At 64.0% G+C, this 109,622-nt stretch carries 120 protein-coding genes and 1 tRNA gene (1 of these 121 running past the window's edge); 62 read left to right on the top strand and 59 right to left on the bottom strand.

The genetic code is table 11. The annotated features are described in order from the left end of the window. A protein-coding gene (locus tag GGQ90_RS18160) for an AsmA family protein (RefSeq protein WP_188083383.1) crosses the window boundary here: on the top strand, positions 1 to 1,283 show its 3' portion. The gene continues 571 nt to the left of window position 1, outside the view; the window shows 1,283 of its 1,854 coding nt (coding positions 572-1,854); its start codon lies beyond the left edge, outside the window; its stop codon occupies positions 1,281 to 1,283. A 4-nt stretch (positions 1,284 to 1,287) separates the two neighbouring features. Here GGQ90_RS18160 and GGQ90_RS18155 read toward each other — a convergent pair whose 3' ends face one another. Next, a complete protein-coding gene (locus tag GGQ90_RS18155; protein WP_188083382.1) occupies positions 1,288 to 1,962 on the bottom strand; it encodes an HAD family hydrolase in 675 nt (224 codons plus the stop codon). Positions 1,963 to 2,060: 98 nt separating this feature from the next. On the opposite strand from GGQ90_RS18155, the gene GGQ90_RS18150 reads away from it, so the two are divergent. The 4 genes from GGQ90_RS18150 to GGQ90_RS18135 are packed head-to-tail and all read left to right on the top strand — an operon-like array spanning position 2,061 to position 5,640. Next, positions 2,061 to 3,173 carry an MlaE family ABC transporter permease gene (locus tag GGQ90_RS18150; RefSeq protein WP_188083381.1) on the top strand — a complete coding sequence of 371 codons (1,113 nt, stop codon included), beginning with the start codon at positions 2,061 to 2,063 and terminating at the stop codon, positions 3,171 to 3,173. After that, entirely contained in the window at positions 3,173 to 4,048 is an 876-nt protein-coding gene (locus tag GGQ90_RS18145; RefSeq protein ID WP_188083380.1) for an ABC transporter ATP-binding protein, read from the top strand. The genes GGQ90_RS18150 and GGQ90_RS18145 overlap by 1 nt, the downstream gene beginning before the upstream one ends. Before the next feature lie 3 nt (positions 4,049 to 4,051). Beyond that, positions 4,052 to 5,014 (top strand): MlaD family protein, encoded by a 963-nt coding sequence (locus GGQ90_RS18140; protein WP_188083379.1) that lies wholly within the window; start codon positions 4,052 to 4,054, stop codon positions 5,012 to 5,014. A gap of 11 nt (positions 5,015 to 5,025) precedes the next feature. Further along, positions 5,026 to 5,640 carry an ABC-type transport auxiliary lipoprotein family protein gene (locus tag GGQ90_RS18135; protein ID WP_188083378.1) on the top strand — a complete coding sequence of 205 codons (615 nt, stop codon included), beginning with the start codon at positions 5,026 to 5,028 and terminating at the stop codon, positions 5,638 to 5,640. Positions 5,641 to 5,682: 42 nt separating this feature from the next. On the opposite strand, the gene pepN is transcribed toward GGQ90_RS18135, so the two are convergent. The 7 genes from pepN to GGQ90_RS18100 all read right to left on the bottom strand — a co-directional run bounded on the left by pepN (position 5,683) and on the right by GGQ90_RS18100 (position 14,166). Further along, on the bottom strand, positions 5,683 to 8,286 hold the full coding sequence (gene pepN, locus GGQ90_RS18130) for an aminopeptidase N (protein WP_188083377.1): 2,604 nt from the start codon (positions 8,284 to 8,286) through the stop codon (positions 5,683 to 5,685). A gap of 82 nt (positions 8,287 to 8,368) precedes the next feature. Beyond that, positions 8,369 to 9,298 carry a ParB/RepB/Spo0J family partition protein gene (locus tag GGQ90_RS18125; RefSeq protein ID WP_188083376.1) on the bottom strand — a complete coding sequence of 310 codons (930 nt, stop codon included), beginning with the start codon at positions 9,296 to 9,298 and terminating at the stop codon, positions 8,369 to 8,371. After that, on the bottom strand, positions 9,295 to 10,077 hold the full coding sequence (locus tag GGQ90_RS18120) for a ParA family protein (RefSeq protein WP_188083375.1): 783 nt from the start codon (positions 10,075 to 10,077) through the stop codon (positions 9,295 to 9,297). The genes GGQ90_RS18125 and GGQ90_RS18120 overlap by 4 nt, the downstream gene beginning before the upstream one ends. Beyond that, complete coding sequence (gene rsmG / locus GGQ90_RS18115) at positions 10,074 to 10,715, bottom strand: 16S rRNA (guanine(527)-N(7))-methyltransferase RsmG (protein WP_188083374.1); 642 nt, start codon at positions 10,713 to 10,715, stop codon at positions 10,074 to 10,076. The genes GGQ90_RS18120 and rsmG overlap by 4 nt, the downstream gene beginning before the upstream one ends. Next, positions 10,712 to 12,562: a tRNA uridine-5-carboxymethylaminomethyl(34) synthesis enzyme MnmG gene (mnmG, locus tag GGQ90_RS18110; RefSeq protein WP_188083373.1), complete on the bottom strand. Its 1,851-nt coding sequence runs from the start codon at positions 12,560 to 12,562 to the stop codon at positions 10,712 to 10,714. The genes rsmG and mnmG overlap by 4 nt, the downstream gene beginning before the upstream one ends. Positions 12,563 to 12,621: 59 nt before the next feature. Then, positions 12,622 to 13,908, bottom strand: coding sequence for a tRNA uridine-5-carboxymethylaminomethyl(34) synthesis GTPase MnmE (mnmE, locus tag GGQ90_RS18105; RefSeq protein ID WP_188083372.1), 1,287 nt, complete (start codon positions 13,906 to 13,908; stop codon positions 12,622 to 12,624). Then, the gene (locus GGQ90_RS18100; protein ID WP_007703998.1) at positions 13,909 to 14,166 is read right to left on the bottom strand and encodes a DUF6489 family protein; all 258 of its coding nucleotides are present in this window, start codon (positions 14,164 to 14,166) and stop codon (positions 13,909 to 13,911) included. A 177-nt stretch (positions 14,167 to 14,343) separates the two neighbouring features. Here GGQ90_RS18100 and GGQ90_RS18095 point away from each other — a divergent pair, with 177 nt between their 5' ends. From GGQ90_RS18095 to GGQ90_RS18085, 3 genes are all read left to right on the top strand, one after another. Further along, positions 14,344 to 15,045 carry a dienelactone hydrolase family protein gene (locus tag GGQ90_RS18095; RefSeq protein ID WP_188083371.1) on the top strand — a complete coding sequence of 234 codons (702 nt, stop codon included), beginning with the start codon at positions 14,344 to 14,346 and terminating at the stop codon, positions 15,043 to 15,045. Then, on the top strand, positions 15,045 to 16,016 hold the full coding sequence (locus tag GGQ90_RS18090; RefSeq protein WP_246428305.1) for a quinone oxidoreductase family protein: 972 nt from the start codon (positions 15,045 to 15,047) through the stop codon (positions 16,014 to 16,016). Before GGQ90_RS18095 ends, GGQ90_RS18090 begins: the two co-directional genes overlap by 1 nt. A gap of 151 nt (positions 16,017 to 16,167) precedes the next feature. Next, positions 16,168 to 17,190 carry a phytanoyl-CoA dioxygenase family protein gene (locus tag GGQ90_RS18085; protein ID WP_188083370.1) on the top strand — a complete coding sequence of 341 codons (1,023 nt, stop codon included), beginning with the start codon at positions 16,168 to 16,170 and terminating at the stop codon, positions 17,188 to 17,190. 38 nt (positions 17,191 to 17,228) lie between these two features. On the opposite strand, the gene GGQ90_RS18080 is transcribed toward GGQ90_RS18085, so the two are convergent. Continuing rightward, entirely contained in the window at positions 17,229 to 17,948 is a 720-nt protein-coding gene (locus GGQ90_RS18080; RefSeq protein ID WP_188083369.1) for a YjbE family putative metal transport protein, read from the bottom strand. Between the two features lie 116 nt (positions 17,949 to 18,064). After that, entirely contained in the window at positions 18,065 to 19,321 is a 1,257-nt protein-coding gene (gene rho, locus GGQ90_RS18075; protein ID WP_188083368.1) for a transcription termination factor Rho, read from the bottom strand. Between the two features lie 279 nt (positions 19,322 to 19,600). Between rho and GGQ90_RS18070 the strand changes: the two genes are divergently transcribed. Continuing rightward, positions 19,601 to 20,566, top strand: a complete 966-nt coding sequence (locus GGQ90_RS18070) for a retroviral-like aspartic protease family protein (RefSeq protein ID WP_188083367.1) — start codon at positions 19,601 to 19,603, stop codon at positions 20,564 to 20,566. A 9-nt stretch (positions 20,567 to 20,575) separates the two neighbouring features. On the opposite strand, the gene GGQ90_RS18065 is transcribed toward GGQ90_RS18070, so the two are convergent. The 6 genes from GGQ90_RS18065 to GGQ90_RS18040 all read right to left on the bottom strand — a co-directional run bounded on the left by GGQ90_RS18065 (position 20,576) and on the right by GGQ90_RS18040 (position 28,003). After that, entirely contained in the window at positions 20,576 to 22,666 is a 2,091-nt protein-coding gene (locus tag GGQ90_RS18065) for a transglycosylase domain-containing protein (protein ID WP_188083366.1), read from the bottom strand. 179 nt (positions 22,667 to 22,845) lie between these two features. After that, a complete protein-coding gene (msrB, locus tag GGQ90_RS18060; RefSeq protein WP_188083365.1) occupies positions 22,846 to 23,250 on the bottom strand; it encodes a peptide-methionine (R)-S-oxide reductase MsrB in 405 nt (134 codons plus the stop codon). A gap of 43 nt (positions 23,251 to 23,293) precedes the next feature. Then, the gene (gene holA / locus GGQ90_RS18055; RefSeq protein WP_188083364.1) at positions 23,294 to 24,322 is read right to left on the bottom strand and encodes a DNA polymerase III subunit delta; all 1,029 of its coding nucleotides are present in this window, start codon (positions 24,320 to 24,322) and stop codon (positions 23,294 to 23,296) included. A gap of 10 nt (positions 24,323 to 24,332) precedes the next feature. After that, positions 24,333 to 24,875: an LPS assembly lipoprotein LptE gene (gene lptE, locus GGQ90_RS18050; RefSeq protein WP_188083363.1), complete on the bottom strand. Its 543-nt coding sequence runs from the start codon at positions 24,873 to 24,875 to the stop codon at positions 24,333 to 24,335. A 64-nt stretch (positions 24,876 to 24,939) separates the two neighbouring features. Next, the gene (gene leuS / locus GGQ90_RS18045; protein WP_188083362.1) at positions 24,940 to 27,453 is read right to left on the bottom strand and encodes a leucine--tRNA ligase; all 2,514 of its coding nucleotides are present in this window, start codon (positions 27,451 to 27,453) and stop codon (positions 24,940 to 24,942) included. A gap of 103 nt (positions 27,454 to 27,556) precedes the next feature. Then, on the bottom strand, positions 27,557 to 28,003 hold the full coding sequence (locus tag GGQ90_RS18040) for a DUF3576 domain-containing protein (RefSeq protein ID WP_004209178.1): 447 nt from the start codon (positions 28,001 to 28,003) through the stop codon (positions 27,557 to 27,559). Between the two features lie 234 nt (positions 28,004 to 28,237). On the opposite strand from GGQ90_RS18040, the gene GGQ90_RS18035 reads away from it, so the two are divergent. After that, entirely contained in the window at positions 28,238 to 28,966 is a 729-nt protein-coding gene (locus tag GGQ90_RS18035) for a hypothetical protein (RefSeq protein ID WP_188083361.1), read from the top strand. 61 nt (positions 28,967 to 29,027) lie between these two features. On the opposite strand, the gene GGQ90_RS18030 is transcribed toward GGQ90_RS18035, so the two are convergent. The 3 genes from GGQ90_RS18030 to GGQ90_RS18020 form a co-directional block, all read right to left on the bottom strand. Further along, positions 29,028 to 29,447, bottom strand: a complete 420-nt coding sequence (locus tag GGQ90_RS18030; protein ID WP_246428304.1) for a putative quinol monooxygenase — start codon at positions 29,445 to 29,447, stop codon at positions 29,028 to 29,030. After that, positions 29,434 to 29,757, bottom strand: coding sequence for a carboxymuconolactone decarboxylase family protein (locus GGQ90_RS18025; protein ID WP_188083360.1), 324 nt, complete (start codon positions 29,755 to 29,757; stop codon positions 29,434 to 29,436). The genes GGQ90_RS18030 and GGQ90_RS18025 overlap by 14 nt, the downstream gene beginning before the upstream one ends. 96 nt (positions 29,758 to 29,853) lie before the next feature. After that, positions 29,854 to 30,408 (bottom strand): thiamine phosphate synthase, encoded by a 555-nt coding sequence (locus tag GGQ90_RS18020; RefSeq protein WP_188083359.1) that lies wholly within the window; start codon positions 30,406 to 30,408, stop codon positions 29,854 to 29,856. 23 nt (positions 30,409 to 30,431) lie between these two features. Between GGQ90_RS18020 and GGQ90_RS18015 the strand changes: the two genes are divergently transcribed. Beyond that, positions 30,432 to 31,166: a YggS family pyridoxal phosphate-dependent enzyme gene (locus GGQ90_RS18015; RefSeq protein WP_188083358.1), complete on the top strand. Its 735-nt coding sequence runs from the start codon at positions 30,432 to 30,434 to the stop codon at positions 31,164 to 31,166. On the opposite strand, the gene GGQ90_RS18010 is transcribed toward GGQ90_RS18015, so the two are convergent. Both GGQ90_RS18010 and pdeM read right to left on the bottom strand, forming a co-directional pair. After that, positions 31,144 to 33,939 carry a TonB-dependent receptor gene (locus GGQ90_RS18010; protein ID WP_188083412.1) on the bottom strand — a complete coding sequence of 932 codons (2,796 nt, stop codon included), beginning with the start codon at positions 33,937 to 33,939 and terminating at the stop codon, positions 31,144 to 31,146. The genes GGQ90_RS18015 and GGQ90_RS18010 overlap by 23 nt on opposite strands. Before the next feature lie 190 nt (positions 33,940 to 34,129). Continuing rightward, positions 34,130 to 34,789, bottom strand: a complete 660-nt coding sequence (gene pdeM / locus GGQ90_RS18005) for a ligase-associated DNA damage response endonuclease PdeM (RefSeq protein WP_188083411.1) — start codon at positions 34,787 to 34,789, stop codon at positions 34,130 to 34,132. A 65-nt stretch (positions 34,790 to 34,854) separates the two neighbouring features. On the opposite strand from pdeM, the gene trhO reads away from it, so the two are divergent. Further along, positions 34,855 to 35,679: an oxygen-dependent tRNA uridine(34) hydroxylase TrhO gene (trhO, locus tag GGQ90_RS18000; RefSeq protein WP_188083357.1), complete on the top strand. Its 825-nt coding sequence runs from the start codon at positions 34,855 to 34,857 to the stop codon at positions 35,677 to 35,679. Here trhO and GGQ90_RS17995 read toward each other — a convergent pair. The 4 genes from GGQ90_RS17995 to GGQ90_RS17980 are packed head-to-tail and all read right to left on the bottom strand — an operon-like array spanning position 35,676 to position 37,714. Beyond that, positions 35,676 to 35,936 carry a hypothetical protein gene (locus tag GGQ90_RS17995; RefSeq protein WP_188083356.1) on the bottom strand — a complete coding sequence of 87 codons (261 nt, stop codon included), beginning with the start codon at positions 35,934 to 35,936 and terminating at the stop codon, positions 35,676 to 35,678. The two genes, trhO and GGQ90_RS17995, sit on opposite strands and share 4 nt — an antisense overlap. A 4-nt stretch (positions 35,937 to 35,940) precedes the next feature. Further along, on the bottom strand, positions 35,941 to 36,675 hold the full coding sequence (locus tag GGQ90_RS17990; RefSeq protein ID WP_188083355.1) for a M48 family metallopeptidase: 735 nt from the start codon (positions 36,673 to 36,675) through the stop codon (positions 35,941 to 35,943). Further along, positions 36,632 to 37,057, bottom strand: a complete 426-nt coding sequence (locus tag GGQ90_RS17985; RefSeq protein ID WP_188083354.1) for a YcgN family cysteine cluster protein — start codon at positions 37,055 to 37,057, stop codon at positions 36,632 to 36,634. The genes GGQ90_RS17990 and GGQ90_RS17985 overlap by 44 nt, the downstream gene beginning before the upstream one ends. A 3-nt stretch (positions 37,058 to 37,060) precedes the next feature. Next, a complete protein-coding gene (locus tag GGQ90_RS17980) occupies positions 37,061 to 37,714 on the bottom strand; it encodes an SCO family protein (protein WP_188083353.1) in 654 nt (217 codons plus the stop codon). A 56-nt stretch (positions 37,715 to 37,770) separates the two neighbouring features. On the opposite strand from GGQ90_RS17980, the gene GGQ90_RS17975 reads away from it, so the two are divergent. Then, the gene (locus GGQ90_RS17975) at positions 37,771 to 38,397 is read left to right on the top strand and encodes an ankyrin repeat domain-containing protein (RefSeq protein ID WP_246428303.1); all 627 of its coding nucleotides are present in this window, start codon (positions 37,771 to 37,773) and stop codon (positions 38,395 to 38,397) included. Between the two features lie 18 nt (positions 38,398 to 38,415). On the opposite strand, the gene GGQ90_RS17970 is transcribed toward GGQ90_RS17975, so the two are convergent. The 12 genes from GGQ90_RS17970 to GGQ90_RS17915 all read right to left on the bottom strand — a co-directional run bounded on the left by GGQ90_RS17970 (position 38,416) and on the right by GGQ90_RS17915 (position 45,907). Continuing rightward, positions 38,416 to 38,790, bottom strand: coding sequence for a hypothetical protein (locus tag GGQ90_RS17970; RefSeq protein ID WP_188083351.1), 375 nt, complete (start codon positions 38,788 to 38,790; stop codon positions 38,416 to 38,418). A gap of 20 nt (positions 38,791 to 38,810) precedes the next feature. Next, complete coding sequence (locus tag GGQ90_RS17965) at positions 38,811 to 39,317, bottom strand: MmcB family DNA repair protein (protein ID WP_188083350.1); 507 nt, start codon at positions 39,315 to 39,317, stop codon at positions 38,811 to 38,813. Positions 39,318 to 39,419: 102 nt separating this feature from the next. Then, positions 39,420 to 40,091: a cell wall hydrolase gene (locus tag GGQ90_RS17960; RefSeq protein WP_188083349.1), complete on the bottom strand. Its 672-nt coding sequence runs from the start codon at positions 40,089 to 40,091 to the stop codon at positions 39,420 to 39,422. A gap of 175 nt (positions 40,092 to 40,266) precedes the next feature. Further along, complete coding sequence (locus GGQ90_RS17955) at positions 40,267 to 40,617, bottom strand: DUF1491 family protein (RefSeq protein WP_188083348.1); 351 nt, start codon at positions 40,615 to 40,617, stop codon at positions 40,267 to 40,269. Next, positions 40,610 to 41,107, bottom strand: coding sequence for a PaaI family thioesterase (locus tag GGQ90_RS17950; RefSeq protein ID WP_188083347.1), 498 nt, complete (start codon positions 41,105 to 41,107; stop codon positions 40,610 to 40,612). The genes GGQ90_RS17955 and GGQ90_RS17950 overlap by 8 nt, the downstream gene beginning before the upstream one ends. After that, complete coding sequence (locus GGQ90_RS17945) at positions 41,067 to 41,534, bottom strand: PTS sugar transporter subunit IIA (RefSeq protein ID WP_188083346.1); 468 nt, start codon at positions 41,532 to 41,534, stop codon at positions 41,067 to 41,069. Before GGQ90_RS17945 ends, GGQ90_RS17950 begins: the two co-directional genes overlap by 41 nt. A gap of 130 nt (positions 41,535 to 41,664) precedes the next feature. Further along, on the bottom strand, positions 41,665 to 42,258 hold the full coding sequence (gene hpf, locus GGQ90_RS17940) for a ribosome hibernation-promoting factor, HPF/YfiA family (protein WP_188083345.1): 594 nt from the start codon (positions 42,256 to 42,258) through the stop codon (positions 41,665 to 41,667). 71 nt (positions 42,259 to 42,329) lie between these two features. Further along, positions 42,330 to 43,031 (bottom strand): DNA polymerase III subunit epsilon, encoded by a 702-nt coding sequence (gene dnaQ, locus GGQ90_RS17935; RefSeq protein ID WP_188083344.1) that lies wholly within the window; start codon positions 43,029 to 43,031, stop codon positions 42,330 to 42,332. Positions 43,032 to 43,063: 32 nt separating this feature from the next. Next, a complete protein-coding gene (gene coaE / locus GGQ90_RS17930) occupies positions 43,064 to 43,657 on the bottom strand; it encodes a dephospho-CoA kinase (protein WP_188083343.1) in 594 nt (197 codons plus the stop codon). An 11-nt stretch (positions 43,658 to 43,668) separates the two neighbouring features. After that, entirely contained in the window at positions 43,669 to 44,493 is an 825-nt protein-coding gene (gene aroE / locus GGQ90_RS17925) for a shikimate dehydrogenase (RefSeq protein ID WP_188083342.1), read from the bottom strand. Next, positions 44,490 to 45,083 carry a Maf family protein gene (locus tag GGQ90_RS17920; RefSeq protein ID WP_188083341.1) on the bottom strand — a complete coding sequence of 198 codons (594 nt, stop codon included), beginning with the start codon at positions 45,081 to 45,083 and terminating at the stop codon, positions 44,490 to 44,492. Before GGQ90_RS17920 ends, aroE begins: the two co-directional genes overlap by 4 nt. After that, positions 45,080 to 45,907, bottom strand: coding sequence for a pyruvate, phosphate dikinase/phosphoenolpyruvate synthase regulator (locus GGQ90_RS17915; protein ID WP_188083410.1), 828 nt, complete (start codon positions 45,905 to 45,907; stop codon positions 45,080 to 45,082). The genes GGQ90_RS17920 and GGQ90_RS17915 overlap by 4 nt, the downstream gene beginning before the upstream one ends. Before the next feature lie 291 nt (positions 45,908 to 46,198). On the opposite strand from GGQ90_RS17915, the gene hemE reads away from it, so the two are divergent. The 4 genes from hemE to GGQ90_RS29715 all read left to right on the top strand — a co-directional run bounded on the left by hemE (position 46,199) and on the right by GGQ90_RS29715 (position 48,734). Next, positions 46,199 to 47,260, top strand: coding sequence for a uroporphyrinogen decarboxylase (hemE, locus tag GGQ90_RS17910; protein ID WP_188083340.1), 1,062 nt, complete (start codon positions 46,199 to 46,201; stop codon positions 47,258 to 47,260). Next, complete coding sequence (locus GGQ90_RS17905; RefSeq protein ID WP_188083339.1) at positions 47,260 to 47,700, top strand: CopD family protein; 441 nt, start codon at positions 47,260 to 47,262, stop codon at positions 47,698 to 47,700. Before hemE ends, GGQ90_RS17905 begins: the two co-directional genes overlap by 1 nt. 118 nt (positions 47,701 to 47,818) lie before the next feature. Beyond that, positions 47,819 to 48,427, top strand: a complete 609-nt coding sequence (locus GGQ90_RS17900; RefSeq protein ID WP_188083338.1) for a hypothetical protein — start codon at positions 47,819 to 47,821, stop codon at positions 48,425 to 48,427. A gap of 172 nt (positions 48,428 to 48,599) precedes the next feature. Next, positions 48,600 to 48,734 (top strand): hypothetical protein, encoded by a 135-nt coding sequence (locus GGQ90_RS29715; RefSeq protein ID WP_281391445.1) that lies wholly within the window; start codon positions 48,600 to 48,602, stop codon positions 48,732 to 48,734. Here GGQ90_RS29715 and panC read toward each other — a convergent pair. After that, complete coding sequence (gene panC, locus GGQ90_RS17895; RefSeq protein ID WP_188083337.1) at positions 48,731 to 49,576, bottom strand: pantoate--beta-alanine ligase; 846 nt, start codon at positions 49,574 to 49,576, stop codon at positions 48,731 to 48,733. The genes GGQ90_RS29715 and panC overlap by 4 nt on opposite strands. A 108-nt stretch (positions 49,577 to 49,684) precedes the next feature. Here panC and GGQ90_RS17890 point away from each other — a divergent pair, with 108 nt between their 5' ends. From GGQ90_RS17890 to GGQ90_RS17830, 13 genes are all read left to right on the top strand, one after another. Further along, on the top strand, positions 49,685 to 50,491 hold the full coding sequence (locus GGQ90_RS17890) for a division plane positioning ATPase MipZ (RefSeq protein WP_188083336.1): 807 nt from the start codon (positions 49,685 to 49,687) through the stop codon (positions 50,489 to 50,491). After that, positions 50,491 to 50,949, top strand: a complete 459-nt coding sequence (locus tag GGQ90_RS17885) for a J domain-containing protein (protein ID WP_188083335.1) — start codon at positions 50,491 to 50,493, stop codon at positions 50,947 to 50,949. The genes GGQ90_RS17890 and GGQ90_RS17885 overlap by 1 nt, the downstream gene beginning before the upstream one ends. 19 nt (positions 50,950 to 50,968) lie before the next feature. Further along, complete coding sequence (gene pgmG / locus GGQ90_RS17880) at positions 50,969 to 52,351, top strand: phosphoglucomutase/phosphomannomutase PgmG (protein ID WP_188083334.1); 1,383 nt, start codon at positions 50,969 to 50,971, stop codon at positions 52,349 to 52,351. A 422-nt stretch (positions 52,352 to 52,773) separates the two neighbouring features. Continuing rightward, complete coding sequence (locus tag GGQ90_RS17875; protein WP_188083333.1) at positions 52,774 to 54,075, top strand: OmpP1/FadL family transporter; 1,302 nt, start codon at positions 52,774 to 52,776, stop codon at positions 54,073 to 54,075. Positions 54,076 to 54,126: 51 nt separating this feature from the next. Beyond that, complete coding sequence (gene ispG / locus GGQ90_RS17870) at positions 54,127 to 55,272, top strand: flavodoxin-dependent (E)-4-hydroxy-3-methylbut-2-enyl-diphosphate synthase (protein WP_188083332.1); 1,146 nt, start codon at positions 54,127 to 54,129, stop codon at positions 55,270 to 55,272. Next, the gene (locus GGQ90_RS17865; RefSeq protein ID WP_188083331.1) at positions 55,269 to 55,499 is read left to right on the top strand and encodes a hypothetical protein; all 231 of its coding nucleotides are present in this window, start codon (positions 55,269 to 55,271) and stop codon (positions 55,497 to 55,499) included. Before ispG ends, GGQ90_RS17865 begins: the two co-directional genes overlap by 4 nt. 15 nt (positions 55,500 to 55,514) lie before the next feature. Further along, a complete protein-coding gene (locus tag GGQ90_RS17860) occupies positions 55,515 to 56,432 on the top strand; it encodes a DMT family transporter (RefSeq protein ID WP_188083330.1) in 918 nt (305 codons plus the stop codon). Next, on the top strand, positions 56,429 to 56,920 hold the full coding sequence (locus GGQ90_RS17855) for a GNAT family N-acetyltransferase (protein ID WP_188083329.1): 492 nt from the start codon (positions 56,429 to 56,431) through the stop codon (positions 56,918 to 56,920). Before GGQ90_RS17860 ends, GGQ90_RS17855 begins: the two co-directional genes overlap by 4 nt. Before the next feature lie 233 nt (positions 56,921 to 57,153). Then, positions 57,154 to 59,478 (top strand): FtsK/SpoIIIE family DNA translocase, encoded by a 2,325-nt coding sequence (locus GGQ90_RS17850; RefSeq protein WP_188083328.1) that lies wholly within the window; start codon positions 57,154 to 57,156, stop codon positions 59,476 to 59,478. A gap of 407 nt (positions 59,479 to 59,885) precedes the next feature. After that, the gene (locus GGQ90_RS17845; protein ID WP_188083327.1) at positions 59,886 to 60,524 is read left to right on the top strand and encodes a LolA family protein; all 639 of its coding nucleotides are present in this window, start codon (positions 59,886 to 59,888) and stop codon (positions 60,522 to 60,524) included. Between the two features lie 247 nt (positions 60,525 to 60,771). Beyond that, positions 60,772 to 61,569, top strand: a complete 798-nt coding sequence (gene xth, locus GGQ90_RS17840; RefSeq protein WP_188083326.1) for an exodeoxyribonuclease III — start codon at positions 60,772 to 60,774, stop codon at positions 61,567 to 61,569. Next, positions 61,569 to 62,630 (top strand): GTP cyclohydrolase II, encoded by a 1,062-nt coding sequence (gene ribA, locus GGQ90_RS17835; protein WP_188083325.1) that lies wholly within the window; start codon positions 61,569 to 61,571, stop codon positions 62,628 to 62,630. Before xth ends, ribA begins: the two co-directional genes overlap by 1 nt. Continuing rightward, positions 62,627 to 63,127: a L,D-transpeptidase family protein gene (locus tag GGQ90_RS17830; RefSeq protein ID WP_188083324.1), complete on the top strand. Its 501-nt coding sequence runs from the start codon at positions 62,627 to 62,629 to the stop codon at positions 63,125 to 63,127. Before ribA ends, GGQ90_RS17830 begins: the two co-directional genes overlap by 4 nt. Positions 63,128 to 63,134: 7 nt before the next feature. On the opposite strand, the gene GGQ90_RS17825 is transcribed toward GGQ90_RS17830, so the two are convergent. Both GGQ90_RS17825 and mutS read right to left on the bottom strand, forming a co-directional pair. Continuing rightward, complete coding sequence (locus GGQ90_RS17825; protein WP_188083323.1) at positions 63,135 to 65,897, bottom strand: [protein-PII] uridylyltransferase; 2,763 nt, start codon at positions 65,895 to 65,897, stop codon at positions 63,135 to 63,137. 9 nt (positions 65,898 to 65,906) lie between these two features. Continuing rightward, positions 65,907 to 68,549 carry a DNA mismatch repair protein MutS gene (gene mutS / locus GGQ90_RS17820; RefSeq protein ID WP_188083322.1) on the bottom strand — a complete coding sequence of 881 codons (2,643 nt, stop codon included), beginning with the start codon at positions 68,547 to 68,549 and terminating at the stop codon, positions 65,907 to 65,909. 137 nt (positions 68,550 to 68,686) lie between these two features. On the opposite strand from mutS, the gene GGQ90_RS17815 reads away from it, so the two are divergent. The 4 genes from GGQ90_RS17815 to GGQ90_RS17800 all read left to right on the top strand — a co-directional run bounded on the left by GGQ90_RS17815 (position 68,687) and on the right by GGQ90_RS17800 (position 73,887). Continuing rightward, entirely contained in the window at positions 68,687 to 70,948 is a 2,262-nt protein-coding gene (locus GGQ90_RS17815; protein ID WP_188083321.1) for an NADP-dependent malic enzyme, read from the top strand. A gap of 98 nt (positions 70,949 to 71,046) precedes the next feature. Continuing rightward, a complete protein-coding gene (locus GGQ90_RS17810; protein ID WP_188083320.1) occupies positions 71,047 to 71,544 on the top strand; it encodes a flavin reductase family protein in 498 nt (165 codons plus the stop codon). A gap of 157 nt (positions 71,545 to 71,701) precedes the next feature. Continuing rightward, entirely contained in the window at positions 71,702 to 72,682 is a 981-nt protein-coding gene (locus tag GGQ90_RS17805) for a polysaccharide deacetylase family protein (RefSeq protein WP_188083319.1), read from the top strand. Then, on the top strand, positions 72,679 to 73,887 hold the full coding sequence (locus GGQ90_RS17800) for a carboxylate--amine ligase (protein ID WP_188083318.1): 1,209 nt from the start codon (positions 72,679 to 72,681) through the stop codon (positions 73,885 to 73,887). The genes GGQ90_RS17805 and GGQ90_RS17800 overlap by 4 nt, the downstream gene beginning before the upstream one ends. Here GGQ90_RS17800 and GGQ90_RS17795 read toward each other — a convergent pair. Beyond that, positions 73,856 to 74,407 carry an arsenate reductase/protein-tyrosine-phosphatase family protein gene (locus GGQ90_RS17795; RefSeq protein WP_188083317.1) on the bottom strand — a complete coding sequence of 184 codons (552 nt, stop codon included), beginning with the start codon at positions 74,405 to 74,407 and terminating at the stop codon, positions 73,856 to 73,858. The genes GGQ90_RS17800 and GGQ90_RS17795 overlap by 32 nt on opposite strands. 91 nt (positions 74,408 to 74,498) lie before the next feature. Here GGQ90_RS17795 and GGQ90_RS17790 point away from each other — a divergent pair, with 91 nt between their 5' ends. Next, positions 74,499 to 75,533 carry a LacI family DNA-binding transcriptional regulator gene (locus tag GGQ90_RS17790; RefSeq protein WP_188083316.1) on the top strand — a complete coding sequence of 345 codons (1,035 nt, stop codon included), beginning with the start codon at positions 74,499 to 74,501 and terminating at the stop codon, positions 75,531 to 75,533. A 4-nt stretch (positions 75,534 to 75,537) separates the two neighbouring features. Here the strand turns inward: GGQ90_RS17790 and uxaC are convergent, their stop codons facing one another. Continuing rightward, on the bottom strand, positions 75,538 to 76,947 hold the full coding sequence (uxaC, locus tag GGQ90_RS17785) for a glucuronate isomerase (protein WP_188083315.1): 1,410 nt from the start codon (positions 76,945 to 76,947) through the stop codon (positions 75,538 to 75,540). A gap of 46 nt (positions 76,948 to 76,993) precedes the next feature. Here uxaC and GGQ90_RS17780 point away from each other — a divergent pair, with 46 nt between their 5' ends. Next, positions 76,994 to 78,523 carry a UxaA family hydrolase gene (locus tag GGQ90_RS17780; protein ID WP_188083409.1) on the top strand — a complete coding sequence of 510 codons (1,530 nt, stop codon included), beginning with the start codon at positions 76,994 to 76,996 and terminating at the stop codon, positions 78,521 to 78,523. 120 nt (positions 78,524 to 78,643) lie between these two features. On the opposite strand, the gene GGQ90_RS17775 is transcribed toward GGQ90_RS17780, so the two are convergent. Next, positions 78,644 to 78,919, bottom strand: a complete 276-nt coding sequence (locus tag GGQ90_RS17775; RefSeq protein ID WP_017499409.1) for an HU family DNA-binding protein — start codon at positions 78,917 to 78,919, stop codon at positions 78,644 to 78,646. A gap of 325 nt (positions 78,920 to 79,244) precedes the next feature. Between GGQ90_RS17775 and GGQ90_RS17770 the strand changes: the two genes are divergently transcribed. From GGQ90_RS17770 to GGQ90_RS17735, 9 genes are all read left to right on the top strand, one after another. After that, on the top strand, positions 79,245 to 80,543 hold the full coding sequence (locus tag GGQ90_RS17770; protein WP_246428302.1) for a tyrosine-type recombinase/integrase: 1,299 nt from the start codon (positions 79,245 to 79,247) through the stop codon (positions 80,541 to 80,543). Positions 80,544 to 80,601: 58 nt separating this feature from the next. Beyond that, positions 80,602 to 81,225 carry a hypothetical protein gene (locus tag GGQ90_RS17765; RefSeq protein WP_188083314.1) on the top strand — a complete coding sequence of 208 codons (624 nt, stop codon included), beginning with the start codon at positions 80,602 to 80,604 and terminating at the stop codon, positions 81,223 to 81,225. 184 nt (positions 81,226 to 81,409) lie between these two features. Continuing rightward, positions 81,410 to 81,610 carry a helix-turn-helix domain-containing protein gene (locus tag GGQ90_RS17760; protein WP_246428301.1) on the top strand — a complete coding sequence of 67 codons (201 nt, stop codon included), beginning with the start codon at positions 81,410 to 81,412 and terminating at the stop codon, positions 81,608 to 81,610. A gap of 6 nt (positions 81,611 to 81,616) precedes the next feature. Continuing rightward, positions 81,617 to 81,898 carry a hypothetical protein gene (locus tag GGQ90_RS29060; RefSeq protein WP_223178318.1) on the top strand — a complete coding sequence of 94 codons (282 nt, stop codon included), beginning with the start codon at positions 81,617 to 81,619 and terminating at the stop codon, positions 81,896 to 81,898. After that, positions 81,891 to 82,052, top strand: a complete 162-nt coding sequence (locus GGQ90_RS17755) for a hypothetical protein (protein ID WP_223178328.1) — start codon at positions 81,891 to 81,893, stop codon at positions 82,050 to 82,052. The genes GGQ90_RS29060 and GGQ90_RS17755 overlap by 8 nt, the downstream gene beginning before the upstream one ends. Positions 82,053 to 82,137: 85 nt before the next feature. Beyond that, a complete protein-coding gene (locus GGQ90_RS17750; RefSeq protein ID WP_188083313.1) occupies positions 82,138 to 84,303 on the top strand; it encodes an AAA family ATPase in 2,166 nt (721 codons plus the stop codon). Positions 84,304 to 84,317: 14 nt separating this feature from the next. Then, positions 84,318 to 84,536 (top strand): hypothetical protein, encoded by a 219-nt coding sequence (locus tag GGQ90_RS17745; RefSeq protein WP_188083312.1) that lies wholly within the window; start codon positions 84,318 to 84,320, stop codon positions 84,534 to 84,536. 332 nt (positions 84,537 to 84,868) lie between these two features. Beyond that, positions 84,869 to 85,189 carry a hypothetical protein gene (locus tag GGQ90_RS17740; protein ID WP_188083311.1) on the top strand — a complete coding sequence of 107 codons (321 nt, stop codon included), beginning with the start codon at positions 84,869 to 84,871 and terminating at the stop codon, positions 85,187 to 85,189. Further along, positions 85,180 to 85,437 carry a DUF2442 domain-containing protein gene (locus GGQ90_RS17735; RefSeq protein WP_188083310.1) on the top strand — a complete coding sequence of 86 codons (258 nt, stop codon included), beginning with the start codon at positions 85,180 to 85,182 and terminating at the stop codon, positions 85,435 to 85,437. The genes GGQ90_RS17740 and GGQ90_RS17735 overlap by 10 nt, the downstream gene beginning before the upstream one ends. 90 nt (positions 85,438 to 85,527) lie before the next feature. On the opposite strand, the gene GGQ90_RS17730 is transcribed toward GGQ90_RS17735, so the two are convergent. Next, positions 85,528 to 85,833 carry a hypothetical protein gene (locus tag GGQ90_RS17730; protein WP_188083309.1) on the bottom strand — a complete coding sequence of 102 codons (306 nt, stop codon included), beginning with the start codon at positions 85,831 to 85,833 and terminating at the stop codon, positions 85,528 to 85,530. A 173-nt stretch (positions 85,834 to 86,006) separates the two neighbouring features. Here GGQ90_RS17730 and GGQ90_RS17725 point away from each other — a divergent pair, with 173 nt between their 5' ends. From GGQ90_RS17725 to GGQ90_RS17705, 5 genes are read left to right on the top strand one after another with little or no spacing between them, the layout of a single operon-like run. After that, the gene (locus GGQ90_RS17725) at positions 86,007 to 86,777 is read left to right on the top strand and encodes a DUF2213 domain-containing protein (RefSeq protein WP_246428300.1); all 771 of its coding nucleotides are present in this window, start codon (positions 86,007 to 86,009) and stop codon (positions 86,775 to 86,777) included. A 39-nt stretch (positions 86,778 to 86,816) separates the two neighbouring features. Beyond that, positions 86,817 to 87,659, top strand: a complete 843-nt coding sequence (locus GGQ90_RS17720) for a hypothetical protein (protein ID WP_188083307.1) — start codon at positions 86,817 to 86,819, stop codon at positions 87,657 to 87,659. Then, complete coding sequence (locus tag GGQ90_RS17715; RefSeq protein WP_188083306.1) at positions 87,652 to 88,083, top strand: hypothetical protein; 432 nt, start codon at positions 87,652 to 87,654, stop codon at positions 88,081 to 88,083. Before GGQ90_RS17720 ends, GGQ90_RS17715 begins: the two co-directional genes overlap by 8 nt. Next, entirely contained in the window at positions 88,076 to 88,495 is a 420-nt protein-coding gene (locus GGQ90_RS17710) for a hypothetical protein (protein WP_188083305.1), read from the top strand. The genes GGQ90_RS17715 and GGQ90_RS17710 overlap by 8 nt, the downstream gene beginning before the upstream one ends. Before the next feature lie 55 nt (positions 88,496 to 88,550). Beyond that, positions 88,551 to 88,727 (top strand): hypothetical protein, encoded by a 177-nt coding sequence (locus GGQ90_RS17705; RefSeq protein WP_188083304.1) that lies wholly within the window; start codon positions 88,551 to 88,553, stop codon positions 88,725 to 88,727. Between the two features lie 548 nt (positions 88,728 to 89,275). Here the strand turns inward: GGQ90_RS17705 and GGQ90_RS17700 are convergent. Continuing rightward, complete coding sequence (locus GGQ90_RS17700; RefSeq protein WP_188083303.1) at positions 89,276 to 89,491, bottom strand: hypothetical protein; 216 nt, start codon at positions 89,489 to 89,491, stop codon at positions 89,276 to 89,278. On the opposite strand from GGQ90_RS17700, the gene GGQ90_RS17695 reads away from it, so the two are divergent. From GGQ90_RS17695 to GGQ90_RS17680, 4 genes are read left to right on the top strand one after another with little or no spacing between them, the layout of a single operon-like run. After that, positions 89,490 to 89,750 carry a hypothetical protein gene (locus tag GGQ90_RS17695; protein WP_188083302.1) on the top strand — a complete coding sequence of 87 codons (261 nt, stop codon included), beginning with the start codon at positions 89,490 to 89,492 and terminating at the stop codon, positions 89,748 to 89,750. The genes GGQ90_RS17700 and GGQ90_RS17695 overlap by 2 nt on opposite strands. Further along, positions 89,734 to 89,976, top strand: coding sequence for a hypothetical protein (locus GGQ90_RS17690; RefSeq protein WP_188083301.1), 243 nt, complete (start codon positions 89,734 to 89,736; stop codon positions 89,974 to 89,976). Before GGQ90_RS17695 ends, GGQ90_RS17690 begins: the two co-directional genes overlap by 17 nt. Continuing rightward, positions 89,969 to 90,382: an HK97-gp10 family putative phage morphogenesis protein gene (locus GGQ90_RS17685; protein WP_188083300.1), complete on the top strand. Its 414-nt coding sequence runs from the start codon at positions 89,969 to 89,971 to the stop codon at positions 90,380 to 90,382. The genes GGQ90_RS17690 and GGQ90_RS17685 overlap by 8 nt, the downstream gene beginning before the upstream one ends. A 1-nt stretch (position 90,383) precedes the next feature. Then, on the top strand, positions 90,384 to 92,303 hold the full coding sequence (locus tag GGQ90_RS17680) for a phage tail length tape measure family protein (RefSeq protein ID WP_188083299.1): 1,920 nt from the start codon (positions 90,384 to 90,386) through the stop codon (positions 92,301 to 92,303). A 39-nt stretch (positions 92,304 to 92,342) separates the two neighbouring features. Here the strand turns inward: GGQ90_RS17680 and GGQ90_RS17675 are convergent, their stop codons facing one another. The 3 genes from GGQ90_RS17675 to GGQ90_RS17665 all read right to left on the bottom strand — a co-directional run bounded on the left by GGQ90_RS17675 (position 92,343) and on the right by GGQ90_RS17665 (position 95,227). Next, complete coding sequence (locus tag GGQ90_RS17675; RefSeq protein WP_188083298.1) at positions 92,343 to 92,948, bottom strand: hypothetical protein; 606 nt, start codon at positions 92,946 to 92,948, stop codon at positions 92,343 to 92,345. A 104-nt stretch (positions 92,949 to 93,052) separates the two neighbouring features. Continuing rightward, entirely contained in the window at positions 93,053 to 93,925 is an 873-nt protein-coding gene (locus GGQ90_RS17670) for a helix-turn-helix domain-containing protein (protein WP_188083297.1), read from the bottom strand. A 330-nt stretch (positions 93,926 to 94,255) separates the two neighbouring features. Further along, positions 94,256 to 95,227, bottom strand: coding sequence for a DUF3800 domain-containing protein (locus GGQ90_RS17665; RefSeq protein ID WP_223178317.1), 972 nt, complete (start codon positions 95,225 to 95,227; stop codon positions 94,256 to 94,258). Between the two features lie 329 nt (positions 95,228 to 95,556). Here GGQ90_RS17665 and GGQ90_RS17660 point away from each other — a divergent pair, with 329 nt between their 5' ends. Genes GGQ90_RS17660 through GGQ90_RS17640 form a run of 5 tightly spaced genes read left to right on the top strand, consistent with a single transcriptional unit; the run spans position 95,557 to position 97,720 of the window. After that, positions 95,557 to 96,078 carry a hypothetical protein gene (locus tag GGQ90_RS17660; RefSeq protein ID WP_246428299.1) on the top strand — a complete coding sequence of 174 codons (522 nt, stop codon included), beginning with the start codon at positions 95,557 to 95,559 and terminating at the stop codon, positions 96,076 to 96,078. Then, positions 96,075 to 96,662, top strand: a complete 588-nt coding sequence (locus GGQ90_RS17655) for a hypothetical protein (RefSeq protein ID WP_188083295.1) — start codon at positions 96,075 to 96,077, stop codon at positions 96,660 to 96,662. Before GGQ90_RS17660 ends, GGQ90_RS17655 begins: the two co-directional genes overlap by 4 nt. After that, entirely contained in the window at positions 96,659 to 96,982 is a 324-nt protein-coding gene (locus GGQ90_RS17650) for a hypothetical protein (protein WP_188083294.1), read from the top strand. Before GGQ90_RS17655 ends, GGQ90_RS17650 begins: the two co-directional genes overlap by 4 nt. A 1-nt stretch (position 96,983) precedes the next feature. After that, the gene (locus GGQ90_RS17645; RefSeq protein ID WP_188083293.1) at positions 96,984 to 97,421 is read left to right on the top strand and encodes a hypothetical protein; all 438 of its coding nucleotides are present in this window, start codon (positions 96,984 to 96,986) and stop codon (positions 97,419 to 97,421) included. Then, a complete protein-coding gene (locus GGQ90_RS17640; protein WP_188083420.1) occupies positions 97,415 to 97,720 on the top strand; it encodes a hypothetical protein in 306 nt (101 codons plus the stop codon). The genes GGQ90_RS17645 and GGQ90_RS17640 overlap by 7 nt, the downstream gene beginning before the upstream one ends. 72 nt (positions 97,721 to 97,792) lie before the next feature. Here GGQ90_RS17640 and GGQ90_RS17635 read toward each other — a convergent pair. After that, positions 97,793 to 97,884, bottom strand: a tRNA-Ser gene (locus tag GGQ90_RS17635). 231 nt (positions 97,885 to 98,115) lie between these two features. Between GGQ90_RS17635 and GGQ90_RS17630 the strand changes: the two genes are divergently transcribed. Further along, positions 98,116 to 98,919, top strand: coding sequence for a DUF1134 domain-containing protein (locus GGQ90_RS17630; RefSeq protein WP_188083292.1), 804 nt, complete (start codon positions 98,116 to 98,118; stop codon positions 98,917 to 98,919). Between the two features lie 4 nt (positions 98,920 to 98,923). On the opposite strand, the gene dinB is transcribed toward GGQ90_RS17630, so the two are convergent. The 3 genes from dinB to GGQ90_RS17615 are packed head-to-tail and all read right to left on the bottom strand — an operon-like array spanning position 98,924 to position 101,127. Beyond that, on the bottom strand, positions 98,924 to 100,009 hold the full coding sequence (gene dinB, locus GGQ90_RS17625) for a DNA polymerase IV (protein WP_188083291.1): 1,086 nt from the start codon (positions 100,007 to 100,009) through the stop codon (positions 98,924 to 98,926). 48 nt (positions 100,010 to 100,057) lie between these two features. Next, a complete protein-coding gene (locus GGQ90_RS17620) occupies positions 100,058 to 100,603 on the bottom strand; it encodes a YceD family protein (protein WP_188083290.1) in 546 nt (181 codons plus the stop codon). Then, positions 100,600 to 101,127 carry a ubiquinol-cytochrome C chaperone family protein gene (locus GGQ90_RS17615; RefSeq protein WP_188083289.1) on the bottom strand — a complete coding sequence of 176 codons (528 nt, stop codon included), beginning with the start codon at positions 101,125 to 101,127 and terminating at the stop codon, positions 100,600 to 100,602. Before GGQ90_RS17615 ends, GGQ90_RS17620 begins: the two co-directional genes overlap by 4 nt. 162 nt (positions 101,128 to 101,289) lie before the next feature. On the opposite strand from GGQ90_RS17615, the gene GGQ90_RS17610 reads away from it, so the two are divergent. Both GGQ90_RS17610 and GGQ90_RS17605 read left to right on the top strand, forming a co-directional pair. Further along, entirely contained in the window at positions 101,290 to 101,802 is a 513-nt protein-coding gene (locus tag GGQ90_RS17610) for an outer membrane protein assembly factor BamE (protein ID WP_004209273.1), read from the top strand. 491 nt (positions 101,803 to 102,293) lie between these two features. Further along, on the top strand, positions 102,294 to 102,899 hold the full coding sequence (locus GGQ90_RS17605; RefSeq protein ID WP_188083405.1) for a TonB-dependent receptor domain-containing protein: 606 nt from the start codon (positions 102,294 to 102,296) through the stop codon (positions 102,897 to 102,899). A gap of 34 nt (positions 102,900 to 102,933) precedes the next feature. Here GGQ90_RS17605 and GGQ90_RS17600 read toward each other — a convergent pair whose 3' ends face one another. The 7 genes from GGQ90_RS17600 to istB all read right to left on the bottom strand — a co-directional run. Beyond that, on the bottom strand, positions 102,934 to 103,236 hold the full coding sequence (locus GGQ90_RS17600; RefSeq protein WP_188083288.1) for a hypothetical protein: 303 nt from the start codon (positions 103,234 to 103,236) through the stop codon (positions 102,934 to 102,936). Between the two features lie 56 nt (positions 103,237 to 103,292). Continuing rightward, positions 103,293 to 105,326: a TonB-dependent receptor plug domain-containing protein gene (locus GGQ90_RS17595; protein ID WP_246428298.1), complete on the bottom strand. Its 2,034-nt coding sequence runs from the start codon at positions 105,324 to 105,326 to the stop codon at positions 103,293 to 103,295. A 17-nt stretch (positions 105,327 to 105,343) separates the two neighbouring features. After that, positions 105,344 to 106,960: a group II intron reverse transcriptase/maturase gene (gene ltrA, locus GGQ90_RS17590; RefSeq protein WP_188083287.1), complete on the bottom strand. Its 1,617-nt coding sequence runs from the start codon at positions 106,958 to 106,960 to the stop codon at positions 105,344 to 105,346. 608 nt (positions 106,961 to 107,568) lie between these two features. Then, positions 107,569 to 108,339, bottom strand: a complete 771-nt coding sequence (locus tag GGQ90_RS17585) for a TonB family protein (protein ID WP_188083286.1) — start codon at positions 108,337 to 108,339, stop codon at positions 107,569 to 107,571. Between the two features lie 2 nt (positions 108,340 to 108,341). After that, on the bottom strand, positions 108,342 to 108,635 hold the full coding sequence (locus GGQ90_RS17580) for a hypothetical protein (protein WP_188083285.1): 294 nt from the start codon (positions 108,633 to 108,635) through the stop codon (positions 108,342 to 108,344). Beyond that, a complete protein-coding gene (locus GGQ90_RS17575) occupies positions 108,632 to 108,865 on the bottom strand; it encodes a DUF3325 domain-containing protein (protein WP_246428297.1) in 234 nt (77 codons plus the stop codon). The genes GGQ90_RS17580 and GGQ90_RS17575 overlap by 4 nt, the downstream gene beginning before the upstream one ends. A 171-nt stretch (positions 108,866 to 109,036) precedes the next feature. Continuing rightward, positions 109,037 to 109,622, bottom strand: a 586-nt coding sequence (gene istB, locus GGQ90_RS17570; protein ID WP_188083284.1) for an IS21-like element helper ATPase IstB, incomplete at its 5' end; no start/stop codon positions are given.

The raw sequence follows: 109,622 nt of genomic DNA, 5'->3' as shown, positions 1-109,622 counted from the left end.
GCCACCCTGTCACCGTCACTGCGACCGGCGGCCCGATCCTCGACAGCCGGCCGGGCCAGCGCTGGCCGTTCGACGCCGCGATCACCGGCGATGCCGTCGGCTTCACCCTCAAGGGCACGATGGATGGCCCGCTCGACATCGGTCATCTGCGCGGCGAGGCGACCGCCCATGGCACCGACCTCGCCCTGCTCGACGCCATCATCGAGGCGGGCCTGCCCGGTACCCAGCCGGTCCGCCTGACCGCGCGGGTGACACGCGACCGGCCGGACTGGATCGTCGAGGGACTGAAAGGCACCATCGGCCGGTCCGACATTGCCGGTCACGCGACCATCCGCAAGCGTGACGGCCGCACCAGGATCGACGGTGCGCTCAGCGCCGACCGCTTCGATTTCGACGATCTGGCGAGCAATGCCGGCAAGGCGAAGGCGGCGGCCAAGCGCGCAAGGCTCGGACCGCGCCTGATCCCCGATACGGCGATCGACCTCGCCACCGTCGATCACACGGACGGCAAACTGGACCTCCAGGTCCGGCAATTGCTGTGGCCCGGCCCCAGCCCGTTCCGCTCGCTCACTGGCACGATCAGCCTGGAACACAGCCGGCTGTCGGTCGAACCACTGACGCTGGGCCTCACACGCGGCACGCTGTCCGGCCGGATCGGCGTCGACCAGCGCGACGGCGGCCCCCTGCTCGATATCGCCATGACGATGCGCGGCGCACGGCTGCTCGATTTCTTCCCCGATGCCCGGATCGACGGCGCCCTGGTCGGCCGGGTCGCGATCAAGGGACGAGGCAAAACCATCCGTCAGGCGCTGGGTACATCCACCGGCACGATCGCCCTCGTCGCCCGCGATGGCCGCATCCCGGACCGCACCGCCGCCCTGATGGGACAGGATGTCGGCCGTGGTCTGACCCTGTCGAAGCGGAAGGAGGCCGTCCTGCGCTGCATCATCACCCGGCTCGACGTGCGTGACGGTATCGCCCGGCCGGGTCCGGTGCTGATCGACACCTCCCGCGCCCAGACCCAGGCCAGCGGCACGATCCGCCTGTCGGACGAGCGCCTGGCGCTGGCGCTGAGCGGCGTGCCCAAGCAGGACAGCCTGTTGCGGCTGAAGGGCAGCGTGCCGGTCGGCGGCACGATCAAGACGCCCGATATTCAGCTGCCCAGGGACGCCCGATCGGCCAAGGGCATAATCAGGATGATCGGCGATGCGATCGGTGGCCAGAAGCAGCCGACCGTGGGCGACGCCGATTGCGATGCGCTTGCCCGCACCGCGATGCGCTGATCCCTTAGCTCCAGTCCACCCGCGTCCAGCCGCGCTCGGCCGCCAGCTTGGCGAGCGGCGGGTGCGGGTTGGAGGCGAAGGCCTCGTCGGCAAATTCCAGCATCGGCGCGTCCGACACATGGTCGGAATAGGCGCGGATATGCGCCTGGCTGCGGTCGATCGCCTCGGCCGCCATCCACGCCTTGATCATCCGCAACTTGCCGGTGTCGTAGCAATTCTCGCCCGCGATCTTGGCGCGGACATAGGGCAGATCCTGCCCGACATGGTCGGTCGCGATCACCGTGTCGAAGCCCAGCCGCCGCGCGATCGCCTCGACATAGAGGCGATAGGAGGCGGTGGCGAGCACCAGCCGATAGCCCGCCGCGCGGTCCTTGGCGATCTGCTCCAGCGCGCCGGCGCGGACATTCTTCGCCATCACCTTGTCGGCATAGCTTTCGATATGCGACTGCAGCTTCGCCCGGTCCACCCGGCCGCCGATCATCAGCCACTGGTTGGTTTCCTTGAGCGTCTGGCGGCTGATCAGCTTCACCACATAGGCCAGCATGACGAACGGAATGAGCGGCAGGAAGATCAATCGCCAGGGCGCCATATGGGCGGCCACATGGATGAGAAAGCCGGTATAGGTGCCCGAAAAGGTCACCGTGCGGTCCATGTCGTAAATCGCCAACCTGTATGTCATGCCGTGTCCGAAACTTTTATCCCTGCCCGTCGTTCTGTCTGGCGGATGGGCCGTTTCGGCTTGCCGCGCAACCGATAATGGACCACTAATCCCTCCACATGAACAAAGCCGCTGATCTCGTTGAGGAAAGCCGCGACGACGGCGGCAAGGTCATACGCCTGTCCGGCACCTGGTCGATCGCCTGTCTGAACGACATGCCGAACCGGCTGGATGCCATTTCCGGTCCGGTCGCCTGCATCGACGTCGCCGATATCGACCATATGGACACGATCGGCGCCTGGACGATCCACCGCACCGTCAAGCGGCTGGAAACGGAAGTGTCCGGTGGCAGCACGGACTGCAAGCGGCTGATCGGCGCGGTCGGCAAGATCGACGAACCGGTCGATATCCGCCCGACCTATGTCTCTCCCTTCAACCGGGTATTGGGCCAGATCGGCGAGGCGGTGATCAACTCCGTCAACACGCTGGTCGGCCTGCTCGGCTTCTTCGGCGGCGTGCTGGTCACGGTCTGGGGGCTGATCCGCCATCCCAGCCGCTTCCGCATCAATGCCGTGGTCCAGCGGTTCGAAGTCGTCGGCGTATCCGCGCTGGGCATCATCGGCCTGATGAGCTTCCTGATCGGCATCGTCATCGCCCAGCAGGGCGCGGTCCAGCTGCGCCAGTTCGGCATGGAGATGCTGACCATCAACCTGGTCGGCCGCCTTACCTTCCGCGAACTGGGCGTGCTGATGACCGCGATCATGGTCGCCGGCCGCTCCGGCTCCGCCTTCGCCGCCCAGCTCGGCACGATGAAGCTGACCGAGGAGGTCGACGCGATGCGCACCATCGGCGTGTCGCCGATGGAGGCGCTGGTGCTGCCGCGCACCCTGGCGGTCGTCGTGATGATGCCGCTGCTCGGCTTCTATTCCTCGATCATCGCGATCATCGGCGGCGGCTTCCTGTGCGCCGTGTCGCTCGATATTCCGCCGATCACCTTCGTCCAGCGCTTGCGCGAGGTCGTGCCGATCCACGATCTGTGGGTGGGCCTGATCAAGGCACCGGTGTTCGGCCTGATCATCGGCATCAGCGGCTGTTTCCAGGGCATGCAGGTCAAGGCCAATGCCGAGGAAGTCGGCCTGCGCACCACCGCAGCGGTGGTCCAGGCGATCTTCCTGGTGATCGTGCTCGACGCCTTCTTCGCCGTCTTCTTCACCTGGGTGGGCTGGAACTGATGACCGCCAATGAACGCCAGGCCAAGGAAGAACGGATCGAACGGGCGGTCGCATCCGACGACATCGCCATTTCGGTGCGCGGCCTGAAAAACAGCTTCGGCGACCAGACGGTGCACGAAAATCTCGACCTCGACGTGCGCAAGGGCGAGATATTGGGCGTGGTCGGCGGATCGGGCACCGGCAAATCGGTGCTGATGCGATCGATCATCGGCCTGCAGGTGCCCGACGAGGGTGAGGTCCATGTCTTTGGCGAGGACATGGTCGGTCGCCTCGACGATGATGAGGCGCTGGCGATCCGCAAGCGCTGGGGTGTGCTGTTTCAGGGCGGCGCCCTCTTTTCGACCCTGACCGTGGCCGAAAATGTCGAAGTGCCGATCCGCGAATATTATCCCAATATCGGCCCGGTGCTGCGCGACGAGATCGCCGCCTACAAGATCCGCATGACCGGCCTGCCGCCCGAGGCCGGCCCCAAATATCCGGCGGAACTGTCGGGCGGCATGAAGAAGCGCGCCGGCCTGGCCCGCGCTCTGGCGCTCGACCCGGACCTGCTGTTCCTCGACGAGCCGACTGCCGGCCTCGACCCGATCGGCGCTGCCGCGTTCGACGACCAGACCCGCAAGCTGCAGGAAACGCTGGGCCTCACCGTATTCCTCATCACCCATGATCTCGACACGCTTTATTCGATCTGCGACCGTGTCGCGGTGCTGGCAGACAAGAAGGTGATCGCGGTGGGGACGATCGACGAATTGCTGGCGCTCGATCACCCCTGGATTCAGGAATATTTCAACGGTCCGCGGGGCCGCGCCGCAACAGCGGCCGTCTCGCGCGAACGCGGCAAGGCCGCTGCCGAAAAACAAGCGGACGGAAGGCAATAGGATATGGAAACCCGGTCCAATCATGTGCTGGTCGGCGCGGTCACGCTGCTGCTGCTGGCCGCCATCATGGCGGCCGCGTTCTGGTTCTCGCGCCTGTCCAACGGCGAGAACAAGGAATATGACATCTTCTTCAAGCAGTCGGTGAACGGCCTCGCCAAGGGATCGGGCGTCAATTATTCGGGCGTCCCTTCCGGCCAGGTCGAAAAGATCGAACTGTGGAAGCGCGATCCCAGCTTCGTGAAGGTGCGCATTTCGGTGAAGGACGGCACCCCGGTGCTGCAAGGCACGACCGCGACCATCGCCGGCGTCGGCTTTACCGGGGTCAGCGAAGTGGTGCTGGACGGCGCGGTCAAGGGCGCGCCGCCGATCATCTGCCCCGCCGACAACAGTCAATCGGCCTGCCCCGACGGCGTGCCGGTGATCCCGACCAAGCCGGGGGCGCTGGGCGAATTGCTCAACAATGCGCCGCAACTGCTGGAGCGCCTGTCGACCCTGACCGAGAAGCTGACCGAGCTGCTCAACGACAAGAATCAGCAGTCGATCGCCGGCATCCTAGCCAATCTCGACCGCGTGACCGGATCGCTGGCCGATCGCAGCCCGGAAATCGCCGCTACCCTGGCCGAAGCGCGCATCGCGGTGCAGCGCACCGGCGTCGCCGCGCAGCAGATCGGCGAGCTGGCCGCGACCACCAATGGCCTGATCAATGACGAAGGCCGCCCGCTGATGGCCGACCTGCGCAAGAGCGTGGCCTCGGCCAGCCGCAGCATCGACACGCTCGACAAGACCATCGCCGAAGCGCAGCCGGGCGTGCATGCCTTCAGCAACCAGACCATGCCGGAAGTGAACCGCCTGGTTCGCGACCTGCGCGAAATGTCGCGCGCCTTCCGCGGCGTCGCGGAAAAACTCGACCAGCAGGGCGCGGGCTCGATCGTCGGATCGCCCCAACTGCCCGATTATAAGCCATGAAAGGGAGCCGGATGATGATCCACAAGAAACTGGGTGGCGCATCGCTGGCGCTTGCCGCTGCAATCGCCCTGTCCGGCTGTGTCTCGATCGGCAGCAAGCCGCCGCAGCAGTTGCTGACGCTCGACGCCGCGCACAAGGTGCCGACCGGCGCCCAGAGCAATGCCGGCGGCGGCCGCAGCCTGATCATCGTCGATCCCGAAGCCGCACGCGTCATCGACACGGTGCGCGTGCCGGTGCAGGTGACGCCGACGTCGGTCGCCTATGTGACCAAGGTGCAATGGGCCGAAACACCCCGCCACCTGTTCCGCCGCCTGCTGGCCGAAACGGTGGCGGCGACCACGGATCGGATCATACTCGATTCCGGTCAGTTTTCCGGTGACGGCGGCCAGCGCCTGAGCGGCGAGCTGATCGCCTTCACCATCGACCAGGCCAGCAGCAGCGCCGTCGTCACCTTCGATGCCGCACTGATGACCCCGGCCGGCGTCGCGATCGCCCGCCAGCGCTTTACCGCCAGCGCACCGGTCGGCGGCAAGATCGACGCCAGCACGGTGGGCGCACCACTCAACAGCGCCGCCAACAAGGTGGCGACCGACGTCGCCGCCTGGGTCGCGGCGCAAAAGGACTGATCGGCCGGCCGGGGTTTGAACGCCCCGGCCGCCGCCTTTCCCTTATCCCTCCAGGCTCTTGCTCGCCTGCTCGGTCACGTCCTTGGACAGGCCGGGTTCATTCAGGATGCGCTGCAATTCCGCGCGCATCAGCGCGGCGCGGCCCTCATCGAAGCGCTTCCAGCGGCCAAGCGGCGGCACCAGCCGGGCGGCGGTCTGCGGGTTGAGCTTGTCGAGCGCAATGATGCAGTCGGCGACCAGCCTATAGCCCTTGCCCGACTTGTCGTGGAACGCCCACTGGTTGCCGGCAAAGGCACCATAGAGCGAGCGCACCCGGTTCGGGTTACCCAGCGTAAACGCCCTGTGCTGGCCCAGTTGCTCGACCAGCTCCACCGTATCGGGATGGAAGGCGAAGGCCTGGGTCTGGAACCATTTGTCCAGCGTCAGCGCATCGTCGCTGTAGCGATTGAAGAAGATGTCGAGCGCCGCCTCCCGCTCGGGGCTGGTGCCGCTCGCCAGCGTCGCCAGCGCCGACTGACGCTCGGTCATGTTGTCGGCGTCGCTATACTGGCCATAGGCGATCGCCGGGCCATCCGCCGCGCCCGACGCGACAAGATAGAGGAGCGCGACATTGCGCAGCTTGCGCGCGCCCTTGGCGGCCGGGGAGACCGCAAAGGCGTTGGCCTTGGTCCTGGCATGGATATCACGCCACAGCGGCTCCAGATCGGCGCCCAGGCGGGTCTGGAGGGCATCGCGGGCAGCATGGATCGCGTCCGGGTCCACCTGTTTCATCTGGTCGCCCAGATAGGCTTCGCTCGGCAGGCGGATCGCCTCGGCAACGAAGGCCGGGTCGAGCAGCGGATCGGTGATGGTGTTGCGCACCGCGTCGACCACCGCCGTCACGTCGACGCTCTGGCCCGCAACCTGACCGACCAGCACATTGACCATCAGCTGCTGCATCGCCTCATAACGGGCGAAGGGATCGTCATCATGCGCCGACAGGAAGGCCAAATCCGCCTGGCTGCGATTGGTCTCGACGATCACCGGCGCGGAAAAGCCGCGGTTGATCGACAGGATCGGCAGGCTGGCGAAATTGTCGAACGTGAAACGCTGCTGCGCCTCCGTCAGCATCAGCAACTGGTCGCCATGATGGCTGCCGGTCGCCGGATCATAAAGGGCGACGCGCAGCGGGATCGCCATCGGCCGCTTGTCGGGCTGGCCCGGCGTCGGCGGCACGCTCTGTTCCAGCAACAGCTCGGCCGTGCGGCTGACCGGATCATGGCTCAGCAGCCCGCGGACATGGGGCGTGCCCGCCTGCTCATACCAGCGGCGGAACTGGCCAAGGTCGATCTCGCCGCCCTCCTCCATCGCGCGGACAAAATCCTCGCAGGTCGCCGCCTCGCCATCATGCCGGTCGAAATAGAGGTCGGTGCCGGCGCGGAAGCGCTCCGCCCCCAGCATCAGCGCCATCATGCGGATCAGCTCGGCGCCCTTGTTATAGATGGTCGCCGTATAGAAGTTGCTGATTTCCATGTAGGATTCGGGCCGCACCGGATGCGCCAGCGGGCCTGAATCCTCCTGGAACTGCGCCGCGCGCAGGATGCGCACATCCTCGATCCGCTTGACCGCATGGCTGCCCATGTCGGCCGAGAAATTCTGGTCGCGAAAGACGGTGAAGCCTTCCTTCAGCGACAGCTGGAACCAGTCGCGACAGGTGACGCGATTGCCCGACCAGTTGTGGAAATATTCATGCGCCACCACGCCCTCGACGCCATCATAGTCGATGTCGGTCGCGGTCTCGGGATCGGCCAGAATATAGCGCGAATTGAAGATGTTGAGGCCCTTATTCTCCATCGCGCCGAAGTTGAAGTCGGCCACCGCGACGATGTTGAACACGTCCAGATCATATTCGCGGCCATAGACGCGCTCGTCCCAGGCCATGCTGTTCTTGAGCGCCTGCATCGCATGGTCGGTGCGCGGCAGGTCGGCCTCGCGCACCCAGATGCCCAGCGCCACCTCGCGCCCGCTCATCGTCACGAAACGGTCGGCGTTGCAGGCGAGGTCGCCGGCGACCAGCGCGAAGAGATAGCAGGGCTTGGGATAAGGATCATTCCATTGTGCCCAATGGCGGCCGCCCTCCAGATCGCCCTGCTCGACCGGATCGCCATTGGCGAGCAGGATCGGGTAGCGCGCCTTGTCGGCGGTCAGCTTCACGCTGTAGCGCGACAGGATATCGGGGCGATCGGGGAAGAAGGTGATGCGGCGAAAACCCTCCGCCTCGCACTGGGTGCAGAGTAGGCCGCCGCTGGCATAAAGGCCCATCAGCTTGCTGTTGCTCTCGGGTGCCAGCTCGACCAGCACCGCCACCTTGTGGGTCGCGCCGCTGAGCGGCACGACCAGCGCGCCGGCCTCCAGCGTCCATTCCGTTTCGTCCAAGCTGCAGCCGTCGACCTTCACCGCCAGCGGCACCAGTCCATCACCATCGAGCCGCAGCGGCCGATCATGGTCGCCATTGCGCGCCACCGACAGGTCCGACCAGATCCGCGTCCGCGCGGCATCCAGATCGAAATCAAGGGCGATGTCGGGGACCAGCCAGTCGGGCACGCGATAATCGGCGCGGCGGATGATGGCGGGAGCGGCGGCTTGGGTGGATTGGATATCGGCCATGGCACCAGCCTAGTGCCTGATTCTGTGAGGGGGAAGCGCTTTGCACATCCCCCTCATCCAGAACCCAACCGATGCGACTTTTTTAGATCCGCTCGCCCGACAGGCGCTGGCACAGCATGTCGAGCTGATCGAGCGTCGAATAGCGCAGTGACAACATTCCCGGCCCGTCGCCGTTGTCAGCAATCTCGACCTTCAGGCCAAGGATATCGGCCAGATGCTGTTCCAGTGCCGCGATATCGGCATCCTTGCCGCCGGCAGTTGCGCCGCGCGACTTGGGCTCGGCATCCTCGCCTTTCTTGGTCTTGCGCACCAGCTGCTCGGTCTCGCGGACCGAAAGCCCCTTCTGCTCCACCATCAGCGCCATCGATTCGCAGCCCGGCACGCCGATCAGCGCGCGGGCATGACCCATGCTGATCCGCCCGTGCGACACCGCCTGCTGCACCGGATCGGGCAGGTCGAGCAGGCGCATCAGATTGGCAATATGGCTGCGCGACTTGCCGACGATACGGCCCAGCGCTTCCTGGCTATGATGAAATTCGCCGATCAGCTTGCGATAGGCCTCGGCCTCTTCGATCGGGTTGAGATCCTCGCGCTGGATATTCTCGACCAGCGCGATTTCCAGCGTTTCCTGCTCGTCGAAGTCGCGCACGATCGCCGGAATGCGATGCAGCTGCGCCTTCTGCGCCGCGCGCCAGCGCCGTTCGCCCGCGACGATCTGGAAACCGCCGCCATGCGGACGGACGATGATCGGCTGGATCACGCCGCGCTTTGCGATGCTGTCGGCCAGCTCCTGCAACGCGTCCTGGTCGAAATGGCGGCGCGGCTGTTCCGGGTGCGGCTGGATCAGCGCGACCTCGATATTCTGCACTGCCTTGCTCGACGGCGCAGCGCTGCTCGCGCTCGCCGCCACCGGCTCTTCCCGGCTCACATCGCCCAGCAGCGCCGACAGGCCGCGGCCCAGACCGTGCGGCCGCTTTACCGGCTTCTGCTTTTCCCCAATCTCGTCGCTCAAGCCGCTACCTCCTGTCGGGGAAGACGCGCGATCAATTCGCGCGCCAGACGCATATAGGCTTCCGACCCCGAACAGCGGAAATCATAGATGAGTGCCGGCACACCATGGCTCGGCGCTTCGGACAGGCGCACATTGCGCGGAATGACGGTGGTGAAGACGAGATTGCCCAGCACCGCGCGCACATCGTCGGCGACCTGGTCGGTCAGCCGGTTGCGGCGGTCATACATGGTCAGCGCCACGCCCAGGATCGACAGACCGGTGTTGAAGCGGCTGCGGATGCGCTCGACCGTCTGCAACAGCTGCGACAGCCCCTCCAGCGCGAAAAATTCGCACTGCAACGGCACCAGCAGCGATTGTGCCGCCACCATCGCATTGACCGTCAGCAGGCCGAGAGACGGCGGGCAGTCGATCAGGCAGATGTCCCAGCGGCCAGCCGGGGCCTCGGCCAGTACCCGTTCCAGACGATGAGTGCGCTGCTCATAGTCGATCAGCTCGATCTCGGCGCCCGACAGATCCTGGGTCGCGGGGATCAAGTCCAGCTTAGGCACACGGGTGGTGACGACCGCTTCGTCCAGCTCGCAATTGCCGACCAGCAGGTCATAGCTCGATCGGGTCCGGTCGGCCTGATAGACGCCCAGCCCGGTCGATGCATTGCCCTGCGGATCAAGATCGACCAGCAGCACGCGCAGGCCCGTCGCGGCCAGGCCGGTCGCCAGATTGATGGCCGTGGTGGTCTTGCCGACTCCGCCCTTCTGATTGGCGATGGCGATACAAATCATCCTCGACCCTTCTTTTTGACAGGTTTGACGGATCGCGCGACGATGATGGCGCTGTCGGCGTCGGTCACGCTGCGTTCCACATGAAACGCACCTTGCCATGCCGGACGCGCGGTCTCCAGTTCATTCTGCGCATTTCGTCCCTTGGGCAGCACCCAAATCGTCTTTTCATCGGCCAGATGCTGGGCCGACTGGAGCAATTTTGGCAGCGGCGCATAAGCGCGGGCGCTGATGACGGCAGACCGGGTGGGCGGCGCAATCTCGACCCGCCCGCCAAAGACCGATGCGTTGCGCAGCCCCAGCTCCGCGATCACATCATTGAGGAAATCGATTCGCTTGCGGCGCGATTCGACCATGATCAACGGCCGCTCGGACAGGCTGGCGACAACGATACCGGGCAGGCCGGCGCCGGAGCCCAGGTCCATCCAAGGCCCCTCCCCCGCATCCTTGGCATGCAACAGCAGCTGGGCCGAGTCGACGATATGCCGCGCCCAGACATGGGGCCGGGTCGATTCGGCGATCAGATTCTGCTCCTCCATCGCGGACAGCAAAAGCGACACATAGCGCTCCAGCCGATCCCATGTTTCACGTGGAACATCAAAATGCGCATCGAGCCAGGCCCGCGCTTCGTCTTCGGTCATGCTGCCTTCCGCCGCACATGGACAAGGATGGCAGCGAGCGCCGCCGGGGTGATGCCGCGGATACGGCCCGCAGCGGCTAGCGTGTCAGGACGCGCCCCGTCCAGCCGCTCGATCATCTCGGTCGACAGGCCGCCGACGCTGGCAAAGTCGAAGTCCGTCGGAATCGCCACGCGCTCGTCCCGACGCAGTGCGGCGATCTCCGCATCCTGCCGTTCGAGATAGGGCGCGTAATGGGCGTCTTCCAAAATCTCCGCCCGCAGATCGGCGGGGGCATCCGCCAGACTCGGTGCCAGCGTCACCAGCAGGTCGGCCTGCACCTCGGGGAAGCGCGCCCATTCGAACAGGCTGCGCCGCGCGCCATCCTGCCGCACCGTTGCCCCCGCCCGCGCCATCTCGGTCGCGGTAAAGGGTCCCGCCAGTTCCGCTTCGATCGCGACGCGCGCACTGGTCCGTGCGGCGAAGCGCGCCGCCCGATCAGGGCCGATGATACCATGCGCCATACCGATCTCCCCCAGCCGCGTCTCGGCATTGTCGGCGCGCAGTCGCAGCCGATATTCGGCGCGCGCGGTCAGCATGCGATAGGGTTCGGTCACGCCCTGCAGCACCAGATCGTCGATCATCACGCCGATATAGGAACTGGCCCGATCAAGAATCATCGGCGCCTCACCCCGCGCCCGCGCCGCAGCATTAGTGCCGGCGACCAACCCCTGGGCAGCCGCCTCCTCATAGCCGGTCGTGCCATTGATCTGCCCCGCGCAGAAGAGGCCGGGCAGTGCCCGCACTTCCAGACTGGCATCCAGCGCGCGCGGATCGATATGGTCATATTCGACCGCATAGCCCGGCACGACGATCTCCGCCTGCTCCAGCCCGCGCATGGACCGTATCATGGCCAGCTGCACATCAGCCGGCAGCGAGGTGCTGATGCCATTGGGATAGACCAGCGGGTCATCCAACCCTTCCGGCTCCAGGAAAATCTGATGGCCGTCGCGATCGCCGAAGCGGATCACCTTATCCTCGATCGACGGGCAGTAACGTGGCCCCCGCCCCTCGATCGCGCCGCTGAATAGAGGCGAACGCCCCAGCCCCTCGCGGATGATGGCATGGGTCCGTTCATTGGTGCGGGTGATGGCACAGGCCAGTTGCGGCAGCGGCCGATGATCTGACAGCGGCGACATGGTCCAGCCCGCGCCGTCCGACGCCTGCTCCTCCAGCACTGACCAATCGATGGTGCGGCCGTCAATGCGCGGCGGCGTCCCGGTCTTCAGGCGGCCGATCGGCAGGCCCATCGCGCGCAACTGCACGCCCAGCGCCATTGCCGCCCGCTCGCCAGTGCGGCCACCGACATCGATATCCTCGCCCCGGAACAGCTTGCCGCCCAGGAAGGTGCCGGTCGCCAGCACAACCGAAGGAACCTCCAGCATCCGGCCATCGGCCAGCGCCAGACCCGCCACAGCACCCTCGCGGACGATCAGGCCCACCGCCTCGCCTTCGACGATCTCAAGGCCAGCCTGGGCGTCGAGCATCTGATGGATCGCCGCCTTGTAACGCTTGCGGTCCGCCTGCACGCGCGGCCCCTGCACGGCGGCACCCTTGCTGCTATTGAGCATGCGATAATGGATCGCCCCTGCATCAGCGGCGCGGCCGATCAAGCCGTCGAGTGCATCCACTTCGCGGACGAGATGGCCCTTGCCCAGACCACCGATCGCCGGGTTGCAGGACATGGCACCCACGGTCGCCCGCTCGAAGGTCAGCAGCGCCACCGCTGCGCCCTTGCGCGCTGCCGCAGCGGCAGCCTCGCAGCCGGCATGGCCGCCACCGACCACGATCACATCATAGCTTGTTCGCATGGCGGCCCCATATCAGATTCAGGGGCCTTCGGTCAAAAGCGTTCCACGTGGAACAATCGCTATTTGCCGATGCAGAATCCCGAGAATAGACGGTCGAGCATATCCTCTGTGCCCGCCTGCCCGGTCAGCGCATCGATCGCCCGCCGCCCCAGGCGCAGTTCCTCGGCCAGCACCAGCAGGTCACGGGCCGCACCTGCGGCGAGCAGATGCTCATGCAAAGCTCGCACGCCATCCCGCTGCCGCGCATGCAGGGCATAGTCGCCCTCACCGGGTAACAGGGTTCCCGCCCGATCAAGCAGCATCGCCACCAGCGCCTCCATGCCCTCGCCCGTCCGCGCTGACAGATGCAGGCCTGGACGGTCGAGTGAGAACAGCGCGACATCGCTCTGCGCCGCGATCAGCAGCGCATCCTCGCGCGGTGCCTCGACTGGGTCGCCCAGCCACAGGATGATATCCGCCGCCTCCATCGCCGCCCGGGCGCGGTCGATGCCGATCGCCTCGATCGCGTCCCCGGTCTCGTCGCGCAGCCCAGCCGTGTCGGTGAACAGAAAGGCCGTGCCGCCGATCGCAGCGGGCACCTCGATCCGGTCGCGGGTGGTGCCGGCAATGTCGGAAACGATCGCTGCCTCGCGCCCCACCAGTCGATTGAGCAAGGTCGACTTGCCGGCGTTTGGCGGCCCGGCCAGCACCACCCGGATGCCGTCGCGCAGCCGCTCGGCAGATGGCGCAGACAACAACGCACCGACATCCTGTGCCAGTGCCGTCACCCCCTGCCCGATCCGCGCCTCGATATCGGCGTCGGGCACATCATCCTCGTCGGAGAAGTCGAGCGCCGCCTCGGCCATCGCTGACAGGTCGAGCAGCCGCATTCGCCAGCCGTCGATCCGCTGCGAGAAATGGCCCTCCATCATCGCCAGCGCCGCGCGCCGCTGCTGCTGCGTCTCTGCCGCCAGCAGATCGGCCAGCCCCTCCACCTCGTTCAGGTCCATGCGGCCATGGGCAAAGGCACGACGGGTGAACTCGCCCGCAGTTGCGCGGCGCAACTGTGGCATCGCACCCAGCGCCGCCTCGACCGCGGCGATCACCGCCCGGCCGCCATGGCAATGGAGTTCGGCCATATCCTCGCCCGTCACCGTGCGCGGCCCCGGCAGCCACAGCAGCAGCGCCCGGTCGAGCGGCGCGCCATCGCGCGGATCGGTCAGCAGCGCCAGGCTTGCCATGCGGGGGGTGGGCAGTCGCCCGGCCAGCGCCTGCAACGCCGCGCCCGCCATCGGGCCGCTGACGCGCACCACGCCAATCCCCGCCGGCGGCGCACCGCTCGACAGGGCGAAGATCGTCTCGCTCACTTAATCCTTCTTGTCGCCATTCTTGCCCGCCATGCCGGCCAGGCCAATGTCCATCATCTGCTTGAACAGGCGGACACCCGCATCGCCCATCGGCGAAAAGCTCTTGAACAGCGTCTCCATCTGCTCGACACTGCCGATGCCGTCCATGCCGTCGAGCATGGTCTTGATATATTTGTCGTGGATGGGGCTGACGTCCGGCAGGCCCAGAAAGGCGCGCGCCTCGGCCGGGGTGCAATCCACGTCGACGGTCACTTTCATCTGCTGCCCTTCCTTGTGGCGCCCTTCCGGTAGCGGATGTCCGCCAATGTTTCATCTCATGCCGCAAACAGGCCGGCGATGGCAAATTTTTTGGGCGCGACAGCGCGCTTGCACCCCTCGCCCAAGGCGCCAATATGCGCCTCGACCTACAGACTCCCCAAGGCGGAAGGATATCCCATGGCAGACTATATTCCGATCAAGACGCTGGAAGGTGACGGCCAGTTCGACGCCTATGTCGCCAAGCCCGACAGTCCGGCCAAGGCAGCGATCATCGTCATCCAGGAGATTTTCGGCGTCAATGAAGGCATTCGCCGCAAGTGCGACAGCTGGGCCAAGGCTGGCTATCTGGCGATCGCGCCCGACCTGTTCTGGCGCATCGATCCGCATATCGAGCTGGACGCCGACATCCCCGAACAGATGCAGCAGGCACTCGCCTATATCCCCCGCTTCAATCAGGATCAGGGCGTCCGCGATATCGAGGCGACCATCCGGGCCGCGCGCACCATGCTGGAAGGCCCGGCCAAGGTCGGCGTCGTCGGCTATTGCCTGGGCGGCCGTGTCGCCTTCATGACCGCCTGCCGCACCGATGGCGATGCCTTTGTCGGCTATTATGGCGTGGGCATCGACGGGCTGCTGGGCGAACAACATGCCATCGGCAAGCCGACCATGTTGCATATCCCGACCAATGACGGCTTCGTCCCCGCCGACGTTCAGGCCAAAATGCATGACGGGCTGAAGGACAACCGCCACGTCACCCTGCATGATTATGAGGGACTTGATCATGGCTTCGCCGCCGAGATGGGCGATCGCCGCGTCGAGGAAGTCGCCCAACTGGCCGACCGTCGCACCGCCGACTTCTTCGCGCAGGCGCTCGCCTGATGTCGGGCGACGCATGGCGGATGATCGTCCGGGCCCATGGCGGGCCTGAGGCGATCGAGCGGGAGAGCTTCGATCCCGGCGCGCCCGGCGAGGGGGAAGTGCTGATCGCGCAGGATGCGGTCGGCCTCAATTTCATTGATACCTATTATCGCACCGGCCTCTACCCCGCCCCCCTGCCTCTCACCCTCGGATCGGAAGGCGCCGGTCATATCGTCGCAGTGGGTGCTGGCGTCACCGATCTTGCCGTGGGTGACAAGGTCGGCTGCGCAGCCGGCCTGGGTGCCTATGCCACCCACCGCATCGTCCCGGCCGACCGGGTCGTGCATATCCCCGAGAGCGTGACGACGGCCGATGCCGCCGCAATGATGCTCAAGGGCATGACCGCCTGTTACCTGGCCGAGGACATGATCGACCTGCTGCCCGGTGATGTGGCGCTGGTCCATGCCGCAGCTGGTGGTGTGGGATCGGTGCTGGTGCCCTGGCTGCGCGACAAGGGTGTGGTGGTGATCGCCCATAGCGGTTCGGCGGAAAAGGCGGCCAGGGTCGATGCAGACCACAGCCTGTCCGGCCCGCTCGACGGTCTGGCCGCCCAGGTGCGCGATCTGACCGGTGGCGCCGGTGTGGCCGTTGCCTATGATGGCGTCGGCAAGGATAGCTGGGCCGCCTCGCTTGCCAGCCTGCGCCGGCGTGGCCTGCTGGTCAGCTATGGCAATGCGTCGGGCGCGGTCCCGCCGATCAGCCTGCTCGACCTCAGTCGCAACGGCTCGCTCTATGTCAGCCGCCCGACCCTGTTCGACTATGTCGCGACGGCGGAGGATCTGGCCAACACCGCCGAACGGTTGTTCGACCGGATGGCACGCGGCATCGTGTCGGCCCGGATCGGCCAGAGCTTCGCTCTCGCCGACGCCGCGGACGCCCATCGTGCGCTGGAAGGGCGCCAGACGACCGGCAGCACCATCCTGATCCCCTAAGCCTCTGGCTGATCTTCATAATCTCATCAGGGGCGGCATTACACTACACATGCCGTCCCTTTTTTTGGGCAGGCAATCTGCCCACCCTTCCCTATTGATCGTCATTTGCAGTATTCGACGAGAGATGTCGCCGTCCCGAAAGAACAAGAACATGTCCCGATTGGCCAAGCTGATCCTGCTACCATGGTGGACCGTGCAGCTGGCGACCGGCGCCAAATCCTTTCTCGACAATCCTCTGATCGGCTCGTCCCGGCTCAATGCACTGGGCCTCCATATTGGGCGCGTCAGGCTCGCCCAATGGATGACAGCCCGTCGTCGCTCGCGTCTCGCTGCAGATCTTTCCGCAGCCGATCGTCATGCCTTTGATCGCGACGGTTTCATCGAGATTCGCGATTTCCTGCCGCCGGAGCAGTTTGCTGCCCTGCGCGAGCAGATTGCCGCCTATCAGGCTGTTCCACGTGAAATGGCGCAGGGTCATACCATCACCCGCCGCTTCGCCCTGGACGGCGCTGCCCGGCACGCCATGCCGGCAGCGGCGCACTTTCTCGATCATCCTCGCTGGCGTGCGCTGGCGCGCTATGCGGCCGGATTCAATGTCGAGCCGCTGATCTACATCCAGACCATTCTCACCCACCGGCGGGAAGGCGCCCCCGACCCGCAGACCCAACTGCATGCCGACACCTTCCATCCCGCAATGAAGGCCTGGCTGTTCCTGGAGGACGTCCCGGCCGAAGGTGGCCCCTTTACCTATGTCCCCGGATCACACCGGCTGACCCCCGCGCGTGCGGCGTGGGAGAAACAGCGCAGCCTGACAGCGCGTGATGGCGATTGCCGTCTGTCGGCGCGCGGATCGCTGCGAATCCAGGAAGCCGAGCTGGCCGGTCTTGGCCTGCCACCGCCGCGCCAGTTTCCAGTCCCTGCCAACACATTGGTGATCGCCGACACATTTGGCTTCCATGCGCGGGGCGAAGCAGCGCAGCGCTCTACCCGCGTCGAACTCTGGGCCTATGGCCGGCGCAACCCCTTCCGCCCGCTGGTGGGCCTCGACCTGTGGAGCCTGCCAGGCATCACCGAACGGCGCATCAACCTGCGCTGGGGCCTGCGCGATGCCGTCTCGCGCTGGATCGGCCACCCCTGGCGCCCAGTCGGCATGAAAAGGCCCGCCGACGACTGAGCGCGGGCGGGCCGATTTCCAACCGATTCTACGGTCGATCAGAAGAGCGTCAGCACGCCGACCGACCGGTCCATGATGCCGTCATAGATCATCGAACAGGCGACATAGACGATCACCGCAAGGCCGATATAGGCCAGCCAGCGGAAGCGCTCGATATATTTGGCAATGATGTTCGCCGCGATGCCCATCATCGCGACCGATAGGATCAGGCCGATGATCAGGATACCGGGATGCTCGCGCGCCGCGCCGGCCACAGCCAGTACATTGTCCAGGCTCATGCTGACATCGGCGATCGCCACCGACCAGGCAGCGGCAGCGAAGCTCTTGGCCGGGTGCAGGCCCGACACATCATCATCGCTCGGATCATCAGGCGTGTGCGCCCCGGCATTTGGCCGCAATTCGCGCCACATCTTCCAACTGACCCACAGCAGCAACAGGCCGCCAGCCAGGATGAGGCCGACAATCTGCATCAGCTGGCTGACCACCAGCGCAAAGCCGATGCGCAGCACCAGCGCCGCGATGATGCCGATCAGGATCACCTGCTGGCGCTGCTTGGGCGGCAGGCCGGCGGCCAGCGCACCGACGACAATCGCATTGTCGCCCGCCAGCAGGATATCGATCATCAGCACCTGGCCAAAGGCGGCCAGGGCGCTGGGCGTCCCGATATTGCTGAAGTCGTTGACGATATGCTGCCAGATATCCGCGGGGGAACCGAACCCCTGTGCGGCCGAAGCGGCGGTGGCGATAAGGTCGAGCATGACGGCCTAACGTCCCTATATGTGAAAATGAAGAGAGCCGGACCATATACATGGCCCGGCTCTCACCGCAAAATATATGGCGGGGTGGCTGCACATCCGCGCAGCCGTCCCGACGCTTACTGGTTCATGGTCGCGAAGAAATCTTCGTTGGTCTTGGAATCCTTCATCTTGTCGAGCAGGAACTCCATCGCGTCGACCGTGCCCATCTGCATGAGGATGCGGCGCAGCACCCACATCTTGCTGAGCGTCGGCTTCTCGACCAGCAGCTCTTCCTTGCGGGTGCCGGACTTGCCGACGTCCAGCGCCGGGAAGATGCGCTTGTCCGCGACCTTGCGGTCCAGCACGATTTCCGAGTTGCCGGTGCCCTTGAACTCTTCGAAGATGACTTCGTCCATGCGACTGCCGGTGTCGATCAGTGCGGTCGCGATGATCGAGAGCGAGCCGCCTTCCTCGATGTTGCGCGCGGCGCCGAAGAAGCGCTTCGGGCGCTGCAGCGCGTTGGCGTCGACACCGCCGGTCAGCACCTTGCCCGACGAGGGCACGACAGTGTTGTAGGCGCGGCCGAGACGGGTGATCGAGTCGAGCAGGATGACGACATCCTTCTTGTGCTCGACCAGACGCTTGGCCTTCTCGATCACCATTTCAGCGACCTGGACGTGGCGGGTGGCAGGCTCGTCGAAGGTCGAGGAGACGACTTCGCCCTTCACGCTGCGCTGCATGTCGGTGACTTCTTCCGGACGCTCGTCGATCAGCAGGACGATCAGGAAGACTTCGGGATGATTGTCGGTGATGGCCTTGGCGATGTTCTGCAGCATCACCGTCTTGCCGACGCGCGGCGGCGCGACGATCAGCGTGCGCTGGCCCTTGCCCTGCGGCGAAACGATATCGATGACACGGGCCGACTTGTCCTTGATGGTCGGGTCGAGCGTGTCGAGGCGCAGCTTCTGCTCGGGATAGAGCGGCGTCAGATTGTCAAAATTGACGCGATGACGGACGACATCGGGGTCATCGAAATTGATCGACAGCAGCTTGGTCAGGGCAAAATAGCGCTCGCCGTCCTTGGGCGCGCGAATTTCACCTTCCACCGTGTCGCCGGTGCGCAGGCCGAAGCGGCGAACCTGGTTGGGCGAGACATAGATGTCGTCGGGACCAGCCAGGAAATTGGCTTCCGGGCTGCGCAGGAAGCCGAAGCCGTCGGGCAGCACCTCGATCGTGCCCTCTCCCATGATCTGTTCGCCATTTTCGGCCTCGGCCTTCAGGATGGCGAACATCAAATCCTGCTTGCGCAGGGTCGATGCGCCCTCGACGCCCAGTTCCTCGGCCATGGTGACGAGGTCGGCAGGCGGCTGTTTCTTGAGGTCCTTGAGATGCATTGCGAGTCGGTCCGATGGAGTGAGGGATAGAATAGCCGGGTAAATAAGGGAGAATTGGCCCGGTCGATGTCTCGGGAAGGCCTCGCGCCGGACGGGCGAGGGATATGATTGGCGTTTAGCGACCGCGCTGCCTGCAAGTCAAGCGAGGACATTTCCCTATTCCGCCTGAATTTGGGAGCTATGCGGCGGTTTTCGACAGGTGGTGCCCCATCTGCGGCGATGGACGCCATGTCCTGCCGCGTGATATGATGCGACATAAAATATCGGAAGGATGAGGAGATGCGTTATTTCCGTGCCCTGCTGGCGATCGCCACGGGCGCGCTTATCGCGCTGCCGCTAGCAGCGCAGGACAGCCCCCCGCTTGATCCCGACATACCGCCCACCGTCGTCCGCACCGGTCCCTCGCTCGACGATCGTGTCACCATTCCCATCAGCATCGGCGGCAAGGGACCGTGGAACTTCGTCATCGATACCGGCTCGCAACGCACCGTCATCGCCCGCGACCTGGCCGACCGTCTCGCTTTGCCCAATCGGCGGATCGTCACCATCCTCAGCATGACCGGCAAGGCGCAGGTGCCGACCGTCGCCGTCCCCCGGCTCGGCTTCGGGGGATCGACGGTGGACGATATCGAGGCACCGGTGCTGAACGGCGAGCATCTGGGCGCCGCCGGGCTGCTCGGTCTCGACAGCCTGCACGCCAAGCGCGTACTGCTCAATTTCCGTACCGGCCGGATGGAGATCAGCGAAAGCCGCCGCCTGCCCCCGCGCGACCCCGACGCGATCATCGTCGAGGCGCGGCGGCGCAAGGGGCAGCTGATCCTTATCGATTCCGACGTCAACGGGATGAAGGTGAACATCATCCTGGATACCGGCGCCAATTTCAGCGTCGGCAATCTGGCGCTGCGCGACAAGCTGATCCGCAAGAAACGCGCGCCCGCACTGCTGCAGGCCAGCCTGATCAGCGTGACGGGCGATACGCTGACCGGCGATGTCGGACGGCTGGATTTCGTGCGCATGGGCCGGGTCAAGCTGACCGGCGTGCCGGTGCTGTTCGCCGAGGCCAGCCCCTTCGCCGAACTGGGCCTTGCCGACAAGCCGGCACTGATGCTGGGGATGAACGCGCTGCGGCTGTTCGATCGGGTGGCGATCGACTTTGGCCGGGGCAAGGTGGACTTCCTGCTGCCCGACACCGGCGCGCTCGATCCGGTCCGGCTTGCGGCCTCAGCGCCCCATCAGGGGCGATGAGAAACCGGATCAGGGATTGTCCGGGCGCTGCTGGGCCGGCTGGCGCTGGCGCGGCGTGCGGCCCAGCACATTGTCGATCCATTGCTGGTCCAGGCGCGGCGGCGCAGGGCGATCGGCCGGATCGGGTTGCGCCGTATCCTCCTCATCCTCCGCCTCGCTGCCAGCGGGCCGGGCACGGTCGATCGGCAGGCCATTTTCATCGACCATCATGCCGCCTTCCATGCCGTTATCCGGCTGGCCATAATAGGCCTCCTCGTCCGGCTCCAGCTGCCATTCGGGCAGGGTGACCTGGGTCTCGAACTGCTCCACGGGACGCTTGGCGACGGCGACCTTCATATAATCGGCAAAGGCGTGGGCAGGCGCGCGACCGCCATAGAGCGAAGGCACCGCCTTGGCGTCATCGCGGCCGACCCAGACGCCGGTGGTGATGCCGCTGGAAAAGCCCAGGAACCAGCCATCCTTGCCGCTGTTGGTGGTGCCGGTCTTGCCCGCGACCGGGCGACCGATCTGCGCTGCCCTGCCGGTGCCGGTGCTGACCGCGGTCTGCATCAGGTCGGTCATGCCCGCCGCGACCCAGGGCGCCACCAGCACACGGCTGGTGTCATCCTGATGCTGGTAGAGCATCCGTCCGTCGGCGGTCGTCACCTTGGTGATGCCATAAGGGGTCACCGCCACGCCCTTGCGCGCGATCGAGGCGAAGGCACGGGTCATGTCGATCAGCCGCACATCCGACGTGCCCAGCACCATCGAGGGGTGGGTGTTGATCGGCGTGGTGATGCCGAAGCGGCGCGCCATGTCGGCGACGGTCGGGAAGCCGACCTCCACGCCCAGCTTCGCCGCGACCGTGTTGATCGAATAGGCAAAGGCCGTGCGGATATCGATCGCGCCGGCAAAGCGGCCATTGCTGTTGCGCGGGCTCCAGCCATTGATCGTCACCGGCTCGTCGGTAACGCCGGTGTCCGGGGTATAGCCCGCCTCCAGCGCCGCCATATAGACGAATATCTTCCAGGCTGACCCCGGCTGGCGCACGGCGGTCGTCGCGCGATTATAGTTGGACGTCACATAGTCGAGTCCGCCGACCATGGCGCGCACCGCGCCGTCGCGGTCCAGGCTGACCAGCGCGCCCTGCATGCCGTTCGACACATTGGCCTTCACCGCGGCGGTCGCCGCATTCTGCATGCCAAGGTCGATGGTGGTATAGACTTCCAGCGGCTCATTGGGCTCGTCGATCAGCGTATCGAGCTGCGGCAGCGCCCAGTCGGTGAAGTAGCGCACGCTGTTCTGCGGCGGCTCGGGCGCCATGCGGACGCCGGCCAGATTGGCATTGGCATGATCAGCAGCGCTGATCTTGCCATTTTCCTGCATCAGGTCGAGCACCACGCCGGCGCGGCCGATCGCGGCCTCGGCATCGGCGGTGGGGGAGTAGCTGGACGGCGCCTTCACCAGGCCGGCGATGATCGCCGCCTCGGGCAGGTCCAGGCTCTGTGCGGGATGGCCGAAGAATTTGCGGCTGGCCGCATCAATGCCATAGGCCCCGCCGCCGAAATAAACCTTGTTGAGATAGAGTTCCAGGATCTGCTGCTTGGAGAATTTGCGCTCCAGCGCCATCGCCAGCACCATCTCGCGGACCTTGCGGCCCCAGCTATAGCTGTTGTTGAGGAAGATGTTGCGCGCGACCTGCTGGGTGATGGTCGACGCCCCCTGCCAACGCCGGCCGCTGCCGCGCCGTTCCAGCGCGACCCAGGCCGCGCGTGCCATGCCGACCGGATCGACGCCGGGGTGCATGTAGAAACGCCGATCCTCGGTCGACACCATCGCGTCGACCATGACCGATGGAATCTGGTCATAGCTCAGCCAGCGGCCAAAGCTCGGCCCCAGGGATACGATGACCGATCCGTCCGCCGCATGGACGCGGATCATCTGGCCATTGGGCGAGGATTTGAGACTGTTATAGTCGGGCAGCGACTGCATCGCGATGAACACGGCCACGCCGATCGCGACCAATCCGGCGACGGCGCCGACCAGACCGATCTTGAGCCCGCGCACCAGCCATTTCTTCGCCTTGCCCGGCGCCTTCTTGCTCTTGTCAGATCGTGCCATTTGCCGCCCCGGATACGCGCTATTACCGGCCCGGACCAGCGCAAATCAGGGCGCTCGTCCGGAAAACTCCCCGGTCTGTAAGGATGATGCGGCTTTACCCGCGATGAATATCATTGGCGGACAGCCGAAAGCGCCGCGCCGGACAGCGAGTTGCGCCCGACCACAGTGCCGGCCTGTCCTTATTCCGCGTCGCCGCGCGGTTTGAAGTCCAGCGATGCGCTGTTCATGCAGTAACGCAGGCCGTTAACGCCGGGACCATCGGGAAAGACATGGCCCAGATGGCCTTCGCAGGTGGCACAGCGGACTTCGGTCCGCATCATGCCATGGCTGGCGTCGCGAATTTCCTCGACCGCGTCGATATCGACCGGCGCAGTGAAGCTGGGCCAGCCCGACCCGCTGTCATATTTTTCCTCGGCATCGAACAGCTCCGTGCCACAGCCAGCGCAAAAATAGACGCCATCGGCCTTGTTGCTGTTATATTTGCCAGTGAAAGCGCGTTCGGTGCCCGCTTCGCGCAGCACATGATATTGTTCGGGGGAAAGGCGCGCACGCCATTCGGCTTCGCTCAGGTCCAGCTTTTCCATGGCCGCAATATGGCGTCCACCCGGATGCTTATCAAGCCCGCGATCAGGCCCGTTCGCGCGCCGCTTGCCGTGTGATCGCGAGCAGTTCGTGCCGCACCAGCAGGTCGCCCAGCCCCTTGCCGCCACGGCTGGACCGTTCGGCCTGGGCCAGACGCTGGATGACGCGGGCGATACCGGTCGCGTCCCACAGCCGCACCTGACGGGTGACCAGCCCCTTCTCCTTCCAGAAGACCGCCTTTCCGGCCGAATCCACCGCCGCCTCCAGCCGCCCGCTGCTGTCGAAATCGGCGCGGATATTGGCGATCAGCATGGCACGGGTCAGCAGCGGCCGGATCACCGACGCCATGGCCGCGCCGATCTCCGCCAGATTGTTGAGTTCCTTATGCATCGCCCTGAGGTCGCCGCCCAGCACCGCATTGACCAGCGGCGCGGCATCGGAATCGGGATTGTCGGCCGACAGCGCGTCCAGCGCCTCCGCCGTCCCCTCGCGCGGCTGTTCCGGCGCGGCGTCGAGATAGAGCACCAGCTTCTCGATCTCGCCGCCCATCAACGCACGATCGCCATTGGCCAGGTCGACGATCCGCCGGGCCAGTTCCTGCGGCAAGCGCAGACCATTTTCGCGCGCGATGGCCATGGCGATCTGCTCCGCCTCGCGCGCATCGGGCTGGTAAGAGATGAAGGCCATGCAGCCCTTATGGTCCTGCGCCAGCTTGACCAGTTTCGACGTCGCCTTGAGCGCGCCGGCAATCGCGATCACCGGATTGCCGGCCGCTTCGGCTTCCAGCAACGCGGTCACCGCCGGCAGCGATTCATCACCCGTGCCGTTGATGCGGATCCAGCGCTTGTCACCGAACATGGAGAAGGACGCCGCCTCGTCGGCCAGCCGTGCCGGATCCTCGCGCAGCGTCGCCACGTCCAGGTCGACTCGCTCGGCGCCCGGCCCCATCGCCCGCTCCAGCCGCTTGGCCAGCGCACTGCTGCCGGCCTCATCAGGGCCATAGAGCAGGAAGAAACGAATGTCGGGCGTCGGCGCGTCGAGCGCCTTTTCAATCTGTCCGCGATTGGCCTTCACGTCCGGGCCTTCACTGCGCGGCCGGCGCCGATGCCGAAGTCTGTCCCGCTTCCTTGCGCGTCGCATACAGCGCCAGGCGGGTGACGATCTGGTCGGCAACGATCTGCGACAGCCGCTCCAGCGCCGTATCTTCGGCCGCGATCGTCGCATATTCACTCGACGTCGCGTTGATGCCCGCGTCGGAACTGGCGCTATCGTCCAGCACCTGCGCGCCGGTCGCTTCATCGATCAACTGATAGCGCGCACGCAGCGTCCGCCGTTCACGGGTGATCGCAGCGTCGGACCGCAGACCAAAGCCGCTGATCTGGTCATCCAGCTTGACCACCAGCCTGTAGCTGGGGCCGGAGCCATTGCTGATCGCACCCAGCCGGTCGTTGAGCGCATTGCGCATCAGCCAGCCGCTCTTGCCTGCAATATCCTGCACCTCGACATGGCCCAGCCCCTGCGCCACCGCGCCATGGCTGCCGCCGCCATAGACCGGGCGCAGCCCGCAGGCGGTAAGAAGGGGCGCGGTGAGAAGAGTCAGGGCGACGAGGGGAAGAATGCGCTTCATGGGCATGATCCTTATCCCGTCCCCCCGCCCTTGTCGAACCAAAGGTCGGGGTGACGGGCACAGGTCAGATGACCAGATTGACCAGACGATCGGGCACCACGATCACCTTCTTGGGGATGGCGCCATCCAGCGTGCGAACGACGTTCGGCGCAGCCAGCGCCAGCTTTTCCAGCTCATCCTTGGGCGTGCCCTTGGGCACGGTGATGGTGTCGCGCAGCTTGCCCATCACCTGGCAGGCGATGGTCACTTCGTCCTCGACCAGCAGCGCCGGATCGACCGCCGGCCAGGCGGCTTCGGCTATCAGGCCGTCCTGCGCCATCTCGGCCCAGCCCTCTTCGGCCAGATGCGGCGTCATCGGCGCGACCAGCAGCGCCAGCGCGCGGATCGCCGCGGTACGGCTGGCCGACGGCTTGGCCTTCTCGATTGCGTTCACCAGCTCATAGATCTTGGCGACGGCCTTGTTGAAGCCCAGCGCCTCGATATCCTTGGCGACGCCGTCGATCGTCTGGTGCAGCTTGCGATCCAGAGCCTTGTCCTGGCCTTCGGCTGCCGCATCGGCTTCGCCGAACAGGCGCCAGACGCGGTTGACGAAGCGCCAGCTGCCCTCGATGCCCGCCTCGGTCCAGGGCAGGTCGCGCTCGGGCGGGCTGTCCGACAGCATGAACCAGCGCACGGCGTCGGCACCATATTGTTCGATGATGTCATCGGGATCGACGACATTCTTCTTCGACTTGGACATCTTCTCGACGCGACCGACCGTGACCGGCGCACCGCTCTCGATATGGACATAGTCGTCGCCGGACTTCTTGATTTCCTGCGGCGACAGCCAGCTGCCATCGCCGGCCTTATAGGTCTCGTGCGTCACCATGCCCTGGGTGAACAGGCCGGTGAAGGGCTCGGCAAAACCCAGCTGGCCCATATGCTGCAGCGCGCGGGTCCAGAAGCGGGCGTAGAGAAGATGCAGGATCGCATGTTCCACGCCGCCAATATACTGGCCGACCGGCAACCACTGCTCGACGGTCGCACGATCGAACGGCTTGTCGTCGGGCTGGCTGGCGAAGCGGATGAAATACCAGCTCGAATCCGCGAAGGTGTCGAGCGTGTCGGTCTCGCGCCGCGCTGCCTTGCCGCAGGACGGGCAATCGACATGCTTCCAGCTCGGGTGGCGGTCCAGCGGGTTGCCGGGAATGTCGAAGGTCACATCCTCGGGCAGCTTCACCGGCAGCTGGTCCTTGGGCACGCCCACCACGCCACAATCATCACAATGGATGACCGGGATCGGGGTGCCCCAGTAACGCTGGCGCGACACGCCCCAGTCGCGCAGGCGGAACACGGTCTTGCCCGCACCCCAGCCTTCACCTTCGGCGCGGGCGATGACGGCGGCCTTGGCGGCTTCGACGGCCATGCCATCCAGGAAGCGCGAGTTCACCAGATGGCCGGGGCCGGTATAGGCCTCGTCATGGATCGGCTTGTCGGCTTCGCCCTCCGGCGCGACGACGCGCTCGACCGGCAGCATATATTTGCGCGCGAAGTCGAGGTCGCGCTGGTCATGCGCGGGCACGCCCATCACGGCGCCGGTGCCATAGTCCATCAGCACGAAATTGGCGATGAAGACGGGCAGATGCCATTCCGGATCGAACGGATGCGCCACCGTCAGGCCGGTGTCGAAGCCCAGCTTCTCCGCCGTTTCCAGCTCGGCGGCGGTGGTGCCGCCTTCCTTGCACTTCTCGATGAAGGCAACGGCATCGGGGTTGTTCGCGGCGACGGCCTGGGCGACCGGATGGTCGGCCGCGATCGCGACGAAGCTGGCACCGAAGATGGTGTCGGGCCGGGTCGAATAGACCTCGATCGCGCTGTCGAACGGCGCGACCGGCTTGAAGCTGAACTGCAGGCCGACCGACTTGCCGATCCAGTTTTCCTGCATGGTCCGCACCTTGTCGGGCCACTGGTCGAGCGTTCCCAGCCCCTCCAGCAGGTCGTCGGCGAACTGCGTGATCTTGAGGAACCACTGGTTGAGCTTGCGCTTCTCGACCAGCGCGCCCGAGCGCCAGCCGCGCCCGTCGATCACCTGCTCGTTCGCCAGCACGGTCATGTCGACCGGATCCCAGTTGACCTGGCTTTCCTTGCGATAGACCAGGCCTGCTTCCAGCATGTCCAGGAACAGCGCCTGTTCATGGCCATAATAATCCGGCTCGCAGGTGGCGAGTTCGCGGCTCCAGTCGATCGCAAAGCCCAGCTTTTTGAGCTGCGCGCGCATATTGGCGATGTTGGACCGGGTCCAGTCGCCCGGATGGACCTTCTTTTCCATCGCCGCATTTTCGGCCGGCATGCCGAACGCGTCCCAGCCCATCGGATGCAGCACTTCATGGCCGGTCATCCGGCGGAAGCGCGCCAGCACGTCGCCCATCGAGTAGTTGCGGACATGACCGATATGGATGCGCCCCGACGGATAGGGGAACATCTCCAGCACGTAGCTGCGCGGCTTCGTCGAGGCATCGTCCGCCTTGAAGCTCTGCTTCTCGTCCCAGACGGCCTGCCAGCGGGCGTCGGCCTCCAGCGGGTTGAAGCGCCTTTGCATGTCATGTCCTTACAAATGCAAGCGGGCTGGGCTCTGTAAAAGCCCAGCCCCGATGGTTTGAAAACAGGGCGTTACCGTAGCAGTCGCGCCCGAAAGGGGTGGTTCAGCCGATCGCCATGCGGCGCAGGTCGCGCGCCTTGGTCAGGATGATCTCTTCCAGCTTCTGCACCGTCGCGGCCTGCACCGGCGCATCGACCCACTGGCCATTCTGGTTGACCTGGCGGCTGGCAGCGACGCGCAGCGCGTCGGCCCGCAGATCCTGGTCCAGGATCGACACGGTGACCTTCATCCGCTCACTCGGCGTGTTGGGATTGGTATACCAGTCGGTAACGATGACGCCGCCGTTGGAATCGGTCTGCACCATCGGCATGAAGGACAGCGTGTCAAGGCTGGCGCGCCACAGATAGGCGTTGACGCCGATGGTGGTGACCTTCGACGCGGCCAGATCGGCCTTGGGCCGTTCCTTCGCGCCGCCCCCGCATGCGGCAAGCGGCAGAAGCGCAGCCAGCAGAAGACCGGAGGAAAGGGTAACGGGAAGGCGACGGACCATCAGGCATGTCCTAGCTTGAAAAAGACGAAAAACGCCCCGCTTCTATAGTCGACGCGCGCCATTGGGCAAGGGGGCGCGCGGGTCCGACACGCCACGGATCGTCGCAATCCGTTCTCGAAGTCTGTGTGCTCTGTGCAACAGCTCAGACAAAAAGCGGAAAGCGCCTCTGGTCAATGGCGCCTTTTGGTGTCTAATGCGTCTTGAAAAATAACCGGTGGGGAAGAGATTCGAATCATGCGCGTGACACGGGGACATTTGGCATTGGCAGGCTCGGCGATTGCCGTCGCTGGCTTCATGCTGTCGCCCGCTTTTGGCGCCGCAACCGATCTCGTTCGCCCGCATCAGGACGCCCCGGTATCGCTCGGCGCGCTGGGCAGCATTTCCTCCTTCACGCCGACGACCAAGGATTCACGGCTGGCGGCAGCCTATGCGAAGATCGCCGCCACTGCCGGTCGCCAGAATTTCCGTTTCACGCCGACCAGCGGCTCGCTCAGCGGCCAGCGCTCGATCACCGTGATGGTGCGCGCCAGCGATGTCGATCGCGTCGCGGCCAGCCGCTCGGTAGTTCCGGTCAACATCGCCCCGGTCAGCTTCAGCCTGAATGGCGAGCATGGCTGGCGCAAGTTTGCTCTGCCGGAAATGACCGGTCGCAAGGCGCTGGATCCGGTTCCTGTCGAAACCCTGGTCGATGCGAAGAACTTCTCGCTGGATGACGACAAGAAGGATCGCTTCAGCACCAAGGTGCTGCTGGAAAGTCGGCGGGAGCCGACCGCGACCGTTCGCAATCCGAGCGCGGACAAGGATTATTCGCTGGATCTGGCCAGTTCCTATTCGCTGACCCGCAACCTGAATGTGACGGCGGGCATCCGCTACAACAACAGCGTGGCCGGCCGCCTGACCCCGATGACCGACGAGCGCCAGGACAACCAGGCCGTCTATCTGGGCACCATCTTCAAATTCTGATCGCCTGTTTGGGCAGGGATAAGCATGATCGGCATCGCCTGATGCCGATCGCTCCGACGCGTCAGCAATAGCTGCCGCCGCCCTTGGCACAGAGCATGACCGGCTCCGTCTCGATCAGGCGCAGTGACTGCACCATGTCGGCGGTGCCCCGCTTATATTTCAGGAAATGCGGTGTCTTGAGATGCGCCTGATAGGCCGCATCGCTGGCATAGACTTCCAGCAGGCGAATGCTGGCCGGCTTCCCGGCGATCGCCACCGCCGACAGTGACAGAACACCCGGTTCCTGCGCCACCGACGCGGCAATCTCCTCGCGCAGATAGGTCTTATACTCCTCGATCTGCGCCGGATCGATCTCCAGCTCCGCGATCCGCACGATCGGCTTGTCCGGCGCGGCCTGCGCCTTGGCCTGCCGCCCGGCCCCGACGCCCAGCATGAAGGCGGCCAGCGTCAATGCGCCCATCGCCGCCTTAGTCCTGCGCATCGTCGAACAGCTTGCGCGCGATGCCAAGCGCCGTCATCGCCGGCGGCCAACCGGCATAAAAGGCCAGATGAGTGATGGTCGCGATGATCTCCTCGCGCGTCAGCCCATTGTCCAGTGCCCGTTGCAGATGGAAGGGCAGTTCATTGCCGCGATAGAGCGAGATGAGGCTGGTGATGGTGATGAGGCTGCGGTCGCGCGGCGACAGTGCCGGATCGGCCCACACATCCCCGAACAGGGTCTTGTCGGTCATTTCCGCCAGATGGGGCGCCAGATCGCCAAAGGATCGGCGCGCGTCGGTCGGTTCGGTCATATCGGGTCTCCACAGGATGAACGGCATCACTCCAACCTAACCGACTTATCCACAGGCTATTAGGCCCGCATCCGCGCTAGACCCCATGACCCTGATTCATATATTACCGGTCAATCCGTCGATCGCCGCCCAGCCGGCCGCACCGATTCCGTGCAGCACATGCCGGTGCCCTGCCTTTACGCCACCCAGCGCGATTACCGGCGCCTTCGCCTGCCGCGCAAGCGCGACGAATCCCACTCGCCCCAGCGCCCCGGCACCAGGATGCGACCGGGTCGGAAACAGAGGAGACAGAAAGACCATATCCGCGCGCGCCGCGGCCTGAAGTTCCCGCGCATCATGCGCCGCCAGGCTGTGGATAAGTCTGTGGAAATTTTTCGGCCCATCCCGCCCATGCCAGCCATCCGCGCGCCAGGCCGCCGCTGTCCGCGCATCGCCCGCGAGTATCAGCACCAGCCGCCGTCGCCGCGCGATCGTTCGCAACGCTTCGAACAGCGCGCGCCGTTTCACCGCTTCGGTGCGATAATGGCGGAAGACGATTCCCGCCCGCCCGCGCGGCAAGCGCGCCGCCGCCGCCAGCAGCAACGCATCCTCCACCCGCTCATCGGTCATCAGCCATAGGCCGGGCAGCTTTTTGCGGTGGCGGGCGTGCATGGCCATCGCCTATAGCAGCCGCCATGACCATCGACATCCCCGAAGCTGCGGCCCGCCTCGCCACCCTGCGCGACCAGATCGACCGCGCCGCCCGCCTGACCCAGCGCAGCGCCGACGACATCAACCTGATCGCCGTGTCCAAGACCCAGCCCGCCGAAGCGATCCTTCCGCTGATCCACGCCGGCCAGCGCATCTTCGGCGAAAACCGCGTCCAGGAAAGCCAGGACAAATGGCCCGCCCTGCGCGAGCAATTCTCGGATCTGACCCTGCATCTGGTCGGCCAGCTTCAGTCGAACAAGGCAACCGATGCCGTCGCCCTGTTCGACGTCATCCATTCGCTCGATCGCCTCTCACTGCTGACCGCGCTCGCCAAGGCAATGGACGCCGCGGCCAAGCGCCTGCCCTGCTTCATCCAGGTGAATATCGGTGCCGAAGAGCAGAAGGGCGGTTGCCTGATCGCCGATGTGCCGGCGCTGATCGCCGCCGCGCGCGACGCCGACATCCCCCTGCTCGGCCTGATGTGCGTGCCCCCGGCCGATGTCGAACCGGCGCCCTATTTTGCCCTGCTCGCAAAAATGGCGCGGGAAGAGGGCCTCCCGCGCCTGTCGATGGGCATGTCGGGCGATTTCGAAACCGCCCTGATGCTGGGCGCCACCGACATTCGCGTCGGCACCGCCCTGTTCGGCGAACGCGCTCCCCTCAGCCGCCCCGTCCCCCGGAGCGGCCTGGGGATGATCAGAAACGCCCCCGCAAGGTGATGCCATAGGTGCGGGGTTCGGCCAGATAGGCGGAGATGAGCTGGTTCGCCATCGGCGCGCCCTGCGCGAACTGGCCGGTGGTCGATGTCGCCGGGCTGCTCGACTGGAGCGGGCTGCTGAAGGCGACCTGGGTATAATCCTGGTTGAAGATATTCTGGCCCCAGAATTCGACTGCCCAGCGCTGATCCTTGCCCCGCAGGCCGACACGCGCATTGAATACGGCAAAGCCGTCCTGCGCCTTTTCCGGGAACAGGTCGGACCCGGTATTATAGTCGCTCATCATGCGGCCATCGATGTAGAAGAGCGCGGACAGGCCGTTGGACCCGATGTCGGGCGTCCAGGCCATGCTCGCGGTCGTCACCAGTTGCGGCGCATTGCTGTTGATCGATCCGGGCAGCAGGAACAGTGCCGGATCGAGCGGCACACTGCCATCGCCGCTGCCGACCAGCCGCTTGGCGAATTTCGCCCGCGCATAGGTCAGGCCGCCGGTCAGGCGGAAATGGCGCACTGGTGAGGCCGTCAGTTCCAATTCCACGCCCTGGCTGATCAGGCCCGGCCCGACGTCGCCGGAATCGCAGGTTCGCGCCGCCGACAGGGCACTGTCGCAGCCATTGATATTCTGCACGACGAAGCTGGTGCCGTTGAAGGTGTTCAGCTGGAAATTCTTGAACTCCTGGCGGAAGGCCGCAATGTTCGCACTCCATTTCGGCTGGGTAAATTTGAGGCCGATTTCAAAGGCATCGACCTTCTCTGCGGCGAAACGCAGGCTGGTCACATCGGCATTGGTGCGCGGCGCATAGACCGCCGGCACCGTGTTCAGGCCGGTCGATCCCAGCTGGAAGCGGTCGAGATTGAAGCCGCCCGCCTTGTAGCCCTTGGAATAGCTGCCATAGACCAGCATCTCGTCGATCGGCTTCCACGACAGCACCGCCGTGCCGCTGAACTCGCCGTCGCTGATCTTGTCGTTGAGGTCGAGCGCATTGAGCGTGGTGGAGCCATTGCCAAGGCAGCCGAGCGTCAGGATGCCGCCCGCCAGCGCCGCCGCGCTGCCCAGCGACGCATTGGTCGCCAGCGCCGGCAGCGAAGATGCCTGCAACGCCGCGCAGGTCGCATTGTTGTTGTTGAAATCCGAAGAGAATTTCTTCGATTCATGGGTGTAGCGCAGGCCCAGAGTCAGATCGAGCCGCTTGGTGATGTGGATGATATTATGGGTGAAGAGCGCCCAATTCTCGCTCTTCTGCCGATAGATGGAGGCGACGTCGCCGGTGCCTTCCGGGATTGCCGCCAGCGCGCGCAGGCCATTGCCAAGTCCGGTGGAGATCGCCCCCGCCTGCGCCGCCGCGACGCCGGCCGGCAACCCGGCATTGATCAGCGCGGCGGTCAGGCCGGCATTGAGATTGGCCTGGGTGCCGCCGATCAGCGCCGACGTGGCAAGACCGCTGCCGCAGGCCGCCAGTTGCGCCGCAGTGAAGTTGCTGTTGACGCCCGCGCCCGCCATCAGGCGGCAGGCAGCAAAGCGGCCATAATCGGCGCCAAAGCGGATATTATCCTCGAGCGTCAGCTTCTCATTGGCGTAATAGCCGCCCACCAGCCAGTCGAGCGACTCGTTGAAGGCCGAACCCTGCGCCCGCAATTCCTGGGTAAAGGTCTTGAACTGGCGATAGGTGTTGGGATCGCGATAGAGAAGGTCGGCGCCCGAATAGTCATAATCGCCATAGTCGCGGGATTTATAGTCGCGATAGGCGGTGATGCTGGTCAGTTTCGCGCCGCCCAGATCATAGTTGATCTCGCCCGAAACGCCCCAATCCTTGAGCTTGCTGACATAGTCGCGCCCTTCGCTGATGGTCAGTTCGCGATCATAGGGATCGGCGGGGAAGACGCTGCCCTGCCCGGCCAGAATCGCGCCGATGCGGTTGAACGGCGCGGTGGTATAGCCGCCGCCGGTCGCCGGCCGCCGTTCGCGCGTTTCGACATAGGCCGCGCCACAGCAGCTTTCATCGCGATTGGTATAATCGCCGATCAGCCGGATCGACAGATCGTCACTGGGTTCGATCAGCGCCTGACCGCGCAGGAAATAGCGGTCGCGGTCATTGGTGTCGCCGACCTTGTTGCCGCTGGCATCGACCAGATCGTAGAAACCGTCGCGCTTAGACCAGACACCGTCCAGGCTCAGCGCAATCCCCTTGGCGATCGGGCCGGTGATGCGCCCGGCCAGGCGCCAATAATCATAATTGCCATAGGTCGCCTCGGCCATGCCGCCCAGGGTGAATTCCGGCGCCTTGCTGACGATGTTGATCAAACCCGCCGACGCGTTGCGGCCGAACAGCGTGCCCTGCGGCCCGCGCAGCACCTCGACCCGCTCGATCTCGCCCAGATCATTGAGGCCCGCGCCGGTGCGCGAACGATAGACGCCGTCGATGAACACCGCGACCGAGCTTTCCAGGCCAGGATTGTCGCCGACTGTGCCGATGCCGCGAATACGGGCCGAACCATTGGCCTCGGTCCCGGTCGAAGAGACCAGCAGGGACGGTGCCAACTGGTTGAGCGCGCGAATATCATTGGCGCCGCTATTCTGCATCGCTTGCTGGCCGACCGCCGATACCGCGATCGGCACGTCGGACAGCGGACTGGCGCGACGGGTCGCGGTAACGATGATGTCGACGCTTTCGGTGTCCACTGCCGCCTGCGGCGCGGTATCCTGGGCATGGGCAAGCGGCATCGCGCCCACCAGCGCGACGGCACCGGCGGACAGCAGCCAAAGGCTCTTGTGCATCATGATGTGCATCCTCTCCTGGCCCGCCTGGCTTTTTGCCGGGTCGGGACTATGCGCGATTATGCTGCCACAGTCGGAATAACGCAATATATCACGTAATTCCGCGCGTTTTCCGCAGTTGCGTGATGATGGCTGCATGACCCTGTGGCCTAGCAGCAACAATTTAACGCCCGGTTTCCGTAGCGTTTGCTTACGTCAGCGGAAAGCGCAGCAATCGGTCGGAAACGGGTATCAACGCCATTGCACCCGGCCCGACGGCCTTTTGTATCTCGCCATGGCCTGCATCCAGCCCGCCCGTCAGCGCACCCAGCGCCGGCAGGATCAGCTTGGTCGGCGATCCGACGAAGCAGCGGCGCGATACATGCCGGCCGCGCAGCGACAGGCGCAGCTTGGGATGGAAATGGCCCGATATTTCCGGCCGGGGATCGGCCGGATTGGCCTCATGCCGCAGCCAGACGCCGTCCACCTCCGCCTCGACCGCACGACGTCCGCCCGGCATCTGCGCCACGCCGACGTCATGATTGCCGGTTATCCACAGCCAGTCGAGCCGTTCGGTCAGGGCCGCCAACCGCGCCCGCGCCCGTGGGTCCAGCCGCGCCGCGCCATCGGCATCATGAAAACTGTCGCCTAAGGACCAGATCGCCCGCGCGCCGGTGCGCGCCACCAGCGTCTCGATCATGTCCAGCGTCGCCGCGCTGTCATGCGGCGGCAGGAACTGGCCGAAGCGCGCATACCAGCTCGCCTTCTCGAAATGCAGATCAGCCACCAGCAGCGCGCCCTGCGCCGGCCAGAAGAGGGCCGCCTCCGGCAACGCCAGGAAATCATGACCTGCGAACGAAAGGGGAACCATCACCCGGCTATGCGCCCTCTTCGCCCGGCTTTCAAGTGCGCGCGCCAGCGCCTATAGGGCTTCCCATGTTCACCGTCGCAGCCCTCTACCGTTTCGCCACCTTCGCCGACCCGCAGGCCACCGCCGCCGATCTGCGCGCATTATGCGCCGACCTTGGCACCCGTGGCACGCTGATCCTGGCGCGCGAGGGCATCAACGGCACGGTCGCGGGTACGGCCGATGCGATCGACCAGCTGGTCGCCCATATCCGCGCCCTGCCCGGCTGCGCCGATGTCGACGTCAAATATGCGACCGCCGACAGCGCCCCCTTCGGCAAGATGAAGGTCAAGGTGAAGGCGGAGATCGTGACCCTGGGCGCGGGCGACCTCGATCCCGCCCACCAGGCCGGCATCCATCTCGATCCCACGGACTGGAACGCGCTGATCGCCGATCCAGACACCGTCATCATCGACACCCGCAACGCCTATGAGGTGGCGGTCGGCACGTTCGAGAATGCGATCGACCCGGCCACCCGCTCCTTCCGCGAATTTCCCGCCTGGTTCGACGATTTCGCCGCCAAGCTGCGCGACGAAGGCCGCAGCCCGAAGATCGCGATGTTCTGCACCGGGGGCATTCGCTGCGAAAAATCGACCGCGCTGGTCAAGGCGCGCGGCTTTGAAGAGGTTTATCACCTCAAGGGCGGGATCCTGCGCTATCTGGAGGAAATGCCCCAAGCGCAAAGCCGCTGGCAGGGCGACTGCTATGTCTTCGACGAGCGTGTCGCGGTGGGCCATGGTCTCAAACAGGGCCATTATGCCACCTGCAGCGCCTGCGGCCTGCCCTATCCGCGCGATACCGATCATGACTGCCCCGGCGGCGACGCCGACGGCGCCTGGCCGCATCGGGGCTAATCCGCGCTTTCCACCAGTTCGACCATCTCGAAGATATAGGATGTCCAGCCCCGCATCCGCGCGCCGTCGGGCGCCGCCGTCCGCTTCTTCTTCGCCTCGGCCAGCGAGCGGGTATGGCCCCAGAACACCTCGGTCTTGCCATTTTCCAGCACGGCGACGATCCGCCAATAATGGGTGAAGGGATCGGCGGTCGGCCCGATCTTCTTCACATAGCCGTCCGGCATGGTGGCGGTCAGATAGCGTTTCCGGCGCGCCATCGGTTCAGACCTGATAGCGGTGCAGGCCCGCACCATGCGCCTTGAGCCAGGCGCGTGCCCGGTGCGGATCCTCGCCATAGATGCGGGCATGGGCGGCGTGGAAGGCCGGGCTATGGTCCATGTGCAGCAGATGCGCCAGCTCGTGCGCAACCGTCGATCGCCGGACCCAGGCCGGCGCCAGGATCAAGCGCCAGCTATAGCGGATCGCCCCGGTCGATGTGCAACTGCCCCAGCGGCTGCGCGTGTCGCCGGTGCCGACCGAGGCGACGATCAGGCCATGATCCTGCGCCATCGCCAGCGTCTCCGCCTCCAGCACGGCCTTGGCCCGCGTCCTCAGCCAGCGCAGCACCCGCGCCCCGACCGATTCCGCCGCCCCGCCCAGGATCAGCCGGTCGCCCTCCAGCCGGATCGTGCGGGTCGCCCCTGCAATCCAGCAGATGCGCACCTCGCGCCCCTCCAACGGGAAGGTCGCGCCATCGCCCAGCAGCGTCACCGCCGGCGTCACCGCCATCTGTGCCCGGACCCAATCCTCGTGCCCCTGCGCCCAGCCCAGCGCACGCTTGAGGTTCGCCCGCGCCGGCAGCGACAGCCGCAATTCGCCGCGCAGCCCGTCGATCGTCAGCTTGTAGGCGCGCGCGCGTGCCGACCGGCGCACCCGCACCGGCATGGCCACGCCGTCGATCAGGATTGCTGCGTCACAGCTCTCGGTCGACAAGATGATGTTCCCAATCGCCCGCATCGGCCTCCGCCACGGTCCAGCCGCGCACGGATTCCTTGGCCCGATGCACCGCCTCGCGATCGCCGCAGACCAGATAATGCCATTCGGGCAGCGGCAGCCCCGCCTCGCGCAGCCGATAGGCACAGGTGCGCGGCAGCCAGCTAATCTGTTTCACCTTGGCCGGGGTCAGCCGCACGCAATCGGGCACGAACCGCCGGCGATCGGGATAATTGGTGCACTGGCCGCTATGCCGGTCGAGCAGGCGACAGGCGACATTGGTCGGATAGATGCGGCCGGTGTCCTCATCCTCCGCCTTGTGCAGGCAGCATTTGCCGCAACCGTCGCACAGCGCTTCCCATTCAGTGCGGTTCAGCTTGTCGAGAGGCTTGTCCCAGAAGTCCAAATGTCACTTGACCCATTTTTCGAGGAAGGTGCGCACGATATCGGGTGCCCCCTCGTCCACGTCCGGCGTGCCCGGATCGTCGACCGGCACCAGCGCGATCGGCTTGCCGTCCGGCCCGAACAGATAAGGCGTGCGGCTGTGGCTGACCAGATACTCGCTCGCCCCTTCCGGCTTTTCCGCATTGTAGAGGACGACGAAGTCCTTGGCCACCTTGGCGATCTGATCGGTCGTGCCGGTCAGGCCGACGAGGCGCGGGTGGAAGGCCGCGACATAGGTTTTGAGCACTGCCGGCGTGTCCCGCTTGGGATCGACGCTGATGAAGATCGGCTGCACCTTCGCGGCGCGGGCGGGCGCGGCCTTCTCGAAGGCGCTGAACGCCTGCATGATCCGCTGCAGATCGACCGGGCAGACGTCCGGGCAATAGGTGTAGCCGAAATAGACGATCCGATACTGGCCCTTATAATCGTCCCAATGCACGGTCTTGCCGTCCTGGTCGGTCAGGGTGAAGGGCGCCCCGATGCGCGCGCCGACCAGATTGCCCTGCTCGCTCTCGCCGCTTGATGCGTTGCCGCCAGCCCCCATATTGCATGCCATCAGCAAGGCCAGAAGCGGCAGGGCGAGCGAGATCAGCGCTTTGTTCATGGTGTCGTCCGCCATGCCTTGCTATGGGCCGATTTGCAAATCGAACGGGGCGCGCGACGATGAAGAATGGGATGAAGACCGGACTTTCCACCTGGCTGTTTCTGGCGCGGCCTGCCGCGATCACCCTCGCGCTGATGGCCCCGATGGCGGCCCAGGCCCAGTTTTCCAACAACTATAATTTCCTCAAGGCCGTGAAGGATGCCGACGGCGACAAGGCGACCGAAATGCTGCAAAAGCCCGGTTCGACCGTCATCAACAGCCGCGATGTCAGCACCGGCGAAACCGCGCTGCACATCGTCATCGGCCGCCGCGACACGACCTGGCTCAACTTCATGCTGTCGAAGGGGGCCAATCCGAACCTCGCCGACAATAACGGCACCACGCCGCTGCTGCTCGCCGTGCAGAACCGGTTCGAGGAAGGCGTCCGCGTCCTGCTTGCGCACAATGCCCAGGTCGACAAGACCAATGGCAGCGGCGAAACTCCGCTGATCCGCGCGGTGCAGTTGCGCGACATCGGCCTCGTCCGCCTGCTGGTGGCACAGGGTGCCAATGCCGACAAGCGCGACACCATCGCCGGCATGTCCGCCCGCGACTATGCCGAGCGCGACAGCCGCACGCCGGGTCTGGTCGAAGCGCTCGATTCCGCCAAGGCCAGCACCGCCGCTCCCAAGGGACCGGTCCAGGGTCCGGTTTTCTGATAGATTGGGTGGCCGTGCTTAGCCCGCGGCCACTTCATCGTCAGTCCACCAGCGGATATGCTTCGCTTCGCCACTGGCGTCGACAATCGCCTCTAGGGCATCAGCCAGCCTTTCTACCGTCTCCATGGTGCTGATGCGACGAAACCAACGTCTCACAAAGGGCCGTGAAGGTTCGATGAAACAAAGCACACCGTCAGGATATTCCTGATAGTGGCCGCATCCGATCCACAGAGAGAAAGCCTCATGCGTGATCGGAACGCACCAGCCCCAATCCTCCTGAACGATCGGCTGGGCTTGAAATCCAAAATGAGGCAGGCGTTCGGCCAGAACCTGGGCAATGGCCGCTCCATCGTCTGCATAAACTGCCGATCGAAATTCCAGATGCGAGCGCATCGACCATCCTCTTTCTGATATTACCAGCCCAATTCCGCCGCATAGTCCGGGTCGGCCAGCGCCGACAGACGGCGGGCGGCGCGGCGGGCGAAGCGTAGCGTCTCTGCCTTGCGCCGGGCGGCGGCCAGCGGCTCGAACGGCGCCGCGCGCACCAGTTCGGCATCATATTGGTCGGCGACGATCAGGCCGGTGCGCGTCGGCCACAGCGCCTCGCTGTCGAACAGGCTGGTGTCGAAGCCGGATGGCACCGCCCAGAAATAGCGGTCGCAATAATCGAAATAATCCGGCCATTTCATGTCGCCCAGCAGGTCCGCACGGCTGCACTTGATCTCGACGATGGTCAGGCGCCCGGCGCTGTCGATCGCCATGATGTCGGCCCGCCGGCCATTGGGCAGCGGCACTTCCATTATGCCGTTCATGTCATGGCGATGGAACAGGCGCAGCGTGCCGCGCGCAACCGCCAGCGCGGTTCCGTCGGTCAGCGGTGAACAGCGATCGGTTTCTTGGCCAGCTTCTTGGGTAGTCATGGCACCAAACTAGAACAAGAAGGGAACAAAAGAAAAGGCCGATTCGGACATGGGGTCCAAACCGGCCTTAAAAGGGCCTCGCTGTCACTCAGGATGAGCGGATCAGCGATAGAAGATGTGGTTGTCGATCGACGCCAGCTTGGTCTTGCCCCAACCCGGCGAAACACGGCGGGCATGGAAGAACAGCGCGCCTTCGGCCTGGCTGTCCCAGCTATCGTCCAGCGCGATCTGGGCGATCGCAACCGCCTCGCGCCAGGAATCGCTGGCGATGTTGATCGGCGGCATGCCATGGCCGCGCACGAAGCTGAACTGGCTAGGTTGATAGACGACGCCGCACAGGCTGCTGGCAAAGCGGCCGGACTTGGCGCGATTGATGATCACGCGGGCAACGGCCAACTGGCCTTCCAGCGTTTCACCCTTGGATTCGAAATAGACCGCACCGGCCAGGCACTTCATGTCGCCATCGACATCCTCGGGAGCGCCTTGCGCATCAACCAGGGCTGCCAGGGTCTCGGCCTTGGACTCGATATCGGTCGAAAAATTGCTGCCAGCCTTCGGACCGGAATGCAGCGACTGCGCGACTTCCTGCGGCGCAGCAAAAACGACGGCGGGCTTGGTGCCGGCCGTGGGCGCGCTAGTCAGCGCGGCGGTTTCCGGAAGGGAAACCGAGGACAGGGAGGCCTCGCTGGCGCTCGACATGTCCGACGCTGTAACAGCCGCAGCGGCCGACAGCGTAAATGCCGCGATGATCGCGGCCTTCAAACGAAAACTCATTATAGCTCAAAATCATGCGGTTCTTGGCCAAAAACGTCGATTGTAACCGATATTCTGTGACGTTCGGCCGCCCCCCGTCTGCGTGTTTACCGGCCCGCCCCCCATGGACGAATACAGGCAACCTGCGCGTTCAGCGTTGGCCGCCTCTGCCTGCGCGCGTGCAAGGAGTCAACGATCAGCAGATCGTTTCAGCGGCGAACCGTTCCGCATCTGCGACATCGAGTTCCACCAGCCATAGGTCGGGGTCCGACCTTTTCCGACGTTCGGCATAGGCCGTGAATGCTTCCGCCCCCTCTTCGGCAGGGGGGCCACAGCGCATCAATGCATGACCACCGCGAAAGTTCGATACCCGCTCGAAAATTGCGGATTCTCTTCCATTTTCCATAATCTGGACCAGGATGACGCCGCTCATTGCATCACCCTTCGCCAATATCATGGCAAAGCCGCCCGCCGCATTGACCCGCTTGACCAGCGCCCCGACCAGCATCGCGCTGGTCAGCCGCGCGGACGGACTGTCCTCAGCCATGATATCCCGGCAGCGATGACAGCGGAATCTGCGACCGCATGAAGGTGCCGGTGCCCCGGCCCACCTCTTCGCCATCCGAATCGAGGATGCTCGCCTCGGCGACATAGACGCGGCGCTTGCCGCTGATCCAGCGCCCTTCGGCGCGCAGCTTTCCGGGGCCGATCGGCCGGGTGAAGAGCAGGTTGAAGGCGGTGGTCAGCAGGAAACGGTCGCTGACCAGGCTGTTGGCGGCATAGAAAGCCGCATCGTCCAGCATCTTGAAATACACGGTGCCATGCACCGCGCCGGCGGCATGAAAATGCCGCGCGTCAACCTCGAAATCGATTACCGACCGACCCGGCTCCGGCACGCGCAGGGTCGATTGGAACAGGTCGTTGATCGGCGCGCTGTTATAGAGGTGCTCCAGCGCGCGGAAATGCGCCGCCTCGCCACTGGCGAGCGCGGCTGCCTCAGGCAGCGTCACGCGCCTCACCACCGGCCAGCAGCGCATGCAGCGCCTCGGCCGACTTGGCACCGCGCAGGCGCGTCACCTGCGCCTCTTCGCGCAGATAACGGGATACACGCGCCAGCGTCTTCAGATGCTCGGCGCCGCTGTCCTGCGGCGAAAGCAGCGCGAACACGACATCGACCGGCGCATCATCGACCGCGTCGAAAGCCGCGGCGGGATCGAGCAGGACCACCACGCCGCACATGCGATCGAGCCCGGCCAACTTGGCATGGGGAATGGCGACACCGCCACCAAAACCGGTGGAGCCCAATCGCTCGCGTTCCAGCAGTGCTTCGGCCACGTCGTCGGCGTCGACGCCATAGGATCGCGCCGCCAGCGCTGCTATCTTCTGGAACAGCTGCTTCTTGCCGTTGACGGACAGGCTCGTGGCCAATGCGTCCGGCGAAACAATATCGTTGAAATGCACCATTTTACTTCCGGGGGCAGCCGAGGCGCGCCCAGCCTGTCGAAAAAAATGCGCGTTGCTCGGAGAAACTAAAGCCCGGCCCCATAGGCCGCCTGCACCCTGAGGTCAACAGGCGGCCCGGGTAGGAGAGGCGTCAACCGCGCGGTTCGACCCAGCCGATCGTGCCGTCCTGGCGACGATAGACCATGTTATAGGCGGCGGTCCCGGCGTTGAGGAACAGCAGGGCATTGGTGTTGCGCAGGTCCAGCATCATCACCGCGTCGGACACGCTGGCTTCGGGAATATCGACCCGGGTTTCCGCCACGATCAGCGGCGCGTCCGCGGCTTCCTCCTCGTCGATGCCGGCGGCAAAGATGGTGTAGCCCGCACCATCGATATCATCGACGCTATAGCCATTGGCGCGTTGCGCCTCGGCCGCGGCGGCCTGGATGCTGCGATCCTTCAGGCGGCGCATGTAACGACGCAGTTGCTTCTCGATCCGGTCCGATGCCTGGTCGAAGGCGGGATGGGCCTCCTGTGCCTCGCCCGCCCCCTTCAGGATCAGGCCGGTCATCACATGGCAGACGATGTCGCAATGGAAGGCGCCATGCGGGGCCGGACGAAAAGTGACCTGGGCGGAAATCGTGCGGGAGAAATATTTCTCGGCTATCGCTTCCAGCCGGTCGCTGACGTGCTGCTTGAGCGCCTCACCCGTCTCAACCTGATGCCCGGAAATACGAATATCCATATGCCTTCTCCTTATTCTTGCCGGGTCGCCGGATCAGCGGCCCGGTTGGCACGAGGCAGTCGCCGGCACATTCAGGCCGGCGGCGCCTCCTCGAGCCAGAGCGGCTTATCCAGCTTCGCGACGAAAGCGGCATGCCTCTCCAGCTCCTCCGCGCTCGCCGTGAAGACGCGCGCGGGACGAACAGGGCGAACAACGGCGGTTTCCGTCAGTTCCACCCTGACGATCTCTTTCTCTTCCTCCTGTGCAAGACCCAGGCCGATCTGACGGCCACCGGTCAATTCGACATAGAGCTGCGCCAGCAGTTCGGCGTCGAGCAACGCGCCATGCTTGACGCGATGGCTGCGGTCGATGCCGTAGCGGGTACACAGCGCGTCCAGGCTGTGCTTGGCGCCGGGATGCAGGGTGCGGGCGATTGCGACCGTGTCGATCATCCGGTCCATCGACACGCCATCGCGCGCGCACAGCTTCAGCTCATGATTCAAGAATCCGAAGTCGAAGCGCGCATTATGCGCGACCAGCGGGCTGTCGCCCAGAAATGCCATCAATTCCGCCACGCCGTCGCGGAACAACGGCTTGTCCGACAGGAACTGGCTCGACAGGCCATGCACCGCCTCGGCGGCGGAGGGCATGTCGCGCTGTGGATTATAATAAGCATGGAAAGTGCGGCCGGTCGGCACGCGATTGATAAGCTCTATGCACCCGATTTCGACCAGCCGATCGCCGGATGCCGGATCAAATCCCGTCGTTTCGGTGTCGAAAATGATCTCGCGCATCGCCCTTTTGAACCGACTCTCTGTGTCTCTACTTATCTGCCTGTCCGGGCGCCAAGGCAAGCGACCAGACGCCTGACCTGTGCCCGGGTTGCGGCAAATGTCGTACCCGTGTTGATGATATAGTCTGCCCTTAGCCGCTTTTCAGCGTCTGGCACCTGCAAGCGCAGGATATTGCGAAATTTTGCTACCGTCATGCCCGGGCGGGCCAGCACGCGCCGCCGCTGCTTCCAGGCCGGCGCACTGACCACGATGATGCCCGCCATGCGCCGGTGGCCCCCCTTTTCGAACAGCAGGGGCACGTCCAGAATCACGAATCGGCGCGAACGATGGCCTTTCAGGAATCGCCGGCGCGACTCACCTACGGCGGGATGAACGATCGCCTCCAGCGCCTTGAGTTCGGCGGGATGACCGAACACCGCCGCACCCAGCTTGGTTCGGTCGACGCCCTGCGGCCCGGTGGTACCGGGAAAGCGCGCCTCGATCGCGGGGAGCAGCCGGCCTCCCGGCCCCTGCAATCGATGCACCTCGGCATCGGCATCGAACACCGGCACGCCCTCGCGGCGAAACATCGCCGCGACCGCCGACTTGCCCATGCCGATCGAGCCGGTGAGGCCGTATATCTTCACCCCGTCTCCGTTCAGTCCGCCGCCAGCAGCAGCGCGCGCAACTCCGCGTCCAGTTCGCGCGGCGCCTCGGCATCGAAGAAGATATCGAATGCCAGTGCCGCCTGGCCGATCAGCATTTCCAGCCCATCGAGAGTCTTGAGACCCCGGTCGCGCGCCGCCTTCAGCAGCCCGGTCTCCAGCGGCGCATAGACGATGTCATAGACGGTCGCACTGGTCGGGAGTGGCGACAGGTCGATATCCAGCAGCGGCTGGCCGACCATGCCCAGCGACGTGCTGTTGACCAGCAGGTCGGCAGCCGGCAGCGCATCAGCCATGCCGATCACATTGCCCTTCACCCCGGCCCGGTCGAGCAGCGCCTGCCCCTTGGCCGGGTCACGCGCCATGATGGTGATGTCGGGCACGCCCAGGCTGGTGAGCGCGAACAGGATCGCCCGTGCGGCGCCGCCTGCGCCGATCAGCACCGCATGGCGGCCCTTCCACTTGTCGCGCAGCAGCGGCTGCAGGAAGCCTCCCGCATCGGTATTGGTGCCGATCAGCGGTCCCGCGGTCTCGCTGGCGATGGTGTTCATCGCGCCGATCCGGTCCCGCACGCCGCCCGGATCGTCGGTATAGTCCATCACCGCGATCTTGTGAGGAATGGTGACATTGCAACCCAGCCAGTCGGGATCGGCCCGGCGCTGCAGGAAATAGGCAGACAGCCCCTCGGGCGTCACATGAGTCTTCTTATACTCCGCCTCGATATCCAGCGCCTGCAGCCAGAAATTGTGGATAAGTGGCGATTTGCTGTGCGCGATCGGATCGCCGATCACCTCTGCATAAGGGAGCTTGTCGGTCATGCCGCCAGAACGCCCCTTATGCGCAGGAAGTCAAGCAGCGGCAGCAGCGGCAGGCCCTGGATGCCGAACTGGCTGCCTTCCACCCTGGCGAACAATTGCGCGCCCGGTCCCTCGATCCGGTAGCAGCCGACGCACCATTGGCATTCGTCCCAGTCGTCCTCCAGATAGGAATCGATGAATCCGTCGGACAGGGTCCGCACCGTCATTCTTACCCGTTCGACATGGCGCCAGATCGGTTCATTGTTGAGCACGATCACCGCCGCACTGTGGAGATGATGGACCCGGCCCGACAGCAGGCGCAGGATGCGCGCGGCATCCGCCTTGTCGATCGCCTTGTCGATCATCGTCCCATCGTCGAGGGTCAGAGTCTGGTCGCAGCCCAGCACCAGCGCCCCCGGCACCCGGCGCGACACCTTGAGCGCCTTCAGCTCCGCCAGCGCGTCGGCCAGTGCCCGCCCGTCATGGCCGTCGGCACGCAGGGCGTCCTTGGCGGCCTCTTCATCCACACCCGGCGAGAGTGCCTCGAACGGCACGCCAGCCGCGCTCAACATCGCGCGCCGGCTGGCGCTTTGCGAGGCTAGGACGATCATGATTCATTTCCTTCCGCCAGTTCGCGGTCGTTGAACAGGTTGATGATGGCGGCGGCCGCTTCCTCGATCGACCGACGAGTCATATCGATCACCGGCCAGCCATTGTCGGCGAACATCCGCCGGGCAAAGGCCAGTTCATCCTGCACCTTGTCGCTATCGACATAGGATGTCTCGGGCGCCTGATTGAGCGACAGCAGCCGGTTGCGCCGTATCTGTATCAGCCGCTCGGGACTGATGGTCAGGCCCACCACCATCGGATGCTTCAGGCCATAGAGGCTGCGCGGCGGCGGCGATTCCGGCACCAGCGGGATATTGGCGGTCTTGTAGCCGCGATTGGCCAGATAGATGGAGGTCGGCGTCTTGGACGCGCGCGACACGCCCGCCAGGACGATATCGGCCTCCTCCCAATTTTCGTGCCCCACGCCGTCATCATGCGCGATGGTGAACTGAATCGCCTCGATCCGCGCAAAATAGGCTTCATCGAGGATATGCTTGCGGCCCGGCCGGGTCCGGGTTTCCTGCCCCAATATGTTGGACAGGGCATCGGCCACGCTGTCGAGCGCAGCGACATGGGGCAGGCCGAGCGCACGGCAGCGCGTTTCCAGCCGCCGCCGCAGCACATGGTTGGTAAGCGTGAACAGCACCAGGCCGGGATGGGCGGATATCTCCTCCATGATCCGGTCGAGATGCACTTCGGATCGGACCATCGGCCAGAAATGGCGGATCGCCTCGACATTCTCGAACAGGCCGATCGCCGCCTTGGCGATATTCTCCAGCGTCTCGCCGGTGGAGTCCGAAAGCAGGTGAAGATGGATACGTGACACAGACATATCTCTGTGAGTCCCCTGTGGATAAAGCAAGGGATAGAGTTGTGGATAACTTTGAAGCCCCATTTCATCCCCACAGAGCGGAATCTTATCCACAGCCTCTCAACAGGGCCGGAATCTTATCCACAGCCTGTGAGTAACGGGGATGACTCTGATGACTCGCCGCGGAATCGCCTGACTCCAGGAGTCAAGCTGTTGGCAAAAGCGGGGACAGCGCATAAACCCCCGAACCAACAGCCCAACAACCTCAACATTCCTTTTTAAATATCTTTATAAAGTAGAGAGTTCATGACGGGTCCCGACGCTCACGCCGGCGCAGTCAGCGCCAAGCCGCTCCTTTCCGTATTGCGCGGCGCGATGCCGCCCATCCCGCCAATGTGGCTCATGCGCCAGGCTGGTCGCTATCTGCCGGAATATCGCGCACTCCGGGCCGACAAGGGCGGCTTCCTCGAACTGGTCTATGACAGTGCCGCCGCGGCAGAGGTCACGCTCCAGCCGCTGCGCCGCTTCGGCTTCGACGGCGCCATCCTCTTTTCCGACATCTTGATCGTCCCCTATGCGATGGGACAGGATCTCTGGTTCGAGGCCGGCGAAGGCCCGCGTCTCGCCCCGATTCTGGCGGAGACCGACCTGTCGGCGCTGAAACCGGATTTCAGCCGTTACGAGGCTGTGTATGAAACGGTGCGGCAGGTGAAGTCCGCGCTGGACCCGTCGGTGACCTTCCTGGGCTTTGCAGGCAGTCCCTGGACGATCGCCACCTATATGGTCGCGGGACAGGGCAGCAAGGACCAGGGCGCCGCGCGGCGCATGGCTTATCAACAGCCCGATCGCTTCGCCGCGCTGATCGACGCCATCATCGATGCGACCGTCGTCTATCTCTCCGGCCAGATCGCAGCGGGCGTGGAAGCGGTGCAATTGTTCGACAGCTGGGCCGGCAGCCTCGCCCCGCTCCAGTTCGAACGCTGGGTGATAGAGCCCAATGCCGCGATCGTCCGCAAATTGAAGGCGCTTCATCCCGACATCCCGGTGATCGGCTTTCCCAAGGGCGCCGGCGCGAAGCTGCCCGCCTATGCGATCGGCACCGGCGTCGATGCGGTGGGCGTGGATGAAACGGTCGACCCCCACTGGGCCAACCAGGCGCTGCCCGCCGGGCTTCCGGTGCAGGGCAATCTCGACCCGCTGGCGCTGATCGCCGGCGGTCAGGCGGTGGAACAGGCTGTGGATAACTTGCGCGCCGCCTTTGCCGGCCGGCCCCATATCTTCAATCTGGGCCATGGCATATTGCCCGATACGCCGATCGCCCATGTCGAGGCGCTGATCGCGCATGTGCGCGGAACGGAGACACGCTGATGCCCTATCTCGGCGCTGCCTATCTGTGGGTGAAGGCTGCCCATGTCATCTTCGTCATCTTCCTGATGGCGGGGCTGTTCATGATGCCGCGCTTCTTCGTCTATCATCAGGAAACCGTGCCGGGTTCGGCGGAGGACCAGCGCTGGATCGAGCGCGAGACGCGGCTGCTCAAGATCATCCTCAACCCCTCGCTGATCCTCACCTGGGCCTTCGGGCTGATGCTGATGGTGGAAATCGGCGCCTGGCATTTCGGCTGGTTCCATCTGAAGCTGCTCTTCGTCCTGGCGCTGTCGGGCTATCATGGCTGGATCGCCGGCTATGCGAAGAAACTTGCGCGCGGTCAGCGCAGCCTTGCCGACAAGCAGTTGCGCATGCTGAACGAAGTGCCCGGCATCGCCGCGGCGGTGATCGTCATCATGGTTATCGTCCGCCCCTTCTGATGGTCGTAGCGTAAAGCGTCCGAAAAGATCGGGCGCTTTACTTGGCCTCTGGCGCAACTCGCCGGACTATGCTTTGCCTCGGCACGTCCGCATCCTGCGGACTTTCTGTGGGGGTATCATGATTCGTCTGTTTTTCTGCGCGGCCGCGTTGGCCGCGCCGATGGCGGCTGCGCAGCAGCCTGCCGTCACCATCGCGCCTGCTCTCGATGGCAATGTCCTGCGCGCCGGTGCCAAGGTGCCCATCCGCACGCTGGTCGAACTCACCACCAAGAAGAAGGCGGTGAAGGTCGGCGACCGCGTCAACATCGAGACTGCCGAAGCGGTGATGATCGGCAATAATGTGGTGATCCCGGCCGGCACCCCCGGCATCGCGGAAATCACCAGCGTCCGCAACAAGGGCATGTGGGGCAAGTCCGGCTTTATCGAAGGCCGCGTGCTTTATATCCGGCTGGGGGGCCGGCAGGTGCGCCTGACGGGCACCTTCAACGACAAGGGCGTGACCGGCACTGCCGGCGTCGTCGGTGCGATCGCGCTGATCCCGGTCGCCGGCTTCTTCACCACCGGCACCAGCGCCAACATCCCGTCGGGCTCGATCATTCCCGCCTTCCTGGACGAGGATCTGGCCTTCTCGGTCGACAGCGCGGCAGCGACGTCCGCGCCGATCGCCGCGACCCCGGCTGCGGCGCCGGTCGAAGCCAGCACCGCTCCGGCCGCCGGCGCGCTCTGATCGATCGGGGGATCGGGGCCTTTGCCCCGGTCCCTTCGTCTGCTGTCCTACGCCGCCATGGCCATGCTATAGCCGGGGCGTCGCCGATCGGGTGACAAGCGAATAGGATCACCCCCGCGCAACATAATGTCAAAATGTGCGGGAAATGTGCGAAGTTAAGCGGAAGGCGCCCATGAATGACCCGCGCATCTGGTTCGGCCCCAAACGTATCGGCTGGGGCTATGGTCCCCGCACCTGGGAGGGCTGGGCGGTAGTCGGCCTGCTCGTCCTTGCCGCTGTCCTGCTCAAGCGCGGACTTTCGGGTTAGGCCGGATCGACCGCGATATTGTCGATCAGCCGGGTCTTGCCAAGCTTCGCCGCGCTGAGCAGCCGTGCCGGACGGTCGAGCGTCGCGATCGGCTCCAGGCTGTCTGCGTCGCACAGGGTCACATAGTCGATCGGGTCGAAACCATGGCTCGCCAGCGTGGCGATCGCTCTGGCCAGTGCCGCCTCGACCGGCTCGCCCTTCTCGATCTGGCGCTTCGCCTCACCCAGTGCGCGGGGCAGCGCCAGGGCATCCTTGCGCTCCTGCTCGCTGAGATACGCGTTGCGTGACGACAGCGCCAAACCATCCTCCGCCCGCTGGGTCGGCATGCCGATGATCTCGATGTCCAGATTGGTGTCGGTGACCATGCGACGGATCACGGCGAGCTGCTGATAATCCTTCTCGCCAAAGATCGCGACGTCGGGCGCGACCTGGTTGAACAGCTTGGTGACGACGGTGGCGACGCCATCGAAATGGCCCGGCCGCGCTGCGCCATCCAGCCCCTCGCTCACGCCTGATACGCGGATATTGGTGGCATAGCCGGCCGGATACATGACCTCGACGCTGGGCGCCCACAGGATGTCGACGCCGGCCGCCTGCAGCAATTGCGCATCCTTCGCTTCGCGCCGGGGATAGGCGTCCAGATCCTCGTTCGGCCCGAACTGGCGCGGATTGACGAAGATCGACACCACGACATGGCGCCCTTGGCGGCGCGCTTCCTCGACCAGCGCCATATGCCCGTCATGCAGCGCGCCCATGGTGGGCACCAGCGCCAGTGGTTTTCCGTCGGACTTCAACGTGGCGACGGCGGCGCGCAGGGCGGGAAGGTCACGGAGAATTTGCACGGGACGAGGGGCTCCGATAAGGGCAGGGACACAGGGGCGTCCTGCTAGGCTTCGCGCTGCGGGACCGTCAAGAATCTAGAGCGACAAACACGGGGTTATCAAGGTCCGATGGCGAACGCGCAAACGCATCTCATCGTCTTCGCCAATGAAAAGGGCGGAACCGGCAAGTCGACGACCGCCGTCCACACGGCGATCGCGCTGACCGCGCTTGGCCATAGCGTCGGCCTGCTCGACCTCGACCCGCGCCAGCGCACCGTCACACGCTATATGGAAAACCGCGCCGAAACCGCGCGTCGCCGCAGCATCGACCTGTCGGCACCCGATTTCGCGGTGTTCCAGGGCGACAATGTCGCCGCGCTCGATGAACAGGCGGCGGCGGTGGCCGAGGGCAAGGATTTCCTGATCGTCGACACGCCCGGCCGCGACGATGATTTCGCCCGCCACATGGCGGCCCGCGCCAACACGCTGGTCACGCCGATGAACGACAGTTTCGTCGACTTCGACCTGATCGGCCAGGTCGATGCCGAAACCTTTCGGGTGCGCCGCCTGTCCTTCTATTCCGAACTCATCTTCGAAGCGCGCAAGTCCCGCGCCAAGGCCGATGGCGTGTCGATCGACTGGGTGGTGCTGCGCAACCGCGTCCAGCATCATGACGCCCGCAACAAGAAGCGCGTCGGCGATGCGCTGATGGAATTGTCGCGCCGGGTCGGCTTCCGCGTCATTCCGGGATTGTCGGAACGGGTCATCTTCCGTGAACTCTTCCCCTCGGGCCTTACCCTGCTCGACAAGGGGCATCTGGGCGACTTAGGCATCAGCCACATCGCCGCGCGCCAGGAATTGCGCGAGATGGTGGCCGGATTGGCCTTGCCGACCGGCGATCATGCTGCGTCCGTGGACATGCTCGGCGCCGCCTGATGGGGCTGATCGCGCTGGTGCTGATCGGCCTGGCGGGCTGGCTCATCTGGACCGGGAGATTGCAGCGCATGTCGACCAAGGATGGCATGGCATTGGGCGCGGCGCTGGTCGGCGCGGTGCTGGCGGCCAAGGGCAAGCCGGCGCTGGGCGCGCCGATCCTGCTCGGTGCCGCCCTCTTCTTCGCCTCGCAGGGCAAGACGAAGAAGGGTGCCCCGCGCGCCAGGCGCAAGGCCGCGCCGCCGATGGCCGCCGCCAGGGCCGATGTGGAAGGCGCCCGTGCCCTGCTCGGCCTGTCGGCAGAGGCCCGCGCAACCGATATCCGCGCCGCACATCGCCGCCTGATCGCCTCGGTCCATCCCGACAAGGGTGGAACCGAAGCGCTGGCTGCCCAGATCAATGCCGCGCGCGACCTGCTGCTCGCCGACCTTGCCGAGCGGGATCGGCCGTCCGCCGGCTGATTGCCCCAGAAAGGACTATATGGCCCACCGCTTCCACCCGACCCTGCTGCGCGAATATGACATGCGTGGCGTCGTCGGCCCGATGCTCGGGGAAGCGGACGGCTATGCGCTGGGGCGCAGCTTCGCGACCTGGGTGCGGCGCGCTGGCGGATCAGCGGTTGCGGTCGGCTATGACGGGCGGCTGAGTTCGCCCATGCTGGAGGATGCGTTGGTGCGCGGCCTCACCGACAGCGGCGTCGATGTGCTGCGCGTTGGCCTGGGTCCCACGCCGATGCTCTATTATGCCGAGGCCGAACTGGACGTGGCGGGCGCCATCCAGGTGACCGGCAGCCATAATCCCGCAGATCAGAATGGCTTCAAGCTGGTCCTGGATCATGCGCCCTTTCATGGCCAGGCGATCCAGCAGCTCGGCGCGATGGCGGCGGTTGGCGACTGGCTGGTCGGCGAAGGCCGGGCGCGCGATGTCGATATCATGCCGGCCTATGTCGAACGGCTGGTGCGCGATTTTGACGGGGCGGCCTGGCGGATCGGCTGGGACGCGGGAAACGGCGCCGCAGGACCGGTCGTGGAGAAGCTGGTGCAGCTCCTCCCGGGTGAGCATCATCTGCTCTTCACCGACATAGACGGCAATTTTCCCAATCATCATCCTGATCCTACCGAAGAAGCGAATCTGGCCGATCTTCGTTCCCTTGTCCTCTCCAGGAAGCTCGATTTCGGCGTGGCTTTCGATGGCGATGGCGACCGGATCGGCGTGGTCGACGGCATCGGCCGGATCATCTGGGGCGACCAGCTGCTCGGCCTGTTCGCGCAGGTGGTGCTGAAGGATCGTCCCGGCGCCCCGATCGTCGCGGATGTGAAGGCCAGCCAGGCCCTGTTCGACGAAATTGAACGGCTCGGCGGCGAACCGGTGCTGTGGAAGACCGGGCATAGCCATATCAAGTCCAAAATGAAGCAGATTGGGAGTCCGCTGGGTGGCGAGATGACCGGCCACATCATGTTCGCCGATGATTTCTATGGCTTTGACGATGGACTCTATGCCGCCGTCCGGCTGATCCGTGCCGCGGCACGGCTGCGCCGCACCATCACAGACCTGCGCGGCGAGATGGCGGAGATGGTCAATACGCCCGAAATCCGCATCGCCGTGCCGGAGGACCGCAAGTTCGCGATCATAGATGAAATAAGTGCCCGGCTGCGCGCATCCGGTGCAAATATGGAATCCATCGACGGCGCCCGTGTGCGCACCATGGATGGTTGGTGGCTGCTGCGCGCGTCCAATACCCAGAATGCACTGACCGCTCGCGCAGAGGCCGCGGATGCCGCTGGCTTGGCCCGATTGCTGACCGAAATCGAATCCCATTTGCGTGATTCGGGCGTCGATCAGCGATTGCAAGCGGTAAAATAGCGTGTCGCAACGCGCAAAATTGATATCGCTATCATTATTTCATGACGAGTTTCCCTTAGGGAAACATGGATTTGTGATACCGGTTGCATGAAACGCAATCACGCTATCATGTTTCGCATTTGCGACGAACGTCTCTGCGCCGCAAAAGGAACTCGCCTTTCAGGCATCCTCTCCTAAAACTTCATAGCCGTCCTTCGGGGCGGCTTTTTTTTTGACCTGTGACGTTGGCGCAACAGCGCGGCACTTGCCGTAGCGTCCAGCCGGCCGAAATCCGGGCAATTGAGCGAAAAATCGCGGAATTCCGTCATTCGCGCCTGTAGAAATCGTCGGAATAGCTGTTATGCGCATGGTTCCATAACCCGCATGAGGCGTTTAAGCGCCCGCTCCCAATGGCCAATTGAGTTTTTAGCAGAGGAAACGCCATGTCCCTTCGCCGTCGCATTCTTCCCACCATCCTGCTGACCGGCGCGATCGTCGCACCGATGCCGGCGCTGGCCGGTGGCTTTTATCTGCAGGAACAGTCGCCGGTGGAAACCGGGCGCGCCATGGCTGGCGGCGCCGCTGCGGGTGACGATCCTTCGACCATCTATTTCAATCCTGCCGCCATGACCCAGCTGTCGGGCGTCCAGGTTTCGGCCGGCGTCAACGCCCTGATGGCTTCGGCGAAGCAGACCAACCGTGGTAGCTACCGCTCCATCCCCGGTTCGACCGCCCGCGTGCCGGTCACCGGCAATGACGGTGGCCAGCCGTTCGAAAACGTCATCCCGGTCCCAAATTTCTATGCCTCGGCGCAGGTCACCGACCGCCTGTGGCTCGGCCTGGGCGTCAACGCCCCCTTCGGCCTGAAGCTGGAATATGATCCGGGTTTCTTCGGTCGCTATGACTCGATCTACACCGATCTCAAGACCTACAACATCCAGCCTTCGGCCGCGTTCAAGCTGAACGACAATTTCTCGATCGGCGGCGGCGTAGACGTGCAATATGTGAAGGCGAACCTGACCAACGCGCTGCCGCAGGTGTCGCCGCTGGTCACCACCGACGGCTTCACCCGCCTGAAGGGCGACGACTGGACCGTCGGATGGAACGCCGGCCTGTTCTACACCAACGGCACCACCAATATCGGCGTCCATTATCGCTCAGGCATCAACCACAAGCTCAAGGGCACCCAGACCATTTCGGGCCTGGTAACGCCGCTCAGCGCCGCCAATGGCGCGTTTGACGCGACCGCGCCGCTCGATCTGCCCGACATCGTCACCGTGTCAATGATGCACAAGCTGACCCCCAATCTGCGCGCGATGCTGACCGGCAAATGGTATGGCTGGTCCAGCTTCAAGGGTATCGAGGTTACCTCGGCCACCGGCACGACCAACAAGGAACTGGACTATAAGGATAGCTACAGCGTCAGCGTTGGCGGTGAATATGATGTCAGCCCGGCCTTCACGCTGCGCGCCGGTACGATGTTCGACCGTTCGCCGACCAATCCGCAACATCTGACCACCCGCGTGCCCGACGGCGATCGCGTGTGGCTGACGGGCGGCGCGACCTGGAATATCTCGCAGTCCTTCGCGTTGAACGTCGCCTATGCCCATACCTGGGTGGAAAAGGCGAACATCATCCGCCCGGACAGCTACTTCCCGTCGCCCGCGACCGTCACTGCCACCACTTTGGCACAGACCAGCGGCAATGCGGACCAGGTTGCCGCATCGCTGACCGCGCGCTTCTAAATAGTCGTTTTAGCGCTTATAGGGGGCTCCAGATCTCTGGAGCCCCTTTTCATGTCCGAGCATAATCCCGGCCTGCGCCCCTGGCGCGACATCGCGCGGCGGCAGTCGCGGCAGATCATGGTCGGCAACGTCGCCGTGGGCGGCGGCGCGCCGGTCACGGTGCAGACCATGACCAATACGCTGACCCATGACGTCAAGGCGACGATCGATCAGATCCGTCGCTGTGAGGATGCCGGCGTCGACATCATCCGCGTGTCCTGCCCGGACGAGGAATCGACTGCTGCGCTGAAACAGATCGTCCGTGCCGCGCGCGTGCCGATCGTCGCGGATATCCATTTCCACTATAAGCGCGCATTGGAAGCCGCCGATGCCGGTGCCGCCTGCCTGCGCATCAATCCGGGCAATATCGGTTCGGCCGCCCGCGTGAAGGAAGTGGTGGACGCCGCCAAGGCGAATAATTGTTCGATCCGGATCGGCGTGAATGCCGGCAGCCTGGAACGCGACCTGCTCGAAAAATATGGCGAGCCCTGTCCCGAGGCGCTGGTCGAAAGCGCGCTCGACCATATCAAGCTGCTGCAGGACCAGGATTTCCACGAATATAAGGTCGCCGTGAAGGCGAGCGACGTGTTCCTGGCGGTCGCGGCCTATATGCAACTGGCCGATGCGGTCGATTGCCCGCTGCATCTGGGCATCACCGAAGCCGGCGGCCTGATCGGCGGCACGGTCAAGAGCGCGATCGGCATCGGCAACCTGCTCTGGGCCGGCATCGGCGACACGATCCGCGTTTCGCTCTCCGCCGAACCGGAAGAGGAAGTGCGGGTCGGCTATGAGATGCTCAAGACGCTCGGCATCCGCACCCGCGGCGTCAAGGTCATCTCCTGCCCCAGCTGCGCGCGGCAGGGCTTCGACGTGATCCGCACCGTCCAGGCGCTGGAAGAACGGCTGCAGCATATCAACACGCCGCTCTCGCTCTCGGTGCTGGGCTGCGTCGTCAACGGTCCGGGCGAAGCGCGCGAGACCGATATCGGCCTGACCGGCGGCGGCAATGGCAAGCATATGGTCTATCTGTCGGGCGTCACCGATCACACGATTCAGGATGCCGACATGGTCGACCATATCGTCAGGCTGGTCGAGGCCAAGGCGGCCGAGATCGAGGCGGCGGCGAGCGACGCGGGACAGGTCCAGGCGGCGGAATGACGGACAGCGCCGACCGGTCCGCCATCGCCCATGGCGCAAGCGCCACGGGCGCGCAGGTGGTCGGCGCGTCCGCTATCGGGACATTGGCCTTGGGCGCAGTTGCATTGGGGGCAATAGCGGTCGGCGCCCTGGCCATCGGTCGGTTGCGCATCGGCAAGGCACGGATCACCCGGCTTCATATCGACGAATTGCATATCGGCAGGATCGTCGGCCCCGGTCGCGACTGATCCCGTCACCCATCGATGGATCGTCCGCTTTCCTCTCCCCGCAGCCCGTCCGTGCTGCTGCCCTTCCTCATCTGCTGCCTTGGCGTCGCGCTATTTTCGGTGATGGATGCGGCGATGAAGGGGCTCAGCCTCGCGATCGGCCTCTATAATGCGCTGCTCTGGCGCGCGATCACCGGCAGCCTGCTCGGCCTGATCCTGATGCTTGCGACCCGCCAGCGCTGGCCCAAGCCTTCAGTGCTACGCTTGCACCTGCTGCGCGGCGTGGTGGTGGCGTTGATGGCCAGCCTCTTCTTCTGGGCGATCATGCGCCTGCCACTGGCCGAAGCCATCGCCCTCTCCTTCATCGCCCCGCTGATCGCGCTCTATCTTGCGGCGCTGCTGCTCAAGGAGCGGATCGGCCGGCAAGCCATCGGCGCCTCGCTGCTCGGCCTGGTCGGGGTCGGCGTGATCCTGTCGGGGCGGATGCGCGGCGACTATGATGGCAACGCGATGCTGGGCACTGGTGCGGTGCTGCTCTCGGCGATTCTGTTTGCCTGGAACCTCATCCTCCAGCGCCAGCAGGCCCAGCTTGCCTCGCCGATTGAGGTCGCCTTCTTCCAGCATCTGGTCATGCTGGGCGTGTTCGCGATTGGCGCGCCGGCCTGGGCGATTCTGCCGACCGGACCAGCCGTCCCGCTGGTGCTGCTCGCCGCCGTCCTTGCCTTCACCTCGCTTGCTGCACTGGCCTGGGCCTATGCAAGGGCGGAGGCGCAGCGGCTTATCCCGGTCGAATATACCGCTTTCGTCTGGGCGGCGATCTTCGGCTGGCTGGCCTTCGGCGAGCGGCTGACGCTGACTACTCTTGCCGGTGCCTTGTTGATCGTTGCCGGCTGCCTTATCGCCGCGCGCACGAAACGGGCGGATATCGCCCATGTGGAAGCGGGAGCGGCATGAGCAAGGTCATCATCAGGGACGCGCAATCGACGGATATCGATGCGATCGGGAATTTCATCCTGGCGCTCGCCGAATATGAGAAGCTCGCGCATGAAGTGAAGGCGGATCGCGAAGCGCTGGCTCGTTACCTGTTTGGTCCCCGGCCGATGGCGGAGGTGCTGATCGCCGAGCATGATGGCACGCCGATCGGCTTCGCCCTCTTCTTCCACAATTTCTCGACCTTCGAGGGGCGTCCCGGCCTCTATCTGGAGGATCTGTTCGTGCTACCCGAAGCGCGGGGTCTGGGCGCCGGCAAGGCTCTTCTGGCCCGTCTCGCCCAATTGGCGATCGCGCGCGACTGTGCTCGCCTCGAATGGTCGGTGCTCGACTGGAATGCACCGGCGATCGCCTTCTACCGGGCGATCGGCGCCCGGCCGATGGACGAATGGACCGTTCAGCGTGTCGATGGCGAAGCGCTCAGCGCCCTCGCATCGCATCCTGCAGGCTGACGCCCAGCAGCACCACGGCAAAGCTGCACAAGGCAATCACGACAAAGGCGGGATAGAAAGAGGCGAACATGGCGACATCTCCTTTCGCCGTTTACTCTGCGCCTGCAGCCCCAGTCCGCGACATACGCAATGTCGCGGATGGGGCGGGACGAGCCGAGAGGGCGCAGGCTTGACGGAGACTCCCGGCTCGGCGCATTGTGCCGGAACGGAACATTTGGGGGACATTGAAGACCATGGCTGTCAGCCGCGGAGCCAAACGCACGCCGGAGTGGCGCGAAATGCTCAAGCGCAGCATCGTGCGCAGCGGTGCGCTGATCGGTGCGATTTCCCTGTTTCTGGCGACCCTTTTCCTGGCGCTGGCGCTGCTGAGCTATCAGCCGAGCGATCCGTCGATGAATACGGTGGCGGGCGATCATGTCGCCAATATCATGCGCGCGCCCGGTGCCATGGTCGCCGATATGCTGCTGCTGCTGTTTGGTGTGCCGATCGCGCTGCTGTTGCCGCTGATGGGGATTACCGCGCGCCGTCTGTGGGGCGATCATGAGATCATCGGGTGGAAGGCGCAGTTCGGCAAGTGCTTGGTCGGCATTATCCTGATCGGCATTGCGCTTGCCCTGTTTCAGCCCAATCCGCTCGTCGGCCTGCCATCGGGTTGGGGTGGGATGATAGGTCTGGTTACCGCGAAGGGGGTAATCAGCCTGACGGCCCAGACGCCGGCTGCGCAGGGCTGGATCATCGGCATCCTGGTAGTGGTGACGATGCTGGCCGGTTTGTTCGTCTGGTATCGCAGCCTTGCGCTGGAAAAGCCGATTTTCACCATCCGCCGCCCGACCCTGCCCCGGCTCAACCTGCCGCGCCCGTCGCTTGCCTTTGCCGGACAGGGGAGTGCAACCGATCTGGACGGGGATGAAGATACCCCCGCCGAACGGGTTATCGCGCCGCGCAAGCAGGTCTCCAATGAACCTAAGCCGCCGATTACCATCCAGGCGCCCAAGCCTGCCCTGGCGCAACGTGCGATGGCGCCGGTGTCGCAGGATGACCTGTTCGGCCACAGTTCGTTGCCGTCGGCGGACTTGCTCAATCCTATTCCCCAGAATCAGGGCGGCAAGATCGACAAGGCGGCATTGGAACGCAATGCGCGCCTGCTGGAGAGCGTGCTCGACGACTTCCATGTGAAGGGCAATATCGTCGAGGTCCGCCCCGGTCCGGTCGTTACCATGTATGAGCTGGAGCCGGCACCCGGCATCAAGGCGAGCCGAGTGATCGCGCTGGCCGACGATATCGCTCGCAACATGTCGGCGCTGTCGGCCCGCGTCGCGACGATTCCCGGCCGCACCGTCATCGGCATCGAACTGCCCAATACCAACCGCGAGGGCGTGTCCTTCCGCGAACTCATCACCAGCGAGCAGTTCGGCGCGGAAGCGACCCTGCCGATCATCCTGGGCAAGAATATCTCGGGCGAGCCGATCATCGCCGATCTGGCGCCGATGCCGCATCTGCTGATCGCGGGTACGACCGGTTCGGGTAAGTCGGTGGGTCTCAACGCCATGATCCTGTCGCTGCTCTATCGCATGACGCCGGACCAGCTGCGCCTGATCATGATCGATCCCAAGATGCTCGAACTGTCGACCTATGACGATATTCCGCATCTGCTTTCGCCTGTCGTTACCGAGCCGGCGAAGGCGATCCGTGCGCTCAAATGGGCGGTGGAGCAGATGGAGGATCGCTATCGCATGATGGCGTCGATCTCGGTCCGAAACCTCGCCAATTATAATGAGAAGGTCCGTGCCGCGAAGGCCAAGGGCAAGCCGCTCGGCCGCCGCGTCCAGACGGGCTATGACCCTGAGAGCGGCAAGCCGATCTATGAGGAAGAGCAGCTCGATTTCCAGCCGCTGCCGCAGATCGTGGTGGTGGTTGACGAGCTGGCCGACCTGATGATGACTGCGGGCAAGGAAGTCGAATTCCTGATCCAGCGCCTGGCGCAGAAGGCCCGTGCGGCCGGTATCCACCTGATCCTGGCGACCCAGCGACCCTCGGTTGACGTCATCACCGGCGTCATCAAGGCGAACCTGCCGACCCGCATCAGCTTCTTCGTGACCAGCAAGATCGACAGCCGCACCATCCTGGGCGAACAGGGGGCCGAGCAGCTGCTGGGCAAGGGCGACATGCTCTACATGCATGGCGGCAAGGGCCTGATGCGTGTTCATGGTCCTTTCGTTTCGGATGACGAGGTGCGGGTGGTCGCCGACCATTGGCGGGCGCAGGGATCGCCCGATTATATCCAGGCGGTCACGGAAGAACCGGAAGAAGGCAGCTTCGCGCTCGACGGCGTCGACCTGGGCGACGACAGCCCGGACGCGCAGCTGTTCCGCAAGGCGTGCCAGCTTGTCTTCGAGAATCAGAAGGCATCGACCAGCTGGCTGCAGCGCCAGCTGCGAGTCGGCTACAACAGTGCCGCGCGCCTGATCGAACGGATGGAGGAAGAAGGACTGGTGGGTCCGCCCAACCATGTTGGCCGCCGCGAAGTGCTGCGTGACGAGAATGGCAATCCGCTCTGACGCTACGAAATGCCTGTTTTCCTTGGGCGATTGCGTTCCGTGCAACCATGCTTGCGGCCTTCGCATTTGTCGGAGCATAGGCTTTGAGCCATTAGGAACAGGCCTTTCAGGCATCCTCTCCTAAAAACTTTTCAGGCTGGTCTTCGGATCAGCCTTTTTTTTATCCGCGAATCGGTCTAGGCAGGCGTCGCTGCTGCCGCGCCGATAAACATAATTGGAGCGGTGCCGCCGGTAAGACCGGCATGGCGAGGCGGGAGCACGGGGGATCGAGCCAGCCAGTTTACGGCCGCTCTCCCCCGTCTGGTCTTTCGGATCGATCCTTTCCCTTCGATGGAACAGCAAGGTTCACAGCGGGTTCAAGCCCCACCTCCTATGCCCCCTTTTCCGAACAACCCGGAGATGATTGCATGAAGCGCATCCTCGCGCCCGTCGCCCTGTCCCTTGCCACCGCGCTGGTCGCGGTGCCGGCGGGCTATGCCCTGGCCCAGCAGGCGGCACCGTCCGACCTCAATCAGGTCAACACCTATATCCGCGCCGTCACCACCCTGACCGCCGATTTCAGTCAGACCGATCGCAATGGTCAGGTGCTGACCGGCAAGCTGACCCTGAAGCAGCCGGGCAAGATCCGCTTCCAATATGAAAAGGGCGTGCCGCTGCTGATCGTGGGCGATGGCAAGGCGCTGACCATGATCGACTATGAGGTCCGTCAGGTGCAGCGCTGGCCCATCGGCAATTCGCCGCTGGCGGCGCTGATCGATCCGACCAAGGATCTGTCGAAATTCGGTACTGTCGTGCCGACCGGCGACCCGACCGTGCTGAGCGTTCAGGCGAAGGATCCCAAGCGGCCCGAATTCGGCACCATCACCATGATCTTCAAGCGCAAGCCTTCGGCGCCCGCCGGGCTGGAACTGTATGGCTGGGTTGCGCTCGACGCGCAGAATAATCGCACGGCGGTGCGCCTGTCGAACCAGCAATATGGCGTGCCGGTCGCGGATTCCGCCTTCCGCTGGACCGATCCGCGTCCGCGCGGTCGACCGAACGGCTAGAATGAGCGGGATGAACGATGGATCGAAAACTTTCTGCCATCGTTCATCTGCCGCTCATATCGGATCGCCTAGACAAAGATCACGGCGAGAGACGCAGACCGGGATTTCCCCCCTGTTACCCGGCACACCGCTCCCGTCGCAAAGCGCTTCAAGGGCGCGATCGAGACCCCCGTTCCACGCCCCCGGAGCGGGGGTCTTACGTTGTCCGGCGCTTGCGCGCGGGCGCGCGGCACCCTAGGTGCTTTTCATGGCCGATACCCTTTCGATTGCATCCTGGAACATCAACAGCGTCCGCGCCCGGATCGACATCGTCGAACGTTTCCTGACCGAGGAAGCGCCCGATATTCTCTGTCTGCAGGAAACCAAGGTGGTGAACGAGATTTTCCCCACGGACATGTTCCGGCGGCTGGGCTATGTCCACCAGGTGCTGAACGGCCAGCGCATGCATCATGGCGTTGCGATCATGAGCAAGGTGCCGATTCACGAGGATGACCGGTTCGACTGGCAGGCCAATGGTGAAGCCCGCCATGTTGGCATCCGCCTCGACAATGGCGTGCGGATCGAGAATGTCTATGTCCCCGCCGGGGGTGATGTCGCCGACCGCACGGTCAATCCGAAATTCGGCCAGAAGCTCGACTTTATCGAGCGGATGATCGAGTGGTCCGGGGCGCTCGACAACAAGCCGACCATCCTGACCGGCGACTTCAACATCGCGCCGCTGGAATCCGATGTGTGGAGCCACAAGCAGTTGCTCGACGTGGTCAGCCATACGCCGGTCGAATGCGCGCTGCTGGGCCGCTTGCAGGCATCGAACGACTGGGTCGATATTGGCCGCCATTTCCATCCCGCGCCGGCGCGCCTCTATACCTGGTGGAGCTATCGCGCGAAGGATTGGGCAGCATCCGATCGCGGCCGGCGGCTCGACCATATGTGGATGACCAGGGATGTCGCCGACAAGGCGGTCGCCCACCGTGTCGTCGAACCCGCGCGCAGCTGGGAAAAGCCGTCCGACCATATCCCGATCATCACCGAGTTCGCCTTCTGATGAACGGGCGGGATGCTGCCCGCGCCATCGATGCGCTGCGTCGCGGCTGGGCGATCCGCCTGACCGCGTCCGATGGCGCGATCCGGCTGATGGCGATCGAGGGCGCGGATGCGGTGACGCTGGCCGATTTCGATCCGCAGGGTCAGGCGGATATCCTGATTTCTGCCGCGCGGGCCGAAACGCTGAAGCTTGCCAACCAGTTGGCGGCGGCCGATCCTGACCTGCCGGTGCTGATCGAGCGGGCACCGTGGATCGACGCCGATGTGGCGACTTCGATTTCCGATCCGGTGCTGGACCTTGCCTCACCGCTCAAGGGGCCGTTTCGGGCGCGGGCTTTGCCGGCGCCCCAGGCAGCCAAGGCAGCGCTGCGCCTGGCTCGGCTGGCCGGTATCCTGCCCGCCTATTTTCTGCTCGAAGGCGACGGTGCGGTCGAGGCCGAGGTCAGCGCCGATGATGTCGGCGATTATGACGATGCCATCCACCTCGCGATCGCCACCCGCGCCCGTCTGCCGGTATCGGCGAGCGAGAGCGCGGAGATCATCGCCTTCCGCAGCCCCGACGAACCGCGCGAGCATGTCGCGCTGGTGGTCGGCAAGCGCGACGCCTCGCCGCCGGTCATCCGCATCCATAGCGAATGCCTGACCGGCGACGTGTTCGGCAGCCTGAAATGCGATTGTGGTCCGCAGCTGCACCAGGCGCTGCACCAGATCGCTGACGCGCAATGGGGTGTATTGCTCTATCTACGGCAGGAAGGGCGCGGCATCGGCCTCGTCAACAAACTGCGCGCCTATGCGCTGCAGGATCAGGGGTTCGACACGGTCGACGCCAATGTGCGGCTGGGCTTCGCGATCGACGCACGCGACTTTTCGGTCGCGGCGCGGATGCTCGACCTGCTCGGTATCGGCGGCGTGCGGCTGCTCACCAACAATCCGCAGAAGGTTGCCGGGCTGCAGGCGTCGGGGATCGAGGTGATCGAACGGTTGCCGATCATCCTGGCCGCCAACCCGCATAATGAACGCTATCTCGCCACCAAGCGCGACCGGACCGGCCACCAGCTATGAGGGTCGTCCATGTCGATGTCGCCACCGGGCGGCTGCGCTTCGGCGATCTCGACATGGCCTGCACCATCGGCCGCAGCGGCGCCTGCGCGGCCGCCGACAAGCGCGAAGGCGATGGCTGCACCCCATTGGGCAGCTGGCCGATCCGGGCCGTGCTGCTGCGCCCGGGTAAGGTTTACGCCACCGGCATCGCTCTGCCCTGGCGCTGGACCCATGCGGGGGATGGATGGTCGGACGATCCGGCCGATCCCGCCTATAATAGAGCTGTGCGCCTGCCCCGCACCTTCTCGGCCGAAAGCCTGCAGCGGAGCGACGACGCCTATGACGTGATCGTGATCCTGGGCCATAATGATACGCCGCCGGTGCCGGGGATGGGCAGCGCCATCTTCTTCCATCTGTCCGAAGGACGCCCGACCGCCGGCTGTATCGCGGTCGACCGCGACGACATGCTGCGCCTGTTACCTTTGCTGTCACCCGGCGACGTCATGACCATCGCTTGAGTAGTGGTCAGGCGCGCTCCAGTGCCTCGCCCACTTCGCCGCCGGCCGCCTCCAGCAGCCGCCGTTCCAGCGTCTGCAACCGCGCCTTGCTCTCGATCTTTCCGCCCAGCAGGTCGGTGACATAGAAGGTGTCGACCGCGCGCTCGCCATAGGTGGCGACATGGGCGCTGTGGACCGTGACCTTCGACTGGAACAGCGCATTGGCCAGGCTGAACAGCAGCGCCGGCCGATCACGGGCATTGACCTCGATCACGGTGAAGCGGTTCGACGCCTTGTTGTCGATCAGCACATTGGGTTCGATGCGGAAGGCTTCGGCCCGGGTGCGGGGCAGCGGGCGCGCTTCCAGCTTGGTGATCATGCGGTGGCGGTTAGACAGGGAATCCTCGATCGCCGCCTTGATCCGCGCAAGTTGCTCAGGGCTGTGGAAGGCGCCGCCCAGCGGATCCTGCACCAGGAAATTGTCGATTGCGACGCCATCGCGGGTCGTATGGATACGCGCGTCGATGATGTTGCCGCCGGCCAGGTGAATGGCACCGGCAATGCGGTAGAACAGCCCAGGATGGTCGGTCGCATAGACGGTGACCAAAGTCGCGCCGCGCTGTGGATAATATTGTGCGGCGATCGACAGGGAGGATTCGCCTGCCTCCAATATATGGCGGGCATTATGGACGAGAATATCGTCGGGCTCGGCGATCCAGTAGCTTTCGGGCATGCGGCCGCTAAACGTGGCGAAGGTCGCCTCGTCCATGCCCAGTGCCTGACGCAAAGATTCCTGCTTGGCGGTGACTCGCTCGCTGCGGCCCTTTTGCTTGTGGCCCAGGCGCAGCACTTCCTCGGCCGCGTCATAAAGGTCGCCCAGCAATTGCCGCTTCCAGCTATTCCAGACGCCAGGCCCCACAGCCCGGATGTCGACCACGGTCAGGCAGAGCAGCAGGCGCAGACGCTCGGGGCTCTGCACCACTTCGACAAAGTCGAGGATCGTCTTATAATCGGCCAGGTCGCGCTTGAAGGCGGTGGCCGACATCAGCAGATGATAGCGCACCAGCCAGGCGACGGTCTCGGTCTCGGCCGCGGTGAGGCCCAGGCGCGGGCAAAGATGTTCCGCCACTTCCGCGCCCAATATGCTGTGGTCGCCGCCACGTCCCTTGGCGATGTCATGCAGCAGCACCGCGACATAGAGGACGCGGCGTGACAGGATCTTACCCATCAGCTCGGTCGCCAGTGGATGATCGACTGACAGTTCGCCCTTCTCGATTCGGGCCAGCAGGCCGACGGCGCGGATGGTATGCTCGTCCACCGTATAATGATGGTACATGTCGAACTGCATCTGCGCCACGACGCGGCGGAAATCGGGGATGAAGCGGCCGAACACGGTGGACTCGTTCATCCAGCGCAGCACCGTTTCCGGGTCGCGCGGGCTGGTCAGCACATCCATGAAGGCGGCATTGGCACGCGCGTCCTTGCGCACCTTGGCGGTGATCAGGCCGGCGTCGCGGCTGGCCGCGCGCATCGCACTCGGATGAATCTGCAGCCCGTGCTTGTCGGCGACGGCGAAAATCTCGACCAGTCGAACCGGATCGGCCTGGAAGAAATCGTCGCTTGGCAAGGCTAGCCGCCCACGATCCAGCACAAAGCCTTCCAGCTTCTTGGGACGACGGAAGATGGAGGGGATATAGCGGCGTCCGCGCTCGGCCAGCTGGTCGTCCAGATGCGCCAGGAACACCGCGGTGAGGTCGCCGACAGCCTTTGCATTGAGGAAATAATAGCGCATGAAGCGCTCCACCCCGGATCGGCCAGCGCGCGCGGTGAAATGCATCCGTGTCGCGGTTTCCAGCTGCAGGTCGAAGGTCAGCCGATCCTCGGCCCGGCCGGTGATGGTGTGCAGATGGCATCGTACCGCCCACAGGAAATCTTCGGCTTTCTGGAACTGGCGCAGTTCCGCTGCGGTGAGCAGGCCGACATCGACCAGTTCCGCGACCGACTTCACCCGGTTCACATATTTGCCGATCCAGAACAAAGTGTGCAGGTCGCGCAGGCCGCCCTTGCCTTCCTTGACATTGGGCTCGACGACATAGCGGCTGTCCCCCATGCGGCGGTGGCGTTCGTCGCGCTCCTCCAGCTTCTCGGTAACGAAGGTGCGGGCGGTGCCCTGCATGATCTCGCTGTCGAAGCGAACGGCGACTTCTTCGTAAAGCGCCCGGTCACCCCAGACATATCGGGCTTCCAGCAGAGCGGTACGCACGGTCAGGTCGGCCTTGGCCATCCGCATGGTCTCGTCCACCGAACGGCTGCTATGGCCGACCTTGAGCCCCAGATCCCACAGCGAATAGAGCATGGATTCGATGATCTGCTCTGTCCAGCCGGTCGGCTTCCACGGGGTGATGAAGCCGATGTCGACATCGCTGTGCGGCGCCATCTCGCCCCGGCCATAGCCGCCTACTGCGATCAGCACGATCCGCTCGCCCGTGCTGCGGTTGCCGGCGGGATAAAGATGATGGGTGGTGGCGTCGTAGAGCAGCCGCAATATCTGGTCGATCAGGAAGGCGAAGGCGGTCACCGCCTCGCGTCCGCGCGTCGGTTTCGCCTCCAGCCGGCGCGCGACATCCTCGCGGCCATGCTCCAAAGCGGCCTTCAGTTCCTTGACGATCAGGCCGCGCAGCTTGATCGGATCGCCCCTATGCTCTTGCGCCAGGGCGTTGATGCTGTCGGATATCGCGCGCCGGTCAATGATCGCGCGGCGCGACCCCAGGCTGGGGATCTGCATGACCATGGTTCTCGTCTACTCGTGGTGACTGGCGGCGGCCAGTTGTTTCAAACGATATATGTGATCGAGTGCCTCACGCGGGGACAGGGCATCGGCATCGATGCCTTCCAAGGCTTCGCGCAATGGATCGATCACCTCCTCGGCTTGGGTCGCCACGCTGGCGAACAGGGGCAGGTCATCCAGGCCCGCGGCTATGCCGCCGGTCTTCGCCTTGCCCGCCTCCAGTCGGCCAAGCACATCCTTGGCGCGCTTGAGCACCAGGGTTGGCAAGCCGGCAAGCCGTGCTACCGCCAGGCCATAGCTGCGATCGGCCGGTCCCTCGGCCAGTTCGTGCAGCAGCACCAGATCGCCTTTCCATTCCCGTGCCCGCACATGGTGCAGCGACAGCGCATCGAGCGTTTCAGACAGGCGGGTCAGCTCATGATAATGGGTGGCGAACAGGCAGCGGCAGCGATTGACCTCATGCACCGCCTCGACCACCGCCCAGGCGAGCGCCAGCCCGTCATAGGTGGATGTGCCGCGACCGACCTCGTCCAGGATGACGAAGCTATGTTCGGTCGCCTGCGCCAGGATGGCGGCGGTCTCCACCATCTCGACCATGAAGGTCGACCGGCCGCGCGCCAGATTGTCGGATGCGCCGACGCGGCTGAACAGGCGGTCGACCAGGGTCAGGGTCGCCGATTCCGCCGGCACGAAGGCGCCGGCCTGGGCCAGGATGACGATCAGCGCATTCTGCCGCAGGAAGGTCGACTTACCGCCCATGTTCGGGCCGGTGACCAGCCACAACCGGTCGGTCGCGACCAGGCGGCAATCATTGGCGACGAAGGGCTGGCCCTGCGCGCGCAAGGCATCCTCGACCACCGGATGGCGACCGCCGACAATGTCGAGGCAGGGGCCGACCCCGTCCTCGACCACGAAATGGGGCCGCTGCCAGCCGCCCTCGGCCGCCCGCTCGGCCAGCGCGGCGGCGACGTCCAGCCGCGCCAGCGCATCGGCGGCACGGGCGATGTCGGCCTTGCGGTCCAGCACCGCGTCGATCAGCGTTTCGAGATGCGCGGCCTCCGCCACCAGTGCATGGGCGCCGGCCTGCGCCACTCGTCCGGCCTGTTCGTGCAGGTCGATCGAGTTGAAGCGCACCACCCCGGCCAGCGTCTGGCGATGGGTGAAGCCGCTGTCGGGCTGCATCAGCTGGTCGGCAGCGCGGGCCGGCACCTCGACATGATAACCCAGAACGCCATTATGACGGATCTTGAGCGCGCTGATCCCGGTTTGCTCGCGATATTGGGCCTCCAGCGCGGCGATCGCGCGTCGGCCATCACCGGCCAGGCGGCGCAGTTCGTCCAGCGCCGGATCGAAACCATCAGCGATATAGCCGCCATTATTGGTTTCGGTCGGCGGGCTGGGCACCAGTGCGCGCGCCAGCGCATCGACCAGTGCGCCATGGCCGTCGAGCGCCGGCAGTAATTGCGTCAGCAGCAAAGGCTGGTCGGCCAGACGTCCCAACCGCTCGCGCAGCAACCGTGCCTCGCCCAGGCCATCACGTAGCTGGCCCAGATCGCGGGGGCTGCCCCGTCCCACGGCGACCCGACCCAGCGCACGGCCGATATCGGGCAGCGCACGCAGCGCTGTGCGGAGCTGACTGCGCAGCGTCGCGTCATCATGGAACAGCTGGACCAGACCCAGCCGCGCGTCGATCAGCGGTGCGTCCATCAGCGGCGCCGACAGATCCTGCGCCAGCAGGCGGGCGCCTGCGCCTGTGACGGTCCGGTCGACCGCGCCCAGCAGGCTGCCCGCGCGGGTGCCGCCGGTGGTCGAGACGATCTCCAGGCTCTCGCGCGTCGCTGCGTCGATCGCGACATGGGCGCCACTGGTCTTGCGCAGCGGCGGCGCCAGGAAGGGCAGTGTACCCTTGCCGGCATGGTCGAGATAGGAAATCAGCCCGCCCATCGCTGCCAGTTCCGCGCGACTGAACTGACCGAAGCCATCCAGTGTCGCGACCGCGAACAGGCGCTTCAGTGCTTCCTCGGCGCGGGTGCTAGAAAAAGCCGCCTTGTCGAACGGATGGCTGTTGGCGACCTCCAGCGTCGAACCTTCGGCAATCACCACTTCGCTCGGCCGCAACCGCGCGAGTTCGGCGGGCAGGTCGCCTGCGCGCACCGTCATCGTCTCGAACCGGCCGGTCGAAATGTCGGCGGCGGCCAGGCCCAGTTCGCCTTCTCCGCCCGTCTGGGCCAGTGCCACCAGCATATTGTCGCGCCGGCTGTCGAGCAAAGTCTCCTCGGTCAGCGTACCGGCGGTGACATAACGCACGATCGCGCGCGCCACGAGCGTCTTGCCGCCGCGCGCCTTGGCCTCGGCTGGACTCTCGGTCTGTTCCGCGATCGCGACGCGATGGCCGCCCTTGATCAGCCGGGCGAGGTAGGATTCGGCGCTATGTGCGGGGACGCCGCACATCGGGATCGGTTCGCCGCCATGTTCGCCGCGGCTGGTGAGCGCGATGTCGAGTGTCGCCGCCGCCATCTTGGCGTCGTCGAAGAAGAGTTCGAAAAAATCGCCCATGCGGTAGAAAAGCAGGCAATCCTGCGCCTCTGCCTTCAGTGCGAGATATTGCGCCATCATTGGGGTAGGCTGGGTGGTGGTAGAGGTCGAATTGGCCATGGGGCAAGCGGATAGCCTGATCGCTCGACTGAAACCAGAGCTTCGCCCAAGGGCAGGAAAATTGCGCTTCTCGCACTTGCCCACAAGATAATCTTGCCGCTAGGGCAGCCCTATTGTTCCATTATGTGGGTGTCGCGATGACCGAAAAGTCGAATGTGGAATTTTCCGAGCGCGAGGCGCTGTTCTTCCACTCGACGGGGCGCCCCGGCAAGATCGAGATCATCGCGTCAAAGCCAATGGCGACGCAGCGCGATCTCTCGCTTGCCTATTCGCCCGGCGTCGCCGTGCCGGTGCGCGCCATCGCCGCCGATCCGGCGACCGCCTATGACTACACCGCCAAGGGCAATCTCGTCGCGGTCATCTCCAACGGCACGGCGATCCTGGGCCTGGGCAATCTCGGCGCGCTGGCGTCCAAGCCAGTGATGGAGGGCAAAGCTGTCCTCTTCAAGCGCTTCGCTGACGTGGACTCTATCGACATCGAATTGAAGACCGAGGATGTGGAGCGCTTCATCGACGCGGTGGAGTTGATGGAACCAACCTTCGGCGGCATCAACCTTGAGGATATCAAGGCGCCCGAATGCTTCGTCATTGAAACGACGCTCAAGGAGCGGATGAACATTCCGGTCTTCCATGACGACCAGCATGGCACTGCGATCATCGCGGCGGCGGGCGTCATCAACGCCGCGCTGCTGACCGGCCGTGACATGAAGAGCATGAAAGTGGTGGTGAACGGCGCGGGCGCGGCCTCCATAAGCTGCACCGAACTGATCAAGGCGCTGGGCGTCCCCAACGAAAACGTCATCATGTGTGACAGCAAGGGCGTGATCTATCAGGGCCGCACCGAGGGCATGAACCAGTGGAAGTCGGCCCATGCGGTGAAGACCGACGCGCGGACCCTGACAGAAGCGGTCAAGGGCGCCGACGTGTTCCTGGGCCTTTCGGTCGCCGGCGCCATGTCGCAGGAGATGGTGAAGTCGATGGCGGCCAATCCGATCATCTTCGCCATGGCCAATCCCGACCCGGAAATCCTGCCGCCTGACGCCCATGCCGTGCGTCCCGACGCGATCGTCGCCACCGGCCGTTCGGACTTCCCCAACCAGGTCAACAATGTCCTGGGCTTCCCCTTCATCTTCCGCGGTGCGCTCGACGTCCGGGCGACCGGCATCAACGAGGCGATGAAGCTGGCCGCCGCCAAGGCGATTGCAGATCTCGCGCGCGAACAGGTGCCCGAGGAAGTGGCCAAGGCCTATGGCCGTTCGCACAGCTTCGGCCCGGACTATATCATTCCCGCGCCGTTCGATCCGCGCCTGATGGAAGTGGTGCCGGCCGCCGTCGCCCAGGCGGCGATGGACACCGGCGTCGCGCAGAAGCCGATCACCGACATGGCCGCCTATCGCGATTCCCTCAAGGCGCGGCTCAACCCGACCACATCTGTGCTCACCAGCGCCTATGAACTCGCCAAGGCCAACCCCAAGCGGGTCGTGTTTGCCGAGGCGGAAGAGGAAGTGGTGCTGCGTGCCGCGATCCAGTTCCGCGAACTGGGCTATGGCATTCCCGTGCTGGTCGGCCGCGACCATGTGCGCGACAAGCTCAAGGAACTGGGCGTCCGGGATCCCGACAGCTTCGAACTGCACAACAGCGTCAATTCGCCGCTGGTGCCTGAGATGGTCGACCTTCTCTACGCCCGGTTGCAGCGGCGCGGTTATCTGCGTCGCGATTGCGAGCGGATGGTCAATCGTGACCGCAACATCTTCGGATCGCTGCTGGTGAAGATGGGCGTGGCCGATGCGATGATCACTGGCGTCACCCGTCCCTATGGTCAGACCCTGCGTGAGGTGAAGCGGGTGATGGACCCGGCTGCGGGCCGCACGCCTTTCGGCATCCATGTCATGGTGACCAAGGACAAAACCGTCTTCCTGGCCGATACCACCGTGCATGAACGGCCTTCGGCGTCCGAACTGGCCGATATTGCCGAGGGGACGGTCGCGGTCGCACGCCGCATGGGCCATGACCCGCGCGTCGCCTTCCTCTCCTATTCCAATTTCGGCAATCCGCCCGGCGCCTTCCTCGACAATGTGCGCGATGCGGTGAAGCTGCTCGACCAGCGCGACGTCGACTTCGAATATGAAGGCGAAATGACGCCGGACGCGGCGCTCAATCCGACCGTCATGAAGAACTACCCGTTCAGCCGCCTGTCCGGCCCGGCCAATGTACTGGTCATGCCGGGGCTCCAGTCGGCCAATATCTCGGCCAAGCTGCTGCGCGAGCTGGGCGGCACGTCGATGATCGGGCCGGTGCTCGTCGGCATGGAAAAGTCGGTGCAGATCGCGACCATGTCGTCCAACGCATCGGAGTTGCTGACGCTGGCCGTGCTGGCGGCGGGCGGCATCGCGCTCTGATGATCGTGGCGGGGTGCCAGCCCCGCCCAATCCCGCGACGGGTTGGTTTCTGACCGGTTTCGCTTGCCTTGCGCCATCGACTGCTGGAAGACCATGGCATGAACAGCGCAACCATGATCGACAGTGCCACCTTTCGCCGCGTCCTGGGCCATTATCCGACCGGCGTGTGCGTCGTCACCGCGTCCGCCGAGGATGGCACCCCGGTTGGCATGGTGGTCGGCTCCTTCACCTCGGTGTCGCTCGATCCGCCGCTGGTCGCTTTCTTTCCTGCAAAAAGCTCCGGCAGTTGGCCGCGCATCCAGCAGATCGGCCGATTCTGCGTCAATGTCCTCGCCAGCGATCAGCAGCCGCTCTGCCGCCAGTTGGCCGCGCCCGGTCCCGACAAGTTCGCCGGCGTCTCGCATCGCGTATCCGGCAATGGATCGCCCATCATCGACAATGTCGTCGCCTGGATCGATTGCAGCCTGCATGCGGTGCATGAAGCCGGCGATCATTATATCGTCCTGGGCGAAGTGGTCGCGCTGGAAGTGGAACGGCCCGACCGGCCGCTGCTGTTCTTCCAGGGCAATTATGGCGAATTTTCGCTGCTCGAATGAGGAATGGGCGGCGCGACGCCGTCTGATTGGGCAAGAGGGCAAGAAAAGAACAAGCAATGCTCGTTAAAACGCCGTAATGATCCATATATGGGTCAGAAACATCACGGCTCTTTAACGTCTGCCGTCTATCATCGTCCCATTCCGGATCGGACTGATCATGACTGCGCTGCTCATCACCATCGACACCGAATTGTCCGCCGCGCTGCACCAGCGCGGCGTCGGTCTTGAGCAGAATCTGCGCCAGTCGATCTGGGGCGAGACGGCGGCCGGCGCTTTCGGCATAGGCTGGCAGATGGACCTGATGGACCGTCATGGCCTGAAGGGCGTCTTCTTTCTCGATCCCCTGCCCGCGTTGATCCACGGCCCCGCATTTCTCCAGCCCATCGTCGCGGCCATCGTCGGGCGTGGCCATGAAGTGCAGCTCCATCTGCACAGCGAATGGCTTGCCTGGGCCAAGCATTCACCAGTCGAGGGGCGACAGGGCCGCAATATCGGCGATTTCAGCCTGGCCGACCAGATCACCCTCCTTGGCCTTGGTCGTGACCTGCTGGAGCAGGCAGGCGCCCCCCGAATCAGTGCGTTCCGGGCCGGCAATTTCGGCGCCAACGACGATACGCTGCGGGCGTTGGCGACGATCGGCTTGGGTTGGGACAGCAGCGTCAATCCGGCCTATCTCGGTCATGGATGCGGCATCAGCATGGATGCCGGCCAGATCGGCGCGGTTCGCGCCCAGGGCCTGGTCGAATTGCCGGTATCGGGGATCGCTGATCGACCCGGCAATTTCCGCCCGGCGCAGATTTGCGCCATGTCTGCCGCCGAGATGCGCGCCGGCATGCGCCACGCTGCGCAGGAAGGTCATGATGCTTTCGTCATCGTCACCCATAGTTTCGAAATGCTCTCGCGCGATCGGATGCGACCGAACCGCACGGTGATGCGACGCTTCGAGCAATTATGTCGGACAGCCGCAGCGACGCCGGATATGCGCCCTGCCGGCTTCCATGATCTGTCGCCATCGCTCGCCGATGCCCCGGCGCGCGCCCTGACCCGTGTGCCGCCCAACCGACTGCGCACCGGCCTGCGTGTCGCGCAACAGGCCTGGGCGACCTGGCGCTACGAACATCGACTGGTGCCTGCGTGAACCGCCTGCCCTGCGCGATCGTCATCGGCCTGGAAAATGCGATCAGCCTGACCATCGTCCGGGAACTCGGGCGCCATGGCGTGCCGGTCCACGGCGTCGGGCCGGCAAGCGGCATCGCGGCGGCATCACGCTATTGCACGGACTGCACCGATCGGCCTTCTGGCCCGGCGGCCGATTGGCTGCCCGACCTGATCGCCCGGACCGGCGCCCGCGCTGTCTTCGCCATTTCGGAGACCGATCTGCTCGATCTGGCGCTGCTGCCGCCGATGATCGGCGATTGCCATATATTGGTCCCGCGGGCCGAAGCGCTCAACCAGGTGATCGACAAACGCCGCACCCTGGCGGTCGCGTCGGCCCAGGGTCTGTTGATACCGCGAACCTGGCAGCCGATGGCGGGCGACGATTTCCAGGCGCACGCCGCATCCATGCCCTATCCGCTGGTCGCCAAATGGGCCAACCCGCCGGCCGTTATGCCGTTGCTCGAACGGGCCGGGCTGGACTGGGTCAAGGCCGAATATGTGCGGACGCCAGATGCGTTGCAGGCGTTGCTCGCCCGCTATCGTCCGGTCGGCATCTGGCCGATGATCCAGCAATATTGCAGCGGCGTGGGCTTGGGGCAGATGCTGTTCATGGCCGATGGCGATGCGACCTTGCATTTCCAACATCGCCGCCTTCACGAATGGCCGCCCGAAGGCGGTGTATCGACCCTGTGCCGTGCCGAACCGCGCGACCGCCATGGGCCACAAATGGCGTTGTCCGAACAATTGCTGCGGGCGCTTGGCTGGCAGGGGCCGGCCATGGTCGAATATCGCTATGATGCAGGCAGCGATCATTACTGGCTGATGGAGGTGAATGGCCGCTTTTGGGGCAGTCTGCCGTTGGCCGGCCATTGCCATGCCCATTTCGCCTGGGAAGCCTATCGCCGGGCGGTATTGGGTGAAACGGATGCGGCGCCCCTGCCCCGCGATACGCTGCGGGCCCGCTACATGGTGCCGGAGACGAAGCGCCTGCTGCGATTGCTGATGGGTGGAAAGATTGCCGATCCCTTCTTCCGCGCCCGCCCATGGCGCGATCTCTCCACCTATCTGCTGGGCTTCCTAGACCCACGCATGCGCTATTATGTCTTCAGCTTCAGCGATCCCCGGCCGCTGCTGCGCGATCTGGGGCAGATCGTCAGGAAGGCCTTGCGCCGGGATAAGTCCTGACCAGCGCCATCACCGCCTGCTCGATCCGCTGCAGGCAATGCGCCATGTAGCGATCGTCCAGGCCATAGGGATCGTGCAGATGCGGCATCATTGGCTGCACCCATAGGCCGAGCAACTGGCGCGGCAGATGTGACAGGCGCGGATCGGCCGCCAGCCGGTGCAATTGCCGCACTTCCATCGCCAGCAGCAGGTCGCCCGGCTGCGGCTGATAATCGGCCATGTCGAGCGCCTGATGCGCGGACAGATCATGGCTTAGCGCGTGAGCCGCCGTGATCGCCGGATCATGCGCCGGTCGTCCGGTGGTGGTAGACAGGCCGAAGGACGCCGTGCGCGCTCCCGCCTTGCGGGCCACCACATCGGCAAAAGCGCTGCGACAGATATTGCCCTGGCAGACGAAGACCAGCCGGCGCACTTCGGCCGGATCGGGGCGCAGCGTCGCCGATCGCCCCAGCGCGAGTTGCGGATAGGACAGGGCCAGGCGCACAAGACCGCGAAATGTACCGAAACGCGCGTTGATCATGCGGCGGTGTCGAGAGGGAGCAGGGAATCCATTGGATGGGCCTTAGCCCAAACAGGTTGCGATTTCCCTCCCCCTGTGGCTAGCCCCAGGCATGCGATCGACAAAGGACAGCCCACAGGGAAGCGATTCCACCATTGCCGACGTCGCCGCTGCGGTGGGCGTCTCGATCCGAACGGTATCACGGGTTCTCAACCAGTCGCCAAAGGTGAATGCGGAAACCCGCGAACGTGTCCAGCAGGCGATTGCGGCGCTCAACTTCCGTCCCAGCATGCGCGCGCGGGCCTTCGCCATGGGCCGCTCCTTCCTGATCGGCATGGTCCATAATGATCGCAATGCGCTGGTGCTCGACGCCGTGCAGCGCGGCATTGTCGGCGAAGCGGGTCGGCGTGGCTATGAACTGGTCGTCCACCCGACGCCGATGGATGCCGCTGCCTCTGTCGAGGATGTGCTGCAATTCGTCCGCCGGTCGCGCACCGACGGTCTGGTGGTGCTGCCGCCGGTATCTGGTATCGCCGGCCTGCCCGAAGCCTTGGCGCGCGAGCATATTCCCGCCGTTGCCCTGTCGGCCCTGCCGATCACCGGCTATGCTGATGTGATCCTGTCGCCCGAGCGCGAGGCGGCCGCACAGGTGGCGCGCTATCTGCTGGGGCTTGGCCATCGCCGCATCGCGATGGTCGGCGGCCCAGCCAGCGCCATTTCCGCGCAGGAGCGCCGGGCGGGCTTTGTCGAGGCGCTCGCTACCGCTGGTGTCACTTTGCTGGACGAAGCCGAAGGCGATTATGGCTTCCAGTCCGGCCTTGCCGCCGCGGAGCGCTTCCTGTCGCTGCCGACTGTGCCCACGGCGATCTTCGCCGCCAATGACGTCATGGCGGCCGGCGTTCTCAAATGCGCCGGAATCAAGGGCGTTGCCGTTCCGCAGTCATTGTCCGTCGTGGGCTTCGACGGCAGCCTGTTGTCCCATGTCGTGTCGCCGGCGCTCACCACCATCTGGCGCCCCTTCGGCGACATGGCGCGGATCGCGACCCAGCAACTGATCGATCGGATCGAGGGCCAGGCCTTTACCGCCGAACTGCCCCCGCCGCTGCGTCTGGTGGAGGCGGAATCGAGCGGCCCCGCTCCCGCCTGACCGATCAGAGCCGATAGGCGCGACGCACCAGCCCGACGGTCAGTTCCTGCGCCAGCTCGGCGGCCTCCCAGTCGGCCAGCCGATGTTCTGCGACCAGTCGCGCCAGGAAGGCGCAGTCGATGCGGCGGGCGACATCATGCCGGGCCGGGATCGACAGGAAGGCGCGGGTGTCGTCGTTGAATCCGACCGTATTGTAGAAGCCGGCAGTCTCCGTCGTCATCTCGCGGAACCGCCGCATCCCTTCCGGGCTGTCATGGAACCACCAGGCCGGCCCCAGCCGCAGGCAGGGATAATGGCCCGCCAGCGGTGCCAGTTCGCGGGCATAGGTGGTCTCGTCCAGGGTGAAGAGGATGATGGTCAGGTTGGCGTCATTGCCGACCACGTCCAGCATCGGCTTCAGGGCACCGACATAATCGGTGCGCATCGGGATGTCGGCGCCCTTGTCGCGACCATGGCTGTGGAACAGTGCGGCATTATGGTTGCGGCAGGAACCGGGATGGATCTGCATCACCATGCCGTCCGCCTGGCTCATCTTCGCCATTTCGGTCAGCATCTGGGCGCGGAACAGTTCGGCATCGTCGGCGTCGGCCGTGCCGCCGACGATCTTCGCGAACAGCGCCTCGCATTCCACGGTCGACAGGTTGGCGGTGCGTGGCGTCGCAAAGCCATGGTCGGTCGCGGTTGCGCCCATGGCACGGAAATCGGCGCGGCGCTTGGCATGGGCGGCAAGATAACCCTTCCAGCTTTCGACATCCTCGCCGGTCATGTTGCCGAAGCGGATCAGCGCGCCGCGAAATTCCTCATGTTCGGGGTCGATCACCGAATCCGGACGATAGGTGGTGACCACCCGCCCCTGCCAGCCCGATGCGCGGATCGCCTGATGATGGCGCAGATCATCGTCTGCGCCTTCGGTCGTTGCCAGCAGTTCGATATTGAATCGCTCGAACAGCGCGCGGGGACGAAAGGCGTCGGTGGCGAGCGCCGCGTTGATCGCATCATAGACCTGGTCGGCACTCTGCGCGTCCAGCGCCACGTCCAGCCCGAACACCTCGGCAAAGACATGGTCCAGCCACATGCTCGACGGGGTGCCCCGGAACAGATGATAATGGCTGGCGAACAGGCGCCATGCGGCGCGCGGATCGGTAGCGGGCAGGCCGCCACGATGTGGCACGCCCAGATCGTCAAGGGCGATGCCCTGCGAGTAGAGCATGCGGAACAGATAATGGTCGGGTGCCAGCAGCAGCTCGGTCGCGTTCGACCAGGGGGCATTGGTGGCGAACCAGGCCGGGTCGGTATGGCCATGCGGGCTGATAATCGGCAGGTTGGCGACCTCGGCATAGAGGGCACGGGCGATCGACCGGGTCGTGGGATCGGCGGGGAACAGGCGGTCGGGCGACAGGGTAAGCGGATGCATGGCGATCTCCTTGTCCGCCGGTTACCGCCTTGTGCCAACGCTGGCAATGGCCTATTCCAACCCCATGTCGATCCTTGCCGAAACCGCCTCGCTGCTGGCCCTCCAGGTCGCGCCCGAAGATGATGTCGCCGTCGCGCTGCAACCGCTGGAAGCAGGGCAGAGCGTGCGGGTTGGGGCGGCCGAGGTGCAATTGCGCGATCCGGTTCCGGCGGGACACAAGTTCGCGCTTCATGGAATCGAGGCCGGTGCCCCAGTCCGCCGCTATCGCGCGCCGATCGGCCTGGCGACACGGGCGATCGTGGCCGGCGAGCATGTCCACAGCCATAATCTCCACACTGCGCTTTCGGGCGAACTGGCCTATCGCTTCACCGGCGCGCAGCCGCAGCCGCTATCCCCGACGGACCGGGCCGTCCCAGATTTCCGCGGCTATGTCCGCGCCGACGGCAGTGTCGGCACGCGTAATGAGATCTGGATTCTCCCGACCGTGGGCTGTGTCGGCCGATTGGGTGAGCGGCTGGCGATGAAGGGGGCGGGGCTGGTGGAGGGGCGCATTGACGGTGTCCATGCCTTCAATCACCCGTTCGGCTGTTCGCAACTCGGCGCCGATCTGGACGGCACGGCCGCGATTCTCGCTTCGTTGGCGCTCAATCCCAATGCTGGCGGCGTGTTGCTGCTCGGACTGGGCTGCGAATCCAATCAACTCGATGCGCTGTTGTCCCGCATTCCGTTCGATCGCCGCGCTCGGCTGCGCACCGTCCGCGCGCAGAGCGAAAGCGACGAGTTCGAGGCCGGCATGACTGCGCTCGCTGAACTGATTGATCTCGCCAGCGCGGATCAGCGACAGGATGTGCCGCTTTCGGCGTTGCGCCTGGGGGTGAAATGCGGTGGCTCCGATGCGATGAGCGGCCTCACCGCCAATCCGCTGATCGGTCGCATGGCCGACGCCGTGGCCCAGGCACAGGGCAGTGCGATCCTGACCGAAATCCCGGAGATTTTCGGCGCCGAGACGCTGTTGACGCAGCGCGCGGAGAATGAGGCGGTGTTCGATCGGCTGACGCAGGTGGTCAATCGCTTCAAGCGCTATTTCCTCGACCATGGCGAGCCGGTGTCGGAAAATCCCAGCCCCGGCAATATTGCCGGCGGCATCACCACGCTGGAGGAAAAATCGCTGGGCGCGGTGCAGAAGGGCGGGATCGCCACCGTGACCGACGTCATCGATTATGGTGCCCGGATCAGCCGCACGGGCCTCACTATATTGGAAGGCCCCGGCAATGACGCGGTATCGACCACGGCGCTGGCGGCAGCTGGCGCAACCCTGACCTTGTTCTCCACCGGTCGCGGCACGCCGCTTGGCAGTCCGGTGCCTACGGTCAAGATCGCGTCGAACAGCGCGCTGGCACAGCGCAAGCCGGGCTGGATCGATTTCGACGCCGGACGCGTCCTGCAGGAAGGGATGGATGTGGCGGCCGATGCGCTGCTGGCGCATATCGTCGCGATTGCCAGCGGTGCGCCGGCCCGGAACGAGGTGAATGACGAACGCGCCATCGGCATCTGGAAGCGCGGCGTAACCCTGTAGTTTTTCGCCCTCGGGTTAGGGGCATATCGGGGGCTTCGGGCGATCCGTCCGTGCGGGACCGGAGGATTCCCACAGAATAAGCCCGGCGCCGCGCCATCAGGCGGGCACCGGGCCAGTTCCTCAGCCGTTCAGCTTGTCCTTGACCGCCTTGGCGGGGGTGAAGGTCAGCTTCTTGGCGGCAGCGATCTGGATGGTCGCACCGGTCGAAGGGTTGCGGCCTTCGCGGGCGGGCGTGTCCTTGACCTTGAACTTGCCGAAGCCGTTGAGCGAAACTTCTTCGCCCTTCGCGGCAGCATCGGCGATCGCGGCGAACACGCCATCGACCAGCTTGCGAGCATCGGCCTTGGTGATGTTGTTGGCCGAAGCCAGGCTGTCGGCGAGGTCGCTGTTGTTCATGGAATAGACTTTCCTTTGTTGTTGGCGCGCATTGCATAGCTGGCACGAAAGCCAAGGTCCATCGCCCCCGAGCGTCCGATTGCGCTTAAAAGTGCGGTTAATGGGGCGTTTTCGACGCTTTGTGCATGCAAGGATGGCCTTTGGCCCATCGAAGGCTGATATTGCGGCCTGAGCGGCCGGATCAAGATAACGAAAAGGTGGCGGAGACGGAGTCCGCCAACTTAGCCCATCATCACCGCTCATGCTCCATCAAATCGATCCTGTAAAACCACGCTTTTCCGCCACTGTTCTTTTCATGTTCTATCAGCGTTTGTCTTGACAGCGCATGAAAGTTGTTGGCAGTTATGTGGGTATGGAACAGCAAAAACCCACACGACGGACCAAGCCCGCCACTGACAAAGAGGTTGCAGCCATGAAGTCGCCCGGCCGCTATTCGGTCGGCGACGGGCTTCTGCTGGTGGTGACCAATTCAGGCTCTCGATCATGGATCGCGCGCGTGCTGGACCCATCAAAGCGCCGCCGTGACATCGGCCTCGGGCCTTATCCCGAAGTGTCTCTCAAGGATGCCCGGCGCCGGGCTGGTGAAATGCGCAATCAGGCGCGAGAGGGCGTCGATCCTGTCGCTGCAAAGCGGGCAGCAGCGCGTACCATCCCGACCTTCAAGTCTGCCGCGACCAAAGCCCATAGCGAGCGGAAAGAGGCGTTCCGCAATGAGAAGCATCGGGACCAGTGGATAGATTCGCTCGACACCTATGCCTTCCCAGCCTTGGGCTCCCTTCGGGTCGACCAGGTCGATGGCCCAGCCGTGGTGCGGGCGTTAAAGCCGATCTGGACAGTGAAGCCAGAGACCGCGCGCCGCGTCCTCCAGCGCGTCGCCTCTGTGGTCGCATGGTCGGTTGCTCATGGATATCGGGACCACGAGTTGCCGGTAAAGGCCATCCGCATGGGGTTGCCGCAGCAGCCGAAGCGCAATCCGAACGCGAGGGGCACCGACAGCCGGGGCCATTTTGCTGCGATCAGCTATGCTAAGGCTCCCACCTACATTGAGGCCATGCGCGGGGCTGGCGAGTCGATGAGCCGGGCGGCGCTGGAGTTGATAGTGCTGACCGTCTGCAGATCGGGAGAGGCGCGTGGCGCGCGTTGGTCGGAATTCGACATGGACAAGGCAGAGTGGACCATCCCAGGTGAGCGGATCAAGGCTGGTGTGGAGCACACCATCCCCCTCTCTCCTGCTGCTGTAGCGGTCATCGAGCGGATGCGTGAAATCAGGGGCAAGAGCGAATTGGTCTTCCCGTCCCGTTCCGGCAAGACGATGTCTGACGTTGCCGTGTCAAAGGTGCACAAGCTGCTTTCAGCAGATACCACCGTTCACGGCTGGCGCTCCGCGTTCCGCGATTGGGCGGCTGAGCAGACCTCCGTTCCCGGTGAGATCGTGGAAGCGGCGCTGGCCCATACCAACCCGAACCGCGTAGAGGCAGCTTATCGGCGCACCAACTATCTCGAACAGCGTCGGCTACTGATGAGCGCTTGGGCGGCCTATCTCGGCGGGGACAAGGCGTGGCGCGATGAACTGCCGACGATCGGCGCGGCTACGGTCCACCATTTGCATGAGCGCGCCGCGTGACCCCTGATTTCACTCTAAGTGTTTCCTTTCGACGGCGGAAACACTTACGGGCTCAGCCGTGAGCCGGGGCCCCGGTTCCGTCGAGCGGGCTATCGTTGACGCTGTCCGGCGCGAGCCTGATAACGCCTTTACCACTGAGGATTTGTGTCGGATCGTCTATCGGAGGTCGAAGCGTCCACAAAAGAAACATCGCGTCTCGGTCCTGCGCGCGATGCGCAATGCGATCGAACGCGATCCCAACATGGCACTGTACCGAGGTTGGGGGCTGCCAGGTGAGTTGGTGGCCATCTACCATCGGTACAATCCGCATTCGCTTGGAATGGCTCATCTCAAGTGTGAACTGCCCTACCGCTACCCGTCATATCCGCTGTTAGACCTCGCCGAGGCATTACGGCAGCAAGAGGACGACCGATCAGCCCGAGAGCAAAAATTGCGTCATCTTATGCGCCCTGGCGGGTCTTACGGGCGCTATCTCGAGGCTGACGGTCAATGGACAAAGGCAGTCGAGCGCGCCTGCTTTGAACGCGACTGCGATCCCGAAATGTTGGCCGCATGGAATGCCGAACAAGAGATAGCCCGCGCGGCATGGCTCGCTGAATTTGTGGCCCTGAGAGCGCGTGCGCAGGGCTCGGAAAGAAAGGAGGAACCGGAGTTTCACGATGAGCAGTTAGGACTGCTTTAGCTTTTCGAACGGCCCAGACCGGTGCGTCAACACCGACCTGGGCCTGACCACAACCGTCTTTAGTGGAGACGACCATGGCTAAGCGCCCTGTAGGGCGCGCCGTCGCGCGCGCCAATATGAATCCTGAATTTGTCCTTTCTGGCGTCCGTAGAGCGCGATTCCCTATCATGGGAAATCATGCGTCATGTTGAAACAGAAGGAACATCACATGACACCCATGACGGTTTCCATTGCCGAGACCATCCGTGCAACGTCGCTCTCGCAGGCCACCATCTATCGGATGATCGGCCGTGGCGAAATTGAGACTGTGAAGGTAGGCGGGCGGCGGCTTGTGAAAATGGCATCGCTGCGTCAGCTCATTGGTGACGGCGCAGAGGCGCAGTGACCGCCCATGCCCCAGAACCGAAACGCCCCCGGCCATAAGGCCGAAGGCGCTCTTAATCACTGTGGAGGTGACAAGAGCGCTTATAGCACGGCAGCGTCCGCGCAGACCATCGAAATCACAGATGAGGCTTTCGGCTGCGGCTTTGATGTCGTGGTGAAGCCCCAGATCGTACCTGACAATCAGGGTTGGGAATTCCGCGAGCATGCGCAGGCGATGGCGTTCGCGCAGTCGCTACACCAGCGGCACGGATGGGCCATTGTCGACCGGACGGGAGGCGCGCATGCATAGTGCCGTCATCACCATCGGCATCCCGGCGCCTGACGACTACGTGACGCCGATCGCTTCCTATGACCTGGTGATGAGCGCGGTTTCCTCGTCGGACTACCGGATGGGCCTGCCGATCATCGTCAGCGACTATAAGCAGGGCGAGGTGGCGGCATGATCGCCCTGTTGGAGTTTTCCTACGGGTATCGCCCTGTGCTTTGCCTCATCATCATGGACCGTGACGCACGCATCGGGAGGGCCGAATGACCCTCTACCACGCCTATGAGCGAGCCCGAGATGACAATCTCGATGCCGTCCGTCGCGCCGGCAACGGCAGCCGGAACAACACCCTCAATCGGGCAGCTTACGCCACGGCCCAGCTCGCAAAAGCTGCGGGCTTTGAAATGGTCGCGGAGAAGCGAAAACTGATCGAAGCTGCCAAGGCTTGCGGCCTGGACGAGCGGGAAGCCGGCCGGACGGTGGATAGTGCCTGGAAAGATGGCGAGGCCAATCCGCGGACGATCGGCAACGATAATCCCCGATACGACATTCTCCCTGGCCATGCAGTGCGGCTGAACGCCGGCCAGAAGATCGTCGCGACCTATATCTATGGCGAGGCCGGCAAGGTTCACTATCGCAAGCATCGGGTCGAGCCTGGCGATGATGGCCGCGACAAATCGTTCCGCTTCGATCATCCTGATGGGCGCGGCGGCTGGACTTGGGGGGATGGGAAAAGGCCGATCCCCTACCGCGCTGACGATCTCCGCGCATCATCTGGCCTCATCATCATGACGGAGGGCGAGAAGCACGCAGACAAGCTTGCGGGCTGGGGCTTCAACGCAACATCGTTCAAAGGCTGGAAACCGGAGTTTGCGCAGTACATAGCTGGCCGTCCGGTGGTGATCCTTCCTGACCATGGCGACGATGGCGCGAGGCAGGCGACGAAAGCGCTTGAGCATGTCGAAGGCGCTGGCTGCCAAGGCCGGATTGTTCGCCTTCCGGGCCTTCAGAACGATGGCGATGACATCATGGACTGGACCGGTAGCGTGGAGGATCTGCGCGCGCTGGTGCAGGAGCGAACGACTGCTGAAAAGGCCAGCGGCATAGTTATCCGTGCTACGCCCTATGTCTGGCGCGAGCCTAGCGCCATTCCGCCTCGCCCATGGGTGTATGGCCGTTGGTTTCTTCGCGGCACGATCACGGGCGTCGTTGCGCCAGGTGGTGTCGGCAAATCGACAATGTTGGCTGGAACGGCCTTGGCGCTGTGTACCGGGCGCCCGTTGCTGGGCAAGCAGGTCTGGGAGGGCCAGAAGCGGGTCTGGCTTTGGAATTTGGAAGACGACCTGGATGAGCTGTCTCGATCCATACAGGCATCAGCAAAGCATTATGGGCTCACCGGCGCTGACGTTGCCGATCGGCTCTTTGTCGATAGCGGAATGGAAGGCGCATCTCTCTGCACTGCGACTGAGGAGGACGGCTTCCGTCTCCTTGTCCCCGTTTATGACGCGTTGCTGGCAGAACTGACCGATCGACGCATTGATGTGCTGGTCGTGGATCCGTTCGTCTCCAGTCACGAGGTGGAAGAAAACGCCAACGGCAAAATCGACAAGATTGCGAAGGCATGGGCGCGTGTGGCCAAGGCTGCCAATTGCGCTATCGTTCTGGTCCATCACACCAGTAAGGCGGGTTCAGGCGAAGTTACCGCGATGTCCGCGCGCGGCGCAGTAGCCCTGATCAATGCCTGCCGCTCAACCCTCGTTCTTAATCGGATGGACAAGGAGCGGGCCGAGCAACTCGGTATCGGTGATGATGACCGCCGCCGCTATTTCGCCGTGGAAGATGATAAGCACAACCGAGCGCCTGCCGAGAAAGCGGATTGGTATCGCCTTGCCTCCGTCGATTTGGGCAATGGCGATGATGATGGCAATCCGGGCGATAGCGTCGGCGTGGCAGAGCCATGGACCGCACCTAACCCATTTGATGACCTGACCGTTGGTCATCTCGTCGCCGTTCAGAGCGCGATCGCAGCTGGCGATTGGAAGGAGCATCACACGGCCAACGACTGGGTCGGCAATGAGGTGGCGCGCGTCCTTGGGCTTGATGAAAGCGAGAAGGCGGACAAGGCGCGCATCAAGGCTCTGCTCAAAGTCTGGATATCTGAAGGCGCCCTTAAGGTGGTCGAGAAGCAGGATAAGAACCGCCAGTGGAAGAAGTTTGTGGAGGTTGGGCGCTGGATGAATTCGGCTCCTGCTACACCTTCGCAAAGTGTAGCAGAGCACGATGTAGCACCGGAGCATACGGCTGCTATGCTATACCCCTCCCCCCGTAGGGGAGGTGGTGTAGCAACCGTAGCGGGCGGATATAATGCAGTGTCGCAAACCGATGGCCTGGACGACAACGGGGACACGATCGGTTGGCACGACAAATGAGGAAAGCCGGCGACATGACCGAAGCGGAAATCACCTTTGCCCGGCAATCGGCTTTCCTGGCCGATGCGCACTCGATCGCGGACTTCGCCATCCTGATGCTGGGCGACCGGGCGGCAAGCATGCTGTTCTCCGCCGCGCTGGTGGCGCTGGACCGGACGCACGGGCCTGCGTCAGTCGACATCATGCGGATCTGGACGGAATCGCTTAGCGCGGCTGGTGAGGGGGTGAATTGAAGGGATGTGTGTCATGCACGCGCCACCCCGCAAAAGCGGGCCTAATACGGGCGCGCGGGCGGGAACAGCGATTAACGCCCTAGTCGCTTCGCAATCTTGTTCACCAAATCAGCCTCGAGCGCGAGGGGGTCCATTTGCACGCTCAGCACGGTTCGGCAGGTTGGATAGCTCCAGTCTGTCCGATTCAGCGTGACGGGCATCACATTGCGGCGACGGTAAACCACCCCCCTTGGTTCCCATAACCTCGCCGGATGAATGAACGCACTTCCAACCGCAGACCGACAGCCGCACCGTTCGTATTGGCGTCCTCTCCTCACGGCCATTGTCGCGCCATGGACAGCGACGACGCCTCTCCGCCCAGATATCCCTCTACTGGGCCACGTCCACACCTTCAGAAAGCCTGCCCGCCAGCCTTCGCCGAGACATTCGTGCGTTGGGGCTGGCGAGGTGTTGAAAGAGCCTTCGGCGCCCGCACTGACATCAATAAGCGCTGGCTGACCCATTGCGGCGGCGAGAAGCTGCAGCAGGCGCGGTTGCGGTATCTCGGCCGCCTGAAGACACTCAGGGCCGAACAGGCCCGACGCGAGGCCGCCAAGCGCCGATATGCCCACGCGCTGCATCAAGCGATCCCGGAAGGCATGCCATGTTTGTGAATGCCCGGATCTGCGATGTCACCTTTGCCGGCCGCCAGGTGCAATTCGAGCTGGCCGACGATCGGATCGTGATCGTGCCGCTCGAGTGGTTCCCGATCCTGGCCCTATCCCCCGCGGGCGATCGGGAGGTCTATCAGATCGAGGATGACGGCCGGGCCGTCGTGTGGCCCCGCCTGGGTGAGCGCATCACGGTCGACGGCATTCTGCTGACACGGACGCCGCCGGGATTCGGGGATTGTGATGGGTAGGCAGTGGGAAGCCGGGCGCCCGATATCCCATGTCCCGCTCAATTCCGCGATCCGGCGGGGATAAGTGGCGGACTAGGTGTCTGCCACGGCCTAGTCGATAAAGCTTGAGAGAGTCTGGCTGATGATCGCGAGCCCGGTCAGTAAGGCCGCCGCCGCGTTGATTTTCGATTGCTTACGCAGCGTTTCAACCGGGTCGAACCCGTCGATTGATATGCCCGCAAGATTTGGCTCCACGCCTTTCTTCGCAGCGTCGCGCTTGCGTTTGGCGACAACCTGCTCGCGAGTGATCGCTGCAAAAGTTGACCAAAGCCAAAGACCAGCGGCGATAACGCCAGCCATGGCTCCACCGATCAACAGGATGTTATGCGGCGTCAGATAATTGGCACTGTAGATCATCACACCTCCAATCCTCCCGTCCGTATAAGCCCGCCCTTCCAGCGCGCAATCTCCCTCCGGTGTCGCCCGATCTACCCCCGGCGCGGCGCGGTTGCCCCCGAACCCATGGGGTGGATGGAGATTTGAAATTGGTCATGTTGATGGACCGCGCACCCCTTGAAAGGGTCCGCAAATTGGCAGACGGCAGGATCGCCGCTGTCGCCCGCTTCGCCCGATCGGGCGTCTACACCTATAGCGGCGCCGAAGTCGGCAAGCCCCACCTGTCCAGCGTGAACGTCTATCGTCCCGAAGCCGAGGTTTTCTCGCAGGATGCGATGGCGAGCTTCGGCCATAAGGCTGTGACCTTCCATCATCCCTCTGATGGCGTATCGGCCGCGAACTGGTCGAAGGTCAGCGTCGGCTTCACCGAGGGCAAGATTGCCCGTGACGGCGGCTATGTCGAAATCCCCCTGATGCTCGCAGATGCCCAGGCGGTTGGCGCCTATGAGCGCGGCGAGGCCCGTGAACTGTCCGCGGGCTACTCCTGTGATCTGGTCTGGGGCGACGGCATCGCGCCGGATGGCACCGCCTATCAGGCCACCCAGCGCAACATTCGGGGCAACCATATCGCCCTCGTTCCTCTCGGCCGTGCCGGCAGCGAATGCCGGATCGGGGACAGCCTCATGCAAGGAGCCTCAGGCATGTTCAATGACGCCCAACTGACCACCTTCCGTGATAGCGATGAAGGCCGCCTGGCTGTCGCTTACGCCAAGTCGGTTCACAATCTGAACAGCAGCCGCAACGGGCCCTGGACCGACCAGATGGAGCGCCAAGCGCTCGCAGACGCAATGGCCGTCAAACCGCGCGACAGCATCATCTCCGATGCAGCAATGGCCGATGCCAAGGCCAAGGAACACGCCGCCTATCAGCGCTCGGTCGCAGCTCTCAACGGCTCCCGCAACTGACATTCCCCCGCCCCGTATCGGGCAGAAAGGACGATAATCATGAAGCCGCTTGAAGAACGCTTCCATTCCATGATGAAGCCCCGCGCGACGGCAACCGACATCCAGGCTGTCATTGCCGAGATCGATGCGGAAGTTGCGCGCCTTAGCGATGCCGCCGGTCTGGCTCACGCCAAGTCGCTGGACGGAGCTATCTCGGACGCCGATGCCGACCAAGCCCGCAAGGATGAGCAGGGCCTGCGATTTGCCATCGAGCGCTGGATTTCACGGAAAGAGACGCTGGCTGGCCGCTTTGCGGAGAGGACACAGAGCGATGCGGCCCAGGCGCTCCGTAAGCAGTATGAGGATACCGTTACGGAGACTGTAGTTCTGGCGGCTGATCTCAAGGAACGTATTCCGGAAATCTTTGCTGAGTTGACCAGCCTGTTGGAACGAGTGCTGAGTAACAACGCTTGTGTCTATCAGGTCAACCAGAGCAAGCCTGGCGGCGCAGCTAGCATCACCCCCGCGGAGCAGCAAGCCAGGGGCTTCATCGGCACTGGACAGTGGCCGAACCTCAATCACGTTTCGCGCCTGACTGATATTCGCATCCCACGGTTTGACGGCGATGGCTTCCTCTGGCCTCAGCCCGAGGCGAAGCGCCCCATGCAATTCTTCGATGTCTTTGGCGAGGCTGAGCGCGCGAAGCAGGCCACGAAAGCGAAATATGTGGTGCAGCGCACTGACAATCGTCAGGGCACGGTGAGCTTGTTCCATGCCGATGGCGTTTTTCAATTGGGGTATCAGGCTCACCGCTGCTGGTTGCTTCCGCAACAGGTTGAGGCCTGCCGGGCAGCAAAGATGACCGTCACGCCCGTCGACGCACGGGAGGCTGCCGATGCCTAAGCTGACCTACCTCGCTGCCCAGCCCTTCGCCGGCGGCACCTACCGCATGGAGCTGGGACCGGATCAGATCATGGAGATCGAGACGGGCATGTCGCGCTCCTTCGATCACATGGTGACGATGCAGCGCTATTTCGGCGTGAAGCCCATGCCCATCTTCGAACTGTTCTCGCACATCATGTCGGGCCGGGTCGAGCAGGGCGAGGGATCGATCGGCAACCCCTTCCGTTCCGGCGCATCGATGGCGCTCATCTCCAATGTCGTGCGCCTGGCGCTGATCGGCGGCGGTGAGTGCAGCCCAGCCGATGCCCGGCAACTGGTGGCCGACAATGCCCCGCCCCATTGCCCGCTGCAGGAGCTTTGGAACATCGCGGCGGCTGTCATGTACGCCACGCTTGTCGGCATCGATGAGTCTGGCAATGGCTGAGGGGGGCCGAAACAGCAAAGGCCAGTTCGCCAAGGGAAATCGGGGCAAGGCCAAGGGTACCCGCCATAAGGCGACCGTGGCCTGCGAAGCTCTGCTGGATGGTCAGGTTGAGAAGCTGACCAAGAAGGCGGTGGATATGGCGCTGGCCGGCGATGTGCAGGCCATGCGGATCTGCATGGATCGCATCGCGCCGCCCCGGAAAGATCGCCATGTCATTTTCGATATGCCCCAGATCGAGGGTGCCCATGACCATCCCGCCGCGCTGGCATCGATCATGACGGCGGTTGCCGGTGGCGCCCTGACGCCGGCAGAAGGGCAGGCGCTGGCCGCCATGCTGGCCGAACACCGCAAAGCGATCGAGACGGCCGACATCGAATCGCGATTGGCAGCGCTGGAGGCCAGTCATGGGTAATGAGCTTTTGCGCCGACTGCGCGCTCTGGAGCGCGGTGCACGACAGGATGGACGCATGACCGAGGCGGAGTTTGCCGCCGGGGTCGCCCGCTATCGTGTTGCTTTGGGTGAGGAGCATCCGGTGGCGGGCATTCCATCAGCAGAGGATTTCGAAACTATGCTGCGCCGGATGCCGGCCTGGATGTCGCGGGTATTTGCGCAGAGCGTTGAACCGATGGACATGCTGGCATGACAAATCTGCGGAGGCGCCTTGATCGGCTTGAAAGGACGGCATCCCCCGTCCGCAAGGTCTTTGGTTCGCTCGATGACTTCTATGCGGCCATCATGGACAGCGCAGGCCCCGATCCGCTGGCTCCGTTCTATCCTCCCGCCCAAACTGCGACAGGTCGCTTGATGCCTTGTTCAGGGGATATTCTGCCATGAGCGCGTTGCACCGCCGCCTAGCGGCTTTGGAACGGGCGCCGTGCCGTGCGGCGATGTTGCCGTGCGCCTGTCCCTGGCCATTGAGCCACTCCGATGAGCATTTTGTGCTGGGCCTGTGGGTCAAGCGAGAGGCGGACGAAGCCCTCAGCGATGAAGAAATCGTAGAGGAGGATCGGCTGATCTCTCTTCACTGCAAATGCCCCCGTCCGCCCGGCCCAAAGTCAGCCGAGGACTTGCTTGGCGATGCCAGGCGGTTGGGAATGGTGGCATGAGCAATCACCGCCGTCGCCTCGAGAAGCTCGAGCGAGCTGCTGGACCGGCCGAAATATTTCCCTCGCTCTCCGACATGCCGTGGGATCAGATTGTCGCGCGGCTGCCGCTCGAGCGGATGTACCCCAACAATCCCGAATGCTGGAGGTATCCACGATGAACCAGCGCCAGCGCCTCGCCAGGCTCGAGCGCCAGCAACAGCCAGTCGCACAATTCCAGCATGTCCGGTGTGGCGGTTGGGCCATTATCGCCCGCGCTGGCAAAGCGATCGTGGCGCTCCCTGATAACGGGAGGGACTGTCATGCGTGACCTGACCCGACGCCTCGCAGCGCTGGAAAAGATTGTTCCGCCTGATGCGAACCCGCTCAATCCGAAATTCCTTTCCGATATCAGCGACGACGATTTGGAGTTTGTGGCCTCGATCCGCGCGGGTGATCCAGATTGGCCCAAGCCCGGCGCTCGTCACGGTCCCGTCTATATTCTTCACGAGCAGACTACGGATGCTGAGCGCCTCCGCCTCCGCGACATTCTTCGAAGGATGCACCATGGCCCTGACGCATGAACTGCAGCGCATCGCCGCCAGCTACCCGCCCGAGGCGCGCTGCGTGCCCCGCGCTGAGAGGGAAGCCTACCTGACCGAAACCCAGCAGCTCGCGTGGCTGCTCAGGTTCCATCCGAAGGAGGCGGCGGAGGTACTGTCCGCCGCCCCGGCCCCCGCGCCGACGCATATCCGCGCTGATCGTGTCCGCCCGCGCGCGCATCCCCACCGGGATACCCATCATGCCTAACGTGAAAGGCGCCGATGCCGTGCTGCGCAAGTTCAAGCGGATGGCCTCGCCTGAGATGAAGGAGGCGGTGCGCGGCGCGCTCTATGTGGGTGGGGGGCTGCTGCAGGAAGAGGCAAAGCGCTCAATCATGGAGGGCAGCGTGTCGGGCAAGAACCACGTGCCCAGCAAGCCCGGTGAGCCGCCCAACAATGACCTCCACGAGCTTCACAACAGCATCATCGTTCGCCAGGCGAAGGACGATCCGACGATCGTGGAAGTGAGCGCGACCGCAGCGCACGCGGTCCCCCTCGAATTTGGCACGGGCGTCATGGCGGAGCGCCCCTTCATGCGCCCCGCTGCGCGCGCCACCAAGGATAAGGTTGCGCGGCTCGTGACAGCCGCCGTCACCCGCGAAACGGAGAAATAGCATGCCCGTTGCCGATGAAGTCGTCGTCCGCCTCCGCGCCGACAGTTTTGATTTCGAGTCCCGCATGCGATCGGCGGCTTCGACCACCGTCCGCGCGACCGATGCGATGGAAAAGGGCACCGAGCGGGCTGCCTATGCCGGGCGCCAGATGGGACGCCAGTTCGCCGACGTTGGCGCACAGTTGTCGGGCGGCCAGTCCATGTTCACGATCCTGGCGCAACAGGGACCGCAGCTTGCCGACGCCATGGCGGATCTGGGCGGCAAGGCCGGTGCCGTCGCATCCTTCTTCGCGGGACCATGGGGCGCCGCCCTGCTCGCCGCGGCATCGGTCGCCGGCACGCTGACCGCCGCCGTGTTGGCTGAGGATGACGCAACCGAGAAACACACCAAGGGCGCCAAGTCCCTCACCGACGCCATCAACGATATGACCGAAGCGTCGAAGGGTGCCATCCAGACATCGCAGCAGGCGGAGCAGCAGCATTATAACGAAGCGGCCGCGCTGGCTGCCAAGGCCGAGGCGGCGCGCGTCGCCACGATCCGGCTCATCCAGGCGGCCAAGGTGCGCCTCGAAACGGCCGATCGCCAGGCCAACGAGCAGGGCGATCCCGAAGGCGGTGTCAATTTCGGTGTCACGGCCGGCGCCACGCAGGAGCGCGAGCTGACGCGCCTCAATGCCCTGCTGAAAGAGCAGAACACCGAACTGCAGGCGCAATATGCCAATGTCCGCCGCTCAGCGATCCCCCGGCTGCAGCGCGAGGCTTCGGAAGCCACCGATAAGGCCGCCGCCGCGACCGGGCGCTATGACCGTGCGCTGGGCAAGCTCAACGATCGGCTCGAGGCCGGCAAGATCACGCCAAGCGCCTATCGCACCGAACTGGAGAAGCTGAACCGCACCCGCGATGCCGAGGTTGCCGCGGCGGGCAAGAGCGAGCGCGCCACCAAGGCCGATGCATCCGCCAAGCGCGACGCGGCGAAGGCTGCCAAGGAGGCCGCCCGCGCCCAGCAGGAGCTTCAGCAGACGCTGGAGCGCATCGTGGGCAAGTTCGATCCGGTGCGATCCATCGCGATCGAGACGGGCAAGGCGCTCAAGGATATCGACATGCTGGAGATGAAGGGCGTGCTGTCCTCCGTCGACGCCCTCACCTACCGGCTCGCCCTTGCCCGCGACCAGGCCCGTGCCGTTGCGGATGCGGCATGGAAGAGCCAGGAACAGCGCTGGATCGATGTCGGCTTCAATGCCGGTGACTTCGACGGCTCCAATGTCCGCAAGGAGATCGATCGAGATCTGGACCTGCGCCAGGATGCCAACGACAAGATCGCCGAGGACTTCAAGCGGAAGCAGGAGGACCAGTTGCATGCGCTGGCCGGGCTCTATGAAGACCTATTCCGCGGTGGCACCGATGCGATCTGGAGCGACTTCAAGGCCATGGGCTTCCGCATCATCGCGGAGACGCTGGCGAAGTTCACGCTGGGGCAGATCAACGGCACTGGTGGCAGCTTCAATGTCGGCAAGGCGCTGCAGTCGGTGGGATCGGCACTGGGCATTTCCGGCGCACGCGCGGCCGGCGGCCCGGTCATGGGCGGGAAGACCTATCTGGTCGGCGAACGCGGCCCTGAGCTGTTCCGTGCGCCGTCGTCGGGCATGATCGTCCCGAATGATCGCCTCGCAGCGACGCCGCTCACCGCCGGCATGGAAAGCCTCGTCATGCCCAACAAGCTACTGCGCGGTGCGGCGGGCGGAACCACTGTGAACCAGTATTTCACGCTCGACGCGCGGCACGGCATCACCACGCCGGAGCTGTTGCAGGGGGTGAATCGCACCATCAAGGCCGAGGGAACCCGTGCCGGCGCCGCTGCCTATGCTCAGAGCCAGCAATCGGCGCCGGGAACGATCAGCAAATATGCCCAGCTGAAGGGGTGACGGCGCGCTCTGTTCGAGGCGCCGTCATTGATACGCTGCTTAGCGCGGATTGATCTCCAGCGACTTGTCGACCATCGGCCGCGGTGCAGGCGTGGCCGCCGCGCGTGGCTGAGATGGAGTCGATACCGGCTCGGCCGCAGCGACCGGAGCGACGGCTGCAGGAACGGCAGGTGCAGCGCGTGCCACGAAAATCGGGATCGGCTCAGCGGTAAAGGCGTTGGCCATCTGGCCCGGCAGCATTTGCGCCGATCGACCGCTTACGAGAATCGAGCCCAGCAGCGCCGCCGCCGTGTTGCCCTTCCCTTCCTGGCGATGAACGCCGCGCAGAGCATAGTCGCGACCGCGCACATTCACGCTATCGAACTTCACTTCGAACTTGCCCGACTTGCCGCCGATCGCCTTGCCCGTTTTCCACGAAATGGTGCCGGCGACCTGCGAGCCGCGCGGGATCGCAACGGCGCCATTTTCCACGATGTCATTGACCACCGAGAACGAAACGCGTGTGCCGACCTCGACCTTCTTGGACGTGATCTCCTCGTTCGGCGTCACCGTGATCAGCGTGCTGGCTGGCAGGGCGCCGTCGCCCTGAGCATAAGCGCCCGTCGATGCGGCCAATGCAGCCGCGCAAATCATTACCCGAATCATGATACCCCCAGTTTTTCCCCCAGCGCGCGTTATGCGCCGCGCCGTTATGGACGATATCATTTGTGCAATCGTTAAGCTGTGATGGCTGTCACAAGCTCAAACGCTCAGTCGTCGGACCCTATGAACCTATGGTAGGCTTCGGAGGGGATGCTGATGAAGCGGAGGGCATCGAAATTCACGAAATAGGCTTCGTGGTAATTGGTGGGGTCCTCGATCTGGAGGAAAGCCGATGTCGGGATGGCGCTGCTCGTCATGTCGAGCAGAAAGAGCGGTGAGACCTCTTCGGCATTGGTGCACGACGCATACAGTTCTCGACCGTCCCGAAAGATCAGGCATGCGTGGGTAGCCTGCTGGATTGCTGCGGCTTGCCCGCCGAGAATGTCGAAATGGGTCGCCATCGCTTCTGACAGAGCTTGGCCGAAAACTTTGATCGGCTCTTCATCGTACATGCTCTCAGTGACCAGAAGGCGATAAATCTCGGGGTGGGCGTAATATGGCGCTTGGCGGTCGTCGTCGCTCAACAGGGCAATCTCACTGACGCAGGACATGCGCGCGATCGCGATGCGATCATCCAGGCCCCAGAAGTACAGCCATGGCTCTTTGCCGGGCCTATTCTGGGAATCTATGAATGAACGTCGGCGGAGCTGATCTAGAACCGATTCCCTAGCCTTTTGGCTGATCGGGAACTCATTCTCCTGGTCATCCGTGAAGGTGAGGCGAAGCGTTCCGTACAGCTCCTCCTCTTCGTTGATCGCAAAGGGGTGGCGGCCCCATTCCTCTACCGGCGTCTCTTCGCCGAGGATGGAGCTGACGCTGACGCCATAGCTGACCGCCATTTCTCGCAGCGTGTCAGGGGGGATATCTTCCCAGCGCCGTTCCCATTTCTGGACTTGTGTCTTGGAGACGTTCAGTCGCACCGCGAGGTCTTCGACGGTGAGATGGAGACGCTGGCGGAGAGCTTCTAGAGGTGTCGGCACCAGCGCAGGCTATCCGGCCTGGCTGGCGCGCGCAATAACGGCATCCCGTGGTTTCGGTGGTGGGGAGTTAGCCCATCGCCATCAGGATGTGCCAGTTTTACTCGGGTTCGCATTCGTCAGCGGCGGACGGATGCTCTGCCGACCACTCCTCTTTTACCCACGATTCTCTATTGAGGAGAACAAACGGTTAACGAATCAGCGCGCTCGCTTGACAAAAGATATTTTTTGAGTCCGGCAAGCTTTAAAGCCTTGAATCTGGAATCATCCTGAGCATATATGATTCCCAAGTGGACTGGGGGATCCCGGTCGGCGTTATAGCCTCGGTGAGCTTCACCGGGGCTTTTCGCTTTCTGGGCCCGGGAAGACTTTTAAACCCCAGCCGTCAAAGCCTTGACCGACCTTATCCCGACCCCCGCTGCAAAAAAATTTGAGCTTGAGGACGTCAAACGCTCGGTTCGGCTGTCCAGGTCGCAAGATGCTCATACCTATCGGTCGCGCTACCAAGTCTGCCAATTGCAGGCCTGATGAATTGGCCTTTTTATCTGCAAAAACAACATCAAATGGCAGCGGGATATCCATCCGATTCTCGCCAGCGCAAATGCGCCTAAATTCGAGCTCGAGATCCTTATCTTCTTTTTTCCCCCTGCACTCTACGACGACATGAGTGCGCTTCTCATGCTGACCCTTTTCGACCATGAACTCATAGAGAGTTTCCAAGCAAAATCCGAGAGCTACATGGTAGGGATTTTGCTCATTTTTCGATCTCGCGCTCAATCTATGCTTATCTATAACGCAAGAAACTAGTACAAAATTGCTCCTATCAATTATGTCCGTAAGATCGGAAATGAAATCTTCTTTTTCCTTTGCACTTACAAACTTAAATTGATTTTTCTCTTTCCTGATTTCGTTTTCATGGAGGATGATCAGGTCATGTCCGAAATTGCGAAATTTAAATTTCTCTAGCGCCGTTACTACTTTTTCTGCGTAATGTTTCTTGTAGAAGATACAGAAAGCGAGAACGAATAACGGGTAGTTGGGATCTACATTTTGCATTCCGTGATCGCCGCTCTCATCGACATAGACCACATAATTGCTGAACTTACTCTCCGACGAGGGCGCGCGATCTGGGCGTTGCGCTGGCTCTGTCTCCGAATCTAGGCGATCATCGAAGAACGAGTATTGTTTTTCTTGATGGTCTCCATCGGAAGGGGGCGTCATGAAGCTTTTGCCGTCATCCCGAGCCGCATGAGCTTGCGCACTGCCTCCGGCCGGGTTGGCTTCTCTTCCTGGCCGGCGATCCATGAATCGAGCGCGGCCAAATCCGCCTCATTAAGGCGGACGGTGATAGGTTTGCCCACTCCGGTTGCAGGGCGCCCAATCTTTTTGGTGTCAGAAATGTTTGACATGCAAATTTATTGATGTCAGAAAGTGCAAGCTGACGCAAGGCTCCTACACCTCGCGCCAGCTCTGACCGCAACCCCTGTTCGAGAGGGATTGAAGCTATGAACGACCTAGCATTGTCTAGGCGCGCCGTCACGCGCGCGCTTTTCCTACTCCCTGCCGCCGCTCTGCCTGCTGCCGCCGTCGCGGCGCCGGCTTTTCTGTGCAGCCCAGCATCCACTAGTCCTGAGATGGCGGCCGCAATTACTGCCTTCCGCGCCGCCCAGGCGGCAAGCGACCGCCATGGCAAGGTGATTGAGGATCCGGCATGGGAAGCTTTGCGCCAATCCCGTGACGCAATCCCTCATCGCACCACCGCGAGCGGCTTCGAATATCGCGGGACGGTCAGGCATATGTCGACGGATCGCGCCTCTGACGTGGGCGCCGCCCAGGCGGCGCGGCGGGCTGCGACGGGCGATCTTATGTCCGAGGACTATGCGCGGACCTGCGCTGAGCTTCGCGGCCTGATCGAATGGCGCGAAGCGGAAGAGGTCCGCGCGCGACACCGGCTCAACATCAATTCGATAGCCGCAGAGAGCAATCGCCTCAGTGATGCCAGCGGCGATGCCCTCTATGATGTCGAGAACTTCCCTGTGGCGACGATCGCTGATCTGATCGCCAAGGTTGAGCTGATCGAAGAGACGGATGGACAGGTCGACATCGAAGTTCTGCTGCGTGACCTGCGCCGACTGGCAGGGGAGGCAGCGGCATGACCGACCGACGCGCATTCCTCGCGGGCCTGACACTAGCCCCGGCCGCCATCGTCATCCCAGCGATGGCCGCCACCCCCGCAACCCAAGATCCTGCATGGCTGGCGCTGCTGGCGAAAGAGCGCAGCGCCGCCGTTGTGTTCGACCAGATGGTCGACCTGCGCGAAGATGCTGATAGCCGCTTCTTCGACGCCAAGGCCGCTTTCATGGCGAAGTGGCACGCCGAGATGGACGAAAAGAACGGCAAGGTCTGGAAGTTCATCCAGGCGCGCCCGTCCCATGAAGATGAAAACGAGCGCATTGAGGCCGGCATCCGTGACCACAACGCCTTCGCTGCCGGCATGCGGGCGCAACTCGCCGAGATCGATGGAACGCTGCGCCAAGAGGCGGGCTTGCCTGACGCCGAAGAGAAGTGGGAGGCTGCTTGCGACGCCCACACTGCATCGGTGAAAGCGATTGTGGCCTATCCTTCTCGCGAGGCCGACATCATCGCCCACAAGCTGCGGCTGATCCTCGACCGCTACGGCGACGATAATGGCGACATCGCGCCGCTGCTTTCCTCTATCACCGGGGAGGCTCGCGCATGATCCTCTATCGCCAGAATTATGCCGCGCTGACCTTCGTGCCGAAGCCGCGGAAGCGTAAGCCGATCCTGAGCATCCGCCCGCGCCGCGTTCGTGGTCGGCGGAAGCCTGATGCGCCAACCGGCACGACGCGACCGGCCTTCGACCTTCTCGGCCGGATCGATGAGATCCGCGATCGGCATGGGCTCAGTGACAGCGCGATCGGCCGCCAAGCGGTCAATGATCCGAATCTGGTTTACGCATTGCGCGACGGCCGGCGGATCAGGGAGCGGACGCGAGCGAGGATCGTGGCTTGCCTCGACCAGATCGAGGGAGGGCGCTGATATGGCGAGTAGAGCCCCAAAGCCCCTGCCCTATCGCCCGCGCCACCGGCGGACGTGGCTGCGGCGTCACTATCGACGGCACGCGCAACCGGTTCCGACCGTTGCCGCCATGCTGACGGTCTTTCCCGTCCTTTGCCGCGCCGAACTGGAGAGGATCGCGCATCGGGCGATCGGCCAAATGGACGAGATCGACGGCGATCCCGATCTGGAATGGAGCGGCGAGGAGTTCGACACCGGCAATAGTGAGGACGAGCAGTTGACCGGATACGCTCTTGTTCCAGACGGTCCCGGTTGCCTGATCAGCGACGCCGGCGGCGGCAATGTCGAGGATGAGGGGCAGATCAACGAGATCGAGCCCTACACCGGGCCGATAGCAGGGCCAGGGTCGCGCGACATTGCAAATGAGCGCTGTATGCATCCGGGCAGCCGGCCATGCTGATCCGGCGCCGCAATGCCGAGGACCAGCAGCTTCCGCTTATCGAGCCCGATGCAATCCCCCTTTCTGGGGATAGCCCAAAAGGCGGCCGGCAGGCGCAGGACGCAAGCTACCTCTCCCCGATCCTTCTGGAGATCGAAAGGAGGCTCAGAGCGACGGGAATGTCCGCCAGCCGATTCGGGCGTCTCTCGGTGAATGATCCGCGCCTGGTGCATGATCTGAGGCGCGGTCGCGACCCGTCCTCGCGCATCGTTGCCCGAGTGCGCGCATTCATGGCCAAGGAGACCAGCGAAAAACGCTAGTGGGCGGAACGGTGGGGAAGAAATCGGGGCGGCAGAAAAAATGCCACCTTTTCAACGTTGTAGAAGGAAAGGTGGCGGAGACGGAGGGATTCGAACCCTCGGTAGCCCCTTAAGGCTACGACGGTTTAGCAAACCGCTGGTTTCAGCCACTCACCCACGTCTCCGCACGAATTTGCCTACCGGAAACCGGGAGGCAGTGGCTAGGCGACGGGCTATAGCGACGGCTTTGACGCATGGCAACGGTCCAATTGCGCGATTTTTCACACCGATTTGCACAATCGGATTCAATCTGGCTTAGAATCGACTCCGGTGGGCGTTCGTTCATTGTCGTTTCAGCTTGGCGACGGATAATCTGACGGATGTTTTCAAGAGCGGGCTTCGGGGAGTATCGGGCAATGATCGGCAGCATGGGGCGCACGGGCGCCCGCTTCGCACGGGTGGGTGCCCTTATGGCGGCACTCGGCGGACTCCTGCTGGCGCCGGTCGCCAGCGCGCAGATTCGCACGGTCGACCCCAACACGGCGATCGATTCCGATCTAGCGCCGCCGCCCGTTCAAGGCGGTACTCCGACCGATCCAGGCGTCGACCCCAGTCTGGCGCCGCCGGCCACCTCGAATGATTCTAACACCTATAATGCAGCGCCCGCTACCGGTGCTGCGACCGCGACTGGCGCGCCGGTCACGACCCATTCGCCGCCGGCCGCGATGGCGCCGGGCGAATCCTATCAGGAAGATGATCTGATCGGCGCAGCCGAGGGTGTGTTTGGCAAGGGGGCCGAAGGCCTGGCCGGCATCATCGAGAAGATCCTTAAAGACCAGGGCCAGCCCAATGCCTATATTTCCGGGCGAGAGGCGTCGGGCGCCTTTGTGGTCGGCCTGCGCTATGGTTCGGGCACGCTCAATCACAAGATCGAGGGCAAGCGCGAAGTCTACTGGACCGGCCCGTCGATCGGCTTCGATGTCGGGGGTAATGCGTCCAACACCTTCGTCCTTGTCTATAATCTCTATGACAGCCAGGATCTCTATCACCGCTTCCCCGCGGCCGAAGGCACCGCCTATCTGGTGGGGGGCTTCACCGCCAGCTATCTGCGCTGGGGCAGTGTGGTGCTGATCCCGATCCGTCTTGGCGTTGGTTATCGTCTTGGCGTCAATGCTGGTTACATGAAGTTCAGCGAAAAGCGGACCTGGCTACCCTTCTGACGGATCAGAGCAGGGCGAGCTGCGGATTATCCGGCTCGCCCTCTTCCCCATCCAGATTATGGACGCCCAGGCCCAGCAGCCTGGCGCCCATGCGCAGCGGCAATTGCGCTTTCAGCAGCGCGCGGCCGGTGTCCACCAACTGCTCGACCGATCGGACCGGTGCGGCAAAGCTGCGCGACCGGGTGATGATGCGAAAGTCGCCAAACTTCACCTTCAGCACTACGGTCCGGCCATAGGCCTGCGCCTTCTCGATCCGGGTCCACAGAGACTCTCCGATCCGCTCGATCTCGCGCAGTAGCGCCTCTTCGGTAACCAGATCTTGGAAAAACGTGTCCTCGACGCTGACTGATTTGCGTTCCTGCCGCTCATGCACCGGGCGGTCATCCTCACCTCGCGCCGCGCGATAATAAAAGAGCGCGCTGCTGCCGAAATGCATCTGGAGGAAAGGCAGGTCGCGGTCTCGCAGGTCGGCGCCGGTCTCGATTCCCAGCTTGTGCATTCGTTCGGCGGTGACGGGGCCGATGCCGTGAATCCGGCGCACCGGCATACGGGCCATGAATTCCGCGCCTTCGGCCGGCCGCACCACGCATAGTCCGTCGGGCTTGTTCTGGTCGGACGCCAGCTTGGCGATCAGCTTGTTGTACGAGACACCGGCGGACGCAGTGAGGCCTGTCTCCTCATGGATCAGTCGCCGGATTTCCTGCGCGACCTGCGTCGCAGATGCGATCCGCGGCTTGTTGCGGGTCACGTCCAGATAGGCCTCGTCCAGCGAGAGCGGCTGGATCATGTCGGTGAAGCGCGCGAAGATCGCGCGAATCTGGGCGGAAACGGCGCGATAGACCTCGAACCTCGGCTTCACGAACAAGAGGTCGGGGCATAATCGTCGCGCTCTTGTGCCCGGCATCGCCGATCGCACGCCGAATTTCCGCGCCTCATAGCTGCAGGTGGCGACCACGCCACGCGGGCCGCCGCCACCGACGGCGATTGCCTTGCCACGCAGGCTCGGGTCGTCGCGCTGTTCGACCGACGCATAAAATGCGTCCATGTCGACATGGATGATCTTGCGCATCGCAGGCGGCGGGGCGTCCATGGCGAGGCTTATGACACCATGGGAACGAAAGGGAAACAGCCAGGTGTGTCAGTCCTTCGTTTTGCCTTTCTCGTTCTGGGCCAGTCCCAGCAGGGCGGCAAAGGGACTGGCCTGTTCTTCGGTCATGACCCCTGCTTCGCGCAGATAGGTTTCGGCCTCCGGCGCGCGCGGATAGGGCTCCATCGCCAGCGCTACCGTCTCGGCCACCGCCTCGCCCATGTCGATGACATTGCCGTCATAGCCGATCGTGTCGCAATCCTCCGCGTCCAATTCCAGCTCCTCGCCCTCGGGCAGGTCGCCGCTCTCGGGCACGAAGCGCAGCAGGAAATCGGTGTCGATCGTTTCGGGCACCGGCAGGCCGGTGGCGACGCAGGGCTGGGTCAGAGCGGCGCGCACCCGGCCACGCGCCAGGATCGTGCTGCCCTCCGCGCTAAGCCGATAGTCCGCCTCCAGCCGGTCGAGCGCCAGCAGCGCAAAACGGCGCATCAGCGCGGCGCGCTCTCCTTCGTCGGCGCTGATAGTCACCAGGCTGTCACCCAGCTTGCCCAGCTGGTCGGCGCGCACGGGGCGCGAAAATTCGATCATGTCGCTCATCCAAGGTCTCCAGCCAGCAAGGCGTCGCGGGTCAGGCATGCCAGGCGTGTCCAGCGTGCGCGCAGCGCGCCTTCGACATGGCAGAACGCTTCTGCGGACGGGGCGTCACCGCGATACAGGTTTCGGCGCAGCGCATCCTCCAGATCGCCCTCTCCCGTCAAGGCCGCGCGATAGGCCGCCAGTCGCCCGCCCAGTGCGCTCATCATCCGGCCGATATGCTTGCCCACGACCACGTCACCAATCCCTTCCTGGCGCAGTTGCCCGTCCATGTCGTCGACGAACAATTCGGTCAGCCACACGCTTTCCTGTGTCGCGCCAAGTGATTCCAGCCGGATCAGCACCTGGGCCAGCACGGCGACGATCATGTCGAACCGGCCATCCAGCGTATCGGGCACACCGCCCTGCAGATACCAGTGTGGCTGCCGTCCTTCGGCCACCACCGCATGATAAAGCGGCATCAGTCCGGCCTTCGGATCTTCGCGGCCCAAGAGGCGCTGGAGGAAGGAGGGACGGGATTGGGACATGGGTTGCCGTCTTTTCGTGATGGAATGTGGGCCAGCGGGCTTCGCGGGCGCGTGCGCCCCTTGCCGGGGCCTGCGCATTTCCATATTGATCGCTGGGCCGCCCGATGCAATGGCGGCTTTCTGTTTCTTGGGTTCGCGGGCCTGTCCCCGCAGGAGAAGACCATGCGCAAGTTTAGCCGTCAGTCCCGCCGCGGGCGTTTCCTGCTGGCTCTGGGCCTTGGCGCGATCGTGATCAGCGCATCGGGCTGTACCCGTATCCGCACGCATCAGGGCTATCAGGTGGACAAGCTGCTGGTGGATTCCGTTCAGCCGGGCATCGACAATCGCGCTTCGGTCGAAGGTACGCTGGGCCGTCCGAGCTTCGTCGCGCAATTTGGCGAGCAGGATTGGTATTATGTGTCGCGCGACATGCGCTCGCTCGCCTTCTCCAATCCCAAGCCGGTGTCGCAGACCGTGCTGCATGTTCGGTTCGATCCGGCTGGCAACGTTGTTGCGGTCGATCGCATGGGCCTGGAGCAGGTCGCGCACATCTCGCCGACCGGCGACAAGACCCCGACGCTGGGCCGTCATCGCAGCCTGTTCGATGAGATTTTCGGCAATATCGGCGCGGTGGGGGCCATGGGTGCCGGTTCGGCCGGTGGCGCCGGTCCGGGCGGCGGCCCGAACGGCAGCTGAGGCTGGCCGATCCCGGAAGGTTTAAGCGCCGGCCTGTCCACAATGGACAGGCCGGTGTTTTTGCTTTGGCAGCTATGGTGAGTCATCGGATCACAAATGGAGTGATCTGCACCTTATGATAGCTCGTTCGTTTTCGGAGGTTTCTCGCTTGGGTTCCATAAGCGATCATTGTCATGCGGTCACCGACAGCAGTTGGGGATAATTTAATTCCGAATATGGAGTGGTGCTCGGAAGCGGGCACAAAGATGCATTAAAGCGGTGCGCAAAGCCGTGCGGCCATAGGGCAACGATAGATCGGTTGCAGGATGAGACATGCTCAATTTTTTGGCGCCGCTAACCCTCAGGCGCTAGTGTGATAGCGCGTTGGTCGCAATGAAGGGCGAGCTTTGGGTTCCGAACGGGTCGGCTTGGACATCTATGGTGCGCACCGTCGCGCTTTGATCGACTATGCCGATACCTATTGCCGGCGACCGTTTTGAAGCTGAGGATGCCTGGCTCCATCTGAGCCAGGCGCTTGGCCGTGCCGCCTTGCGCGACCCTGTCCCCTATCTCCATCGCATCGTCCGCAATCTGGCGATCGATGCCCGGCGCAAGGCTGGGCGGCGATCGACGGCACCTGTTCGCGCGCGGCAGGCAAGGTGCGCAGCCAGGGTGTTGAGATCGACATCAACGGCAGCCCGCTCAAGGGTTGGGATGTCAGCTTGGGCTATACCTACAACCAGCAGAAATATCTGAGCGATTCCGACCCCGCGAATGTCGGTCAACGTTTTCTGCCAGCCCAGAGTCCCGAACATATGTTCAAGCTCTGGACCCAATATGATTTCGGTAAGAGCGGCACTGAAGGCTGGGTATCGGGCCTGACCGTGGGCGGCGGCCTGCAGGCACAGAGCAACATATATACCGACTTCGTCCGGCAGGGGGCTTATGCCATTACCAGCGTCAAGCTTGGCTATGCCTTCTCCGAAAAATGGGATGCGTCGCTGGTGGTCAGCAATCTGTTCGACCGCACCTATCGGCGCATTCCTGGCTATAAGATATTCTACAATATCTACGGCGAGTCGCGCAGTTTCCGTCTGGCCTTGCGCGGTAAGCTCTGATTGGAACGACCCGGGCAGACATGCTCTGCCCGGGTCAGATTTTGGTGGCGTTTCGGCCGCTATAGAGGGTGAGCGGTGACAGGCGCAGATTGTGGCGGATCAATATTTCCGCACATCGCGTGATATCTTTCTTCAACCGTTCGTCGATTGGCAGCATCGCGGTAGTCGCGATGCGTTGGGCATTCGCTAGGCAGGCCAGTAGGACCAATTCATCGTCGCTCGTATAACGCGTCGCAGGCGGCTGGATTCGCATCCCACATTCGATGGCGCGATCGCGCAGGCGCGCAAAGCCGTCCATGCCGGCATCGGCCGCCACATGCTCCTCGCCGCGCAGCATTGCGAGCACCCGGCGCTCGGTCCTTGTGCGACGGTGGAAGGGTAGGGTGGAGCGGTTCATAGCGCGCGGGCCAGGGTCAACGAGACGACAGCCCCTTCCCACTGGTTGCGCTGCTCCTGCCCGCTGTAGCTGCCCGCCCGGCTGGGGCTATAGAAGCGGCGGAGCCGATGATAATCTTGGCCGTTGAGCGCGCTCACCCGCAGCGTCATCTTGAACCCGGCCAGGGCGGTGGTCTCGACATAGGCGTCGAACGCGGCGTCGTCGCGCCAGGTCAGCCGCTCGCCGGTGTAGAAGACGTCACCCTGTTCGGCGGCGGTATAGCTGATTCCCCAGGACGAGCGCAGCTTCGGTATGTCATGGCGAAACTCGGCCGTCAGGCTGCGTGGCGCGATATCGTCCATCTTCCTGTCTTCTCCGGTTACAGGATCGCGCATGCGTGATCCCCTCAGCGTGCCGTCGAGCGTCAGCCGCGCGCCGCGCAGGGCCGCGTCGAGTGGCAGGGTCGCCTGGGCGGTGACACCCCATTGCCGGGCATTGCCGATCGTGCCCAGCGCCTCGTCGCCCGTGGGGAGGAGGAGATAGCCGAGCATCCCCTGGTGCCATTGATGATAGGCCTCGACCGCCAGCGCGCCGCCCTTGCCCCAGCGATGGTCGGCACGGGCAAGGGCGCGGGTGACGCGGGCCGGGCGCAGTTGGGCATTGCCGCCAAGCGGCCGGCCATCGGCCTGATTTACCGATGCGGCGAAGTCGCCGAAGTCGAGTTGATCGACGGTGCGGCGTATGCCCAGTCGCAACTGGCTGGTGTCGCGCGGCGACCAGACCAGAGCGGCGGACGGCTTCCAATAGGACAGGCTTTGTTCGTTCGCGGCATCGCCGGTCACGCGGATGCGCGACAGTTCGAACGCCATGCCGCTTTCCAGCGTCCAGCGCTTGCCGAGGCGCAGCGTGACATTGGCAAAGGCTTCGCCACGCAGTTCGGATACCCGACTATTGGCGTTGGCGAGGGCGATCGGCGTCAGGCCGCTGCCATTGTCCTCCGCATAGTCGAGCGCACTGTTCAGCCGGTTATAGGCGATTTCCATCCCCAATTCGGGGCGTAATAGATGGTCGCCACCCCGTGTCAGCGTCGTGCGGCCAACCAGTTCCATCGGCTTCTGCGTCAGTGCCGAAACGCCGCGATAGCCTGGCTCGACATAATCCTCGTCGGTGGTCAGGCGTTCGACCCGGCCGAGTCCGATCAGCTTGGCCGACCAGTCCTTGCCAAGGGCGCGTGTCCAGTCGAGCCCCAGTTCGCCGCTACGCCCCTTTTCCACATAGGCGATGATACGCTCGGTCATCGCGCCGCCAATGGCTGGCATGATCGCTATCGACCGGTCGGATTCGTAGCCGTCCCGGTTGAGCCGCAGATTGAGCGTCAGCGTACCGCCGGCCAGCGCGCCCGATGTCGATGCCGCAAGCCCGATCTCCGGCGCCTTGCCGATGATGCGCTCATGCCGTGTTTCGATCGGCATGCCATTGCCGTCGCTGATATGGTAGATGCCGTCGGTCGGATAGCGGACCTGTTCGACCGACAGTTCGACATTGGTCTGCCAGCCGGCAATCTTGCGGGCATGGCTGATCTGGGCCGAAGGCGCGATGCGGCCGTCGCGGGTATGGCTGAGCTTTAGCGAGGCATTGCCCGATCCACCGCCGTCGGCGCGCAGGATGACATTGGCGACCAATGTCTGCCCTTGCGCCTCGGCTGCGTCGGTCCCGCGCAGCAGCACGATCCGCTCGACGCGTGCGGCACCGATCCGGCGTAGCACTTCGGTAATGCCGCCGGCCTTCACCGTCGGCCGCTGGCCATCGATCAGCACATTGCCGGCCGCGCCGCCAAAACCGCGCAGGCTGTTGCCCTCGCTCAGCAGGAAGCCGGGTGTGCGTTCCAGCATGTCGAGCGCGGTCTGCGGCTGGAAGGGGGCGTAGAAATCGGCCGGATAAACCGGATCAGGGCCGGTCGGCACGATGGGTGGATGAGCTGGCTGGCTATTATCCTGCGCCCCTTCCTGTTCGTTCGCCATCACGCCCGCCGTCATGGCAAGGCCTGCCATCAGCGCATGAAACAACATCACTCGGGTAGGAGCAGCCCGTTGCCGGGCCGCTCCCCCCTAAGAACCGGACGTGCGAGTTTCCCCGCATCCGGCTCAAGCCTCTCAAAGCCATGTGAGACCATAGCCGCCAGTTCCTTTCTTCGGATTGAGTTGTTGGCCTGCGCAGGCCGATCCTGCCGATCCATGGGCAGTGTCCGCCTTTCGGCGAAGTAGCTGTCCCATGCCGGATCGAACGGATTGGATTCGGCCCGCACCTTGCAGTGACGCCGGATGGGAACGTCGCTGGCTTTCACCAGTCGCACGAACGTGCTGCTCCCTGCGTCATCCCGCGCTTCCGCGCGGAACACCCAGTCCCGTGCGCCTTCACGGGCGAAGTACCGTGCCTTCACCCAGCGACGAGGTTTGTTCGAGTGCCTGCGGCAGGCCCAGCGCCAGAGTAACCGCCAGATGGCGTGATCGACCTTTTGGAAGGTGTCCTTCGCCACCTGATTGCGATGATAGTTCGCCCATCCCCGGATGACCGGATTAAGGTGTCCTATCAGGTTTTCCTGCGTCCTGCCGATGGCGTCCCTGATGATCGCCCGGACCTTGCGCATGAACGCCAGCACGTTTTTGCGTGCAGGCCTGATGAGAAGCTTCCCATCATATTTACGCACGTTCCAGCCGAGGAAGTCGAAGCCTTCCTCGATATGCACGATCTTGGTCTTTTCCTCGGACAGGGTGAGGCCCCGATCCTTCAGAAAGCCCTCGATCATCGCCTTCGCCTCCACCAACTGGTCTTGCGACCGGGCGGTGATGACGAAGTCGTCGGCATAGCGGATCAGATGGACCAGACTACGCTGACGGTCGGGACGCCGGGGACCGTATCGGACCTTCAGCATCCTTTCCATTCCGTCCAGGGTCATGTTCGCGAGCGTCGGCGAGATGATGCCGCCCTGCGGTGTTCCCGCTACCGTCACGAACAATTCGCCATCTTGCATGAAGCCGGATTCCAGCCACTTCCGAAGCACCGCCTTGTCCATCGGGACGTTGGCGATGAGCCAGTCATGGCTGATGTTGTCGAAGCATCCGGATATGTCCGCGTCGAGCACCCATTGGGCCGCGCCCGACAGGCGCAGCGCCTTGTAGCACTGCTCCGCCGCGTCGCGACTTCCTCGCTTCGGCCGGAAGCCGTAGGAGTTGGGGTCCGCCGTGGTCTCCGCGATGGGGAGTAGAGCCAACAGGTGAAGTGCCTGCATGGCCCGATCCTTCATCGTCGGGATCCCCAACGGACGCAGCTTTCCGTTCGCCTTCGGGATATACACCCGTCTCAGCGGCTGCGGGCGGTAGCCCCGCCGCACAAGCGACAACATACCTCTGACACGTTTGCCCGGCCTGTCCCAGATGATCCGGTCCACGCCGGGCGTTCTCTTTCCCTGATTTTCGGTAACGCGCTTCACAGCAAGGGCCTTGCCGCTGAGCGAGTGGGTCAGCAGCCAGCCCAAGGCTCTCGCCTTGCCCCGGCGGCCTTCCCGCACTGACTTCGCAATACGCACTTGCAGCCGTCGCACGGTTTGATGCACATGGACCCAATCGATCTTGGACCATTGGATTTCTCCGCCGGAGGCCGCACCAGCCATTCGCATGGCCGTCATTTGCCTGTCCTCCTGTGATGGTTCTGCAAATTCTCTCGCGACGAGAGACCAGTCGGAAGTCTGCTCCCTTTCGGGCGGGATGATGTTGGCAAGCCGCAACCCCTATCCGCATCATTACAACACAGCATTCGCTTTCTCCGACCTCGTTTACCCGCACCCCCAACAGTATTCCTTGCGGTCAACCTGCCCGTTTCCGGGCGGAGATACGGGCTTACCCGGTTTCACCTAAGTAACGGGATGGGTTAGACCCTGCCTTGTCGCCGGCGGTCACCATGTCCGTGTGCTCCCAATGCGAAGAGGAACAACCGACCGCGCACCTTTTGGTCCAAGCCTGTCAGCATCTTTGGCTTGTCATTCTTAACGACGATTACGCAGCAGTTCACTTACGTTGGTCATACCATCCAGCCTTGCGCCCTATCCGCATCGATGCTCGCAGATAATCTCGCCACCTCACGGCTTTGACATGGCCCGAAGGCCCAGCTACTTTGTCCCGGCAGCTTCACACCGGACCGTTACCAGTCCCGCATGTGCCGGTAGGCTACTGATGACGGAACATCAGGTTCGTCTCATGAGGAATATCCTCCTTTTCGAACAATTACTTAGGCGACTCACGGTCGCACTCGCAGGAAAAACTCGACCGGCACGACCAACTCGATGCTGCCGCCCTTCACATCCTCGGGCGGCTTGGGCAGCGGCTGCGCGCGCTTGGGCAAAGCCAGGGCCTCCTGATCGAGCGATCGCACGCCGGACGACCGCTCGATCCGTGCCGACAACAGCTTGCCGTCCCGGTCCATGACAAAGCGGATATAGGGAACGCCCTGCTGCCGCGCGAAATGGGCATCCCGGGGATAACGCTTCACCTTGTTAAGTGCGCCCAGCACCAGGCCTTCCCAGGTGGGCTTGCCGGTCGACATCTGTGGTGCCGGCGGCGCTGGCTTGCTTTCCGGCGCGGTGGTCTCCTTGATCGGCGGGCCGGGATCGGGAACAGGTTTGGCCGCCGCGATCGGCAGCATATTGGCGCTCGGCACGATGATCTTGGGCGGTTCCAGCATCGCTTGCTGGGGCGTGGGCTGCGACTTTTCCTTCTGCACCTGTTCGAGACCGGGCGGCACTTCGCGCACCGGCTCTGGTGGCGCGGCAGGCGGAGCCACGGCAAAGACGCTCAGCGTCGGCGTCGATGTTGGCGCGACATAGCTGTGCCAGGTGACAAGGCTCACGGCCAGTACAGCCAGTCCGATCACTCCGACGCCGCCCATACCCGCCAGGCGCGTGCGCAGCGGCATGGTCTGATCGCTGTAGCGGCTATAGGTCCAGACCGGTTCGATGCGTGAAAGCGCGCGATCGGTCAGGGACGCACGAGGGAGGGGGAGCGAGGCCATATCTACTCCGAAAGCGCAAGCAGCAGAGCGGGCGGCAGGGCGAGAAGGATCATGAGGATCCAGGCCCGCGCCGGATGGCGCGCGTGAAAGGCGGTCATCGCAATCACCGCAAACAGGGCGAAGCTGGCAAGGGTGACGCCGGTGACCGCCTCGACCGCATCCGTGCCGAGGCGCACGAGCAGGCGGGACAGGGCTGCGGTGACGAGCGCGGTCAGGCCATAGGCACCCAGCGTGCAGGCCGTGACTCGCCCGGCATTGGCCCATCGGGCGCGGGCGGCGGTGCCGAATCCGATCATGGCCGCACCCGAGCAAGGATACGCTCGCGATTGCAGTTGAGCGTCACGATCGCAACGGCGCCCGCGCTTAGCCAGCCGAACCAGGCGACGCTGCCATAGCCCCAGCCAAGGCCAAGGCCTGCGATCAGAAAGGCTATGCTCAGCAGCGCAAAGCCTGCGTGGCGCAACTGGCGCGATTGCGCGTCGGGCAGCTTGCGGCGCAGCCAGTCCTGTTGGTGTCGGGCTGTCAATCGGCGTGCAAACGGGACCCCTTATCGGCGCGCAAAAGGGACCCCCTGTCAGGATGGCGGAACGTTGATGTGACGGGCTTCCTTGCGCTGCGCGCGGCGTAGGGAGGGCGTAGCCCGACCGGAGGCGCGCGCAGCGCAAAACATCTTCTAATTGATCGCTGCTGGGGCGGATCAGCTGCGGTTTTTGAAGCGCCAGCTGTCATTGCCGGTCTCGACAATGTCGCAATGATGGGTGACGCGATCGAGGAGCGCGGTTGTCATCTTGGGATCGCCGAACACGGTGGGCCACTCGCCAAAGGCGAGGTTGGTGGTGATGATGACACTGGTCTGCTCATAGAGTTTGCTGATCAGGTGGAACAGCAACTGGCCGCCCGATCGAGCGAACGGCAGATACCCCAGTTCATCGAGCACGATGAGATCGAGGCGGGATAGTTGGGCGGCGAGAGCGCCACTCTTGCCGATCCTGGCCTCCTCTTCGAGGCGGGTCACCAGATCGACCGTGTTGAAGTAGCGGCCTCGGGCGCCGGAGCGCACTACATTGGCGGTGATGGCGATGGCCAGATGGGTCTTTCCTGTGCCTGTGCCGCCGACCAGGACGATATTGCGCCGTGCGGGCAGGAACGCGCCGCTGTGCAATGAACGCACAAGCCCCTCGTTGATCGGGGTACCCTCGAACCGGAAGGCATCGATGTCCTTTACGACTGGCAGCTTGGCAGCGGCCATCCGGTATCGGATCGACGCGGCATGACGATGCGTC

This window comes from Sphingobium scionense, assembly GCF_014197035.1.
Taxonomy (GTDB): Bacteria; Pseudomonadota; Alphaproteobacteria; order Sphingomonadales; family Sphingomonadaceae; genus Sphingobium; species Sphingobium scionense.
The sequence above is the reverse complement of the archived record's forward strand: the minus strand, read 5'-3'. Positions and strand labels throughout refer to the sequence as shown.

Coding starts and splice junctions, on each gene's coding strand:
- GGQ90_RS17620 (WP_188083290.1), bottom strand. CDS start 100,603: ATGAGCGACATGATCGAATTTTCGCGCCCCGTGCGCGCCGACCAGCTG.
- GGQ90_RS17795 (WP_188083317.1), bottom strand. CDS start 74,407: ATGATCAACGCGCGTTTCGGTACATTTCGCGGTCTTGTGCGCCTGGCC.
- GGQ90_RS17640 (WP_188083420.1), top strand. CDS start 97,415: ATGCTGATCCGGCGCCGCAATGCCGAGGACCAGCAGCTTCCGCTTATC.
- GGQ90_RS17810 (WP_188083320.1), top strand. CDS start 71,047: ATGAACAGCGCAACCATGATCGACAGTGCCACCTTTCGCCGCGTCCTG.
- GGQ90_RS18085 (WP_188083370.1), top strand. CDS start 16,168: ATGTCCCGATTGGCCAAGCTGATCCTGCTACCATGGTGGACCGTGCAG.
- GGQ90_RS17850 (WP_188083328.1), top strand. CDS start 57,154: ATGGCTGTCAGCCGCGGAGCCAAACGCACGCCGGAGTGGCGCGAAATG.
- GGQ90_RS17735 (WP_188083310.1), top strand. CDS start 85,180: ATGTTTGTGAATGCCCGGATCTGCGATGTCACCTTTGCCGGCCGCCAG.
- GGQ90_RS17690 (WP_188083301.1), top strand. CDS start 89,734: ATGGCCCTGACGCATGAACTGCAGCGCATCGCCGCCAGCTACCCGCCC.
- GGQ90_RS17700 (WP_188083303.1), bottom strand. CDS start 89,491: ATGACAGTCCCTCCCGTTATCAGGGAGCGCCACGATCGCTTTGCCAGC.
- GGQ90_RS18095 (WP_188083371.1), top strand. CDS start 14,344: ATGGCAGACTATATTCCGATCAAGACGCTGGAAGGTGACGGCCAGTTC.
- GGQ90_RS17790 (WP_188083316.1), top strand. CDS start 74,499: ATGCGATCGACAAAGGACAGCCCACAGGGAAGCGATTCCACCATTGCC.
- hpf (WP_188083345.1), bottom strand. CDS start 42,258: ATGGATATTCGTATTTCCGGGCATCAGGTTGAGACGGGTGAGGCGCTC.
- mnmG (WP_188083373.1), bottom strand. CDS start 12,562: ATGCGAACAAGCTATGATGTGATCGTGGTCGGTGGCGGCCATGCCGGC.
- uxaC (WP_188083315.1), bottom strand. CDS start 76,947: ATGCATCCGCTTACCCTGTCGCCCGACCGCCTGTTCCCCGCCGATCCC.
- GGQ90_RS17960 (WP_188083349.1), bottom strand. CDS start 40,091: ATGAGTTTTCGTTTGAAGGCCGCGATCATCGCGGCATTTACGCTGTCG.
- dinB (WP_188083291.1), bottom strand. CDS start 100,009: ATGGACGCCCCGCCGCCTGCGATGCGCAAGATCATCCATGTCGACATG.
- GGQ90_RS17615 (WP_188083289.1), bottom strand. CDS start 101,127: ATGTCCCAATCCCGTCCCTCCTTCCTCCAGCGCCTCTTGGGCCGCGAA.
- pgmG (WP_188083334.1), top strand. CDS start 50,969: ATGGCCCACCGCTTCCACCCGACCCTGCTGCGCGAATATGACATGCGT.
- GGQ90_RS17745 (WP_188083312.1), top strand. CDS start 84,318: ATGACCGAAGCGGAAATCACCTTTGCCCGGCAATCGGCTTTCCTGGCC.
- GGQ90_RS17805 (WP_188083319.1), top strand. CDS start 71,702: ATGACTGCGCTGCTCATCACCATCGACACCGAATTGTCCGCCGCGCTG.
- hemE (WP_188083340.1), top strand. CDS start 46,199: ATGACGGGTCCCGACGCTCACGCCGGCGCAGTCAGCGCCAAGCCGCTC.
- dnaQ (WP_188083344.1), bottom strand. CDS start 43,031: ATGCGCGAGATCATTTTCGACACCGAAACGACGGGATTTGATCCGGCA.
- GGQ90_RS17775 (WP_017499409.1), bottom strand. CDS start 78,919: ATGAACAACAGCGACCTCGCCGACAGCCTGGCTTCGGCCAACAACATC.
- GGQ90_RS17585 (WP_188083286.1), bottom strand. CDS start 108,339: ATGGCCTCGCTCCCCCTCCCTCGTGCGTCCCTGACCGATCGCGCGCTT.
- GGQ90_RS17860 (WP_188083330.1), top strand. CDS start 55,515: ATGGATCGTCCGCTTTCCTCTCCCCGCAGCCCGTCCGTGCTGCTGCCC.
- GGQ90_RS17610 (WP_004209273.1), top strand. CDS start 101,290: ATGCGCAAGTTTAGCCGTCAGTCCCGCCGCGGGCGTTTCCTGCTGGCT.
- trhO (WP_188083357.1), top strand. CDS start 34,855: ATGTTCACCGTCGCAGCCCTCTACCGTTTCGCCACCTTCGCCGACCCG.
- GGQ90_RS18140 (WP_188083379.1), top strand. CDS start 4,052: ATGGAAACCCGGTCCAATCATGTGCTGGTCGGCGCGGTCACGCTGCTG.
- lptE (WP_188083363.1), bottom strand. CDS start 24,875: ATGAAGCGCATTCTTCCCCTCGTCGCCCTGACTCTTCTCACCGCGCCC.
- GGQ90_RS17865 (WP_188083331.1), top strand. CDS start 55,269: ATGACGGACAGCGCCGACCGGTCCGCCATCGCCCATGGCGCAAGCGCC.
- xth (WP_188083326.1), top strand. CDS start 60,772: ATGGCCGATACCCTTTCGATTGCATCCTGGAACATCAACAGCGTCCGC.
- ribA (WP_188083325.1), top strand. CDS start 61,569: ATGAACGGGCGGGATGCTGCCCGCGCCATCGATGCGCTGCGTCGCGGC.
- rho (WP_188083368.1), bottom strand. CDS start 19,321: ATGCATCTCAAGGACCTCAAGAAACAGCCGCCTGCCGACCTCGTCACC.
- GGQ90_RS17955 (WP_188083348.1), bottom strand. CDS start 40,617: ATGGCTGAGGACAGTCCGTCCGCGCGGCTGACCAGCGCGATGCTGGTC.
- GGQ90_RS18150 (WP_188083381.1), top strand. CDS start 2,061: ATGAACAAAGCCGCTGATCTCGTTGAGGAAAGCCGCGACGACGGCGGC.
- ispG (WP_188083332.1), top strand. CDS start 54,127: ATGTCCGAGCATAATCCCGGCCTGCGCCCCTGGCGCGACATCGCGCGG.
- GGQ90_RS29060 (WP_223178318.1), top strand. CDS start 81,617: ATGCCCCAGAACCGAAACGCCCCCGGCCATAAGGCCGAAGGCGCTCTT.
- pdeM (WP_188083411.1), bottom strand. CDS start 34,789: ATGGTTCCCCTTTCGTTCGCAGGTCATGATTTCCTGGCGTTGCCGGAG.
- GGQ90_RS17815 (WP_188083321.1), top strand. CDS start 68,687: ATGACCGAAAAGTCGAATGTGGAATTTTCCGAGCGCGAGGCGCTGTTC.
- mutS (WP_188083322.1), bottom strand. CDS start 68,549: ATGGCCAATTCGACCTCTACCACCACCCAGCCTACCCCAATGATGGCG.
- pepN (WP_188083377.1), bottom strand. CDS start 8,286: ATGGCCGATATCCAATCCACCCAAGCCGCCGCTCCCGCCATCATCCGC.
- GGQ90_RS17995 (WP_188083356.1), bottom strand. CDS start 35,936: ATGGCGCGCCGGAAACGCTATCTGACCGCCACCATGCCGGACGGCTAT.
- GGQ90_RS17600 (WP_188083288.1), bottom strand. CDS start 103,236: ATGCTGCGCGGCGAGGAGCATGTGGCGGCCGATGCCGGCATGGACGGC.
- GGQ90_RS17715 (WP_188083306.1), top strand. CDS start 87,652: ATGCCTAAGCTGACCTACCTCGCTGCCCAGCCCTTCGCCGGCGGCACC.
- GGQ90_RS17825 (WP_188083323.1), bottom strand. CDS start 65,897: ATGGTCATGCAGATCCCCAGCCTGGGGTCGCGCCGCGCGATCATTGAC.
- GGQ90_RS18145 (WP_188083380.1), top strand. CDS start 3,173: ATGACCGCCAATGAACGCCAGGCCAAGGAAGAACGGATCGAACGGGCG.
- GGQ90_RS17770 (WP_246428302.1), top strand. CDS start 79,245: ATGAAAGTTGTTGGCAGTTATGTGGGTATGGAACAGCAAAAACCCACA.
- GGQ90_RS17720 (WP_188083307.1), top strand. CDS start 86,817: ATGAAGCCGCTTGAAGAACGCTTCCATTCCATGATGAAGCCCCGCGCG.
- GGQ90_RS17695 (WP_188083302.1), top strand. CDS start 89,490: ATGCGTGACCTGACCCGACGCCTCGCAGCGCTGGAAAAGATTGTTCCG.
- leuS (WP_188083362.1), bottom strand. CDS start 27,453: ATGCAAAGGCGCTTCAACCCGCTGGAGGCCGACGCCCGCTGGCAGGCC.
- GGQ90_RS18070 (WP_188083367.1), top strand. CDS start 19,601: ATGCGTTATTTCCGTGCCCTGCTGGCGATCGCCACGGGCGCGCTTATC.
- GGQ90_RS17975 (WP_246428303.1), top strand. CDS start 37,771: ATGAAGACCGGACTTTCCACCTGGCTGTTTCTGGCGCGGCCTGCCGCG.
- GGQ90_RS17855 (WP_188083329.1), top strand. CDS start 56,429: ATGAGCAAGGTCATCATCAGGGACGCGCAATCGACGGATATCGATGCG.
- GGQ90_RS18090 (WP_246428305.1), top strand. CDS start 15,045: ATGTCGGGCGACGCATGGCGGATGATCGTCCGGGCCCATGGCGGGCCT.
- GGQ90_RS17965 (WP_188083350.1), bottom strand. CDS start 39,317: ATGACTACCCAAGAAGCTGGCCAAGAAACCGATCGCTGTTCACCGCTG.
- GGQ90_RS17730 (WP_188083309.1), bottom strand. CDS start 85,833: ATGATCTACAGTGCCAATTATCTGACGCCGCATAACATCCTGTTGATC.
- GGQ90_RS17710 (WP_188083305.1), top strand. CDS start 88,076: ATGGCTGAGGGGGGCCGAAACAGCAAAGGCCAGTTCGCCAAGGGAAAT.
- GGQ90_RS17950 (WP_188083347.1), bottom strand. CDS start 41,107: ATGCGCTGCTGGCCGGTGGTGAGGCGCGTGACGCTGCCTGAGGCAGCC.
- GGQ90_RS17845 (WP_188083327.1), top strand. CDS start 59,886: ATGAAGCGCATCCTCGCGCCCGTCGCCCTGTCCCTTGCCACCGCGCTG.
- GGQ90_RS17740 (WP_188083311.1), top strand. CDS start 84,869: ATGGACAGCGACGACGCCTCTCCGCCCAGATATCCCTCTACTGGGCCA.
- GGQ90_RS18015 (WP_188083358.1), top strand. CDS start 30,432: ATGACCATCGACATCCCCGAAGCTGCGGCCCGCCTCGCCACCCTGCGC.
- GGQ90_RS18030 (WP_246428304.1), bottom strand. CDS start 29,447: ATGCGCAGGACTAAGGCGGCGATGGGCGCATTGACGCTGGCCGCCTTC.
- GGQ90_RS17890 (WP_188083336.1), top strand. CDS start 49,685: ATGGCGAACGCGCAAACGCATCTCATCGTCTTCGCCAATGAAAAGGGC.
- GGQ90_RS17760 (WP_246428301.1), top strand. CDS start 81,410: ATGTTGAAACAGAAGGAACATCACATGACACCCATGACGGTTTCCATT.
- GGQ90_RS17755 (WP_223178328.1), top strand. CDS start 81,891: ATGCATAGTGCCGTCATCACCATCGGCATCCCGGCGCCTGACGACTAC.
- GGQ90_RS17900 (WP_188083338.1), top strand. CDS start 47,819: ATGATTCGTCTGTTTTTCTGCGCGGCCGCGTTGGCCGCGCCGATGGCG.
- GGQ90_RS17630 (WP_188083292.1), top strand. CDS start 98,116: ATGATCGGCAGCATGGGGCGCACGGGCGCCCGCTTCGCACGGGTGGGT.
- GGQ90_RS18025 (WP_188083360.1), bottom strand. CDS start 29,757: ATGACCGAACCGACCGACGCGCGCCGATCCTTTGGCGATCTGGCGCCC.
- GGQ90_RS18100 (WP_007703998.1), bottom strand. CDS start 14,166: ATGAAAGTGACCGTCGACGTGGATTGCACCCCGGCCGAGGCGCGCGCC.
- GGQ90_RS17650 (WP_188083294.1), top strand. CDS start 96,659: ATGATCCTCTATCGCCAGAATTATGCCGCGCTGACCTTCGTGCCGAAG.
- GGQ90_RS18040 (WP_004209178.1), bottom strand. CDS start 28,003: ATGGTCCGTCGCCTTCCCGTTACCCTTTCCTCCGGTCTTCTGCTGGCT.
- GGQ90_RS17645 (WP_188083293.1), top strand. CDS start 96,984: ATGGCGAGTAGAGCCCCAAAGCCCCTGCCCTATCGCCCGCGCCACCGG.
- GGQ90_RS18135 (WP_188083378.1), top strand. CDS start 5,026: ATGATGATCCACAAGAAACTGGGTGGCGCATCGCTGGCGCTTGCCGCT.
- GGQ90_RS18120 (WP_188083375.1), bottom strand. CDS start 10,077: ATGATTTGTATCGCCATCGCCAATCAGAAGGGCGGAGTCGGCAAGACC.
- GGQ90_RS17970 (WP_188083351.1), bottom strand. CDS start 38,790: ATGCGCTCGCATCTGGAATTTCGATCGGCAGTTTATGCAGACGATGGA.
- GGQ90_RS17945 (WP_188083346.1), bottom strand. CDS start 41,534: ATGGTGCATTTCAACGATATTGTTTCGCCGGACGCATTGGCCACGAGC.
- GGQ90_RS18035 (WP_188083361.1), top strand. CDS start 28,238: ATGCGCGTGACACGGGGACATTTGGCATTGGCAGGCTCGGCGATTGCC.
- GGQ90_RS18020 (WP_188083359.1), bottom strand. CDS start 30,408: ATGCACGCCCGCCACCGCAAAAAGCTGCCCGGCCTATGGCTGATGACC.
- GGQ90_RS29715 (WP_281391445.1), top strand. CDS start 48,600: ATGAATGACCCGCGCATCTGGTTCGGCCCCAAACGTATCGGCTGGGGC.
- GGQ90_RS17875 (WP_188083333.1), top strand. CDS start 52,774: ATGTCCCTTCGCCGTCGCATTCTTCCCACCATCCTGCTGACCGGCGCG.
- GGQ90_RS17905 (WP_188083339.1), top strand. CDS start 47,260: ATGCCCTATCTCGGCGCTGCCTATCTGTGGGTGAAGGCTGCCCATGTC.
- GGQ90_RS17685 (WP_188083300.1), top strand. CDS start 89,969: ATGCCTAACGTGAAAGGCGCCGATGCCGTGCTGCGCAAGTTCAAGCGG.
- GGQ90_RS17580 (WP_188083285.1), bottom strand. CDS start 108,635: ATGATCGGATTCGGCACCGCCGCCCGCGCCCGATGGGCCAATGCCGGG.
- GGQ90_RS17705 (WP_188083304.1), top strand. CDS start 88,551: ATGACCGAGGCGGAGTTTGCCGCCGGGGTCGCCCGCTATCGTGTTGCT.
- GGQ90_RS18010 (WP_188083412.1), bottom strand. CDS start 33,939: ATGCACAAGAGCCTTTGGCTGCTGTCCGCCGGTGCCGTCGCGCTGGTG.
- GGQ90_RS17750 (WP_188083313.1), top strand. CDS start 82,138: ATGACCCTCTACCACGCCTATGAGCGAGCCCGAGATGACAATCTCGAT.
- GGQ90_RS17675 (WP_188083298.1), bottom strand. CDS start 92,948: ATGATTCGGGTAATGATTTGCGCGGCTGCATTGGCCGCATCGACGGGC.
- rsmG (WP_188083374.1), bottom strand. CDS start 10,715: ATGACCGAAGACGAAGCGCGGGCCTGGCTCGATGCGCATTTTGATGTT.
- GGQ90_RS17660 (WP_246428299.1), top strand. CDS start 95,557: ATGGCGGCCGCAATTACTGCCTTCCGCGCCGCCCAGGCGGCAAGCGAC.
- GGQ90_RS17780 (WP_188083409.1), top strand. CDS start 76,994: ATGGCCTATTCCAACCCCATGTCGATCCTTGCCGAAACCGCCTCGCTG.
- GGQ90_RS17990 (WP_188083355.1), bottom strand. CDS start 36,675: ATGCGGGCGATTGGGAACATCATCTTGTCGACCGAGAGCTGTGACGCA.
- msrB (WP_188083365.1), bottom strand. CDS start 23,250: ATGGAAAAGCTGGACCTGAGCGAAGCCGAATGGCGTGCGCGCCTTTCC.
- GGQ90_RS18080 (WP_188083369.1), bottom strand. CDS start 17,948: ATGCTCGACCTTATCGCCACCGCCGCTTCGGCCGCACAGGGGTTCGGT.
- GGQ90_RS17655 (WP_188083295.1), top strand. CDS start 96,075: ATGACCGACCGACGCGCATTCCTCGCGGGCCTGACACTAGCCCCGGCC.
- GGQ90_RS17595 (WP_246428298.1), bottom strand. CDS start 105,326: ATGGCAGGCCTTGCCATGACGGCGGGCGTGATGGCGAACGAACAGGAA.
- GGQ90_RS17680 (WP_188083299.1), top strand. CDS start 90,384: ATGCCCGTTGCCGATGAAGTCGTCGTCCGCCTCCGCGCCGACAGTTTT.
- GGQ90_RS17665 (WP_223178317.1), bottom strand. CDS start 95,227: ATGGATCGCCGGCCAGGAAGAGAAGCCAACCCGGCCGGAGGCAGTGCG.
- GGQ90_RS18155 (WP_188083382.1), bottom strand. CDS start 1,962: ATGACATACAGGTTGGCGATTTACGACATGGACCGCACGGTGACCTTT.
- GGQ90_RS17885 (WP_188083335.1), top strand. CDS start 50,491: ATGGGGCTGATCGCGCTGGTGCTGATCGGCCTGGCGGGCTGGCTCATC.
- aroE (WP_188083342.1), bottom strand. CDS start 44,493: ATGACCGACAAGCTCCCTTATGCAGAGGTGATCGGCGATCCGATCGCG.
- GGQ90_RS17830 (WP_188083324.1), top strand. CDS start 62,627: ATGAGGGTCGTCCATGTCGATGTCGCCACCGGGCGGCTGCGCTTCGGC.
- GGQ90_RS18065 (WP_188083366.1), bottom strand. CDS start 22,666: ATGGCACGATCTGACAAGAGCAAGAAGGCGCCGGGCAAGGCGAAGAAA.
- ltrA (WP_188083287.1), bottom strand. CDS start 106,960: ATGACGGCCATGCGAATGGCTGGTGCGGCCTCCGGCGGAGAAATCCAA.
- GGQ90_RS17920 (WP_188083341.1), bottom strand. CDS start 45,083: ATGATCGTCCTAGCCTCGCAAAGCGCCAGCCGGCGCGCGATGTTGAGC.
- GGQ90_RS17980 (WP_188083353.1), bottom strand. CDS start 37,714: ATGGCGGACGACACCATGAACAAAGCGCTGATCTCGCTCGCCCTGCCG.